At 41.1% G+C, this 115,343-nt stretch carries 78 protein-coding genes, 5 tRNA genes, 3 rRNA genes and 1 pseudogene (1 of these 87 only partly in view); 36 read left to right on the plus strand and 51 right to left on the minus strand.

The window, feature by feature from the left end; translation table 11 throughout:
- Positions 1-722 precede the first annotated feature (722 nt).
- Positions 723-977: a hypothetical protein gene (locus FD724_RS16020; protein WP_114080489.1), complete on the minus strand. Its 255-nt coding sequence runs from the start codon at positions 975-977 to the stop codon at positions 723-725.
- Between the two features lie 561 nt (positions 978-1,538).
- Between FD724_RS16020 and FD724_RS16025 the strand changes: the two genes are divergently transcribed.
- From FD724_RS16025 to hisS, 6 genes are all read left to right on the plus strand, one after another.
- Positions 1,539-3,698, plus strand: a complete 2,160-nt coding sequence (locus FD724_RS16025) for a Tex family protein (RefSeq protein WP_179073307.1) — start codon at positions 1,539-1,541, stop codon at positions 3,696-3,698.
- 13 nt (positions 3,699-3,711) lie between these two features.
- Positions 3,712-4,053: a 2Fe-2S iron-sulfur cluster-binding protein gene (locus FD724_RS16030; RefSeq protein ID WP_179073308.1), complete on the plus strand. Its 342-nt coding sequence runs from the start codon at positions 3,712-3,714 to the stop codon at positions 4,051-4,053.
- Positions 4,054-4,272: 219 nt separating this feature from the next.
- The gene (locus FD724_RS16035; RefSeq protein ID WP_114080492.1) at positions 4,273-4,671 is read left to right on the plus strand and encodes a phage holin family protein; all 399 of its coding nucleotides are present in this window, start codon (positions 4,273-4,275) and stop codon (positions 4,669-4,671) included.
- 129 nt (positions 4,672-4,800) lie between these two features.
- Positions 4,801-4,992 carry a YqaE/Pmp3 family membrane protein gene (locus FD724_RS16040; RefSeq protein WP_114080493.1) on the plus strand — a complete coding sequence of 64 codons (192 nt, stop codon included), beginning with the start codon at positions 4,801-4,803 and terminating at the stop codon, positions 4,990-4,992.
- 398 nt (positions 4,993-5,390) lie between these two features.
- Complete coding sequence (locus FD724_RS16045; RefSeq protein WP_114080494.1) at positions 5,391-5,837, plus strand: DUF3598 family protein; 447 nt, start codon at positions 5,391-5,393, stop codon at positions 5,835-5,837.
- Between the two features lie 125 nt (positions 5,838-5,962).
- Entirely contained in the window at positions 5,963-7,354 is a 1,392-nt protein-coding gene (hisS, locus tag FD724_RS16050) for a histidine--tRNA ligase (protein WP_179073309.1), read from the plus strand.
- Between the two features lie 544 nt (positions 7,355-7,898).
- On the opposite strand, the gene nadC is transcribed toward hisS, so the two are convergent.
- The gene (gene nadC / locus FD724_RS16055; protein WP_179073310.1) at positions 7,899-8,765 is read right to left on the minus strand and encodes a carboxylating nicotinate-nucleotide diphosphorylase; all 867 of its coding nucleotides are present in this window, start codon (positions 8,763-8,765) and stop codon (positions 7,899-7,901) included.
- Between the two features lie 316 nt (positions 8,766-9,081).
- On the opposite strand from nadC, the gene FD724_RS16060 reads away from it, so the two are divergent.
- From FD724_RS16060 to FD724_RS16095, 8 genes are all read left to right on the plus strand, one after another.
- Positions 9,082-10,570 (plus strand): 16S ribosomal RNA (locus FD724_RS16060).
- A 130-nt stretch (positions 10,571-10,700) separates the two neighbouring features.
- Positions 10,701-10,774: transfer RNA gene (locus FD724_RS16065), tRNA-Ile, on the plus strand.
- 88 nt (positions 10,775-10,862) lie between these two features.
- Positions 10,863-10,935: transfer RNA gene (locus tag FD724_RS16070), tRNA-Ala, on the plus strand.
- Positions 10,936-11,189: 254 nt separating this feature from the next.
- A 23S ribosomal RNA gene (locus tag FD724_RS16075) occupies positions 11,190-14,087 on the plus strand.
- A 61-nt stretch (positions 14,088-14,148) separates the two neighbouring features.
- Positions 14,149-14,266: ribosomal RNA gene (gene rrf, locus FD724_RS16080) — 5S ribosomal RNA — on the plus strand.
- The 16S, 23S and 5S rRNA genes sit together here with 2 tRNA genes alongside, the layout of an rRNA operon.
- Before the next feature lie 150 nt (positions 14,267-14,416).
- A complete protein-coding gene (locus tag FD724_RS16085; RefSeq protein WP_114084506.1) occupies positions 14,417-15,376 on the plus strand; it encodes a ribonuclease Z in 960 nt (319 codons plus the stop codon).
- Positions 15,377-15,937: 561 nt separating this feature from the next.
- Complete coding sequence (locus FD724_RS16090) at positions 15,938-18,154, plus strand: polysaccharide biosynthesis tyrosine autokinase (protein WP_179073311.1); 2,217 nt, start codon at positions 15,938-15,940, stop codon at positions 18,152-18,154.
- Between the two features lie 228 nt (positions 18,155-18,382).
- Positions 18,383-19,528: a SpoIID/LytB domain-containing protein gene (locus tag FD724_RS16095; protein WP_179073312.1), complete on the plus strand. Its 1,146-nt coding sequence runs from the start codon at positions 18,383-18,385 to the stop codon at positions 19,526-19,528.
- A 102-nt stretch (positions 19,529-19,630) separates the two neighbouring features.
- On the opposite strand, the gene FD724_RS16100 is transcribed toward FD724_RS16095, so the two are convergent.
- Complete coding sequence (locus tag FD724_RS16100) at positions 19,631-20,929, minus strand: hypothetical protein (protein WP_114084507.1); 1,299 nt, start codon at positions 20,927-20,929, stop codon at positions 19,631-19,633.
- Between the two features lie 206 nt (positions 20,930-21,135).
- On the opposite strand from FD724_RS16100, the gene FD724_RS16105 reads away from it, so the two are divergent.
- Positions 21,136-21,615 carry a hypothetical protein gene (locus tag FD724_RS16105; RefSeq protein ID WP_012411525.1) on the plus strand — a complete coding sequence of 160 codons (480 nt, stop codon included), beginning with the start codon at positions 21,136-21,138 and terminating at the stop codon, positions 21,613-21,615.
- A 90-nt stretch (positions 21,616-21,705) separates the two neighbouring features.
- On the opposite strand, the gene FD724_RS16110 is transcribed toward FD724_RS16105, so the two are convergent.
- From FD724_RS16110 to murA, 8 genes are all read right to left on the minus strand, one after another.
- Positions 21,706-21,777, minus strand: a tRNA-Gln gene (locus FD724_RS16110).
- Between the two features lie 364 nt (positions 21,778-22,141).
- A complete protein-coding gene (locus tag FD724_RS16115; protein WP_163926595.1) occupies positions 22,142-22,939 on the minus strand; it encodes a WecB/TagA/CpsF family glycosyltransferase in 798 nt (265 codons plus the stop codon).
- Positions 22,940-23,290: 351 nt separating this feature from the next.
- Positions 23,291-23,560: a hypothetical protein gene (locus FD724_RS16120; RefSeq protein WP_245246164.1), complete on the minus strand. Its 270-nt coding sequence runs from the start codon at positions 23,558-23,560 to the stop codon at positions 23,291-23,293.
- Between the two features lie 53 nt (positions 23,561-23,613).
- Positions 23,614-23,697: transfer RNA gene (locus FD724_RS16125), tRNA-Leu, on the minus strand.
- 108 nt (positions 23,698-23,805) lie between these two features.
- Complete coding sequence (locus FD724_RS16130; RefSeq protein ID WP_179073313.1) at positions 23,806-24,927, minus strand: alpha-hydroxy acid oxidase; 1,122 nt, start codon at positions 24,925-24,927, stop codon at positions 23,806-23,808.
- An 80-nt stretch (positions 24,928-25,007) separates the two neighbouring features.
- Positions 25,008-25,892 carry a hypothetical protein gene (locus tag FD724_RS16135; RefSeq protein ID WP_179073314.1) on the minus strand — a complete coding sequence of 295 codons (885 nt, stop codon included), beginning with the start codon at positions 25,890-25,892 and terminating at the stop codon, positions 25,008-25,010.
- A 61-nt stretch (positions 25,893-25,953) separates the two neighbouring features.
- Complete coding sequence (locus FD724_RS16140) at positions 25,954-26,832, minus strand: M48 family metallopeptidase (protein WP_114084511.1); 879 nt, start codon at positions 26,830-26,832, stop codon at positions 25,954-25,956.
- Positions 26,833-27,100: 268 nt separating this feature from the next.
- The gene (gene murA / locus FD724_RS16145; RefSeq protein WP_114084512.1) at positions 27,101-28,468 is read right to left on the minus strand and encodes a UDP-N-acetylglucosamine 1-carboxyvinyltransferase; all 1,368 of its coding nucleotides are present in this window, start codon (positions 28,466-28,468) and stop codon (positions 27,101-27,103) included.
- A gap of 409 nt (positions 28,469-28,877) precedes the next feature.
- Between murA and FD724_RS16150 the strand changes: the two genes are divergently transcribed.
- A tRNA-Leu gene (locus tag FD724_RS16150) sits at positions 28,878-28,959 on the plus strand.
- 79 nt (positions 28,960-29,038) lie between these two features.
- Positions 29,039-29,827: an RNA methyltransferase gene (locus FD724_RS16155; RefSeq protein ID WP_179073315.1), complete on the plus strand. Its 789-nt coding sequence runs from the start codon at positions 29,039-29,041 to the stop codon at positions 29,825-29,827.
- A gap of 25 nt (positions 29,828-29,852) precedes the next feature.
- Here FD724_RS16155 and FD724_RS41700 read toward each other — a convergent pair whose 3' ends face one another.
- Positions 29,853-30,431 (minus strand): hypothetical protein, encoded by a 579-nt coding sequence (locus FD724_RS41700; protein WP_306297092.1) that lies wholly within the window; start codon positions 30,429-30,431, stop codon positions 29,853-29,855.
- An 18-nt stretch (positions 30,432-30,449) separates the two neighbouring features.
- Between FD724_RS41700 and FD724_RS16165 the strand changes: the two genes are divergently transcribed.
- Positions 30,450-31,133: a glutathione S-transferase family protein gene (locus FD724_RS16165; protein ID WP_179073316.1), complete on the plus strand. Its 684-nt coding sequence runs from the start codon at positions 30,450-30,452 to the stop codon at positions 31,131-31,133.
- A 66-nt stretch (positions 31,134-31,199) separates the two neighbouring features.
- A complete protein-coding gene (locus tag FD724_RS16170; protein WP_179073317.1) occupies positions 31,200-32,051 on the plus strand; it encodes a CmcJ/NvfI family oxidoreductase in 852 nt (283 codons plus the stop codon).
- 170 nt (positions 32,052-32,221) lie between these two features.
- On the opposite strand, the gene FD724_RS16175 is transcribed toward FD724_RS16170, so the two are convergent.
- On the minus strand, positions 32,222-33,625 hold the full coding sequence (locus FD724_RS16175; protein WP_179073318.1) for a tyrosine phenol-lyase: 1,404 nt from the start codon (positions 33,623-33,625) through the stop codon (positions 32,222-32,224).
- Positions 33,626-33,717: 92 nt separating this feature from the next.
- Positions 33,718-33,957, minus strand: coding sequence for a hypothetical protein (locus tag FD724_RS16180; protein WP_179073319.1), 240 nt, complete (start codon positions 33,955-33,957; stop codon positions 33,718-33,720).
- A 638-nt stretch (positions 33,958-34,595) separates the two neighbouring features.
- Between FD724_RS16180 and FD724_RS16185 the strand changes: the two genes are divergently transcribed.
- Together FD724_RS16185 and FD724_RS16190 are read left to right on the plus strand one after the other, a co-directional pair.
- Positions 34,596-34,910 carry an S-layer protein gene (locus FD724_RS16185; RefSeq protein ID WP_179073320.1) on the plus strand — a complete coding sequence of 105 codons (315 nt, stop codon included), beginning with the start codon at positions 34,596-34,598 and terminating at the stop codon, positions 34,908-34,910.
- 43 nt (positions 34,911-34,953) lie between these two features.
- On the plus strand, positions 34,954-35,475 hold the full coding sequence (locus FD724_RS16190) for an NUDIX hydrolase (protein WP_114084519.1): 522 nt from the start codon (positions 34,954-34,956) through the stop codon (positions 35,473-35,475).
- Here FD724_RS16190 and FD724_RS16195 read toward each other — a convergent pair.
- Positions 35,461-36,039 carry a Uma2 family endonuclease gene (locus FD724_RS16195; protein ID WP_179073321.1) on the minus strand — a complete coding sequence of 193 codons (579 nt, stop codon included), beginning with the start codon at positions 36,037-36,039 and terminating at the stop codon, positions 35,461-35,463. The two genes, FD724_RS16190 and FD724_RS16195, sit on opposite strands and share 15 nt — an antisense overlap.
- A 100-nt stretch (positions 36,040-36,139) precedes the next feature.
- Positions 36,140-37,252, minus strand: a complete 1,113-nt coding sequence (gene aroB / locus FD724_RS16200) for a 3-dehydroquinate synthase (protein ID WP_179073322.1) — start codon at positions 37,250-37,252, stop codon at positions 36,140-36,142.
- 164 nt (positions 37,253-37,416) lie between these two features.
- Here aroB and FD724_RS16205 point away from each other — a divergent pair, with 164 nt between their 5' ends.
- Positions 37,417-37,512, plus strand: coding sequence for a cytochrome b6-f complex subunit PetL (locus tag FD724_RS16205; protein ID WP_094332720.1), 96 nt, complete (start codon positions 37,417-37,419; stop codon positions 37,510-37,512).
- Positions 37,513-37,594: 82 nt separating this feature from the next.
- Here the strand turns inward: FD724_RS16205 and bioB are convergent, their stop codons facing one another.
- Positions 37,595-38,602 carry a biotin synthase BioB gene (gene bioB, locus FD724_RS16210; RefSeq protein ID WP_179073323.1) on the minus strand — a complete coding sequence of 336 codons (1,008 nt, stop codon included), beginning with the start codon at positions 38,600-38,602 and terminating at the stop codon, positions 37,595-37,597.
- A 325-nt stretch (positions 38,603-38,927) separates the two neighbouring features.
- Between bioB and FD724_RS16215 the strand changes: the two genes are divergently transcribed.
- Both FD724_RS16215 and FD724_RS16220 read left to right on the plus strand, forming a co-directional pair.
- Positions 38,928-39,503, plus strand: coding sequence for a GNAT family N-acetyltransferase (locus tag FD724_RS16215; RefSeq protein WP_179073324.1), 576 nt, complete (start codon positions 38,928-38,930; stop codon positions 39,501-39,503).
- Between the two features lie 385 nt (positions 39,504-39,888).
- On the plus strand, positions 39,889-40,374 hold the full coding sequence (locus FD724_RS16220) for a hypothetical protein (protein ID WP_179073325.1): 486 nt from the start codon (positions 39,889-39,891) through the stop codon (positions 40,372-40,374).
- Positions 40,375-40,399: 25 nt separating this feature from the next.
- Here the strand turns inward: FD724_RS16220 and FD724_RS16225 are convergent, their stop codons facing one another.
- Complete coding sequence (locus FD724_RS16225; protein WP_179073326.1) at positions 40,400-41,059, minus strand: SMI1/KNR4 family protein; 660 nt, start codon at positions 41,057-41,059, stop codon at positions 40,400-40,402.
- A gap of 121 nt (positions 41,060-41,180) precedes the next feature.
- Here FD724_RS16225 and FD724_RS16230 point away from each other — a divergent pair, with 121 nt between their 5' ends.
- Both FD724_RS16230 and FD724_RS16235 read left to right on the plus strand, forming a co-directional pair.
- Positions 41,181-42,638 carry a YdiU family protein gene (locus tag FD724_RS16230; RefSeq protein WP_179073327.1) on the plus strand — a complete coding sequence of 486 codons (1,458 nt, stop codon included), beginning with the start codon at positions 41,181-41,183 and terminating at the stop codon, positions 42,636-42,638.
- 406 nt (positions 42,639-43,044) lie between these two features.
- The gene (locus FD724_RS16235; protein ID WP_256874286.1) at positions 43,045-44,238 is read left to right on the plus strand and encodes a toll/interleukin-1 receptor domain-containing protein; all 1,194 of its coding nucleotides are present in this window, start codon (positions 43,045-43,047) and stop codon (positions 44,236-44,238) included.
- 260 nt (positions 44,239-44,498) lie between these two features.
- On the opposite strand, the gene FD724_RS16240 is transcribed toward FD724_RS16235, so the two are convergent.
- Both FD724_RS16240 and FD724_RS16245 read right to left on the minus strand, forming a co-directional pair.
- A complete protein-coding gene (locus tag FD724_RS16240) occupies positions 44,499-45,137 on the minus strand; it encodes a histidine phosphatase family protein (RefSeq protein WP_179073329.1) in 639 nt (212 codons plus the stop codon).
- A gap of 164 nt (positions 45,138-45,301) precedes the next feature.
- The gene (locus FD724_RS16245; RefSeq protein WP_179073330.1) at positions 45,302-47,026 is read right to left on the minus strand and encodes an ABC transporter ATP-binding protein; all 1,725 of its coding nucleotides are present in this window, start codon (positions 47,024-47,026) and stop codon (positions 45,302-45,304) included.
- Between the two features lie 289 nt (positions 47,027-47,315).
- On the opposite strand from FD724_RS16245, the gene FD724_RS16250 reads away from it, so the two are divergent.
- The 3 genes from FD724_RS16250 (at position 47,316) to FD724_RS16260 (ending at position 48,511) form a co-directional block, all read left to right on the plus strand.
- Entirely contained in the window at positions 47,316-47,552 is a 237-nt protein-coding gene (locus FD724_RS16250) for a type II toxin-antitoxin system Phd/YefM family antitoxin (protein ID WP_179073331.1), read from the plus strand.
- Positions 47,553-47,810: 258 nt separating this feature from the next.
- Positions 47,811-48,146 carry a DUF433 domain-containing protein gene (locus tag FD724_RS16255; RefSeq protein WP_179073332.1) on the plus strand — a complete coding sequence of 112 codons (336 nt, stop codon included), beginning with the start codon at positions 47,811-47,813 and terminating at the stop codon, positions 48,144-48,146.
- Positions 48,146-48,511 carry a DUF5615 family PIN-like protein gene (locus FD724_RS16260; RefSeq protein WP_179073333.1) on the plus strand — a complete coding sequence of 122 codons (366 nt, stop codon included), beginning with the start codon at positions 48,146-48,148 and terminating at the stop codon, positions 48,509-48,511. The genes FD724_RS16255 and FD724_RS16260 overlap by 1 nt, the downstream gene beginning before the upstream one ends.
- Positions 48,512-48,766: 255 nt before the next feature.
- Here FD724_RS16260 and FD724_RS16265 read toward each other — a convergent pair whose 3' ends face one another.
- The 3 genes from FD724_RS16265 to FD724_RS16275 form a co-directional block, all read right to left on the minus strand.
- Positions 48,767-49,762 (minus strand): PRC-barrel domain-containing protein, encoded by a 996-nt coding sequence (locus FD724_RS16265; protein WP_179073334.1) that lies wholly within the window; start codon positions 49,760-49,762, stop codon positions 48,767-48,769.
- Between the two features lie 58 nt (positions 49,763-49,820).
- On the minus strand, positions 49,821-53,474 hold the full coding sequence (gene smc, locus FD724_RS16270; RefSeq protein ID WP_179073335.1) for a chromosome segregation protein SMC: 3,654 nt from the start codon (positions 53,472-53,474) through the stop codon (positions 49,821-49,823).
- Positions 53,475-53,969: 495 nt separating this feature from the next.
- Complete coding sequence (locus FD724_RS16275; RefSeq protein WP_179073336.1) at positions 53,970-54,428, minus strand: BON domain-containing protein; 459 nt, start codon at positions 54,426-54,428, stop codon at positions 53,970-53,972.
- Positions 54,429-54,894: 466 nt separating this feature from the next.
- On the opposite strand from FD724_RS16275, the gene FD724_RS16280 reads away from it, so the two are divergent.
- Both FD724_RS16280 and FD724_RS16285 read left to right on the plus strand, forming a co-directional pair.
- Positions 54,895-55,815: a ribonuclease D gene (locus FD724_RS16280; protein WP_179073337.1), complete on the plus strand. Its 921-nt coding sequence runs from the start codon at positions 54,895-54,897 to the stop codon at positions 55,813-55,815.
- Between the two features lie 359 nt (positions 55,816-56,174).
- Entirely contained in the window at positions 56,175-57,017 is an 843-nt protein-coding gene (locus FD724_RS16285; RefSeq protein WP_179073338.1) for a tetratricopeptide repeat protein, read from the plus strand.
- 235 nt (positions 57,018-57,252) lie between these two features.
- Here the strand turns inward: FD724_RS16285 and FD724_RS16290 are convergent, their stop codons facing one another.
- From FD724_RS16290 to FD724_RS16305, 4 genes are all read right to left on the minus strand, one after another.
- Positions 57,253-57,642 (minus strand): endonuclease domain-containing protein, encoded by a 390-nt coding sequence (locus FD724_RS16290; protein ID WP_179073339.1) that lies wholly within the window; start codon positions 57,640-57,642, stop codon positions 57,253-57,255.
- Positions 57,643-58,100: 458 nt separating this feature from the next.
- Complete coding sequence (locus FD724_RS16295) at positions 58,101-58,301, minus strand: tetratricopeptide repeat protein (RefSeq protein WP_179073340.1); 201 nt, start codon at positions 58,299-58,301, stop codon at positions 58,101-58,103.
- Between the two features lie 24 nt (positions 58,302-58,325).
- The gene (locus tag FD724_RS16300) at positions 58,326-61,811 is read right to left on the minus strand and encodes a tetratricopeptide repeat protein (RefSeq protein ID WP_179073341.1); all 3,486 of its coding nucleotides are present in this window, start codon (positions 61,809-61,811) and stop codon (positions 58,326-58,328) included.
- On the minus strand, positions 61,812-62,138 hold the full coding sequence (locus tag FD724_RS16305) for a hypothetical protein (RefSeq protein ID WP_179073342.1): 327 nt from the start codon (positions 62,136-62,138) through the stop codon (positions 61,812-61,814). It abuts the gene before it with no gap.
- Between the two features lie 206 nt (positions 62,139-62,344).
- On the opposite strand from FD724_RS16305, the gene FD724_RS16310 reads away from it, so the two are divergent.
- Entirely contained in the window at positions 62,345-62,929 is a 585-nt protein-coding gene (locus FD724_RS16310) for an Npun_F5749 family FMN-dependent PPOX-type flavoprotein (protein ID WP_179073343.1), read from the plus strand.
- Between the two features lie 377 nt (positions 62,930-63,306).
- On the opposite strand, the gene cysE is transcribed toward FD724_RS16310, so the two are convergent.
- From cysE to FD724_RS16325, 3 genes are all read right to left on the minus strand, one after another.
- Positions 63,307-64,071: a serine O-acetyltransferase gene (gene cysE, locus FD724_RS16315; protein ID WP_179073344.1), complete on the minus strand. Its 765-nt coding sequence runs from the start codon at positions 64,069-64,071 to the stop codon at positions 63,307-63,309.
- Between the two features lie 129 nt (positions 64,072-64,200).
- A complete protein-coding gene (locus tag FD724_RS16320; protein ID WP_179073345.1) occupies positions 64,201-64,695 on the minus strand; it encodes a hypothetical protein in 495 nt (164 codons plus the stop codon).
- Between the two features lie 356 nt (positions 64,696-65,051).
- Entirely contained in the window at positions 65,052-66,710 is a 1,659-nt protein-coding gene (locus FD724_RS16325; protein WP_179073346.1) for a DUF3352 domain-containing protein, read from the minus strand.
- A gap of 157 nt (positions 66,711-66,867) precedes the next feature.
- Here FD724_RS16325 and FD724_RS16330 point away from each other — a divergent pair, with 157 nt between their 5' ends.
- From FD724_RS16330 to psbA, 4 genes are all read left to right on the plus strand, one after another.
- Positions 66,868-67,200, plus strand: a complete 333-nt coding sequence (locus FD724_RS16330) for a rhodanese-like domain-containing protein (RefSeq protein WP_114084543.1) — start codon at positions 66,868-66,870, stop codon at positions 67,198-67,200.
- Positions 67,201-67,646: 446 nt separating this feature from the next.
- The gene (gene hrcA, locus FD724_RS16335; RefSeq protein WP_179073347.1) at positions 67,647-68,777 is read left to right on the plus strand and encodes a heat-inducible transcriptional repressor HrcA; all 1,131 of its coding nucleotides are present in this window, start codon (positions 67,647-67,649) and stop codon (positions 68,775-68,777) included.
- A gap of 113 nt (positions 68,778-68,890) precedes the next feature.
- Positions 68,891-69,568 (plus strand): DUF2834 domain-containing protein, encoded by a 678-nt coding sequence (locus tag FD724_RS16340; protein ID WP_179073348.1) that lies wholly within the window; start codon positions 68,891-68,893, stop codon positions 69,566-69,568.
- 437 nt (positions 69,569-70,005) lie between these two features.
- Positions 70,006-71,088, plus strand: a complete 1,083-nt coding sequence (gene psbA / locus FD724_RS16345) for a photosystem II q(b) protein (protein ID WP_179073349.1) — start codon at positions 70,006-70,008, stop codon at positions 71,086-71,088.
- Between the two features lie 216 nt (positions 71,089-71,304).
- On the opposite strand, the gene FD724_RS16350 is transcribed toward psbA, so the two are convergent.
- The 21 genes and pseudogenes from FD724_RS16350 to FD724_RS16445 form a co-directional block, all read right to left on the minus strand.
- On the minus strand, positions 71,305-71,985 hold the full coding sequence (locus tag FD724_RS16350; RefSeq protein ID WP_179073350.1) for a dihydrofolate reductase family protein: 681 nt from the start codon (positions 71,983-71,985) through the stop codon (positions 71,305-71,307).
- A 217-nt stretch (positions 71,986-72,202) separates the two neighbouring features.
- Positions 72,203-77,608: an ATP-binding sensor histidine kinase gene (locus FD724_RS16355; protein WP_179073351.1), complete on the minus strand. Its 5,406-nt coding sequence runs from the start codon at positions 77,606-77,608 to the stop codon at positions 72,203-72,205.
- A 57-nt stretch (positions 77,609-77,665) separates the two neighbouring features.
- Positions 77,666-77,794: a hypothetical protein gene (locus tag FD724_RS40940; RefSeq protein WP_256874287.1), complete on the minus strand. Its 129-nt coding sequence runs from the start codon at positions 77,792-77,794 to the stop codon at positions 77,666-77,668.
- Positions 77,795-78,006: 212 nt separating this feature from the next.
- Complete coding sequence (locus FD724_RS16360; protein ID WP_179073352.1) at positions 78,007-80,142, minus strand: acylase; 2,136 nt, start codon at positions 80,140-80,142, stop codon at positions 78,007-78,009.
- 114 nt (positions 80,143-80,256) lie between these two features.
- On the minus strand, positions 80,257-80,475 hold the full coding sequence (locus FD724_RS16365) for an MbtH family NRPS accessory protein (RefSeq protein WP_179073353.1): 219 nt from the start codon (positions 80,473-80,475) through the stop codon (positions 80,257-80,259).
- Positions 80,476-80,568: 93 nt separating this feature from the next.
- Entirely contained in the window at positions 80,569-81,519 is a 951-nt protein-coding gene (locus FD724_RS16370) for a class I SAM-dependent methyltransferase (protein ID WP_256874288.1), read from the minus strand.
- 31 nt (positions 81,520-81,550) lie between these two features.
- A complete protein-coding gene (locus FD724_RS16375) occupies positions 81,551-82,912 on the minus strand; it encodes a nucleotide disphospho-sugar-binding domain-containing protein (RefSeq protein WP_179073354.1) in 1,362 nt (453 codons plus the stop codon).
- Positions 82,913-83,011: 99 nt separating this feature from the next.
- The gene (locus tag FD724_RS16380) at positions 83,012-84,448 is read right to left on the minus strand and encodes an aspartate aminotransferase family protein (RefSeq protein WP_179073355.1); all 1,437 of its coding nucleotides are present in this window, start codon (positions 84,446-84,448) and stop codon (positions 83,012-83,014) included.
- A 48-nt stretch (positions 84,449-84,496) separates the two neighbouring features.
- Positions 84,497-85,249 (minus strand): class I SAM-dependent methyltransferase, encoded by a 753-nt coding sequence (locus FD724_RS16385; protein ID WP_179073356.1) that lies wholly within the window; start codon positions 85,247-85,249, stop codon positions 84,497-84,499.
- A 43-nt stretch (positions 85,250-85,292) separates the two neighbouring features.
- Positions 85,293-89,630: a non-ribosomal peptide synthetase gene (locus tag FD724_RS16390; protein WP_179073357.1), complete on the minus strand. Its 4,338-nt coding sequence runs from the start codon at positions 89,628-89,630 to the stop codon at positions 85,293-85,295.
- A 134-nt stretch (positions 89,631-89,764) separates the two neighbouring features.
- Complete coding sequence (locus tag FD724_RS16395; RefSeq protein ID WP_179073358.1) at positions 89,765-90,802, minus strand: TauD/TfdA family dioxygenase; 1,038 nt, start codon at positions 90,800-90,802, stop codon at positions 89,765-89,767.
- Positions 90,803-90,810: 8 nt separating this feature from the next.
- Complete coding sequence (locus FD724_RS16400; RefSeq protein ID WP_179073359.1) at positions 90,811-92,394, minus strand: condensation domain-containing protein; 1,584 nt, start codon at positions 92,392-92,394, stop codon at positions 90,811-90,813.
- Positions 92,395-92,474: 80 nt separating this feature from the next.
- Complete coding sequence (locus FD724_RS16405) at positions 92,475-93,314, minus strand: aspartyl/asparaginyl beta-hydroxylase domain-containing protein (RefSeq protein ID WP_179073360.1); 840 nt, start codon at positions 93,312-93,314, stop codon at positions 92,475-92,477.
- A 269-nt stretch (positions 93,315-93,583) separates the two neighbouring features.
- Positions 93,584-94,372, minus strand: coding sequence for an aspartyl/asparaginyl beta-hydroxylase domain-containing protein (locus tag FD724_RS16410; RefSeq protein WP_179073361.1), 789 nt, complete (start codon positions 94,370-94,372; stop codon positions 93,584-93,586).
- Positions 94,373-94,436: 64 nt separating this feature from the next.
- Complete coding sequence (locus tag FD724_RS16415) at positions 94,437-95,402, minus strand: cupin-like domain-containing protein (RefSeq protein WP_179073362.1); 966 nt, start codon at positions 95,400-95,402, stop codon at positions 94,437-94,439.
- Between the two features lie 15 nt (positions 95,403-95,417).
- Complete coding sequence (locus FD724_RS16420; protein WP_179073363.1) at positions 95,418-101,222, minus strand: type I polyketide synthase; 5,805 nt, start codon at positions 101,220-101,222, stop codon at positions 95,418-95,420.
- A complete protein-coding gene (locus FD724_RS16425) occupies positions 101,219-106,552 on the minus strand; it encodes a non-ribosomal peptide synthetase (RefSeq protein ID WP_179073364.1) in 5,334 nt (1,777 codons plus the stop codon). The genes FD724_RS16420 and FD724_RS16425 overlap by 4 nt, the downstream gene beginning before the upstream one ends.
- Positions 106,553-106,870: 318 nt before the next feature.
- Positions 106,871-109,540, minus strand: a pseudogene (locus FD724_RS16430) (type I polyketide synthase); the annotation flags it as partial.
- A gap of 54 nt (positions 109,541-109,594) precedes the next feature.
- A complete protein-coding gene (locus tag FD724_RS16435) occupies positions 109,595-112,825 on the minus strand; it encodes a non-ribosomal peptide synthetase (RefSeq protein WP_179073365.1) in 3,231 nt (1,076 codons plus the stop codon).
- A gap of 194 nt (positions 112,826-113,019) precedes the next feature.
- Complete coding sequence (locus FD724_RS16440; RefSeq protein WP_179073366.1) at positions 113,020-113,784, minus strand: class I SAM-dependent methyltransferase; 765 nt, start codon at positions 113,782-113,784, stop codon at positions 113,020-113,022.
- Between the two features lie 43 nt (positions 113,785-113,827).
- A protein-coding gene (locus FD724_RS16445) for a non-ribosomal peptide synthetase (RefSeq protein WP_179073367.1) crosses the window boundary here: on the minus strand, positions 113,828-115,343 show its 3' portion. It continues 7,274 nt past the right edge of the window; only the last 1,516 of its 8,790 coding nucleotides appear in the window; the start codon falls outside the window, past its right edge — the gene reads right to left on this strand; it ends in the stop codon at positions 113,828-113,830.

Consider the following 115,343-nt stretch of genomic DNA (forward strand, 5'->3'; position numbering starts at 1 on the left):
AAATTTATCGGCACACTTCATCAAAAATTCATTTACCGAAAATATACTTAAACAAAAACTTCATAAAATCGAAATTTTCCTATATATATTAGGAATTTTTATTTGTACATTTATAAAGCACTTTCTGGCTAATAAACTTACAGAAGTAGCGATTTCATGTCAGACTCTAGAAGTGTAAAGCAAAGAGTTTGAGAAAACAGAATTAACCTTGAACAACAGTGCAGACAATAGCGTGTATATTATAGTACATTAAAGTATTAGTTAAATACAGCACACATCATAAATGAAAACCGATAGTCTGAATTGTTTTTTATATTATCCACGAAGATATTAAATTTTATACACCTCAAAACAACCGTAGGTCACTTATGATACCTAGTAAGATGGAAAACTCAATTTCTGAATTTTACGATCAAATTTTATTTGATACTATGATTGATTATGAATATATTTTTAAAAGTTTGCATTGCCTTTCCAATGGAAAAGTTCAACAATACTTAACCTAACTATAGAGTTTATTACCTGAAGTAGAAAATGGAATTTACCATTATTAGGAAATAATAAATACAGTACAGTTTCAAGAAGTTGTCAAAATTATACACATATCGAGGGGCTTTTCATCAAAAAGTTACCAAGTTTTGTTTTTAAAGACATTACTAGGTTAGATGACTTATGATTTTTAGCAGTTTAAAGTTGAAAAAAATATTTTGTCGTGGTTGAGATTATTTAATTTCTCTAGGTTGTTTTCCTGTAGCTTCAGTTTGTTTGAACTCATTTTTCTGCAAAAGTCTGTTCGTAATGATTAAGACAGCAATTAATAATCCAAACTGAATCTGCCAAGGTGCCAATACTAGACTTAAAATCAAGCTAATAGCTGCGAATACACCTGCAAGATATGCAATTTCATCAGTACTCTTTTTAAACATGTAGCCCGTGGCTAAAGCAGTACACAGTGGTATCAAGAAAAACAAAGGCATCTTAGCAAACCTCTGAATGAAAAGTTATTTATTGTGCTTATAAAACAAATTGTTTTGGTAATTGTGGTCAATTTTACATCCAATAAGCTTTTAGGCACAACAGTCGAACGAAATAAATATTAGAGAAAATCAAGATTAGGCAACATTATATCTTATACCAATTTGAATAATTATTGCGATAGATGAAGCATCCAAAAGCTTGGCGAATAACTCCTTCATTTGTGGTAGATACTGCGTGTAACAAGCTTTCAAAGTAGGGATATTAAGACACTATGCGTAGCAATGTTTAAGTGTATGCTTATACAAGTGTCTTGGCGATGCTTGTTCTAACCCTCTCCCGACTCAGGATAGCTGCGCTATGCTATACAAACTCTCCTTCATCTACGCGGATTAATAGGGTTTAAAACTTACTTGCGTAGGTGGGTTTTGTCTCTTCGGCTTCTACTCTTGTGAGCAATCATCTGGTAAATTAGCTTAAAACTTTGGCCTTGCGCCAGGATAAGGATCTAGCATATTACCTTTAGAAGTAGCATTTTTATTTTTTTGCATTTTACACACCTAATGCTGAACATTCCTCAACTACTGGCGACTGAAATAAACCTCAAACCTCATCAGGTGCAAAACGCGCTGGAACTTTTGGCGGAGGGTGCAACAATTCCCTTTATTGCACGTTATCGTAAAGAGCGCACCGATGAAATGAATGAAGTGCAACTACGTGAACTGGCTGATCGATATACTTATTTAACAGAACTGGAAGAAAGAAAATCGGTGATTTTAAGTGCGATCGCACAGCAAGGTAAACTCACAGATGAACTCAAAGCCAAAATCTCATCCTGCTTACAAAAAACCGAACTTGAGGATTTATACTTACCCTATCGGCCAAAGCGCCGCACCCGCGCCACTATCGCTAGAGAAAAAGGACTCGAACCACTGGCGGAATTCATCAAATCTTTAAATATCAAAAATGCTGCAACGGCTTCACTGGAGGAAGAAGCAGCTAGGTATATTTCTGAAACCACGGGAGTCAAAACAGCAGAAGAGGCGCTTAAAGGTGCTGCTGATATTTTAGCGGAAGAAGTCGCTGAAAAAGCGGAATTACGGTCATATATCCGCGATTATCTTTTAGAAGAAGGAGTATTTGTCTCCCACATCAAAGATGATTATCCCGAAGGTACAACTAAATTTGAGATGTACCGTAACTATAAAATTAGGGTAAAAAATATTGCACCCCATAATATGCTGGCGTTGTGTCGGGGTGAAACCGAAAAAATATTAAGCTTTGAAATCGCTTTCGATGAAGATACGGTACTTTACTATCTGGAGTCGAAAGAAATTAAAACCAAAGTTCGGCCAATTCGTGATTTTTATCAGGCGATGTTGAAGGATGCGTTCAACCGTTTGATGAAAGTCTCTCTAATGGGAGAGGTAATTTCTGAGAAAAAAATCTACGCAGACATAGAGTCAATCAAGACATTTGAAACTAATCTGCGAGAGTTGTTGCTGTCTGCACCAGCCGGAATGAAACCAACCTTGGCCATAGACCCTGGATTTAGAACTGGGTGTAAAGTTGCTGTCCTCGACCAAACAGGAAAATTTTTGGAATATCAAGCGGTTTTTCCTCATCAAGCGGCTGAACAACGTGCTAAAGCAGCACAAACTGTCAAGAATCTGATTGAAAAGTACAAAATTGAGTTAATCGCCATCGGTAACGGTACAGCTTCCCGCGAGACAGAAGAATTTGTGACGCAAGTATTGCAAACAATAGAACGCAAACCAGTTAAGGTAATGGTGAATGAGTCTGGTGCATCTATATATTCTGCGAGTACTGTAGCGTTAGAAGAGTTTCCCGATTTAGATATTACCGTGCGCGGTGCTATTAGCATCGGCCGGCGTTTGCAAGACCCTTTAGCCGAACTAGTGAAAATCGATCCCAAATCCATTGGTGTGGGACAATATCAGCACGATGTCGATCAGAAGTTGTTGAAAAAGAAATTGGATGACACTGTAGAAAGCTGCGTTAACTATGTCGGCGTAGACTTGAACACCGCCTCCAAAGAACTTCTGACTTCCATCTCTGGGATTACAGCAACAGTTGCCAATAACATTGTCACCTATCGCAACCAGAATGGAGCCTTTAAAAATCGCCGCCAACTTTTGAAAGTTCCGAAGCTAGGGCCAAAGGCTTTTGAACAAGCAGCGGGTTTTCTACGGATTCGCGGCGGTGACAACCCATTAGATAATACAGCAGTGCATCCAGAAAGTTATTCTGTAGTAGAAGCGATCGCATCTGATCTAAATGTGCCATTAAATCAGGTGACACAAATCGCCGAAAAACTAAAAAAGACCAACCTGAAGAAATATGTTACCGATAGCGTCGGCGAACCTACACTGCGCGACATCCTCAGCGAACTAGAAAAACCAGGTAGAGATCCCCGTGCAGAGTTTAAGTATGCCACCTTCAAAGAAGGAATTAAGGAAATCAGGGATTTAAAGGTGGGAATGGAACTAGAGGGAATCGTGACAAATGTCGCCAACTTTGGGGCTTTCGTTGATATCGGCGTACATCAAGATGGCTTAGTGCATATATCCCAACTTACTGATAGATTTGTAGACGATCCCAACAAAGTTGTCAAAGTCGGACAAGTAGTTAAAGTGCAGGTGTTAGAAATCAACGAAAAACTGAAGCGGATTAGTTTGTCGATGAAAGCAGTTAAACAATAATTAGAAACAGCAGATGGGAGTTTATCAAGTTCGATTCATCAATCCTACACTTGGGTTAGATCGCACCATTCAAATACCAGACGATCAATATATTCTGGATATAGCAGAAGAAGCTGGTATCCGTCTACCATCTGGGTGTAAACAAGGCGAATGTTCTGCTTGTATTGCCAAACTCATTAGCGGTGAAGTTAATCAAAGCGAGCAAAAATTTCTGCGCCCAAGTGAAATACAGGCTGGTTATGTTGTTACTTGTGTAACTTACCCCTTGTCTAATTGCACTTTAGAAACCCATCAAGAACAAGTCTTATATAAGTCAGCTCTTTACTACAAGCCTGAGTCTGGAAAATCTGATTAAATTAATCTTAAATTCGTAGGGTGCATTAAACAAAAAAATTAACGCACCCTTGAAAACATGGCATCACAGTAGGGGCGCATCAATATGATAACCACTATAGTTTTCTCAATAATAGACCTAATGGTAGAAGGAAATTCTATCTTGCAAGAGAGGTGAAAGTCTGTCACATAGTTAAAGATGAGATAAGAAGTTACAAACAAAAAAGATTAGGTCAAAAAAATGTTGACACCATTATTAACCGCCCTAGCTACAGCTTTGAGCCTGTTGATTGTTGATTTAGTTGTTCCAGGCGTTAATATTGCTAATTTCCCCGCAGCTATGATTGCTGCTTTAGTAGTTGGGCTAATTAACGGTTCAGTTAAACCAGTTCTGTCTGCTCTCTCCCTACCACTTAACTTTCTATCATTTGGAGCATTTTCGCTCGTCGTCAACGGTTTATGTTTTTGGTTAGCAGCAGTACTAGTTCCTGGTTTCTCAGTAAATGGGATTATTGGTTTCCTTCTTGGGCCAGTGATTCTAACCTTTGCTAACACTTTCATTAATAACTACTTTGTTGAAAGAAACCTTTTAACCAGCAGTGGTGATGTAAAAAGCCAAAATGAATTACCTTCTAGATAAATATTAAAAGGGGTAGAAATAGTAATTTCATCACTTTTCTACTCCATAAAAAATATCTGAAGGTGGATTTACTAAATCGGCATCTTCAAAGAATGTAACTAAAGAAAATCACAAAAATACAGCAAAATCATGAAATTAGTTCGTTATCTTCTAGGTTTGTTAGTGCCTCCTTTAGGCGTTTTCCTGACAGTTGGAATTGGTCCTACATTGTTTATCAATATTTTGCTCACAGTTCTAGGCTGGCTACCCGGCAGTATTCATGCAATTTGGGTCATTGCCAAGCATGATGAACAACTAAATCGAGAAAGTGGTATTTACTAATACGCAAGAGAAAATTGGTAAATATCAAATATTAAGTATGGTGCGTTACGCTTAAAACCGTAACGCACCATTTCATTTTGTACCAATTCCAAATTTAACTTGCATAATTAGTGGACAATTGGTTGTGTGTAGAATTCAAAAATTAGTCCATACAAGCTAGAAAAGCAGAGTACTAAATCGAATTGTTAGTACTACATACAGCATTATATAATAAGCTTTGCGGCGTGGAACCTAGTCTGACTCAAACACTAGTACGATAAATGGCTAATGATTTGCGTCCTGCTACAACCAAAGGGAACTTGCGGTTTGAGTCCGTCACTTATTTACCCCGGCGGTAAGTGTAAGGTAGTTCGCTTGTGTTGTATCCCTTACCCAAAGTTTTTGAGAGGTGAATTGCAATGTCTAATCTTCGAGAAGGAATGCCCGTACTTGCCCGTCATGAGGGAGATTGGGTAGGAACTTATACATTAATTGATACAACAGGAAAAATCCTCGACAGTTATGAGTCTCACTTAAGCTGTCAATTTCCAGAAAATGGCCCTCATCCCTACTATCAAATCAATCGCTATAAGTGGTCTGATGGGAAAGAAGAAAAGCATGAATTTCCAGGAAGCTATAAAGATAATAAACTCTGGTTTGACACCGAGCGCATCCAAGGAAAAGCCTGGGAAATTGATGATTCTGTTGTGATTTTGTGGTTTAGTTATAAAACTAACCCAGAAATGAGTTTATACGAAATGATCTATATTAGTCCCGACAGCAATAATCGTGCCCGTACTTGGCATTGGTTTAAGAATAATAAAATCTTTCAACGCACCTTAATTCAAGAAGAACGGCTAAGATAGTAATTTCTGTTTTCAGAGATCATCAATCATTATTCTCTAGTCCGCGCAGGCGGACTTTGCTTGTGTAGCGACAGCTTCAAATGGTTAGGCTTTTCTCTCAAATTTCAACTTAGTAAGGTACACGCATGGCAAAAGGTGACAAAATAAACTTTTCTACTCCTAGTGGTTTCCCAGAATTTCTGCCTAATGAAAAGCGTCTAGAGTTATATTTGCTAGATATCATTCGTAGAGTTTTTGAAAGCTATGGATTTACACCCATAGAAACACCTGCTATAGAACGTTTAGAAGTGCTTCAAGCTAAAGGAAATCAAGGCGATAATATCATTTATGGTATTGACCCCATTCTGCCACCAAATCGACAAGCCGAGAGAGATAAATCGGGCGAAACTGGTTCGGAAGCAAGAGCATTAAAGTTTGATCAAACAGTTCCTTTAGCAGCTTATATTGCCCGTCACCTGAATGAGTTAACCTTTCCCTTTGCCCGCTACCAAATGGATGTGGTTTTTCGAGGAGAACGTGCAAAAGATGGGCGTTTTCGCCAGTTCCGGCAGTGTGATATTGATGTAGTTGCTCGTCGTGAACTCAGTTTACTCTACGATGCTCAAATGCCTGCAATTATCACTGAGATATTTGAAGCAATAAATATTGGTGATTTTTTGATCCGCATCAATAATCGTAAAGTTCTTACAGGTTTTTTTAAGTCAGTAGGAATTACTGAAGATAAAATTAAATCGTGTATTGGTATTGTTGATAATTTAGAAAAAATTGGTGAAAATAAAGTAAAACAAGAATTAGAAAAAGAGGAAGTTTCAGGAGAACAGACTCAAAAAATTATTGATTTTATTAAAATTAATGGTTCTGTTGATGAAGTATTAAATAAACTTAAGCATCTCACCCAAAATCTGCCAGAAACCGAGCAATTAAGCCTGGGGATTAGCGAATTAGAAACGGTAATTACAGGCGTGCGTAATCTCGGAGTGGCCGAAAATCGTTTCTGTATTGATTTATCCATTGCTCGTGGTCTTAATTACTATACTGGTACAGTTTACGAAACAACCTTATTAGGACATGAAGCTTTAGGTAGCATCTGTTCTGGCGGGAGATATGAAGAATTAGTTGGGATATTCTTAGGTGAAAAAATGCCTGGTGTAGGCATTTCTATTGGTTTAACTCGCTTAATTAGTCGATTGTTAAAAGCTGGTATTCTTAGTACCTTAGCTGCTACACCAGCCCAGGTTATGGTAGTGAATATGCAAGAAGATTTAATGCCAACTTATTTAAAAGTTTCGCAACATCTGCGTCAGTGTGGAATTAATGTTATCACTAACTTTGATAAGCGTCCCTTGGGTAAACAATTTCAGCTAGCCGATAAACAAGGAATTCAATTTTGTGTAATTATTGGCTCTGAGGAAGCAGCAACACAAAAGTCTTCCCTGAAAGATTTGAAAACAGGTGAGCAAGTAGAAGTGTTACTGGTAGATTTGGCTGAGGAAGTTAAAAAAAGGCTTGCTTCATAAGCTACAAAATTTGGATTTCATTCGTGATGCTATTGGTGAATTATTTCTTAACATTGTAATTCAACGATAAACCTGTCGTCTCTAAAAATATTGGTTTTCCCTTAGCCAAAGCAGACTACGAAAAAATCAGGTTTTTTGCTGCTTTAAACTATAAAGTTATATTTTGCCAACAGTATCAGGAACAAAGCCTAACCTTGTATCTTAGAAAAAGTGTAGACCGTCACAAATTGATCAACAAAGACCCCTTTTACAGGGTTCAACACAACAATCTCCTACACAAAACTCGAACAGTCTCCGGGTTCAAAACACTGATTCGCAAACTTTAGAAATCCAGAGAAATTAGCGGTTCTTTATTGCCTCATAAGAATTATGAGTAAATTTGATTATATTAAGTTTAAGAAATTAAGTCAGAATATAGCTTAATGTTTATATCCGATATTTAGAAGATCAAATAGTAATATAGATAGATTGTTTTTAGTGAAATTTTATCTTCAATAAACTAAGACTATACAAACTTTGTAGTAAAATAATTCACCTTACTTATCTAAAGTGCAATCCTCATACTCAAATCCAACCACTTTGACTGAGTAATCGGTGCACTGCTAGAAATATAGTCAACACCAGTCTCTGCCACACTGCGAATCGTCTCTAAAGTCACATTCCCTGAAGCCTCTATTTTCACCCTGCTATTCCGCTCACGAATCAACTGCACCGCCTCACGCATCATATTCACAGGCATATTGTCTAACATAATAATGTCAACATTGTGCTTCAAGGCTTCTTTCACCTGCTCTAAACTTTCAGTCTCTACCTCTATTGTCAAGGGATAAGGTATTTGAGAACGAATACGGGTAACTGCTTTTTCAATTCCACCTGCCGCCGCAATGTGATTATCCTTAATCATCACTGCATCATCCAATCCCATACGGTGATTAATCGCTCCACCCACAGCAGTCGCATACTTTTCCAACAGTCTCAAACCTGGTGTAGTTTTACGCGTATCCACCAACTGAGCAGGTAAATCAGCAATTTTCTCTATATATATATTAGTGAGCGTAGCAATCCCACTCAACCGCATAGCCAAATTGAGAGCAACTCGTTCCCCCATCAGTAGCGCATCCAGCGAACCATGAATTTCAGCTACCACCTGTCCCGGCTCACACCATGTACCTTCAGCCGCAACCGCCGCAAAGCTGACTTTTTCATTCAAAATCTGAAACACCCTAGCTGCAACCGATAAGCCAGTAATTATGCCTGAAGCTTTCGCTATCCATTTAGCCGAGCCTAGCGTCACATCTTCTACTAGTAGCGTATTTGTTGTGCGATCGCCCCGACCAATATCCTCCAACAACCAGCCACGCAAAAGAGGATCTAAAACCAGCCAAGGCGGTAAAACACCAGAACTACTCACAAATATATTGCTTCCTTAGTAACTTCCAGGAATACTATAGCTTAAAACTCTTACACTCTAAGGCTTTGATGGCGATAGAAAAACAGTCCAAAATTATTTTGGAGAAAATAGTTGACACAAGGGAGTGTGTTCGCTATATTGAATAAGTGCCTGAAGCGGAGAGCTTAAAGCGACTCGCGAAAAGGTAATACCGAACCTTGAAAATATTATAGTTTGAAAGCAATTATACAGCAAGTGTATTGCGTCAAGAAAATAAAAAGATAACTAAGCTGAAGTTAAAAAAGAGCAGCTAAAAGAGCTATAGAGCTTTCCAATTAAAACGGAGAGTTTGATCCTGGCTCAGGATGAACGCTGGCGGTATGCTTAACACATGCAAGTCGAACGGTGTCTTCGGACACAGTGGCGGACGGGTGAGTAACGCGTGAGAATCTGGCTCTAGGTCTGGGACAACCACTGGAAACGGTGGCTAATACCGGATGTGCCGAGAGGTGAAAGGTTAACTGCCTAGAGATGAGCTCGCGTCTGATTAGCTAGTTGGAAGTGTAATGGACTCCCAAGGCGACGATCAGTAGCTGGTCTGAGAGGACGATCAGCCACACTGGGACTGAGACACGGCCCAGACTCCTACGGGAGGCAGCAGTGGGGAATTTTCCGCAATGGGCGAAAGCCTGACGGAGCAATACCGCGTGAGGGAGGAAGGCTCTTGGGTCGTAAACCTCTTTTCTCAGGGAAGAACACAATGACGGTACCTGAGGAATAAGCATCGGCTAACTCCGTGCCAGCAGCCGCGGTAATACGGAGGATGCAAGCGTTATCCGGAATGATTGGGCGTAAAGCGTCCGCAGGTGGCAATGTAAGTCTGCTGTTAAAGAGTCTAGCTCAACTAGATAAAAGCAGTGGAAACTACATAGCTAGAGTACGTTCGGGGCAGAGGGAATTCCTGGTGTAGCGGTGAAATGCGTAGAGATCAGGAAGAACACCGGTGGCGAAGGCGCTCTGCTAGGCCGTAACTGACACTGAGGGACGAAAGCTAGGGGAGCGAATGGGATTAGATACCCCAGTAGTCCTAGCCGTAAACGATGGATACTAGGCGTGGCTTGTATCGACCCGAGCCGTGCCGTAGCTAACGCGTTAAGTATCCCGCCTGGGGAGTACGCCGGCAACGGTGAAACTCAAAGGAATTGACGGGGGCCCGCACAAGCGGTGGAGTATGTGGTTTAATTCGATGCAACGCGAAGAACCTTACCAAGGCTTGACATGTCGCGAATCTTCTTGAAAGGGAAGAGTGCCTTCGGGAGCGCGAACACAGGTGGTGCATGGCTGTCGTCAGCTCGTGTCGTGAGATGTTGGGTTAAGTCCCGCAACGAGCGCAACCCTCGTTTTTAGTTGCCAGCATTAAGTTGGGCACTCTAGAGAGACTGCCGGTGACAAACCGGAGGAAGGTGGGGATGACGTCAAGTCAGCATGCCCCTTACGCCTTGGGCTACACACGTACTACAATGCTCCGGACAGAGGGCAGCAAGCATGCGAATGCAAGCAAATCCCGTAAACCGGAGCTCAGTTCAGATCGCAGGCTGCAACTCGCCTGCGTGAAGGAGGAATCGCTAGTAATTGCAGGTCAGCATACTGCAGTGAATTCGTTCCCGGGCCTTGTACACACCGCCCGTCACACCATGGAAGCTGGTAGTGCCCGAAGTCATTACTCCAACCATTCGTGGAGGAGGATGCCTAAGGCAGGACTGGTGACTGGGGTGAAGTCGTAACAAGGTAGCCGTACCGGAAGGTGTGGCTGGATCACCTCCTTTTTAGGGAGACCTACACCCCTTACATATCGAAAAACACACAGTTAAATAGATAGTAAGTTGGTCTAACCTAGGTCGGTCGCAGACATGAGCAGAATGTAAAAAGCTTTCAAACTATGATTTGGTTCGAAATGGGCTATTAGCTCAGGTGGTTAGAGCGCACCCCTGATAAGGGTGAGGTCCCTGGTTCGAGTCCAGGATGGCCCACCTGAATCAATTAAAAATGTAAAATGCAAAATTAAAAATGAAGAAGATTCAATTTTTAATTTTTAATTATCAATTTTTAATTGTATCTGGGGGTTTAGCTCAGTTGGTAGAGCGCCTGCTTTGCAAGCAGGATGTCAGCGGTTCGAGTCCGCTAACCTCCACCTGTGGCGATTGCCATTGAAAAAAAAGAGTGAGAGTTCAGCAACATGACACACGTGTCAGACTGCTGAGTTGTATCTCAGCCAGAACCTTGAAAACTGCATAGAAACGCGAAAATAGCAGGCAGACACAGACATTCTTAGTACTGATTGCTGAGTTGTGAGTGCTGAGTAAAATCAGTGCGAAGTGACGAGGTAAGCAGAACTAACTATTTGTTTTTGTGAATGCAAATTGTGAAACACCAAATGAATTGAGTGGTCAAGCTAATAAGGGCTAACGGTGGATACCTAGGCACACAGAGGCGATGAAGGACGTGGTTACCGACGATATGCTCCGGGGAGTTGGAAGCAAACATTGAGCCGGAGATTTCCGAATGGGGCAACCCTATATACTACCTGCTGAATATATAGGCAGGAGAGAGCCAACCCAGCGAATTGAAACATCTTAGTAGCTGGAGGAAGAGAAATCAAAACAGAGATTCCCTAAGTAGTGGTGAGCGAAAGGGGAAGAGCCTAAACCAATTGGTTTACCGATTGGGGTAGTGGGACAGCAATATCGAATCTAGCGGTTAAACGAAGCAGCTAAATACTGCACCAAAGAAGGTGAAAGTCCTGTAGTTGAAAACTCAAGGATAGTAGCTGAATCCCGAGTAGCATGGGGCACGAGGAATCCCATGTGAATCAGCGAGGACCACCTCGTAAGGCTAAATACTACTGTGTGACCGATAGTGAACCAGTACCGCGAGGGAAAGGTGAAAAGAACCCCGGAAGGGGAGTGAAATAGAACATGAAACCGTTAGCTTACAAGCAGTGGGAGGACTATTTAAAAGTCTGACCGCGTGCCTGTTGAAGAATGAGCCGGCGACTTATAGGCACTGGTAGGTTAAAGCGAGAATGCTGGAGCCAAAGGGAAACCGAGTCTGAAAAGGGCGATAATCAGTGTTTATAGACCCGAACCCTGGTGATCTAACCATGGGCCAGGATGAAGCTTGGGTAACACCAAGTGGAGGTCCGCACCGACTGATGTTGAAAAATCAAGCGGATGAGTTGTGGTTAGGGGTGAAATGCCAATCGAACCAGGAGCTAGCTGGTTCTCCCCGAAATGTGTTTAGGCGCAGCGGTAATGATTATATCTGGGGGTAAAGCACTGTTTCGGTGCGGGCTGGGAGACCTGGGATCAAATCGAGACAAACTCTGAATACCCAGAAAGACACATTGCCAGTGAGACAGTGGGGGATAAGCTTCATTGTCAAGAGGGAAACAGCCCAGACCACCAGCTAAGGTCCCCAAATCATCGCTAAGTGATAAAGGAGGTGAGAGCGCACAGACAACTAGGAGGTTTGCCTAGAAGCAGCCACCCTTGAAAGAGTGCGTAATAGCTCACTAGTCAAGCGCTCTCGCGCCGAAAATGAACGGGGCTAAGCGATGTACCGAAGCTGTGGGATTAATAATAAACGATTAATCGGTAGGGGAGCGTTCCGTCGTAGGTAGAAGCAGTAGCGGCAAGCGTTTCGTGGACGAAACGGAAGTGAGAATGTCGGCTTGAGTAGCGCAAACATTGGTGAGAATCCAATGCCCCGAAACCCTAAGGTTTCCTCCGCCAGGTTCGTCCCCGGAGGGTTAGTCAGGGCCTAAGGCGAGGCCGAACGGCGTAGTCGATGGACAACGGGTTAAAATTCCCGTACTGATTGTAGGTTGTGCAGAGGGACGGAGAAGATAATTGTCAGCCGGATGTTGGTTCATGGCCTCAAGCGTCAAGATGTTGAGAGACGGCGAAAACGTTTCGAGTTGAGGCGTGAGTACGACCCACTACGGTGGGGAAGTGGCATAGTCTAGCTTCCAAGAAAAGCTCTAAACACGTTAACTTACAGTTACCTGTACCCGAAACCGACACAGGTAGGGAGGTTGAGAATACCAAGGGGCGCGAGATAACTCTCTCTAAGGAACTCGGCAAAATGGCCCCGTAACTTCGGAAGAAGGGGTGCCCACCTAAGACGTGGGTCGCAGTGAAGAGATCCAGGCGACTGTTTACCAAAAACACAGGTCTCCGCAAAGTCATTAAGACGCAGTATGGGGGCTGACGCCTGCCCAGTGCCGGAAGGTTAAGGAAGTTGGTCAGGGGGAAACCTTGAAGCTAGCGACCGAAGCCCCGGTGAACGGCGGCCGTAACTATAACGGTCCTAAGGTAGCGAAATTCCTTGTCGGGTAAGTTCCGACCCGCACGAAAGGCGTAACGATCTGGATGGTGTCTCAGAGAGAGACTCGGCGAAATAGGAATGTCTGTGAAGATACGGACTGCCTGCACCTGGACAGAAAGACCCTATGAAGCTTTACTGTAGCCTGGAATTGTGTTCGGGCTTGGCTTGCGCAGGATAGGTGGGAGGCGATGAAGTATTCCTTGTGGGGAGTATGGAGCCAACGGTGAGATACCACTCTGGCGAAGCTAGAATTCTAACCCATGACCGTTATCCGGTCAGGGAACAGTTTCAGGTGGGCAGTTTGACTGGGGCGGTCGCCTCCTAAAAGGTAACGGAGGCGCGCAAAGGTTCCTCAGCACGCTTGGAAACCGTGCGGCGAGTGTAAAGGCATAAAGGGAGCTTGACTGCAAGACTGACAAGTCGAGCAGGTACGAAAGTAGGCCTTAGTGATCCGACGGCGCAGAGTGGAATGGCCGTCGCTCAACGGATAAAAGTTACTCTAGGGATAACAGGCTGATCTCCCCCAAGAGTCCACATCGACGGGGAGGTTTGGCACCTCGATGTCGGCTCATCGCAACCTGGGGCGGAAGTACGTCCCAAGGGTTGGGCTGTTCGCCCATTAAAGCGGTACGTGAGCTGGGTTCAGAACGTCGTGAGACAGTTCGGTCCATATCCGGTGCAGGCGTAAGAGCATTGAGAGGAGTCCTCCTTAGTACGAGAGGACCGGGAGGAACGCACCGCTGGTGTACCAGTTATCGTGCCAACGGTAAACGCTGGGTAGCCAAGTGCGGAGCGGATAACCGCTGAAAGCATCTAAGTGGGAAGCCCACCTCAAGATGAGTGCTCTCACCACGTAAGTGGGTAAGGTCACGGGAAGAACACCCGTTCTTAGGCGGTAGGTGGAAGTGCAGTAATGTATGTAGCCGAGCCGTGCTAACAGACCGAGGGCTTGACCTCAAAAATCATTTGGTTTCGCGTTTCTGTGCAGTCTTCAGGGTCTTCTGACTCTACAATCTTTCCTGGTGTCTATTGCGCGGTGGAACCACACTGATCCCTTCCCGAACTCAGAGGTGAAACGCTGTTGCGGCAACGATAGTTTAGGGGTCGCCCTACGCAAAAATAGCTCGCTGCCAGGGATTATATTTAAAACTAAAACCCGTTAGCTTATCTAATAGCTATCGGGTTTTTGGTTTTTCTGATTAGGGCTATCAAAAAATAAATCAATAACCGTGTCACTATAGAAAATAGAGTTGCAATATTGAGCAATAGGAAGACTAAAGAACACTGTGCAGATAACATTCTTAGGGACGAGTTCCGGTGTACCCACGCGATCGCGCAATGTTTCCAGTGTCGCCCTGAGATTACCCCAAAGGGCAGAACTGTGGTTATTCGACTGTGGTGAAGGCACCCAGCATCAAATTATGCGGAGTGAGCTGAAAATCAGTCAACTCTCCCGAATTTTTATCACCCACATGCACGGTGACCACATCTTTGGCTTGATGGGACTTCTTGCTACTTGCGGCTTGGCTGGCAATGTGGAAAGAATTGATATCTATGGACCACCTGGATTAAATGATTACATTCAATCCGCCTCACGTTACTCCTACACACACTTTTCTTACCCAATTAAAGTTCACGCCATCCGTCCAGGGGTAATTTATGAAGACGATGACTTCACTGTTAGCTGCGGTAATTTGCATCACAGGATTACAGCTTTCGGCTACCGCGTAGCTGAAAAAGATCGGACAGGACGCTTTGATGTGGAAAAAGCCAAAGCCTTGGAAATTCCTTCTGGTCGTATTTACGGTCAACTCAAGCGCGGTGAAACTGTTACCCTAGACGACGGTCGGGTGATTGATGGCACCCATTTATGCGGGCCTACAGAAATTGGCCGGAAAATTGCCTATTGTACAGACACTATTTATTGTGATGGTGCAGTGGAATTAGCTCATGATGCAGATGTATTAATTCACGAAGCAACCTTTGCCCATCAAGATGCAGATATGGCTTTTCAGCGCTTGCATTCCACAACCACAATGGCAGCGCAAACAGCTTTAGCTGCTGGGGCACATCGACTGATTATGAGTCATTTCAGCCCCCGTTATGCTCCTGGCAATACCTTGGAGTTGAAGGATCTCCTCAAAGAAGCCCGTGCTATTTTTCCCCGCACTGACATGGCTTATGATTTCATGATTCATGAAGTACCCAGACGACGAGAAGTAGAGTTAACCAAGGTAGGCGTTTAATTTTAGATTTTAGATTTTCTATTGAACCCTTCTAATCTACAATCTAAAATTAACCAGGCTCTATCTTGGAGTTTAGTACTCCAAATCATAACGCCCAGCAAATAAACAGCAGTTTGATTTTACAAGTAAGTCAACTAGTTAACCAACAATTTACGGTTATCTAAGTAGAGAAAAAATCTCCAAAGAGTATGGGTTAAATATTTTTCTCAATGTTTTTTATACTACAAGTTATCAAAAGAACTTTAATTTATATAGTAGTGTTGTAAATTAGATGATTTTCTACTTCAATACTTAGACAAAATAATTAATTTTTGGTCAAGATTTTTATCCTTTCAATAAAATATTTATTTAAAATTTATTCTTCCAACACTGATTAAGAATTTATATGCATGAATTGATGAACATGAAAGCACCACTTGGCATAATATTGTGCCAAGTGAGCTTGTCATTGTTGGAAGAATAATTAAGTGTGCTATTACGGCCATAGGTGTAAAAAACATTTTAGATTTCTCATAAATCTTCCAAATAAATATATTGTTTCGATATTAAAGGAGTTTAATAGTGGCTAAGATTAGTCTGAATCAAGAGCAACAAGTTACTACTACTTCAGCACAAGGCGCAGTTGACATCAGACAACTATCTACTATTTTGCTTCGCCGACGCTTTTTGATATTGGGGGTTTCCTGTGTAGTTATGTCTGCTGCTAGCCTTTTAGCTGTTATTGCCAAACCTACTTACCAGAGCAATATGCAGATATTGGTGAATTCCAATTTATCTCAAGGGGCACAGTCAAATAATATTCCAGTCGTGGCAGATACTCAGGTTACTAATTATAATTATCAAGTTGTTGATTCCACTACTCAGATGAAACTTATGCTGAGTTCTAAGCTTCTCCAGAAAGCCGTAGATTTAGTTCATTCTGATTATCCTGATATTACCTTAGCGGATATCAATGGTCAAACAAAACAAAACAAAAAATCACCTCTAGAAGTAACTCCAGAAGAGGGAGGTATAGGAGCTAATAAAATTTTTAGTCAAGTATTTAAAGTTTCTTTCAATGATGAAGATCCAGTCAAAGCACAAAAATTACTGCAAGCACTACAAAAAGTTTATCAAAATTACAATAAAGAACAACAAAAAGAACGCCTGAATCATGGACTAGCTTTTGTAAATGCTCGCTTACCGGAGATAAAAAAAGAGGTAAGTAAAGCTGATAAAAATTTGGAACAATTTCGCAAAAAACATAAATTACTAAATCCCGAAGTCCAAAGTAAAATATTGCTAGAATCTCTAGCCGATATTCAAAATCAGCTACAAACTACTCGTGCCAACCTTCAAGATGCAAACGCTCGCTATGATAACCTGGAGCAACAAATAGCGTCTTCATCCCAGCAGAATGAACTAATTTCTTCTCGTTTAAATCAGTCAAGCCGCTATCAAACATTATTGAGTGAAATTCAAAAGACCGAACTAGCATTAGCTAAAGAGCGACTGCGCTATACAGATGATTATCCATCGGTACAAAAGCTAAGGCAACAACGCCAGAGTCAATTGTCGCTATTACGACAAGAGGTAAAATCTATTACTAATAGCACTAAGGGAGAACCGCTTTCAAAAGGGCAAATAGTAGGGGTTGATCCAACGCTAATAGATGAGTTTATTCTGGTGCAGACAACTGTTTTAGGACTAACTGCCAATGAAAAGAACCTAGCTGAGTCAGAACAGCGGCTCCGTTCTGAATTAAACAAGTACCCAAGCTTAATAGCCGAGTACAATCGTTTACTGCCAAAGGTAGAAACTAGTCATAAAACCCTTGAACAACTCCTTCAAGTGCAACAGTCTTTAGGGCTAAAAATTGCTCAGGAAGGATATAATTGGCAAGTTTTAACAGAACCTGCTCTAGGGACTTATATGGGGAATAACAGATTATTCCTTTTGGTTGGAGGAACTCTGATTGGACCGATTTTAGGTATTTTAGCAGCCTTGATTTTAGAAAAGTTTAATGACGCTATTTATTGTGCGGGAGATTTGAAGAAACTGACGAATCTACGTATACTCGGATCAGTGCCAAAATTGCCGTCGCATAGTGCCAAAAAACGGTGGCTGGGACTGCCTTGGAAGGGGCGGCGCAGATCAAATGACTCTGTAATAGAAGCTACTACTAGATTGCCTGTCCATGAGAACCTGGATATGATCTACCAAAATATTCAAATATTAAAATATCCCTTACCTTTCAAGTCGCTGATGTTTACTTCAGCACTACCAGGGGAAGGGAAGACAACCTTGGTATTAGGGCTTGTAGCTAGCGCTACCCGGATGCACCGACGGGTATTAGTTATTGATGCTAATTTGCACAATCCTAGCTTGCATAAAATCCTGGGACTATCTAATGATTGGGGACTATCTTTGTTATTAGTTGATGAGACAACTACTGATTTTCAAGATTATATCCAGCCTATTCATCCTTCCATTGATATTTTGACTACTGGACCGGAACCAGAAGACACGGTGAAGTTGCTCAGTTCTCAACGAATGAAAGAACTAATAGAGTTATTTGAGCAAAGTTACGACTTAGTGCTGATAGATGCTCCACCTATTTTAGGTACGGTTGATGCCAGGATTGTGGCATCTTTTTGCAATGCTATTGTGATGGTAGAGCGCATGGGCAAAGTAACCCGAACTGAACTGACTCAAGCTACAGAAATTTTGAGTCAGTTGAATTTAATTGGAATTATCGCTAATGAAGTGAGTAATTCTCAAAAGGTATTGGCATCTTAGACTGAAGAAGCATTGTGAATTGGAAATTGGGTATTGGAAATAGATAGAAAAGAGGAATTGTCTCACTGCCTTCTGGCTTCTTCTCCTGATTTCTAGCTGATAGCTAAAGCAAAATGCATAATGAGTAGGAGGTGGCAACCTCCTGCGTTGGAGAAGTGTCTCATCTTAAAGTAGTAGACGTGATAATCCAGAGCGTCAATTAGATACTAGTGTGATTAGATGACCAGCATGAAATTCCAACTTTACTTAGGCTTTTTATTTTCCCAGATTAAAGTACGTCATTGGTGGGTGAGTGTCCTCTTATGGATTGCTTTGGTTGCCCCAGCCCAAGCGTCTGTAATTCTGCGCGTGGCAATTGAGAGGGGCGTTAATCAGGTAAAAGTGGGCAGTTCTACCACTGGGATCGTCAAGGATAGTACCGGACGGACTCTCGGACAGTTACCAGCGATGAGTGCATATTATGCCCAAGCCATTCCTGGCGGAGTTGCTTTAGATAAGTGGCAGTCTGGTTTATTTTGGATTGAGCCAACGGGTAAAGGATTTGTTTATATTGGCGATCGCTGGTATCGGGGTAGAACTCTGGTTGTCCCCACAGAAAAAGGCTTAACGGCTGTTAATTGGGTTGATGACCAAGAATATCTCTACAGCGTTCTTGGTGGCGAAATGGATGCTAGCTGGCCCCAAGAAGCTTTAAAAGCCCAAGCGATCGCAGCTCGCACCTACGCTCTCTACGAACGTGAAAAACAACGGAATAATCCCGTTTACGATTTAGGCAATACCCCAGATCGTTGGCAAATTTACAAAGGTGTCATCAGTGAAGCTCCCGCTACTTATGCCGCAGTGGATTCCACACTAGGGCAGGTATTAACTTACAAAAACCGGATTATTCTCTCAGTCTTCCATGCTTGTTCTGGGGGACACACCGAAAATGTAGAAGATGTTTGGGGAAGCAGTGAGCCTTACCTGCGTGCTGTTCCAGACTACGATCAAAATATCCGCGAGTGTAATTGGGTGAAAAGCTTCTCGCCCAGTGAGATTAGCGCTAAATTTCCTGAAGTTGGCAGTGCGACGGCGATGATTCCAGAGACATACTCGCCTTTTCGCAGTGTTAAAGTCTTGAAAATTGTTGGTAACAAGGGTACGAAGGTGCTACAGGGCGAGGAAGTGCGAACAGCCCTCAAGCTCAAAAGTACTCGCTTTACCGTTACTAAGGGAGCAGATGGTAGTTTTGTACTCCAAGGGCTTGGCTACGGTCATGCTTTAGGTATGAGTCAGTGGGGGGCGTACAATCTGGCTCGGCAAGGAGTAAACCACCTGCAAATTTTGGGACATTATTATCAAGGTGTAGCCCTAACACCAATTCAGGCGAAGTAATCAGGGATTGGGCATTAGGTATGAATAAGAGACAAGGGAGAGATTTGTTCAATAATTCCCCCTTACCTCCCCTGCCCCCCTGCTCCCCTGCCCCTCTGCTTCCTATTCCCCACTCCCACGTTCCAAGCGCCGTTGCCATTCAGCGTCAATTTGTGCAGAACGCTCAACTTCCTGGTCAAGTAAGTCAGTTTCGCTAGAATACACTAAATCTTCCTTGCTAATGACTTTTTCTTGGGCAAATTGTTGAGCATAGTCGATTTTTTGTTGCAAAGGTGCATCAGGACTTGCCAATAGCCTTGATCGGGAAAGGCGATCGCGATTGCGATCGCCTATTTTGCGATTACGCCACCGAATCCAGAAATAACGCAATAACGGTATGCCTAAGAAACCTGCTCCGTAAGCCAATAGCAGCCAATAAATTCCTTGCACAAAAGCTACCAATCCACCTAATTGGGCAGCAACAGTGCCATCTCTCAACAAACTTCCCAGTACTAAAGCACCAACTAAATTGAGTGCCCCCAACCCTGCACTCAACATAATTTGCCCTGAACTTGCAGCACTAAAACGCCAAGGCAATTCTTCCAAGTAAGATGATATTGAATGACGGCGCTTTTTAACTGCACTCACCTGTAACTCTGGGAAGTAATAAACAATTTGCCCTTCTGGACTTACCGCCGGTTGTCCATTAAATCGCGTCAGAACGGGCAGCATGTAATCTTCGTACTCTCTTGTATATCCCTCGCCTATATCATCCAAGTATGGGGCAATTTGTTCTGCTACTACTGCGCCACGATTGCTCCGAATCACCGTAGCAATTTCTTGCCAGCGACGTTCGTCTAAATTGGCGTTAGGATTTCCATCACCAAACAAAAACGAAAAGACAGCTTCAAAGAAATTCAGATTGCTTTCTTCTCTGGTTTCACGTCGCCGTTCCTGGTAGTAGGTGTCATAATTTGGGCTAAGATACCAGAAGAAATTTGGAAAATAAAAGAAACCCCCACCGCCGGAATTACTGCCGCGATTGTCGCCATCGCGATCGGAATTGGCAGCAGTAATAATTATGAAGATGGTAACAGTTATCAGGGCGATGGAAACAGTTAAGAAAATTCCAAAAGAAATCCGAATCAGGTAAAACAGAACACTCCAGACTTTTTTCCACCATTCCTGCAATCGTAGCCGGAAGTATTTATTACGCAAAATTGCTCGAAAGTTTTGTGGAAAAAGGAAAACTATATCACCTGAATCCGCTACCTGCAAATGTCCTCCAGCATCAGATGCTAGGGCTAACAAGCTTTGATTAGCTTCAGCGACGTTCAATCCTGCCTGGGTTGCCACATCACCAACGGTGACACGGTAGCCCAGTTTTTCGACAGCTTGCATGATGGTGGGATTGGGAGCCATTGCTCTCCCCTCCTGTTGAAACTTATTCCCGTTTTATTAAGTATAAAGTTTTATTTTGATCGACTTAACAGGGGTAACAATAAAGTATGAAATTACATCAATTTAGCAACCCGGCAGTGAAATAACAAACCAACAAATGACCTGACACACAACATGTTATAATTGTTTCCCTCAGCTTGGTTAATCAGCAAATTTTCTGCTCAAATATGGTTCAATATACTCTCGCTCAAAGTCCAGAAATTATCCTTACTGTTTCTGGAAAAGATTCAGCCAAAGCCCGTGATAAAGCAATGGATCAGCTGATGGAACTGATGGATGCAGGTAAGCTACCCACGGAACTGGAAGAAGGATTTGGCCCTCAACAATTAATTGAGGTTAAAGAGTCAACTATTGACACTGCTAGCGGTGAGGATACTATTACACAAGCTGTCCAGGTTTTAAGTAACCTGGCCACACTCAAGCTGAAAGTTCAGGAGTCACGAGCTGAAGCGTTAGAAATTCGCAAAGCGGTTGATGTTCTGTTCACTGACGATTCGGTGACTGAAGAGGAAATTACTCGACTCAAGGAAGGTTTTAAAGTCCTCAAAAATTTTGCCCAAGCTAATGTACGTTATCAAGAAGCACGATCTAAAGCAGAACAGGCTCGGCAAACTCTAGACCAAGCTCTCAAATCCCCTGATAAGTAAGCTCTACATAATCAGATAAATTAAGTTGAATTTCTAGCTAATTGAATAAAAACTCTAAAAGACAGGCGTAACAACCTGTCTTTAGATGTACTGGGGCGCTAGGATTCGAACCTAGGGATGGCGGGACCAAAACCCGCTGCCTTACCACTTGGCTACGCCCCAACGACTTTACTCTAGTTAATATAGCAGTTAATCCTGGGTTTGTGTCAAGTACTTTAATAGTTTATTTCAGATAAAGGATTTTTACGGCGGGACATTGATTGGTCGGAATGCTTACACTTAGACTCTTTCATGGCTTTGGGGTGAACCCTTGAATTGATGCTTGGCTGTATCGTCGAACTCACTTAAAGGGTAAAGGAATTGCGATCGCGATTCTCTTTGCATCCAAAATCTGCTTCACTTGATTATGAACGGCTTATCATCTAGTTCCTGCTTACCATTGAGACACCTAGCGTTGAATATAAAAGCTAGGGGTATCTAGATTATTTCTTTCCACGCCAGTCAATCTTGCCTTATTTCCTTTTCCTTAATCCCCAGTCTCGTGAAGAAAAACTGCTGCAATCCGACTTGATGATAGTAGTTGCTTGGTAGCCAGCCATATAAATAGTGGAATGGTCTTAGCATAGCGACCGCAAAGTCGGCGTGGTTCTTGAATCCATCGATACAGCCATTCAAGTCCTAAGTCTCTAACTATGCGGGGTGCCCGCTTGTGAATTCCTGCATAAACTGGGAAAACTCCACCCAGTCCAATCATTACAGCTTGTATCTTACCTTTATGTTGAGCTATCCAATTTTCTTGCTTAGGACATCCTAGAGATACTAGGACAGCGCTAGCACCACTAGAATTAATCTTTCGAACTAAGGCTTCGTCTTCAGTTTCAGTCAGGGGACGAAAGGGTAGAGGTTCCATCGCCGCAATCTTCATTTGGGGAAATTCCTGCTCTAACCTTTTTCGCATCCTAGAAAGAATTTCTGTTTGGGAACCTAAAAAGAAAATACTGAGATTTTGTGTTTGAGTTCGCTGACACAATGCTAAAAAAATATCCATCCCTGCCACACGGTCTTGGTAAATAGCCCCCATTTTTCGCATCATCCATACAAGAGGCATACCGTCAGGAGTAACTATATCTGCATTTCGTAATACTGTCGCAAACTGTGGATGCCAATGAGCTTCAATGAGCATGTGTACATTAGCTACGTATACAGTTTTACTCTCACGCTTACCCGCCCACTTCAGTATTGTTTGTATCTGCTCGTCAAAACGTAAAGCAGTAATAGGGAAATCAAGCACTTTTTTAGTAGGTAGAAGCACTCTTGCCACCATCAATAACTCCTATGTCCAAGAAAAAAAATCCATAGATTGCTTAGACCATTCCGAATATTGAATAATTCGGATTGGATGACTCCTGACTTTTTATAGGCTTGTGTCATCGTTGGAAGTTAACACATGGAGGTGCAATTGCTTTTTTAGTATGCTTTTAGCTTAATTGGTAATATTATAAGTATTTGGTGTTGTGTCCTAGCTTACTGTTTTAAGCTAGGGGTTTTAGATGCTGCTTGACAAAATTCATACTTTCTTCATAATTAATTTTTGATTGGTTCATGCAAGCATTACAATTATGATAAATTCCTAGTAGAAACTTTATTACTAGGTAGTATTTTTTACGTAATTAGTTTACATAGAAAAACGAAATACCAGACACTCAGTCTGCCGAATTTGATACGTAATTATGTGCTTAAGAGATAAAAGCCCAAAAAATAAAGGGAAGATAAGCTTATCTTCCCCTGTTCGATTATTTTTGTTATTGTCTGGCTTGTTAGCTTCTTTGAGTTTTTGAAGTAACATTTGGCGTTGCTTTTTGAGTTGCCGCTTTCTTGCAGAGCCACCTCTACCTTTGTCATTCCTACCTTCTTTACGGGGAGATTCCCATCTTTTCAGGCGCATGAACTTTTAACCTCTCTATTCTATTTACTTGTTTATATTTACTTGTTTAATAGTGGGCAGGAGGAGAATCGAACTCCTATGACCGCAAGGCCGCCACATTTTGAGTGTGGTGCGTCTACCAATTTCGCCACCCGCCCTTACATCCAACTTAACTATTATATTATAGATGAGCGATTTTGTAACAAGTTTGAAAATTAATTATCAAAGTTTTTCTGGAATAATAATATCTAACTATTATATAAGGCTTAAAAGCGTGGTAACACCAATAAACTAGGGTTAATATCCTGTAGGTTTGCACAGCCGCTAAGTGCCATCCCCACATTTAGCTCATCTTGTAGCAGTGAGATAACATGAGATACACCAACTTGCCCTGCTACTGCTAGTCCCCACAAAATCGGTCGTCCAATCAGTACCGCTTTTGCTCCTAATGCCAGAGCTTTGAGAATGTCTGTGCCCCTGCGAATGCCTCCATCCAGCAGTACTTCTATTTTACCATCCACTGCTGCTACGATTTCAACTAGGGCTTCTATTGAAGCGATCGCACCATCGAGTTGTCTGCCACCATGATTGGAAACAACAATTGCTTGGGCCCCATATTCTACAGCCCGCACAGCATCATCTCCCCGTAAAACTCCTTTGATGACTAAAGGTAATGGAGATAAAGATTGCAACCATTCCAAATCATCCCAAGTTACTGCTGGGTTTAGTTGTTGGGCAAAATAGGTAAATAATCCAGATTCGCCTTTTTCATGGGAAATATCTAGCCCTGAGATGGTGGCGAGATTAGCCAGATGTAAGTCTGTGGGTAAGGCAAACTCGTTACGTCTATCTCTTTCGCGTTGTCCGAGAACTGGTGCATCTACAGTCAGACAAAGTGCTTTGTAGCCTGCTTTATAAGCTTTTTCTACTAAAGCACGAGTTAATCCCTTGTCTTTATGGATGTAAAGCTGGAACCATCGCAGAGAATCTGGAAATTTATCACACGCAGTCGCTACTTCTTCAATGCTCTTTGTGGCCATTGTACTTAATACCATTCCCACACCAGCTGATGCGGCAGCTCGGGCTGTGGCCACTTCTCCGTCTGGATGGGCTAGACATTGAAAGGCCATTGGCGCAATTAATATAGGTAGTTGCAGGGGTTGTCCTAAAATAGAGGTAGTGAGATTGCGATCGCTAACATCGACTAATATCCGAGGTCTTAACTTGACTCGCTCAAAGGCAGCACAATTATCTCGTAATGTGATTTCGTCCCAAGCACCACTGCTATAGTAATCAAGGGTCATTTGAGACAGATGCTCTTTTGCTAGCTTTTCGTACTCAAAGAGATTTATGGGTTGAAAGCGATGGTCGTTGGATACAACTGTCATGGTAGCGGCTGTGGGTTAACCAATAGGATGTTTTTTAATCCGAGTTTTTATTGAACGATTTATTTATTAACTGAGTTCTTTTAAAGGAACCTATCTAATAATTCTTCTTTGGATAGTTGCAGTAATAAAGGAGTAAACTCTTCTGGAGATAATGCCAATAAAGCTTCAGTAACTCCTCTTAGTTCTGCATCTAAAGAACCAAAGCGAACTCGCAACAAATTTTCTATAACATTACGACGTTCTGCTTGAATTCCTTCTTGTTTAACTTCTGCTAATTTTTGCTCGTAAATAGGTGATAAACGCATAATTAAAACTCTATCCTCTTCGTCTATATTTTGATTGAATTCTAAGGTAGTCTTTAAATTCAATAATAAATCAATTGCTTTGGAACGTAAGGGATTATTTTGGGGAAGTGCTTCTAGTTCGTCTATTGCTTGTTGCTGGACTCTTCCCTTACCTAAAATTCTCAACCATAGTGTTTCTTCTGTACACGGTAATTGGTGAATTACTACAATTGCCGTTCTAAAGTAATCGCCTAAAAAATGTACTCCTATTCCCCAATTTTCCTGATCTAGGTTAGTTCTAAAACCATCTAGTATAGATTCAGAAGCTGTGGGTGACAAAATCCACAAACGTGGTAATTCTGATTCTGCAAGACGACTTTTATCACCTTTAGCCTGACGTTTTACTTCAGCAAAGATATCAAATAGCTTATTTATACAACTGCGGATTTCCGCAATCGTCGCCGCATTTCTAAATGGTTCAACTAATGCAGGTTCAGCCGCAAATTTCCCTAACAGCCCTAATTCTATTGGATTTTTTGTGGATTGGGGTGGAGGTACAAAATAAACATCAATCTCTCGGATTTGGGCTGGAACTTTCCGACTGGTTTCCACTTCTCCCAATGGCTGTAACAATTCTTTAAGATAGTCTTTGGCGAATTGGTCGTAAGGGAACCTGGTCATTAGCTGATTTTTGGGCTGTACCAGTATTTTACATCACAGTGCGATCGCATCATTAGTAACTCTACCAGTTTCGCCAGCCGCCTTTGGGTGCAACTTCATTACTTGTTGACTTCAATCCATGAGTTTGGATTAAAGATTGATATTCTGTGCTGCTTGCCCAACGGTCAATTTCTCGCGCCCGCAACACGGGCACTGGATGGGTTAATTGGGCTGTGCGAGCGGTTTTGACCATTTCGCCTAATTCGGTCTTGCTAATGTCATCATAAGCGCGGGCTTGGGCAACAAAGGCATCGAGATTCAGTTGTGGTGCTAAAGTTGGGGAACCACCCGCCAGCTTCATCAACACTGACATGACAACTTTGGGATCTTGGGTTGCTAGTAATGCGGCGCGATCGCAGGTAAACTCAGCACAGCGTACCCATTCTAAAAGTTGTGCCTGTATCGCTTGAGCAACGAAGGTTCCGACATTGGGCACAATTGCCGCAGCTAATATTAGTAAATTTACAGGGGTCAAGTAAACGCTATGGTCACACTTGAGATGTCCTAACTCGTGGGCAATTACTGCCTGGATTTCCACTGGGGTGAGGATATCAATTAGGGATGTGTGTATCACCACAAAGGGCTGTTTACCGCGCACAGCAAAAGTATAGGCGTTGGGAGCCGGATGTTGCCGGACGTATAACTGGGGAGGCTCTATATCCAGAATTTCACAAGCGTCTAACAACAGCTTGTATAAATCGGGCAGTTGATTTTCACCTACCAGAATGCTGGAAGCAATATTTTCTACATAGAAAACCTGCTCTGCCATTGGCCCGAGCCAATTTCGCACCAACATATCTATGCCTGGTATTTGCTTGAGCGTTTTAGTAGCTTCCAGGTCTAATGGATGACGAAATGAGTCAGCTTTTAAACCAATCAGAGGGGTTTTGAAGAAAGACATAGTGCAGCAAGCTATAAAAAACACAACTATGGAATCTGGCTGTTTATTTAACCAGCCACCCACAGTTAGTATAACGATTTAAGCAGGGTGGGCAGGGGGAACAGGGGAGCCGGGGAGAAAATTTTACCTTGTCTCCCTCATTCTTGCCTAAGTCTCAACTAAGAGGCAGGAAGTAGAGATAAGGGAGACAAGAGAGGGATTTGTTCAATAATTCCCCCTTGTTTCCCTTGTCCCCCTGCTCCCTTGCCTCTTATTCAACCTATCAATTTCAACTTGAGAGGCTACTGATGCTGGGAGCGATTTCGGCATCTGCTGATGTTTCGCCCACACGAAGGATTTTAGCTCCCAATTGCTGCAACTTCATATCGAGCCGATCATAGCCGCGATCGAGGTGCTGTAATCCTTGAATGGTCGTTTTTCCTTCTGCTGCCAGTCCTGCTATGACTAGCGCTGCTGATGCTCGTAAGTCTGTGCCTAATACTGGTGCGCCAGATAATTTTGGCACTCCCCGAACGAAAGCAGCGTTGCCTTTAACACGAATGTCTGCCCCCAAACGATTCAACTCTGAGGCATGACGCAAGCGATTTTCAAAGACAGATTCGTTAATCACGCTGTCGCCTTCGGCCAATGTCAGCAAAGACATGAACGGCGCTTGCATATCTGTAGGGAAACCCGGATGGTATTGAGTTTCAATATCCGTTGCCTTGAGAGTTTCCGCCGGCAGAATGCGTAAGTGTTCAGGCTTGTCCTCAATTATCGTCACCCCAATATCCCGCAGCTTGGCAATCACTGGTATAAGATGTTCTGGAGCCACTGGCGAAAGAAGAAGTTCGGAACGGGTAATTGCTGCTGCCAGCAAAAATGTCCCGGCCTCAATGCGATCGGGAATAATACTGTAATCAACAGAATGTAGCTTGGGGACTCCTTCAACAATAATCCTGCTAGTACCCGCCCCCTTAATCTTCGCTCCCATCGCGTTACAGAAGTTAGCTAAATCAACTACTTCCGGTTCTCTGGCAGCATTTTCGATGATGGTTTCGCCCTCTGCCAGGGTAGCAGCCATCATCAAGTTTTCCGTCGCTCCAACGCTGGCGATATCTAAGTAAATCTTCGCACCTTTTAATCTCCGGCTGCTGCCAGGGACGTAGGCATTACAAATGCCATGCTCAATCTGCACCTCAGCCCCCATTGCTTGCAGTCCTCGAACATGCAAGTCAACTGGTCTTGCCCCAATAGCACAACCGCCTGGTAAGGGCATCTGTGCTACTCCCAATCTTGCAAGAATGGCACCAATGGCGAAGAAACTTGCCCTCAATTGGGTAACTAGTTCGTAGGGAGCTTTTGATGTTTTAATTTCGCTGGCGTTGATGTCTAAAATATCGCCTTGGCGCGTTAAGCTTACACCCAAAGCCGATAATACCTGACCCATCCGGTCTACGTCCGCCAATAAGGGGACATTGCGGATACGACAATCGCCCGGACACAGCAAGGCTCCAGCCATGATTACCAGTGCTGCATTTTTTGCCCCGCTAATTTTCACATGACCTCGCAAAGGATGCCCACCCCAAATTTGCAAGACTGAGGAGTCTGCTTCTGGAGCAATTTTGGCATCTGGTAAGCTGGTAGAAGGATTGATAAGCCTACCTCCAAAAGTAATACGTATTTTATATGTTTGAAGTTGGTTTTGATTCTACAGTAAAGATTCAAATTGTCCACATTTTAGAACAGCATATTGCATAAAAAAATTGTTTTTTAGTGAAAAATAATGGCTCAAAGCAAGCAATAGCAATTATTTTGAGCTTTTAAAAAATTTAATAAAAAAGAACGAATAAGTAGTAGTTTTAAGCAAAATTAAATACTCAGTAAAATGACTTAAGTATTCTCTAAAAATCAATGCTGTACTGTTCAGTTAATATTTTGATTCGACCTAATCCCCTGAAAAATTCCTTTCCAGTCTGAGCCTCTTAAAGGAGGCATTAGGTTTTCACTTGACAAAGGTAAAACATAACGCAATAATAGGAAATTGTCGATAAAGACAAGTGCCAGCGGAACTGGCGGAATTGGCAGACGCGCTAGATTCAGGTTCTAGTGCCGCAAGGCTTCCGGGTTCAAGTCCCGGGTTCCGCATAACCAGTGCTGAGTGCCGAGTAGTGAGTGCTGAGAAGGAAAAACTCAGCACTCACTACTCAGCACTCACAACTAAAAAATGTTGACCAGTTTACAAAATTCCTTAGTTAAGCAAATTCGCAAACTCCACTCCACCAAGGAGCGGCACAAGCAGCAGTTATTTTTACTGGAAGGGACGCACCTGTTGGAAGAGGCTTGTGCGGTAAATTACCCACTAGAAACAGTGTGTTGTACTCCAGATTGGCAAGTAGCCCACTCATCACTCTGGGAAGAAGCTTGTAGTAAAAGCGATCGCGCCGAGATTGTCAGCGAGGAAGTCTTAAATGCGATCGCTACTACAGTCCAACCTGATGGTGTGGTAGCAACGGCAAAACGAAGGGATAGCCAAACTCAACTACCATTGACTGGTTTAGTTTTAGCTTTAGAAACAGTACAAGATCCGGGAAACCTGGGTACGATGATTCGCACTGCTGCGGCGGTAGGAGCATCAGGTTTGTGGGTAAGTGGAGATAGTGTCGATTTAGACAGCCCAAAAGTTCTCCGGGCTTCCGCAGGACAATGGTTTCGCCTAGCAACGGCCGTAACCGAAGATTTAAAAGCAACAGTTAAACAAAGTCAGCAAGCAGGAATGCAGGTAGTGGCAACCTTACCCAGTGCGAGTTTAACTTATTGGGATGTGGATTGGCGCAAACCCAGTCTGATTTTACTGGGAAATGAAGGTGCTGGATTGTCGGCAGACTTAGCAGCGATCGCAGATCAACAAGTCAGAATTCCTTTGAGTCCTGGGGTAGAATCTTTGAATGTAGCGATCGCAGCCGCTTTAATGTTGTACGAAGCTAGGCGGCAAATGAGTCAGAGACGCGATTAATCGGTTCTGTACAGGAATGTAAAACTCATAACTTTTCTTGGGTTTTTGTCTTTTCTTCAAGATATTGTTCAATATCAGCAACTGCGTCCTCAAGGGCCGCTAAATCAATAGCGATCAAATCTTGATCGACTTCCACTTCACTGAGATTAGTAATATGCAGTTGGGGAAGTTGTGGAATTTCTTCTTCCTCAGTTTCAATTTCTTGTAAGATATCCTCCAACTGATCGAGGGATTGCTGAAACACTTGATCGGCGACGCGGCGCTGTTGTGGCTGAATTGGCTCCATAATATTGACTTGAAAATCCTGATTTACTGACCTAATTGTGATTGCAGTTTCTACAGATTTAAATTTTGCACTTATAACATCATAGTTGTGTGCTGTATCAACTTTAGCAGTGGTTATCAATAATATCGATACTTGCCTTTGGTCACTTTTGCCAAGTTGTCTCCAATTGTTAGAACTTGTATTTTTGTAAAGACTGTGGAATAATCTCGAAACTTTGTACTTTAATTCGACCGATAAACCGTAGTATAATATCCAGTATACGATTGCACTTTTGCGTCCCCAATAGTTGGTATTTAGTAGTACTGCGCGTCTACGCATTTACAAGGAAAGTATTTTATGAGCAACATACAACTTTACTTTGCCAAAGCCTCCACCTTTTCCCAAAGAACCCGTGTGGTTTTACTAGAAAAAGGAATTGACTTTAACAGCACCGAAATTGACTTACAAAACAAACCAGATGGCTATACACAGATTTCGCGCTACGGCAAAGTCCCTGCGATTAAACATGGGGATATCGAAATTTATGAGTCTGCCATCATCAACGAATATCTTGATGAAGTCTTTCCAGAACCACCTTTATTACCCCGCGATCCAGGAGCTAAAGCGATCGCTCGGATCTGGATAGATTATGCCAACACTCTCTTTGTACCCGCCTTTAACAAATTTCTCCGTGGTAAAGATGCTCAAGAACAGGGACAAGGACAAAGAGAGTTTTTGGAAGCGTTATTGTACATTGAACAAGAAGGACTAGGTAAGCTTTCTGGTAATGGCCCTTACTGGTTAGGGGAGCAGCTGAGTTTAGTTGATATCAGCTTCTATCCTTGGTTTGAACGCTTGCCCCTTCTAGAACACTTCCGCAATTTCACCTTACCAACAGAAACCCCTCGCTTGCAGAAATGGTGGAATACCCTGCGCGATCGCGAGTCAATTCGGGCGGTGGAAAATCCTACAAGCTTCTATTTAGAAAGATTTGCCAAGATTCTTGGTGCGCCCACTCCCGTTGCTTCTGCTCAAAAATAGTTAATAGGTTACAGTCCTCTATCCGCCATCACTAAAACATTGTTGAATTCACTGGGAGATTAACCCATGAGCTTAAACAGTCAATTATTCAAAGATATACCGCACGTTGAGGGAGAACTCCATTACCTCACCCCAACAGCAGAAAAACCTGTTAACTACACCTACGAACCACCGCCAGGTATTCCACAGCGAAGTGGGAAGTATGAGGTACATACACTCCCAATCTACGATGCTCGGGCGATCGCAGAAAATGTGTCCTTAGATCAGCAGGGATTCGCCTTGGTCGAACAGCACAGCACTGTTAAAGACTTTTATGATCGCGATGAGGTGCGCCGCGTTTACTACCCTGAAGCCGAGGAATTTCTCAAGGATTTGACAGGTGCCCAAAGGGTGATAGTGTTCGATCACAACCTGCGTAATGCCGAACGAGCGAAGCAGGGCGAACAAGGCATCAAGACACCAGTAAGAGGCGTACACAACGACTTCACCGCCAAGTCTGGTTATAGTCGCGCCCGTGCCGTGTTGGAAGCAATCGGTACTGAAGATCCTGATGAGCTTCTGCGGCATAGATTTAGTGTAGTCAACCTCTGGCGACCGATCGCAGGGCCAGTTCAAGAGTCTCCATTAGCGGTGTGTGATGCCCAAAGTATCGCACCGAATGACCTCGTGGCTACCGATCTTGTATATCGCGATCGCATTGGCGAAACCTACGCAGTCACATACAATCCAAAACATCGGTGGTTCTACTTTTCGCAAATGCAACGGAACGAAGCCCTACTTATCAAGTGTTTTGATTCAGAGGAAGAAGGTTTAGCGCGGTTCGCCGCCCACACCGCATTCGACGACCCAACAAGCCAGCCAGATGCCCCACCACGTGAGAGTATTGAGTTGCGAACGTTGGTTTTCTATGCCGCATAATTAGCAGGGAGCAGGGAGCAGGGAGCAAGGGGGCAGGGAGCAGGGGAGCAGAGGGGAAAGAGAGAGGTAATTATTAATTCTCTCCCCATGCCCAATACCCAATACCCAATACCCAATGCCCAATCCCCAATGCCCAATGCCCCATGCCCAATGCCCCATGCCCAATCCCCCTAATTCAATTCAAACCTTGCTTGAAAGAAGCGGAGATACTTCGGCTCATAAATCATTTTGAGTCCGCGTAAGCGATCGCGATTATAAAAAACTTCTTCAACGGCTTCAGCAGTCAAATCCATGTGAGCCTGGGTGTAAACACGGCGGGGAATAGTTAAACGGACTAGTTCTAACTCTGGATAATAATTATCGCCTGTTTCTTTATTGCGCCCTGCGGAAACGATGCCCCGTTCCATTGCCCGAATGCCTGCCTCTAGATATAGTTCTGCTGCTAGACGTTGTGCCGGAAATTGGTCTTGGGGGATTTGTGGTAAAAAGCGTTTGGCATCTAAATAAATGGCATGACCACCAATCGGCACAACAATTGGAATACCCCAATCTAAAAGCTTTTGTCCGAGGTATTCAACCTGACCGACACGGGCACGAATATGATCGTCTTGAACTGATTCTTCTATACCCCGTGCCATAGCTTCCATATCCCGGCCAGCCATACCACCGTAAGTATGTAAACCTTCATAAATTACGATTAGGTTACGTGCTTCTTCGTAAAGATTATAGTCATTGAGAGCCAGCCAACCGCCAATGTTAACTAGTGCATCCTTCTTGCCGCTCATGGTGCAACCGTCCGTATAGGAGCAAAATTCGCGTAAGATGGTAGCGATCGCTTGGCTGGAATAATCCTCTTCCCTCTGCTGGATAAAGTAAGCGTTTTCCACAGCGCGGGTGGCATCAAGAATAACGCGGATACCGTAAGTTTGGGCTAACTGATGTACTGCCCGCAGGTTAACCATAGAAATCGGCTGTCCGCCAGCCATATTCACGGTTCCGGCGACGCTGATATAGGGAATACGTTCTGCCCCAACTCGCTCAATTAGGTCTGTAAGCTTTTGTAAGTCTACATTGCCCTTGAATGGATGCAGTGATTGAGCATCGTGGGCTTCATCAATAATCACATCGACAAAAGTGCCGCCAGCTAACTCCTGATGCAGTCTGGTTGTGGTGAAATACATATTGCCAGGTATGTAGTCTCCTGGTTTGATCAGTATTTGAGAAAGAATATTTTCTGCACCACGCCCTTGGTGAGTAGGTACAATATGGCGATAGCCGTAATACTTTTGGATACTAGCTTCTAAATTGTAAAAATTTTTGCTGCCGGCATAAGCTTCATCACCTAGCATCATCCCTGCCCACTGATAATCACTCATGGCTGAAGTGCCGCTATCAGTGAGCAAATCAATATAGACATCTTCAGAACGCAGTAGAAAAGTATTGTAACCCGATTGTGCGATCGCTTGTTCGCGTTCAGCGCGAGTAGTGATTTTTAATGGCTCAACTACCTTGATTTTATATGGCTCTGCCCAAGAGCGACGGCGGCGCGGGGAAGTTTGCTTGGCATCGGTCATAGATTCATTCCTCCTTCATGCAGGTAAGGCAAATATTTGCATACCATTTTGGGTGCTAATAGTTGCTGTTGCCAAGACCGTCATAAGTACTTTTAGCGTTCTTTAGGGGCACACCACTGAGCTATTGGTTCAATTCGTGCTTGCTGGATCAATTCCAAAACTTGTGATTTATTACAACCATAGGTAGATGCTAATAATTCCTCACCTTGTTTTTTTGCATCGTCGGCTGATATACCAAAGGTCATAATTTCTTCGTCTTGGTTAGCTGTAATTCTCTCAACTGGAATAATACATATATATTGCGGTTCATTCTGTCTTATTTGTTGCACCATTATTTACCTACCATTTCACTATTAGTTGTATCTATTTTAAAGTCTAGATAAATCACGAGTGAAAGTGAAACATAATCAGTATTTAAGTAGTTTTTGATTAAAAAAATACTAGTTTTTACACATGGTTAAGGCAACGTTAAGAATTCTCTCAAAATTGCCAAATTTCTAAGTGTAAACAGTTACGTATGGGAAAATAAAGTTAAGCATCAACAAATATCTTTTTGTAAATTTTTGTTTATTAGATCGGTAATGCGTTAAGACACACGCTTTATCGTAAACATCCCTAAACGGATTAATTTAAATCTCTGTTGATTAGTCTTTGGGAATCAGCTAATAAAGGCTGATATTCCTAAAGATGAACTTTTTTTTGCTCAATCCAGGCTTCATACCTTGAGTAAGTGCAAGTTTAATAAAAATTGGAGGTTATATGGCAATTCGAAATAACTTAGTTAACAATTTCTGGCAAAGAGTACAAAAAGATTCAGTTAGTTGGGGTTCGTTAGCTCTTTGGATCAGTGGATTAGTTGTTCTATTAGTAATGCTTACCATGTTTTCTAACGCTTAGGTTATTCTAGTTCCTGGGCGACAGCCTGGGAACTAAAATAGGGTAGACTTTCATCCCTAGAAAGCTCAAATTTATGAACTGTAAACTTTTGGTAACAGTCGTAATGCTAGCTACTACTAGCTTTGTTACTCCTGTTAAATCTCAAGAACTTACTACCGACACACCAGCAAAATCGAATCAAGTTTTGAATGCTTGTATCCAAAATCAAGCAGAAACTTTGCCGAATCCCTTTAGTGATGTGCCAAAAGACCATTGGGCTTTTAAAGCAGTTATGACCATGCACTACTGCGGTGCATTTCGTAAAGCTACGCCACCAGCTTTATTTAATAAATTGCAACCAACAAATAGCCAGCAGCAACCGCAGAAAGAACCGCAGTTTGAAAAATAAAATAGGAGTCTTATAACTATATTAAATAGCAGAAATTAAGCCAATGAGTGAGAAGGATTGCAGAAAGACTGTCATCCAAACAGGTCAAAAAGTCAATTTTGTAGATATTGGCAGTTCATTTTTGCCTGCCTTTGAAAAGATAACGAGTGTTCTAGTCGTACCTTTTACCAAGGATGGTTTAATTGTATGCGCTCTCCTTGACCGTGGTATTGACCTTCCTGGAGGACATGTGCAGATAGGCGAATTGACTTGTGAGGAAACTGCAAGACGAGAAGTTATGGAGGAGGTAAAAGTAACTCTAGGAGAATTAAAACTTGTAAAATTTATCCAGTCTGATTTTTACGGTAGTCAACCTGAGCAGCTTACATACCTTGTGGTCATGACTGGATTTGTTGAGGAAATAATCTCTAACAATGGCTACGACTGTCTAAGCTTATGTACACATGAAAGTATGGGAAGAAACATTATAGATATTGATGAATTCATTTCTCAATATCAAGCAGGCAATAAAAATGATATGCGTCAAATTGTGCTAGACGCAAAAAGTGTGCTATTCGGCATCTAATGGTATTTTCGCCTTTTGAAACAGCTGCTCAACAGTAAATTCCAGTCCCTCAAATAGGGAATCTGTGAGTAATTCGTCTCCCATATAAGTTTGTGGTGCTGCATCTGGATAAAAAACAGTAATACTTCTGGCTTTACTATCTACCACCCACACCCGCAGCACTTTAGCATCCAAATAGTCTTTGGCTTTAGCTGCCATTTGTCCAAAGGTTTGTCCAGGCGAAATAATTTCAATCACCAAATCGGGAGGAACAGGACAAGCTTCGTTTTCATCCCAGTTAGTGGGTAAACGTTCATAAGAGATGTACAAAATATCTGGTGTTGGTACCCAATCTCGCCCCCGACGATTTAATGCAACAGACCATTCCGGGCAAACTTCTCCTTTACCTTCATACGATTGCTCAATCAAATTGAGAAGAACACGGGTAAGTTTTGCGTGAAAAAATTTTGGTGACATTTTAGGAATTGCTTGACCATCAACAAGTTCATAAGTTATATCTCCTTCACCTGGTGAAAGATTTAAGAACTCTTGCAAGGTTAATTGATTTTTGGCTTGGAGTATCATGGCTCAGTAATTCGTAATTCGTAATTTAAGGACAGAGAAACTAATTTCAATTCTGACTTCTATTAGCTCATTCTGACTCCTGAATTCTTCTGCAAATTGTTCACATTCCCCGCAAGACTTGCCGAATAATATCTGATGGCACTTCGTCGGTAACTGTCACTACACCAATTTGCGTTGGTAAAACAAACCGCACTTTTCCTGCTTTAACTTTTTTATCTAGTTGCAACGCTTCAATAATTCCTTCAATATCCAACCCAGATGGTAACTGAGTCGGTAAACCTGTTTTTTGAATTAAAGCATTTTGACGTTCCGTGTCTTCCTTTTGCCACATTCCCAATTCGACGGCAATCTGACCGGCTGCTACCATACCAATAGCCACTGCTTCACCGTGATTCACTAAACGATAACCAGTTAAGCTTTCCACTGCATGACCGATGGTATGTCCATAGTTGAGAATTGCGCGTAATCCGCCTTCTTTCTCATCTTTGCCAACAACGTCAGCTTTGGCTTGGCAAGAGCGCGTTAATATGGTGTCTATTAGCTCAGGTTTTACATAGCGGAGTTGGTCAAGCCGTTTACTTGCTTCCAACTGGGCAAACAATTCAGCATCCCAAATTACACCGTACTTAATAACTTCAGCCATCCCTGCCCGAAACTCGCGCATCGGAAGGGTTTTTAACACATCTGGGTCAATCAAAACCAAGCGCGGCTGATGGAATGCCCCAATCAAGTTTTTACCGTGGGGATGATTCACGCCAGTTTTACCACCAATTGCCGAATCTACCATCGCCAAGAGAGTTGTAGGCACTTGGACAACATTAATACCCCGCAACCAGGTTGCGGCTGCAAAGCCAGTCATATCGCCAATCACACCTCCGCCCAAAGCCACCATTGTCGCAGAACGTTCTAGGCGGTTTTCCAAGGCTATATCGTAGAGTTTTTGGATGGAATTAAGGGTTTTGTAGCGTTCACCAGGCGGTAGGGTGCAGCTAGCGACTTCAAATCCCGCAGATGTCAGGGATGTAATTGCTCTTTCCCCATAATGCTTAAAAATCGTTGGATTAGAAACTAGCAGTACTTTCTTGCCTAGCTTCAGATTGGCCATCTGTTGACCCAGTTGATCTAAACTCGAAGGTGCGTTAGCGCAGCTCAACGAAGTTATCGCAATCTCATAAGACTGCTCTGGTAAATTTACATTAATTAAAGAAGTCATTGCTCAACCCCAAACAAGCGCCCGTGGGCTGTATTCTATCGCAATCTGGGAGTGGGGGAGATGAGGCAGACAAGAATAACCATGCCCCAATGACAAATGACAAATGACAAATGACTAATAACTAATGATTCAATATATTTAGGAAGTATTGTGGAGAAAAATAAATGTTTGCAATTGCAGCTTACATCGGCTTTTTAGCTTTGTTCTTCGGTTTATCTGTCGGTCTGTTGTTCGGTCTGCGGACTGCCAAGATAATTTAACTAAGACTTTTGTGGGGCGGGCATCTTACCTGCCCTCAGCTTATCCGGGGACGGGTGAGACACCCATCCCACAAGAAGATATTTATCCTACAACTGCTGGACTTGCTACCTTCTCCTGTCTTTGGGAAGGTGGACGCATACCCAAACCAAGTAAATTGAGCATTTCTCGATCGCTATCGTAATCTGGACAGGGAGTTGTCACCGTCAGCATTTTGTTGTCGTCGCTAGAAAAGATAGAATTGGCTCCTGCCATAAAGCAGAAAGCTTGTTCAACTTGAGAAAGTCTAGCCCTCCCGGCACTAAGACGCACATCGGAAGCTGGCATTAAAATTCTGGCTGTGGCAATCATCCGCACAATATCCCAAATGGGGACATCAGGCTGATTTTCTAAGGGTGTGCCCGGTACTTGTGAAAGAATATTAATTGGCACGGATTCTGGATGTGGATGTAAGTTTGCCAGAGTTTGTAACATCCCAACTCGGTCATCGACAGTTTCGCCCAAACCGAGGATACCGCCGGAACAAACAGTAACATTTGTCTGACGGACATTCTCGATTGTGTTCAAGCGATCGCTATAAGTTCTCGTGGTAATAATTGTGTTGTAATATTCCTGCGAGGTATCTAAGTTATGGTTGTAGGCGTAAAGTCCCGCTTCTTCTAATTTCCTAGCCTGATTCGCCGTCAACATACCCAGAGTGCAGCACACTTCTAAGCCCATTGCGGTTACATCCTTGACCATTTCCAGGACTTCCTCAAATTGTGAGTTATCCCGGACTTCGCGCCAAGCAGCACCCATGCAGATGCGACTCACACCAGTTTCTTTAGCTTTCTGGGCAATGTTAACAACGGTTTCCTTTTCTAGGAGTGCTTCCGCCTTTACCTCTGTTTTATAGCGCGAAGATTGGGCACAGTAGCTACAATCTTCTGGACAACCTCCCGTTTTAATGGATATAAGCTTACAAACTTGTATTTTTGTTGGGTCATGATATTGGCGATGCACGCTAGCAGCTTGATAAATAAGCTCTAGCAATGGCATATTGTATATCGCCCGAATTTCTAATTCCTGCCAATCGTAGCGTATTGCCACCACATCACTATCCTTCTTGTAGATTGGGTTGAATCTTGAGCTGTCTTTTGGTTGAATTTCCTGCGGTACAGCGTTTGGGCAAAGCGATTTTATCGAAGTTATGCCCCGCACTGTGCTTTATCACCCATTGGCTCTCAATCCTTGCGCTCTAGATATTAGACATCAGCTTATCAAGATTTTGGTGGAATGGCAGATTACCAGCAAAAATACTCACTCTGTCTGTTTTAAAGGGCATTGGGTAAAACAGTTCTAACTGCTGCTGCTAAACCGTAGGTATGAGAGAATTTATAAAATTTAGAGAATGTGCTGGGAAGAGATCCCGTCGATTATGATATCAGAACTGCCACTAATTACTAGCGATCGCCTATTATTACGAGCGGCGATTCATGAAGATATACCCCAAATTCTTAAATACTTCATTTATAACAAAACTTATCTCACCCCATTCTACCCTCTATGGGCTGATGGTTTTTTCACTGAAGAATATTGGCAATATCAGATAGAGAATAGTTTTCTCGAATTTATTAATGGGCAATCATTAAAGCTATTTATTTTTACAAAAAAAAATCCTACTGTAGTTATTGGAACCGTAAATTTTAGCAATTTTGTAAGAGGAGCCGCTCATTTTTGCTACGTGGGATATAGCCTTGCTGAAAGTAAACAAGGTAAAGGATATATGACAGAAGGGCTAAAAGCCGCAACTCAATATCTATTCCAAGAGTTGAACTTTCACCGAGTTATGGCTAATTATATGCCTCACAATCGTCGCAGTGGCAATGTCTTAAAAAGACTCGGATTTGTTATTGAAGGATACGCTAGAGACTATTTGTTAATTAATGGACAATGGGAAGATCATATTATGACAAGTCTTACAAATACTAATTGGCAAGCACCAAAATTTTAAACAGCTATTTTCTAGTAGTATAGAGATACCGAACTTATTAAAATAAGTTCAGTATCCAGGGCGAACGCACGGGATTTCTGAAACCCTTGCTGGGCAAGGATCTTGATGAAAAAATAGGCTAAATTAAAAAACGCCAAAACCCTTGCTATTAAAGGATTCTTATACTTTAGATGCGTTTGCCCTGGTTCAGTATCTATGTGTATTATATTTATACACAGTTAATTAATAACATTGAGACATTAACTTGCAATATCTATAAATTCATAGTAAATCCATAATAAATACACAACAACTCCACAAGCAAATGCAAGAGTAATATTTGTTCACCATCTGACTAATAAGACAAGGGGTGAATTTTTTTTAGATGATTGAGGAGTTTTTCAAAATGTCTATTAATTCTATAAAGCGCTTATCTGTATTTTCTACTATCTTCGCCTTTGCTACCATATTGCACGGAGTTGTTTTGGCAGCACCAGTTCCAACTTCCTCCACTATAAAAGGTTTAACAACTCAGAATAGTCCTACAGCACACCAAAAACTTAATATTACAAAGCAACAGCGCTTACAAATCCAGCTTGCTCGCCAGCAAAGAGATAAGGATATTGAGGCTTTATTAAACCCCTCTCAAGCCACTAAATTTAAGGCAGCACTACAATCCCGTCAGAGAATTAGAATAGTGTTAAAATCTTTGGATCTGAATCAAGATCAACAAAAACAGGTTCAATCAATTTTGCAAACTTATAACCAGCAAGTAAAACAAATTCTATCTCCACAGGCATCACAACCAACATCAAACTCAGTAGGAATTACTTCACCAACATCAAACCCAGTAGGAACTACTCAATCAGTATCGCAACCAATTAAAAAGTAAAAAACTCAGTTTTATTTAACTAAGGTTAAGTTTCTGAAGACTGGCGGATTTGATGCAAACTTCGGTTAAGCCAGTCTTCATACCAATCATAAAAACTTAAAGGCTGCCCCTGGTCGCTATTTGGATGAGAATCATCAGGGTCGGTATCATGGAAAAAACTACAAAAATCCAAAGAAGCAGGATATATTCCATTATCATTAGTACGGTCATCTATCCAGATTTTTCCTGATTGCTCCCCGGTAATGACTAATATTGCATCAATTCCACAACCATAAGTTGTAATAGTGAGAGTACCCTGGATAAACTTATTGTCAAAATAAGCATCATTTATATTGTTGATAATCAAATCTAAATCATTCCACGCTTCTGTTAAAAGAAATGGTTTAGAGAGAATTTCGTACTTCTCTTGGTATAGTTTTTCTGCGATGACATCTTCATATTCAATTCCTGATAGTCCAGATAAGCCGTATCCTGGCCCCGCACCACCATTGCCAATTTCTAACAGAAAGTTTTTATATTCACTTGGTAAACTGATCTTGTATCTAGATTCAAAAACTTGAATATCTTTGTTACTCAAGCAAGGTTTTAATTGATATTGGTGTGATTCTGAGCCAAAAACCTCAAATGTAGCGTCTAAAATAGCTAATTGAGTTAATTTTTTCTTTAATTGCAAAACTTTATTCATTATGCGCTCTAGATTTTGATGGTGGCGCTGCCATATTTTAGATATGGTCGCTTTTTGTGTCTATGCTGATGTTTCAGCCAGAGGTAGTATTAAGGGAAGAATGAATTAAGCTTTGCTCGTAATGACTCTGGCTGAAACTCCAAACTACAAAAATTCTAGCAATCCTCTTCTCTCCCTCAACTACGAAAGCGCCTTAGAATCTCTAGGTGATGACTACTATGATGAGGTGGCAGCAGCTGAATTTCCCCAACACCTCTTGCGTTGGCGTAACGATGCACTACTACCTCGTTTGGGTTTAGACCCTCAAGTAGTCAAAGACGAAGATTTCATTACAGCTTTTGGCCAGTTTCAGGGGCGCAAACCCTTGTTAGCACTACGTTACCACGGCTATCAATTTGGTGAATATAACGGACAGTTGGGTGATGGTAGAGGCTTTCTCTATGGACAAGTCCGTGCCACTGATGGCGAATTATATGATTTTGGTACAAAAGGCTCTGGGAGAACGCCCTACTCCCGTGGAGGCGATGGGATGCTCACGCTCAAAGGTGGAGTGAGGGAAGTTCTGGCTGCGGAAGCACTGCACCACTTGGGTGTACGTACCTCGCGCTGTTTGAGCATGATTGAAACAGGTTTACCCCTCTGGCGGGGCGATGAACCTTCACCTACCCGCTCATCTGTGATGATTAGAATGAGCAGTTCTCATATTCGGTTTGGCACTTTTGAGCGACTGCACTATTTTCAGCGTCCAGATTTAACTAAGAAGCTGTTAGACCACGTAATTGAGCAATATTATCGACACTTAAGCGCTGAACAAGATAAATATGTCTTGTTTTACGCCGAATTAGTGAAACGAGTTGCAGAACTAGTAGCGCAGTGGATGGCAGCTGGCTTTTGTCATGCAGTCCTAAATACTGACAATATGTCAATCACTGGAGAGAGTTTTGACTATGGCCCTTACGCGTTTATCCCAACTTATAACCCATCCTTTATAGCTGCATATTTTGACTATTATGGACGCTATTGTTACGGTAATCAACCAAGTATTTGTAAGTTGAATTTACAAATGCTCCAAGAACCTTTAAAGGCGATTCTTGATAAAGACGAAATGGAAGCGGCATTAGAAAGGTTTGATGAATATTATCAAGCTGAATACAGTTCTTTGATGTTGAAAAAGTTAGGTTTTGTGGAACTGTCACACCCACAAGCTGCGGAACTGTTGAATCTAACGGTTGAATTCTTGAAAGATAGCCAAGTTGCTTATCACCAGTTTTTTTATGAGATGGCTCGGACTTTTTCATCCAAATGGCGAGATGAGCCAGGTTTTGTGATGAATAATTCGGATATTGTGCCAGTACCGGGTGCGTCGGGAATCTTTGATGATTGGTGCATACTATACCATAAAATCTTGAATGATTTTGATAGCGATCGCACCGATGTAATTGCTCAAACTCTAGCTGTTCATAATCCTAAAACGGTACTATTAAGACCTGTGATTGAGTCGACTTGGGAAGCAATTGCTCAAGAAGATAATTGGCAACCTTTTTATGAGTTAATCCAGGCGATTCAGTCTAGAAAATAGTAAAATCACACCTATTTTCTTTTTAATCTGGACAGCTTATTGAGATTATATCTGGTGTAATTTACACGACGAATAATCTAATAAGAGACGTTGCAATGCAACGTCTCTACAAAAATTTTTAACTAAATTGTATAGACATAGCAATCCAAATTGAATTGCGAGAAAATACGTAGGTCGGTTATCTAAATATAAAAGTAAAATTTTATTCAGCCTTGGTGATTAGAAATCACAGCTACACAGACTAAACTCTAAAGTTCTGATGCTCTAAAACCTACCTCAGAATTATTTTTGCCTGCGTGGGTTATTTTTTCAATCCACGTAGATGGAGGATAGTTTATGTAGAAGCAAATTTTATTCACTTATTGCTTCCAAATTTCTCTATCGCATCTTAGAAAACCTTAAAAAAATGAATCAGATATACATATCATACGCATGGAAAGATAACAAGAGTGAATTAGGTAGTCAACGCGAAGAATTAGTCGATAAAATTTGCACTGCACTTATTTCTGAACGGTACAACTTAATTCGCGATCGCAACTATTTAACGCTAGGTAAGAGTATACACGACTTCATGCAGGAAATCGGGCGCGGAAACTATGTAATTGTCGTTGTCAGCGACAAATATTTGCGCTCGGAATACTGTATGTTTGAAGCTGTTGAAATCATGAAACGCAAGGATTATGAACAAAAAGTTTTTCCTGTAGTTTTACAGGATGCTAATGTTTATACCAAAGAAGGTAAGACTGAGTATATAAAATATTGGAAGCAACAGAGTGAAATACTAAAACAACTCATGAGTTCAGAACTATCTGCTCATGAAGATTCAGCAATGTATAATGTTGCTGAAAAAATTATGGAAATTTCCCAAAAAATTGATGAATTCATGTTTTTTATCTCGGATAAATTAAGCATTGATCCGTCTCACAACTTTAATGGATTTATCAATCAGCTTACTGATGCTATTAAAAATGATGCTGTTAAACTCAGAAGCAAAAAAAGTATTTTAGTTGCAGGAACAGGATTTTTTGATATTCCTAATGAAATCAATTGGTGCGCTCAACAACTTGGTGCAAAAATAGCAGAATATAACTATAACTTGATAACAGGTGGATGGGAGGGAGTAGATTATGTTGTCGCTGATAAGTTTGCCGAAAAAATCGCGCAAAAAGATATCCGCCTAACCGATAAGTTAACTCACGTTGTTCCGCGAGGCAAACAACCTGTATTTAAGGGTGGAAAAGTCGAATACACTGAATCAGGTATTAATGAGTGGCTCGATTGTTTGCGACATTCAGATTTGGTGATTCTTGTGGGAGGCGTTGGCGGAACTTATGAAACTTATCTATATGCTAAACAAGAAAAAATTCCGGTGATTCCTATTGTATGTACTAATGGCGATGCCAAAAAAGTATTCGACGAAATGCTGGAAAATTGGGATAGTAAATTAATGGGAAATATCTCACCGGAAAAATTTAAGTCACTGAATCAATATATCAATGACCCTTCAACAGCAGAAGATGTAGTTAATGATGTTATGGATATCGTTAACGAAATTATTTTTGCAAAAACTATGCTAAATACCCAGGGTAAGCTCATCTAATTTGGTATTTTGAAAGGCTGCTATCCCTTTTTGGCAAGTCATGTCAAACCCGGCTTGCATCCCACTCATACCAAAACTTTTTGTCAATTAAACCTCATCTATGTTGAAACCAAGAGTTTTTTAAAAGATATATTTATGTAGATGTAGGTTGGGTGGAGTGAAACGTAACCCAACATTACCACCTTATTTATGTTGGGTTACGCGATCGCTGCACCCAACCTACAAAACTACAAAACTACGGTTCTCAAGGTAGACGAGGTTTATGTTCCCGGACGAGAGCGAATATGATCGGGTATATGATGGCGATCGCCTAATATTTCTAACAAAGGGCCATGAACGTCAAATTTAACCATACTTACCGACGCGACCAAAATATTCACCCGATAGCGATAGCGTCCCAAATCAATTCCCAGTAAACTGCAAAGCATAATCCGAATCGTGGCTTTATGGGAAACTACTAAAACATTACCTTGGTGATGTTTTTCTTGAATTTCAGCAATTACAGGCATAGAACGGTTAGCAATATCTACCGCAGTTTCTCCACCTAGTGGCGCATTCCAAGCGGGTTCTGTCAACCATTTTACATAGTTTTCTGCGTAATTCTCTTGAGCAAACGATTTACTCTTCCTTTCCCATTCGCCGTAACTACCTTCTCTAAGTCCGTCACGCAACTGCATATCCATACCGATAGCATCACAAAATGGCTTGGCAGTTGCAATTGCGCGCTTCATTGGGCTAACATAAACAGCTTCCCACTTCAATTTTTGATAAACATCGGCAAAACCGGATGCCATCTGCATCCCCTCTGTTGTCAACTCCGCATCAGTTTCACCGCAGAAATTACCACTTTGACTAAAAGTAGTTTCTCCATGTCGCAGTAAATATAAATTGAGTGTCATAGCTTGTATCGCGATTGGATAAAGGAGTTGGTGCAAAAACAAAGTACCATCAATCTCGGAATCGATTATGTGACACCAGGACAAAGTAATCAACCAGAAAAGTCAATCCAACACAAACTTTTGAAAAGTTCTACTTTTCTCTAACCCTCTGTGTATTTTCACTGCTAACTAAATTGCTGGGCATAAAACCGCGCGTAGCGATGCTCTAGGGCTAATAATTGTTCATGGGTTCCTGATTCGACAATTTGTCCCTGTTCGAGAACTAAAATACGATCGCACCGTCTCACGGTTGATAAGCGGTGAGCAATAATAAATACTGTGCGTTTTTGCATCAGTCTTTCTAGCGCTTCCTGTACCAGTGCTTCTGATTCAGAGTCTAATGCTGATGTCGCCTCATCAAGAATCAAGATTTGGGGATTGAGGAGAACTGCACGAGCGATCGCAATTCTTTGTCTTTGTCCTCCTGATAAGTTTACCCCACGTTCACCCACCCAGGTCTGATAACCCTCTGGCAGTTGGCTGATGAACTGATGAGCATTAGCAATTTTCGCCGCCTCTTTAACTGCTTCCATGTCAAAAACATCTTGTCCAAAGGCGATATTTTGGGCAATTGTCCCCGAAAACATGATGGTTTCTTGAGGAACAATCCCAATTTGTCGCCGCAGACTATGCAATTTCACATCCCGAATATCAACATCGTCAATGAAAATTTGACCAACTTCGGGGTCGTAAAAACGGGGGAGGAGATTGACAAATGTGGTTTTACCAGCACCAGAAGCACCCACAAGTGCGATCGCTTCACCTGGTGATACCAATAAACTGATATCTTTCAATACGGGTTCACCAGGCTTATAGGCAAAGGAAATATGACGATATTCTATTTTGCCCTTGACTGGAGCCAGAGCGATCGCATTGATCTTTTCGATTACCGTCGGCTGAATTGCCATCAATTCAAAAACGCGGTCAACAGATGCTTCACCCTGCTTAAATTCGTTGTAGTTGTTAGTAGTATGACCAATGGGATCAATTAACAGCGCCGCCGCCGCCAGATAGCTGAAAAAATTCGCCACTGTCAAGTTATTCTGGGAAATTTGCCACGCTCCCACAATCAGTAACGATAACGCACTTAAAGCTTCTAGAAATCCCACAATGGGAATCTGAATCGCTTTCAGGCGTTCGGCTGAGTATTTAGCTTTGAGACTGCGTTCTGCTTCATGGCCAAAGCGGGCGATTTCATAATTTTCAGCAGCAAAAGCCTGTACTAAACGAATACCATTGAAAACTTCCGCGAGGATGGCTGATAAACCCGACACGCGATTTTGACTTTTTAAGGAATACTTGCGTAAACGTTCACCAAACCAGCCAACCAAAATACCCATCAACGGCGCGACTATCACCGTTGCTAATGTCAGTTGCCAATTCAGGTAAATCATGTAAATCGGAATTGCCAACAACTGCAAAATACAGGGGATAAAGTCGTGAAATCCTTTATTTACCACTTCGCCAACCCGGTCAACATCTTCGGTGAGGCGGTAAGATAAATCACCTGCTTTTGCGGTTTCAAAATAGCTGAGATTTAGTTTTTGCAGATGGGCGTACACTTGCTGACGGAGATAAAAAGCAACTCTCAAAGAAGCTTTGGCCATGTACATATCTTGTATAGACTGAAACAAGCCTCTGACAAGAAAGACTAAGGCACAGCTGCCAGTTATTTGAGCGATCACTACTACATTACCCTGTGCAAAGGGAATTGCCAATTTACCGGCAAGATTTATCAACACTAATGTCGCCAGCACGTATCCCAAGATACCAATGAGTCCCTTGGTGATGGTTTTCCACTGGAGTCGGATATAAGGCAGTAGTTGCCAGTAATTAGAACGCGTTTTCAAGCTCGAAAGTCCACAACGATATTTTTCCTTTGTTTGACGCTAGCAGCTTTTGGGGAGTTTCTGAACAGTTCACTAATTAGTTACAAACTGTTTTAGCGACTATGGTCAGTCATTAATGAAGCGATCGCCAAATATTTTGACCAAAAAAAAGCCAAATTGACCAACAAAAAGCCAAAGTTCAAGAAGCAATTGAACTGTTAAAAGAATATCGCACTGCCCTCATCACCAACGCCGTCACAGGTAAAATAGATGTGCGCTAATTCCCCATACGCTAACCCCAGAACCCACTATGACACAAATTACCCTTTCCGAACTCCCCGCAACCATCCAAACCCTACTCAACCAAGCCCAAAAAACAGGCGAACCTCTGACTATTACCCAAAACGGTATCCCCTTCGCCATCATTTCCCCCATCAAGAAAAAATCCCTCCTGGAAACCCTTTCCACCCTTGAACCACTGGACGAAGACTTTGCCGACGTGGACGAAGGATTATTACCCTTAGATGATATTGAGTTTTCAAAATGAGTATTTATACTTATTAGATACAAACATCATTCTCGAACCGCGCTAAAAAATTAGCCCTCTCCTTGTAAGTAAGGAAAAGGCTGAATTAATCTTATAGCGCTTCTCGTTTGCGTGAATTGCACCCGTAGGGGCACGCAGTTTTTGGGGAGTTTCTAAACAGTTCACTAATTAGTTACAAACTGTTTTAGGGTTGATCATAGAGTTTCCCGGTGTTCTTTTATGATTAAAGTGGAATGTTAATTTGAGGGGTATTGCTTTATGAACCTGGAAGAGTATTTCAACGCCCTTGCACCAGATGACATCCGACTCAAAGGAACCCGTATTGGGATTGAGAGCATTCTTTACGAGTATATCTATCGCTCTAAAACACCAGAAGAAATTGCCGAACAATTTCATACGGTGACGTTAGAACAGGTTTACGCCACGATTTTGTATTACTTGCATCATCGTTCAAAGGTTGATGCTTATCTGGTAAATTGGTTGGAATTTTCCCGAACCATGCGCGAAGAACAACAGCGAAATCCATCTCCTGCCAGAATGAGGTTTCGGCGGATTCAGGAAGAAAACGCTGGAAAACAGTTGCAGGAAAGCTAATGGCAATCCGGTATCTGTTGGATGAACATCTGAGTCCTACATATCGTTCTCAACTTGTGCGACGCAACCCTGAATTGGTTGTGCGAATCATTGGAGATTTAGATGTGCCACCCAAGGGTACTCCAGATCCAGAGATTTTGATTTGGTGCGAAACCAATGGATTTATTTTGGTGACAAATAACCGTAAGTCGATGCCCAGACATTTGGCTGACCATTTAGCTTCAGGTCGTCATATTCCTGGAATTTTAACCATAGATGCAAACCAAAGCATTGGACAAACTGTTGAAGAATTAATCATCATTGTGGAAGCTTCGTTTGAGGATGAATACCAGGATCGAATTGAATATCTACCTCTAAGCCAATAGGTTAAGACAAGAGACGCGATGAATCGCCGTCTCTACAAAGGACTGATTATTGTAGAGACGGCGATTTATCGCGTCTTTGTGATCTAGAATTTTCATCAAAAAACCTTAACCGAACCAACGTATTGCTTCCAACCCTCACTTATCCTAAAAAATTAGCCCCCTCCTTACTTGCAAGGAGAGGGCTAAACTTATCTGAGAAATAATTCGTAATTTTCCTGTTGAATTACGAACTACGAACTACGAACTACGAATTACTTAATATCCGCCTTCTTCTTCGTATTCCGGCTGCCTTTCTTTGACTTTCTTAGGAATATTCACAGGCTTCGGCTCATCTTCCCAAGCATCGCCGTCTACGTCGTCATAATCATCGTATTCATCAACATAAGGCTTGCTGTAAGGCTTGGCTTCATACTTTAGCGGCTGCGGTTGTTGATACCTGTCGTTACCTGTTGCTTCACTCCAGTTATCTTCTTCTTCGTCTTCTTCATACTGAATAGACTCATACTGCCGCGCCTTCATTACCTGACGCTGTGGCCTTTCTTCTTCCACATAGTCTTCATTCCATTCCTCTTCCCGCGCTACGGGTTCAGGGGCGCGAACTTTTTGTCTGGGTGGCTGCAATGGCACACCACTAGGCAGTTGATTACCTGGTGCAACTTGGCGTGGTGGAGTATAGCCGTATTCTTCTTCTGCATCCCTCTCCCACGGCGCTTTGCCAATACCCAAACGCTCTAGTAAACCAGTTGTCAACTGATTCACCCGTTCTTCGGCTCCCTCAAACACAATCAACCGATTGGGGCCAGTACTGACAATTTCATCCACTGAGAATTCATAAGTACTCAAAAATTGGTCGGGAATTTGGGGGATTCCTAAAGAAGCGATGACTATGGAGTTAAGCTTCCCGGTTTCACCGTTGAATTTAAAGCCCCGAACTTTGCCTAGTACTTCACCTGTTTCTGTAATTACTTCCCAGCTAATTAGATTACTGAGAGATTCAACTTCTATATCTTCAATTACATCTTCGTTATCAACTAAGATGACATCACCAATCTGGCTGATGTTGTTGAGGTACATGTAGCGCGGTATGCCCGAAATGGAGATCAGGCTGTCTCGCAAACCAAGAGCCACAACCTCTCGTTGATCAATATCAACCCATACTTGACTGATGATGCCTAGCCGCTTGCCGTTGTCGCGGGTAATCACCTGGGTGTTTAATATATCGGAACGTCTAATTATCTGTTCGGAGGTCATTCTATACCGAGTCCTGATCTCGAATCCGGTTTGTCTATACACTATTATTAACAAAAACTCAAGCAGATGTATTGGATGATTGTAATTTAATCCCCAAAACTTGAGTGTAGGCTCCTCGTGCTTGAGTAACGCCAATTGTGCGTTCGGCTGATTCTATCATCGGACGACGCAAACTCACAACTATAAATTGCGCTTGTTGTGACTGTTGCTTAATCATTCTAGCTAATCGTTCTACGTTTGCTCCATCTAAAAACATATCCACTTCGTCAAAGGCGTAAAAGGGCGATGGGCGGTAGCGTTGAAGAGCAAAGATAAAGCTCAAGGCTGTAAGTGATTTTTCTCCCCCAGACATAGAAGCTAGGCGCTGTACGGGTTTGCCTTTGGGGTGCGCGACTAAATTTAGTCCACTACTAAAGGGATCTTCGGGATTTTCAAGTTGCAAGAAGCCGTCACCGTCTGAAAGAATGGCAAAAATTGATTGAAAGTTTTCGTTGACAGCATCAAACGCTTCTTTAAAGGCAAGTTGCCGCAATGTGGTAAAGTTTTCAATCCGTAAAAGTAGTTCGGTACGTTCCCCTTCTAGTGTCTCTAATTTTTGCGTCAGTTCTTGGAGGCGGTTTTGGGTGCGTTCGTATTCTTCCAACGCCAGCATATTAACAGGTTCCATTGCCTGTAAGCGTTTGGTAAGCGATCGCAATTCTTTCTGCAATTCTTCCAAATCTACCTTATCTGGAACTTCTGGCAAAGGATTTGGTAATTCTGCTCCCATATCCCGCAACTGGCTTTGCAGTGCAATTAGTTCTTCCCGCCGCTTCTCTTGGGTTTCTTTGAGTTTTTCGATTTCCCATTGCAATTGTTGTTGGCGCAAAAGGTGCGATCGCACTTCCAATTCTGTAGCGTCGCGTTTTTGTTTCTCTTCACCCAAATTCTGCTCCATTTGACTCAACGATAAACGGGTTTGGGTGATTTGGTCGTTTATCGTTGTGATTTGTGTGGAAACGTGATGAATCGCGTCTTTACAAGAGATTTGTTGGGTTTCGTATTCGGTGATTCGCGTTTCTGCTTCTTGAATTTTTTCTTGCAAACGTTGTTGCTGATTTTCCAAATTTTTTAATCTTTGTTCAGCTTCGCGTAATGTTGTCTCCCGTTGTTGCAATTGTTGCTCTTGAATTTTAATGGTTGCCTGGATTTGTTGCCATTCACTGGGAGTTTGAGACGCTTCTAACTCTGCTAAGGCGTGTCGCAATTGTTGCAGTTGAGTTTCTTGTCCAGGTAATTCCCGATCCAAAATTTCTAATCGGGATTGAGCAATGGCTAACTTTTCGCTGTTTTGGGCGAGTTGCGATCGCGTCCCCTCTAATTGCACTGTCAAATTCTTAATATCTTTTTGCAACTGTTCCAATTGCAACTGCTGTTCGCGCCGCGCCTGACGCGCTTCTGTTAATTCTTGTGTCAGTTTTTTGCTTCTGGCTGACAAAGTAGCGATCGCTTCAGTACAACGCTCTAAAACTCGCTCAATATCCACCAAACGACTTCTTAAAGCGATCGCTTCATCAGATTCCGCTGCTTCACCTGTACCAAACCGCAACGCTGAACGATTGCTGTTACTACCACCAGTCATTGCACCGCTAGTTTCCAATAATTCCCCGTCTAAGGTGACGATGCGATATAAACCTAAATTTTTCCGCGCCGCCTCAAGGCTGGCAAATACGACTGTGTTACCAAAAACATAGCTGAATACATCTTTGTAACGGCGATCGCAATCGACTAAGTTAACAGCATAGTTAACGAAACCGCTAGCAAAACGCAGCGTTGCATCTTGAGTAAATTTAGGTGCGTGAATTTTATTTAGTGGTAAAAAAGTCGCTCTCCCGGCACGTTTCTGTTTGAGCAATTCAATCCCGGCTGCGGCTACACCATCATCTTCCACCACAATATGTCCCAATCGTCCACCGGCAGCCATTTCCAAAGCTAGCTGATGGCGGGGTTCCACCTTTCCCAACTGCACAACCAAGCCACAAAGTCCAGGCATTCCCGATTGTAAAATAACTTTACTAGCTTGGGTTCCTTGGACTTCTTGCTGTGCTTGCGTTTGCGCCTCTATTTTATCCAACTGGCGTTGTTTTTCCCGTTGTTCAAAAAGTAACCGCTTTTGGGTTTCCTGCTGGATTTGCAATTCCTGTTCTGTGGCTGAGAGATTTTGGGCTAAATTCTGGATGGGTTCGCTAGAGGCGTTAAATTCCGTTTCAACTTGATTACAGTCAGTTTGTTTTTGAGCTAATAGCGGTTCGTCGCGTTCAATTAACTGGGTTTGCTCGGAAATTAATTGCTGTAACTGATTATTCCGTTCTGTGAGTTGTGCTTTTTCTGTGCGTTGCGGTTCTAGAGTTTGCAACAGAGTTTCAATTTGACGGTTGAATGCCGTTTGTTGCTGTACCCATGCTTCCGAAGCTGAGGCGATTTCTGCGGCTGCTTCGCGGGAGGTTTCTAGAGATTGGTGGACTTCATTCCTTTGGTGTTGGGAAGACGCGATGAATCGCGTCTCTACAATTTGGGTTTCGGCAATTTCTTCTAGGGAATGTCGGTGTTTTTGAATTTCTTGCTGAGTTTGAGTGAGACGTTTAGCAGTTTCTTGAGAAGCTGTTTGTAATTCCGTTAGCTGACGCTGGAGTTGTTTTCGTTCTGCTTCTTGGGTGGCGAGGGTAGATTGTACCGCCAAAAGTTCATCTTCTCCCAATGCTTTGACATGGGCATTGAGTTGTTCAAGTTCAGCAGTTTTTTGGACAATTTCGGAATTTAGATTTGTGAGTTGGGTTGAGAGTTCACTAGAATTACGATCGCCTGTTTGAATTTCGTGAACCAACTTTTCTTGTTGTGCTTGTAGCGATCGCCATGATAAAACAGCTTCCCAGGATTGTTTAGCCAGAAATTCCGTGCGGAGTTTTTGATATTTCTCAGCTTTAGCACGATCTTGAGAAAGGCGATCGCGCTGTGCAGTTAATTCTGTCTCAATAATCCGACAGCTATCTTCCTTTTCCTTCACCTCATCTAAAGTTGATTTGGCTTGAATGATTTTGCGATCGAACGCCGCCACCCCTGCCAATTCATCAATAATTTCCCGCCGTTCCCGCGCATTCATCGAGATAATGCTGGTGACATCCCCTTGCAGCACCACGTTGTAGCCTTCAGGATAAACCCGCAGGTTACTTAGTTGCTGATGCAATTCTGTCAACGTGCAAGCTTCACCATTGATATAGTAATTCGACGTGTAACTTCCTTGGTGGGTGACTCGCAGCCTTCTAGTAACACTCCATTCTGCCGATTTTGGCTTTTGGACTTCGGCTTCGCTCAGTCGAACGATTTTGGATTTTGGTTCTTCCTCCGCTTCCCCTGCCTCCTCTACTTCCTCTCTTTGCGCTTTTGTGTCTTTGTGTGAGATTTCATCTGACAAATCAAACGTCACAGTGACGCTAGCTTCAATAGAAGCGCGTCCTTTAGACGTTTGGGTGTTATTTACCAAATCTGGTAAGCGATCGGCTCGCATTCCCTTAGAACTGGAGAGTCCGAGGCAAAACAGCAGTGCATCGAGAATATTAGATTTACCCGAACCATTGGGCCCAGATATGACAGTACACCCCGGCAGCAAAGGGACTGAAGTAGTACCGCCGAAGGATTTGAAGTTGGTAAGTTCCACGCGCTTGATATGAACCATAGGCGCTGGTTAACTGGGCTAATGAAGAACAAGTGTATCAACTAATTAAAAATTCGCAAGAGGGTAGGGAAGAGAATTCAGGATTATCGTAGACGCGTAACAGCTTGTTGCAAGGCTAGCACAGAGGCGGTAAGGAAAATCTTATTTCAAAGAAAAGCACAATATTGCAAGGAGTTTAGTCTTTACTACTAGCCCTTTCAAGGTGCGTAAAAATTTTAGTAAATAGATTTATCTTTAAGCTCTATACTCTGTGTCCTCTGCGCCTCTGTGGTTAGAAAAAATACTTTTAAACCGCAGAGGCACGGAGATCGCCGAGAAAAGATAAGAGATTTTACGAGTCACCTTGAAAGGGCTAGTCTTTACTACGAACTTCTTTGACAAACTATATAGAGTGGTGTGACTTAAATTTGAGCAAATAAAAAACAGGGACTTACATTTGTGTAAGTCCCTGTTTGGCTTTCATGCCGATATTAACTGAGAACTCCAGTTATTCTTTTATGGCTTTTTCACAGTTTCAACTTTTGCTTCCACCTTCACAGTCTTCACACCTTGAACTTCCTTAGCCAAAGTTTCAGCTTTTTTGAGTTCTTCAGCAGAAGTCGCTGTGCCTTTGAGGATAATTTCACCCTCTTTGTTTTCAACCTGTAACTTATTGCCTGGTAAGCCTTTGTTCAACTTGTTGCTAACTTCAGTTTTTAAGTCGCTCTTAACTTTTGTTGCTGCGGTTTTTTCAGAACCGGTTTTAACTTTAGTATCTGTGCTAGTTGCTAAAGGAGTTGTTTGTATTCCTGGAACTTTGGCAGCTTCATTTATCTGAGAAGCAGGTTTTGCTGGTACTTGAGCAGCTTCATTAGTAGTGCTAGGAGTTTCCGAACCAGTTTTAGGAGCCTCTTGGCAGCCAAAAGTACCAACTACCAAAATGCTACTAACGATTAATAGAATTAGCTTTTTCATTATCTATCTCCGAATTGATTACTGGAAGCAATTAATTTGTGTGTCATGGTGAGGAGCAGATGTTAAAAAGCAATTAAATGTGAAGTAGCAAAAGTGTCCAAGCAATTACTCAGTCTACTGGAAATTGAAACTTGAACGATTTCTTTAGGCTAAGATTTTGCAGCCATTTTTGAGAAGCACCAATTCAATTTTATTGACTGTTGCTAACCAAGATAACTCTATATACGGCCTGTAGCTCCTATGAATTTAATGTAGATGCTGAGGAGCTTTTCCAATGATAAACTATGCAGCCTTAAAGTAGTGAATCGATGTTATCAGATTTCAGTCAGTTTGGCGATGTCTAGGCCTATACAGCTCAAAACTTCATGTTTTTGCAATACTGTGCCAGCAAAATTACCAACAAAATGTTACTTTAGAAAACTATGGCTTACTTACAATGCCCTAAATATTCAGGAAATATCAGCCAATGCCCTACCTCACTTCTGCCAGCGAAATTAGTGATATTGTCGCTGAATACACCAATGTCAAAACACTATGGATAGATACAGAAGTAGCTGACTACAAAAGTCGTAATCCTAGACTATCGCTGATTCAGGTGTTAGATAATCCTCAAGATATGAGTGGCGATCGCGTCTATCTTTTAGATGTGCTAGACCAACCTAATATCATAGCTGAATTTATTCAAAAAATTATGATAAATTCTGCCATTGAAAAAGTTTTTCACAATGCCAGTTACGATCTAAAATTTCTCGGTAACAAGAAAGCTAAAAATATTACCTGCACTTTAGAAATGGCAAAAAAAATTCCCTACCATATTTTGCCATTACCTAACTATCAACTCAAAACCATAGCTACAGCACTTTGTAGCTTTAACAATATCGATAAACAAGAACAAACCAGCGATTGGGGAAAACGCCCCCTGACTGAAGAACAGATAGAGTATGCTTATCTAGATTGTATTTATCTTGCTCAAATCCACTCAAATTTATTAGGTTTACAAGCCAAAGCCAACCCCGAACCCGCAACGGAAGATTTAATCTCACTAAGTACTAGATACTCACAACTTGAGCAACAATGGAAGTTGTTGAATTCAGAATTTGAGCATTTGCAAGAACGCATGAAAAAAGCGATGCAAGCTCAGAATATATCTGAAACTTCTTCTCATAAGCTGACTAGTTACGATCGCACTACAGTCAAAGCTACTTTTTCGGAATTGGCTAGGCTAGCACAAACCCAAGATATTGATTTAGATTTTCCCATCACGCTAACTCAGAAACTCCAAAAAGATTTAGGGACAAATCTAGAGCAACTGTCTGTAGATATTGAAAAAACTACCTCTTGGCGGCTAACTACCAAAGCTCAAGAGACTGAAACAGAAGATGAGTAAATTGTCCATAAGGCTACAAATGTCAGAATTTATCCTTCATAGCAAATCTTAAGATTTCAAATATATTTTTTTCAAAAAGTATCTTAAAAAACATGAGCTAGAGTAGCTTTCTGCTCAGAAATCCATTGCCAAGAAGTAGACATATGACAATAACAAAGAGCCGAACTGACAATTTTTATACTTTATAATTGATGTTTTTCCCTTAATATAACTATTAAATAAATATATTGAATATCTGGTAAATTTGTTAATTGACTTGAAACGTCTATCCAAAGTTAGAATAACCATTGAGTTAAAGAATTAAAATCTAGATTTTGGTACTAATTGCGTTCAGGTGTTATGGCAGTTTATATTAAATTATGAGACCGCGTTTATTTAGACAAAAGCGAACAAGGGTAAATCAAGTATTTACTATAGCTATTTTTACTACATTGACAGCAATTAGCAGTGTTTCTTGTAGCAAGAATGAGAGTGTTTTGGTGACAGAAATAGGAGTTAGTACACCTAGCCGTCGTTCAGCTACAGCATCCAGAGGTGGGGAATTCTATCTTCAAGGAAAGAATCAACATTTAAACGGCGATTTACAAGCTGCGATCGCATCCTATAGTAAGGCAATTAGTCAAAACTCCCAATATGGCGCTGCCTACAACGGCCGGGGATTAGCCTATTTTGATTTGGGAGACAAAGAAAAAGCGATCGCAGATTACAATCAAGCCCTCCGCATCAACCCTAACGACGCTGAAGCTTACAATAACCTGGGCAATGCCCGCGCCTCACTAGAAGGTAACAGAGAAGCAGTTAAAGATTACAGTGAAGCGATTCGTCTTAATCCCAACTACGCCGAAGCCTACAACAACCGGGGAAATGCCCGCGCCGCCAATGGAGACAGAAAAGGGGCAATAGACGATCTCGGTCAAGCGATTCGCCTTAATCCCAGATATGCGATCGCCTATAATAACCGAGGAAATGCTCGTGCTGCCAATGGAGATCCAAAGGGTGCGATCGCAGATTACAATCAAGCCATTCGCCTCAACCCTAACTTTGCCCCTGCCTACAATAACCGAGGAAATGCCCGTGCCACCACTGGAGATAGACAGGGGGCACTCAAGGATTTAGAAAAAGCAGCGAGCATTTTTCAAAGTCAGGGTAACAACGACTTATATCAACAAGTGATGAAAAACATCAAAGAACTGAGACAGTAGGCAAAAGGGTAGCGAGCAGGTGTCGGTTTTTAACACCAGAAGCAAAGATGAAATACGCTCAACAACCCCAGCAAGACAAACAACGTGTCTAATTACTAGCCGAACGGTTGCGATCGCTCGGCATAGATCCTGATTTAATCTAAGAAGATGTTTTAAAAGTCCTCTGGTCGGTAGCAAAACGTTTTAGATCCCCCTAAATCCCCCTTAAAAAGGGGGACTTTGAGAATTTTTCTGCTTAAAAGGGGGGTTTAGGAGGGATTAATCCCTGTATGTGCTCACACACACTATCAAATTGATTTAAAACTTGACTATTTGTAAACCTAATAATCTTTAAACCATAGCCTTCTAGAATACGTGTTCTCTCTATGTCATAATCTTGACCTTCATCTGTAAAATGGCTATCCCCATCAATTTCAATAACTACTTGTAAAGTAGGACAGTAGAAATCAACTATAAAATGATTAATTGGTCTTTGTCTTAAAACCCGAAATTGAAAATCACTCAGATATTCACACCACAGCTTTTTTTCTGCTGGGGTCATATTTTTGCGAAGTTCTTTTGCTCTTTCTACAAGCTTTGGATTGTAAGGTAAATGGAAATTGCTACTGTTGAGGTTGTTCATCATAGTTTCTAGTGTTTATCCCTTTACACTCCTTGAAAAGGTGGGAAAAAGTTCTTAAAGTCCCCCTTTTTAAGGGGGATTTAGGGGGATCAAACCACATTCTCCACAGCATCTAGATGTGTGTACACGGTAGCGTCCCTTGTAGGTAAGAGATTGGGGGTTAAGTTTGAAAGAAAGAAGTTGCACAGTACGTTAATCAGTATCAAAGACTCATCCACGAGTATCAAAGACTCATCCACGAGTATCAAAGACTCGTCCACGAGTATCAAAGACTCGTCCACGAGTATCAAAGACTCGTTCGCGAGTATCAAAGACTCTCGCGCGAGTATCAAAGACTCGCTCACGAGTATCAAAGACTCATTACAGCAATTTTCATTTATTTAGAAAACACTCTCGCGTTCTTCTTTGCGTCTTTGCGCCTTTGCGTGAGATAAAAAATCTTTTGGTGCTGTAATTACGAATTACGAATTACTCATTACCCTATCAAGACTTGCACGCACACCTTCAGCGTGTGGTGACTTCAATCGCTGCAAAATCTCTAAAGCTGGTTGCAAATAGGATATCGCCTTAGTGTATTCACCCTGCTGTTCTGCCAAATGTCCTAACCACCACAGAGTCATTGCTTTGCCTCGGACATCACCAATGCGTTCAAATATTTCCAAAGACTGATTGAAAAGTGCGATCGCTTAATCCACTTCCCCTTTACTAGCATAGAGAATTCCCAATTGGTGTAACGTCGCCGCTTTGCCTTGGACATTACCAGTGCGTTCATCAATTTCAAGGACTTGATTGAGAAGTGCGATCGCTTTATCTACTTCCCCTTTACTAGCATAGAGAATTCCCAGTTTGTACAATGTTGGCGCTTTGTCTTGGACATTTCCAATGCGTTGTGTTATTTCCAAAGCCTGATTGTAGAGTGCGATCGCTTGATCCACTTCCCCTTTATTGGCGTAGATCATTCCCAGACAGTGCAGCGTCGCCGCTTTGCCTTGGACATCACCAATGCGTTCTTTTATTTCCAAAGACTGATTGTAGAGTGCGATCGCTTGATCCACTTCCCCTTTGTTGGCGTAGAGAATTCCCAGTTGGTGCAACGTCGCCGCTTTGACTTGGACATTACCAATGCGTTCAGTTATTTCCAAAGACTGATTGAAAAGTGCGATCGCTTCATCCACTTCCCCTTTGTTGGCATAGATACGTCCCAGATTGTTCAACGTCGCCGCTTTGCCTTGGACATTACCAATGCGTTCAGTTATTTCCAAAGACTGATTGAAAAGTGCGATCGCTTGATCGACTTCCCCTTTGTTGGCGTAAATATATCCCAGATTGTTCAACGTCGCCGCTTTGCCTTGGACATTACCAATGCGTTCAAATATTTCCAAAGACTGATTGTAGAGTGCGATCGCTTCATTCACTTCTCCTTTGTCGGCGTAGATAATTCCCAGTTGCTGCAACGTCGCCGCTTTGCCTTGGACATTACCAATGCGTTCTTCTATTTCCAAAGACTGATTTAAAAGTGTGATAGCTTCATCCACTTCCCCTTTGTTGGCGTAGATAATTCCCAGTTGGTGCAACGTCGCCGCTTTGCCTTGGACATCTCCAATGCGTTCTTCTATTTCCAAAGACTGATTGTAGAGTGCGATCGCTTCATCCACTTCCCCTTTGTTGGCTTTAAGCATACCTAATTGGAGATAAATCAATGCTTTGTCGGCTTCCTCTTCTAAAGGACAAAGGTTTAAAGCTTGTTGATAATGCTTTAGTGCCTTATCCACATCACCAAGTTGCCTTTCACAATAAGCTATTCTTGTGAGAACACGAAAGTCTTCAGTAACTTCTAGTGTTGATTGACAAAGCTGCACTCCTTCTCGATATCTATTCTGATACCACCACTTATAAACGACAGTCTCCGCTATTTTCGCGGCAATTCCTTCATCCTTCCCCAACAACCCCAACCGATGAATTTCTAACTTTTGTGCTTCCGTAGAACTTTCCGCCTCTTCCCGCCACAGACGATACAAAATTTGTGCAGCTTGTTTATACAACTCTTCACCCTTGGGGTTTTCGGGAAACTCTAGCAACGGTGACAAAATCCGGGGAACACGATACAACCTCTCTGTGTTGTTGGTGAGGGTAACTTCCAACAAACCCAAAATTTCAGCGCGTTGAATATGACTTTCCCAACTTGAGATATCCTCACAAATCGGGGAAATCGCAGCTTGAGGAACAGGTAACTCATACACCAACAACTTCCCCAGCATTTGACGCAAAGCTGGAGTTTGCTGCTTCAGCAATTCCTGTGCCAAAATATCCTCACGAAATTCCTTTTCCTTATCTGCCATCTTTTGCAGAATCATCTCAACTCCCCTCTCCGCTGACGGCGACATCGGGGAATTTTGCAAAATCTTATCTAACCATTCCAACAGCCGAGGATTTCCATCTGCTGCTTTTTTGGCACGTTCCGGCAAATCTGGCTGAAATTGCCAACTGCCATTAAACGAATCCAGACGATTATACTTTTTAATTAAATCTGCCCCACCCAAAGCCCCCAGAGGTTCGCGGTACAGACGATGATTCAGTTCCGACAATGTGAAATTGTAGCGACAGGTAATAATTACCTTGTGGGGAAGTTGGGAATTTTGCATCGCCTCCAGCAACGCCAGCAGTACATCCACAACTTGTGGTTGCAAGACATAAACCCCATTTGCTGGTTCCAAATTAGCCTCAAAGTCATCCAGCACAAAGGCAAAGCGCTGTTCTTTGGTATTCAGTCCTTCAGTGAAAAACTTGGTGAGGCGCTGCATCAAGGGTAACTTGCCATTGAGAATTTCATGCCCCCGTTCCGAGGTACATTGTTCAGCAAGGGTTTTGAGCAGTTTGTCCTCATCCAGTTGCCGAAAGTTCACCAGCCTGTGATAGCCAACCATCCTTTCCAGAAGTCGCGCCGTCACAGTACTCTTACCCACACCCCCCAGTCCGTGAATTAGTACCCCTAATGAAGTGCGAATTGCTTTGAGACAACGTTGCAAAGTCCGCCGTCTCCCAACAAACTCAGAGGGTTTCGCCACCCGCACCAGTTGGGTATCGGGATCTAAAAACTGTTGGTATGCAGGTTCCGGCGCTGAGGGTGGCACATCTCCCAACACTTCCACCAACGCACCGGGACATTCTCCCTGGACATATAACCGCAACAAATGCCAGTCACGCACATTCTGTTTAAACAACTGCTGGTAAGTGCTAGCGAGTGCTTCAGCTAATTGATATCCCGCCGCCAATTTGCCGTAGAGGTGCGCGGCGGCGGCTGTGGCTGTCCGATCTTCCACAGGTCGCCCCCAACTTAAAACCGCCCTAGCACCTTGGGCAATTAGCGCCTCAGCCATTGAAGGGACAGCGCCTTTATCTGGTGCTTGTCCAGTCCGACACCCAGATAAAAACACCAATTTGGGAAAGCGAAACCGGAAGACTTCCGCCAGTTCTGCGGCTGTGGTTTCGTGGCGTTCCCCGATTTCCGTCTCAGTGATAAAGTAAGGCGTGTAAGGTGCTTCATTTTTAATAGAGGCGTGTCCTGTGAGGTGAAACACATCAAAGTCATTAAGATAGCGACTCCACACCTTACCCAACTCGCTAACGCAACCGCTTTCTTCCACCCGCAAATCTACAGCAAAATCTCGCGTATCAGCCAGAATCTTCGCTTCTTCCTGTTCAAACTCTAACTTTGGTTCCACATCTTCCGGGTCGGTTGCCATAAACAATACTCGCAATTGTCGTGGTTCCACAGAAAACCCTTCGGTTTCTTTCTCAATCCAGCGCAGAGGTAACACCACTGGATTAACCCGCTTCACCAAAAAATCCTCACCATCATGCAGCACTTCCCAAGGTAGATGTGCCAATTGTTTCCCGGTATCAATAGCAATTACCAACCCTTCACCGCGACAGTTAGCAATTCCCCGACTCAACCAACGTCCATCCCCATCCAACCAAAAAAATAACTGCTTCCCCATTCCTGGTAAATTGGGCAGCAGTTTATAGTAATCGCGATCGCCCTGCTGGAGGAAATCAGCGATTTCTGCTAATTGCAGGCGACGTGATTCATAGTGATTTTTTTGAGGTAGCCAATACCTGAGTTCAACAGTTTCCTGCGTACTTTCCCGAAGTTGAATGCGGATAGTTTGCACTTATTTGCTGATAGATTTGAGGATTTCCGTGATTTCCTCTATGGTAGCTTCTTCGAGTAAAATCCTGTTTCCAGTATCAGGGTCAAGAATTATTACATCAAATTGCTTCCCAGGATGAGATTTATGCCATTCTTGATACCATTTGCGAATTTGTTCAGCTAAAGCCGCAGCACCGCCGACAATGCCGACAATAGTAGCAATGGCGGCGAGAGTTCCCTCTTTTTGCGTCGGAACTTCATAGCTTCCCGATATTCCAGGAATTTCTAGCAAAGCCTCGGCTGCTTTTGGTGCGCCTTCCCCTTCAATTCCAACTTGAATTTCTGCCATAGCTCATCTGCAAATTTATACAACATACTGTATATTCTGCGTTGAATTGAGGATAATATTCACGCAAAGACACAGAGACAATTGCCAAATTATTTACTTAGTGTTGTACCATTTGTCTAAAATAAGACAACACACCCAAACCTGGAAACCCAGATTAAATCTGACTTTCTTCATTTTTAACTTTTAATTTTTAATTTTTAATTGATATGTCTCTTGCTCCTTGGCGAGGTGCGATCGCTCATGCACTCCATCGCAACCGCAGCCTTGTTTATGCCCGCTACCTGCAACTAGCAACAGTGCAACCCAATGGCCGCCCCGCTAATCGTACCCTAGTCTTTCGCGGCTTCCTAGAAGATACAAACCAGCTAAGATTTATCACCGATACTCGTAGCGCCAAAGCCGACCAAATACAGCAACAACCTTGGGCAGAAATTTGTTGGTATTTCCCCAATACACGAGAACAATTCCGCATGGCTGGCGATTTGACCTTAATCAGCAGTGATGATTCTCATCAAGATTTACAGCCAGCCCGGATTGCAATGTGGCAAGAATTAAGTGATGCGGCGCGTTTACAGTTTGGTTGGCCCTATCCTGGTAAACCCAGAATCAAAGAAGCAGGAGCCTTTGAGCCATCACCACCCGATCCTATTGAGCCACTCCCTAATTTTTGTCTCCTGCTACTCGATCCGGTGCAAGTAGACCATTTAGAATTACGCGGCGAACCACAAAACCGATGGCTTTACCACCGTAATCACCAGCAAGAGTGGTCTAGCGAAGCAATTAATCCGTGATTTTGTAAAGAGTCAAAAGATTCACCCTACCCCTTCCAAGGTGCGTAAAAATTTTGCTAAATAGATTCCTCTTTAAGCTCTATACTCTGTGTCCTCTGCGCCTCTGTGGTTAGAAAAAATACTTTTAAACCACAGAGGCACAGAGAGCGCTGAGAAAAAATAAGAGATTTTACGAGTCACCTTGAAAGGGCTAAAGATTGACCCTTAACCGAATGGCACTAAGAAAAGCTGAAACCTCCTTGCTGGCAGGGTGTGGGAGGTGTGGGAGGACGGGGAAGAAGTCTTACTCCCCACACTCCCCACACTCAAAAAGCAAGTTATATCAGGGCTTTGCGATTAACAAGCGTGCCATTCGACCCTTAACCCTTGACTTTTAACTAAATGCCAGCACCATCTAGAAATTGCTGGATGGTCTTATCTTTGAGGTTGCACCAGCGAGTATCGTGGGTTGGCTCATCCTCTTTGGTAGCTAAACAACCCACTAAAACAGGAGTTTTTTCTGAAGAATTGGTGCGCTGAAGAGTTTGTATTTGTTCTTCCAACGCCTCGATCCGGTCTACTAAAGCACGAATTACTTGAGCTTCTGAATCTGGTAAGTTATTGTGTTCAAGAGGTGAAACCCGAACTCCAGAACGATACATGATGCGCCCAGGCACCCCTACCACAGTACAGTCTGAAGGTACATCTCTTAGAACAACAGATCCAGCGCCAATACGAACATTATTACCAATTTGGATATTGCCCAGTACCTTTGCTCCAGCCCCGACTACGACGTTTTCACCCACAGTTGGATGACGCTTACCACATTCTTTACCAGTACCCCCAAGGGTGACACCTTGATAAATTAGGGCATAGTCTCCCACGATCGCAGTTTCACCAATGACTACGCCCATACCGTGGTCAATAAACACACTTTTTCCAATTACTGCACCAGGGTGGATTTCAATTCCAGTCAAAAACCGAGCCAAGTGAGAAATCAGGCGGGGAAAAAAGGGAAGACCAAGAGCGTACAACCAGTGAGCCAGCCTATGGAATAGCAGGGCTTGCAAACCAGGGTAACAAAATAAAACTTCCAACCAGTTACGAGCAGCTGGGTCACGTTCAAATATGATACGAAAGTCAGCACGCAGTATAGATAGCACGAGATAGCACCCTCGGAAAGCACAACAAGCTACTCTCCCATATTATCGTCTCAGGTGTTACACATAAAAATTGGGAATGGGGAATGGGGAATTAGTTATCATTCCTCACTCCTAACTTCCCACTCCCGATTACTGCTGCTCCACTGCCAGAGTATAATCACGCTTGACCCCAGAATTAAATGTACCTACCCAAATCCGATAAGTACCTCTTTTCCAGTTGCGATCGCTAACGCTAGCATCTTTTCTTTTGCCAGTATCATCGCCGCAGCGAATCGTATTTTGATCTGGGCCTTGAATGAGTAAAGTTGTGTCGGTATTGTTGCTATCGACTTTGATTGTTAGCTGGGAAAAGTCATTTTCCAAAACCATAATGTGATCTGGATTAGGATCGGCAAAACCAATACAGGCTTTTTGGTCGCGATCGCGATTACTTATGGCAGACAATGAGTAAGAACCACCTGTAAACCCCTGCACTGTTCCTTGTGCTGGATTAGAGTTTGTTGACACAGTAAAAGTACCAAAATTCGCTGCTGTCTCTGCAATTACAGGTGTAGCTGTGATGGTGGCAAGTATAGCCAACAACCAGCCGCCGCTAAACTCAAGTCGGGGGCGACAAAATTTCATAGTAGCCCTCCAACAGGCTGTTAAATTAGTAATGATATATACATATTCTAATGAAAAAATTCCAGTGAAATTTCAGTTGGTTGTGCCACATTAAAATGTGCCACAATAAAGGGTTTTTAAAGCAAACAGCTAATTGCTAGGCTGCCTCTTGATATAAACAGCAGCTACAATTCCTCAACTTCTAATTTGGATGTGATTACCTCTGTTGGACGCAGGATCTTGCCTCCTAAAGAAAACTCTTAACGGACGATTTAAATAGCAAATAATACAGTAAATTCACGAAAATCTTACGGAACAGAAAAAGGCAGAAGATAAAATAATTTTTAACCTTCTGCACTTGAGCTTTTATGAAAATCTCATGAATTCTTGAGTTGGAAGAAAACGCCACCTTTGAGCGATCGCGTGTCAGTTCCATAACTGCTAACTGTGAGCGATCGCAGATTATCAAAAAACGGTTTCCCTAAAACTTCCGCTAGCTTGAGAATCGGTACTTGACGCTCTAACAAATTCTGGCTCTTTGTCCAGTCAAGATATATATAGCCTTGGTTTTGTAAGGGAATCGCAGCAATACTATCTTGAAAATTGGGATTGTCAATTAAGGAATTATCCTTGGTTGTGAGAATTTCATTTATCGTTTCTAAGTCAGAAGTGAAAATTTCGTAATTTCCTAAAGTTGTATGCAATCCCCGCACTTTTGTTTCAATACTGAAAGATGCTCCTTCTTTAGGATCACTTTTTTTAGCCGCCGTAGTTAACTCTGTCCAAGCGGAGACTTTTTGCTTATCTATAGTCAGGGGATTAATGCTGAGTCCATTGGATGATGCGATCGCATCCAAACGAGCAATACCTTGTTCTACACTCTCAGATTTTTCTACCACAAAAATCCAATGAGGGGTTGTTTGCTCTTTCTCAGGTAACAATGCGATCGCATATTCTCCCTGTACCCAACTGAAAATATCTTCTGGTAAGTTTATACCCCAGCGTTTTTGAACATCCACTAAAGGTTTGGCTAACCGAGAAACCACATCTTCCCCAGAACCATATATAGTAGCTGTTGCTTGTTTCCAGAGTTTGGCTAAATCGCTCTCGCCCAAATTACTCAAATTTGAGCCAGAAATTGCCAAACCTGCCGACGCTGGAACATACTGCAATGCCCCTACAGGTTTAGATAGTGGTGCAGATGGAGTGAGAATTTCTGATGAAGTCAAAAATGTAGTTTCTGCTAGCAATCCTTTGGGATTCAACGCCAGAGAAATAATTTCACTGTTATAAAGTTGTTCTGAAAGTTCTAAGCCTTGCCATTTTGCTACAACGGGAAGATTTAAGAACGCTACAGCTAAACCCCCTTTGGGCAGTTCTTTAGTAGCTTTTTGGTATTCGGGGGAGCTAGTCAAATTCAGATCGGGCGCTTGGACGTTATTAATCGCGTCTTTCAAGACTTTCGGATCGTTGGCAAACAATACAAAGCCTTCACCAACAACTGCACCTGCAAGCAAATCCTTCTCTGGTTGGGAATTGTCAGAAATCAGCTTTACGCCTTTATATTCTTCAACAGCTAAGGTTGCCCCAGATAAGGCTCGTTTGGAAAATAACAACTCGACAAACTCACGGCTTTTCTCCGGTTGCTTGGTTGCTAGTGCTAACAGATATCCTGGCTGCTGTCCGTTTTCTGGATCGCGATCAATATCTAAGGTGGTGATAGCTAATGTAATTTCATTCCCTAACCAGGGTTGAACGTCTTGTTTATAATCTATGCCACTTTTGGCTAATAAACTGGTTTTGAGTTTAGATAGTTCCTCTTCACGTTCTAACGCCTGCAACCGATCAGGATTCGTCAGCAATGAAACCATTGCTGGCGAGAGTTTCGATACGAATATGGCTGCACCAGGCTCAGAGGTAGAAGCAATGAGGTTAGCCGGACTTTTGGTGAAAAACCAGTAAAAGCCTGCGATCGCAATTAGCAATGCGATCGCACCTGCTACGATAAAACCGATAAATGAACGTTGACTATTCACATTAAACCTTTAAAAAAGACGGTTTACAGCCATTTAAGCAGAAAGCCTAGCAGAATTTATCAGCCTTCTTGAGAATCGATACTCATGCAAAGGCAGAGATTTTCTGTCACCATAAATAAGATTAGGACTGTTTATAGGGAATTCTTTTAGTCAACCCATGAACCAGATTAGTGTAAAAGAACTGGCACAACGTCTTTCCTCTGGTGATGGAAGTATACAGCTAGTAGATGTCCGAGAACCAGAAGAATTGGCGATCGCTAACATTGAGGGCTTTGTCAACCTACCCTTGAGTCAATTTGCTGAGTGGGGACATGAAATACCTACCCTCTTCAATCCTGAAGCTGAAACCCTTGTGCTATGCCACCACGGTATTCGCTCTGCCCAGATGTGTCAGTGGTTAATTGCTCAAGGTTTTACAAATGTGCAAAATATTTCGGGTGGTATTGATGCTTACTCCATCTTAGTAGACCATTCAATTCCCCAGTATTAGCTTGTGTTTAGGTGCATTACTCAGATGGAACTTAATTCCATCTGGCTTTTGCTATTGTGAAAATAGCACTAAATTAGTTCAGGGACTAGCCAGAAATGTTTGTAACTTTCTCCACTGGCTACACAGCTTACGCAACTTTTCGACCCTAATCTTAGCTGCAATAGCCGCAAAAATACGTATACAACAATACTTTTCTAAGTGTAGAATTATGCAAAAATAAGGCAGAAAAGAATCTTGTAAATTCAAACTCTTAGCTTTTGATGCAAAGCCTAGATTCTATTGAGAGCGCACTTTTCAAGAATAATGTACACGAACCTTAAAATTAATTATCACAATATAATTGTATAATTTGTTATCTTAATAAATTATTAATATTCCTTGTTTAAATCAAATCCAGAAATTTCTCCAGACTTTGATTAAAATTTGCCTCTAGCAAAACATATCCTATGGAAGTCCAGTTAACAAATCGGCAACAGCATATACTTTGGGCAACGGTACGTCACTACATTGCTACGGCAGAGCCTGTTGGTTCAAAGGCTTTGGGCGAAGAGTACGACCTGGGTGTAAGTTCAGCCACAATTCGCAATGTGATGGGCGTTTTAGAAAAATCTGGATTACTCTACCAACCACACGCTTCTGCTGGACGTGTACCTTCAGATTCAGGCTATCGCATTTATGTTGACCAGCTAATTACACCTTCTCTGCGTTCCCGCAGCGTGTCGCAGACAGACGCTACGCGGACAGAAACTTTAGGGCGAGAAATAGAGATGGCATTACAAAAGCATCTCCAGTGGGAAGATCGGAGTTTAGAAACCCTACTGCAAGGAGCCGCGCAAATTTTAGCAACCTTGAGTGGTTGCATTAGCTTGATAACTATGCCGCAAACTACAACAGCGCTATTGCGACATCTGCAATTAGTGCAAATTGAAGCTGGGCGGATCATGTTAATAGTTGTTACCGATGGTTATGAGACACATTCCAAGTTAATGGATTTGTCGCCAATACCAGAAGAGACACAACGAGATTCAGAGGTAGTTGATCGTGAGTTGCAGATTGTTTCTAACTTTTTGAATACCCACTTGCGGGGGCGAAGTCTGTTGGAATTAGCCAACCTCGACTGGAGTGAACTAGATCAGGAATTCCAACGCTACGGTGAATTCTTGAAAAATTCAGTTGCCGAATTGACTCGTCGCACTCTTGCGCCGACTGCGACACAAATTATGGTTCGGGGTGTGTCAGAAGTTTTGCGCCAGCCAGAATTTTCCCAGTTACAGCAGGTACAAACGATTATCCACCTGCTGGAAGAAGAACAAGACCAACTATGGCGATTAATATTTGAGGAACCAGAACCGGAGGATGCTGGTAAGTCAAGAGTAACGGTTCGCATTGGCGCAGAAAATCCCTTAGAACCGATACGCACCTGCACTTTGATTTCTTCCACCTATCGCCGAGGTTCAATACCAGTAGGAAGTGTGGGAGTTTTGGGGCCAACGCGCTTAGATTATGAAAGTGCGATCGCAGTTGTAGCATCTGCTGCTGATTACCTCTCAGAAGCCTTCAGTTATTTCAATCCTTAAGGTAAAGTTTAGGGATAAGCTGCTACGAGTCTAGACGAATGAATAGTGCGATCGCAGGTAGATAGCCCAATTTGTAGTGGCAAAATTAATAATTAATCCTACTTAAATATTTCATGGTTAGAAAAATTGCCTTTGGCTTCCTGTGGTTAGGATTCGTTATTTATGCTTTTTTCCTCGCACCTCCTGAGCAACCCGGTACATTCGATTTAATTAAAAACCTTTCGACTGGACAGTGGCAAGGCGTTAACCCGTTAGTAATAGCACTATTCAACCTCATGGGTATCTGGCCTCTCATCTACAGTGCAGTAGTATTTATTGATGGTAGAGGGCAAAAAATACCTGCTTGGCTATTTGCTGCTGCCTCTTTCGGAGTCGGGATATTTGCCCTGTTACCCTACTTAACCCTTAGAGAACCAAATAATCAGTTTGTTGGTAAAAAGAATATCTTACTAAAGCTGCTAGATTCTCGTGTGACTGGGATTGTGTTGACTGTAGCCACAGTTCTTCTAGTTGCCTACGGTTTAAAAGGAGGAGATTGGGGCAATTTTGTGCAAGAGTGGCAAACCAACCGCTTTATCAATGTAATGAGTTTAGATTTTTCCCTGCTTTGTCTCTTATTTCCTGCATTACTAGGGGATGATATGGCGCGTCGCAGTTGGAACAATCCACAGATATTCTGGTTAATAGCATTGATACCGCTATTCGGGCCATTGATTTATTTGTGTGTGCGTCCACCTTTACCAGAAGTGGGCGTAGAGGCAATACCCAGTCAGCAGCAAGCTGCAAATTAAAGCACTTTTTAATTCGTAATTAAGTAAGTTGGCACAATAAAATCAAACTATGTAAAGAAAAATGAACTAGCCTAAAACCCTTCTACCTATTGCCTTATCCCAACGACAATTATTTACGTCAACTTACTTAATATTTTAAGCAAGCTATTTTTCAATGAGTTAGGGATTTTCCACGCAGGGCGCGTAAATTCTCAGGACTTACGCAAGCAAATTTTGTCATTGCGACCGAAACGTATTGTGGGAAGCAATGCCAGAGTTTTAGGTGAATACGTCGCTATCGCTTGTAATGACGCAATTACGTGAATTTTGCGTTAGTCCTAATTCTAAGAGAAAGTTTTTTCTGAAAGTACTTTACAAAACGCAATAAATTCTTTAAGATGTGTAACAGGTAGTCAAACCTACCTAATTCATCCGCAAATAATCGCATTTATAAAACAATGACAACAACCTTACAACAGCGCTCAAGCGCCAACGTATGGGATCGATTCTGTGAGTGGATCACCAGCACCAACAACCGCATCTACATTGGCTGGTTCGGCGTAGTAATGATCCCCACCTTGCTAGCTGCCACCGCTTGCTTCGTAATTGCTTTCATCGCCGCACCTCCAGTAGACATTGATGGTATCCGTGAACCAGTAGCAGGTTCCTTGATCTACGGAAACAACATCATCTCTGGTGCAGTAGTACCTTCCTCCAACGCCATCGGCTTGCACTTCTACCCAATTTGGGAAGCAGCATCCTTAGATGAGTGGTTGTACAACGGTGGCCCTTACCAATTGGTAATTTTCCACTTCCTGATTGGCGTATTCTGCTACTTAGGTCGTGAATGGGAACTATCCTACCGCTTAGGTATGCGTCCTTGGATTGCGATCGCTTATTCTGCACCTGTTGCAGCAGCAACCGCAGTCTTCTTGGTATACCCCATCGGACAAGGTTCATTCTCTGACGGTATGCCTTTAGGTATCTCAGGAACATTCAACTTCATGATCGTGTTCCAAGCAGAACACAACATCTTGATGCACCCCTTCCACCAACTAGGTGTAGCTGGTGTATTCGGCGGAAGTTTGTTCTCTGCGATGCACGGTTCACTAGTAACTTCTTCCTTGGTTCGTGAAACAACTGAGACTGAATCACAAAACTACGGTTACAAATTCGGTCAAGAAGAAGAAACCTACAACATCGTTGCAGCTCACGGCTACTTCGGTCGTCTAATCTTCCAATACGCTTCTTTTAACAACAGCCGTTCACTGCACTTCTTCCTCGCAGCATGGCCTGTAATCGGAATCTGGTTCACCGCCTTGGGTGTAAGCACAATGGCGTTCAACTTGAACGGTTTCAACTTCAACCAATCAATCATTGACTCTGAAGGTCGTGTGATTGCAACTTGGGCTGATGTAATCAACCGCGCTAACCTTGGTATGGAAGTAATGCACGAGCGTAACGCTCACAACTTCCCTCTAGATTTGGCATCTGCTGAATCTGCTCCTGTTGCTCTTACTGCTCCTGCTATCAACGGTTAATTCTCAAGCATTAACTCAATTAGCTAAATAAGAAAGCGCTCTCCCACTTCGGGAGGGCGCTTTTTAGTTGTAAGCTGTTACGCAAATAAGATTGCACATCAACTGGTGAGGTTGTCCTTTGTCCTTGGTAAACACAAATGACAAATGACAAATGACGGTCTACACGGAAAATATTGCAATATGTAGGCGCGTTAGCTTAATTATGACAGCGCATTCTTACTTGATCGTCTGGTAGTGTAAAAACAACTCACTTCCAACTTGACGAGTTTCGACAAGTTCCAGATGAGGAGCAGCAGTGGAAATAAAACCCTCTCCCTCCACCGGGGTGGGAGCGTCCTTTCCTCCATAAATGACGGGCCAGATTGTCATCCACCAATCGTCAATTCGCCCAGCCTTTACTAGAGATGCTGTTAAATAGCCTCCTCCCAAAGCAACGACCTTGTGAATACCGCGCTCTGCCATCAAGCTGTAGGCTCGATTCCAGTCCAGGTCTGTATCTCCCAAATCAATTAATTCAGCCAGTTTTTGCAAACTTGTTGTATCGGAACTGCGCTCCAAACCAGCCCGTGTCGTAAATATCCATCGCTCAATGTCCTCGCTCAAAAAAGGGGAGTCCAGCGATAAGTCAAGGGAACCTGAGACAACACAAACAATAGGCTGGCGAGACTGACCCCGAGCCTCGCGCGCTGTTAATAATTCGGGATTGCGAATTGAAAAAATTACGTCTCCAGCCCGAATCGTTCCTGCTCCTACCAGGATTAGATCAGCAAGTGAGACTTCATACTCTACGTGTGCTTGATCGGCTGCATCAGGATTACCGCCTGCTTGAGGATCTACGGAGCTAATCTTTCCATCGACCGTCATGGCAATAACTACAGTTGTTTGGATGGCTGACATGATTACGTTCTGACAGTTCTTTATAATTTTATCTTTTTGAATTCTTTGCCATGAATCCCCAATGGAGTATAAAGGGGAAAATTAGTCACTGAGGCAATATGAAATTCTTAGAATGGCTGTGTCAGCGCTATCCGTCACCTCCTTATCTGGCAAGCGTTTTGACCTGGATATTTTTTTAACTGGAACTCCCTTATCCGAACCGTATTGCCTGCCACCTTTATTCTTGGACAGGTAAAATAATCTCAAATTCTGTTCCCTGTCCTAACTTAGAAAGGACGTTAATTTGTCCGCCATGAGTTGACATAATAGAGTAAGCTACGGTCAGTCCTAATCCCGTTCCTTTACCGACAGTTTTTGTTGTAAAGAAGGGGTCAAATACTCGTTTTTGCATTTCATCAGAAATTCCAGTTCCATTATCGGCAATGCAAATGCTCACACTCTTGGTTAGAGAATTGCTCAGTTCGGTACGAATTGTAATAGTAGGAGTTGTGATTTTTGCTTCATTTAAGGCATCAATAGCGTTATTCAAGACATTCATGATTACCTGATTGATTTGTTTGGCGTGACAACTCACTTTTGGAAGATCGGTATAGTTTTTGATGATGGCAATTTTGGTGAGTCGATGTTGCAGAATTAACAAAGTATTCTCAATTCCATCATGAATATTTACGGCTTTGATATCTGCTTCATCAAGGCGGACAAAATTCCGCAGAGATAAGACAATATTTTGAATGCGTTGACTACCCTGTTCTATTGAATCTATTAGATTTGGTAAGTCTTTGATTGTGTAATCTAAATCCTTTTCCTGGAAATAAGTTTGAATTTCAGTAGTAGGTTGTGGATATTGATGTTGATAGAGCCTAATACCAGTTAGCAAGTCCTGGAAATAATTTTTTAGATGGCTAATATTGCCGGAGATAAAGTTGACTGGGTTATTAATTTCATGGGCAATGCCAGCAACCATTTGCCCTAAACTCGACATTTTTTCAGCATGAATCAATTGGGCTTGGGTTTGTTGTAATTCCTGGAGAGTATGCGACAATTGCTGATTTTTGCTGTAGATTTCTTGGGTACGCTGCTCTACTTTTTGCTCTAGAGTATTGTAGAGTAGGGCATTTTCGAGGGAAATCGCCGCTTGAGTGGTTAATAATTGGAGTACATCTAGGCGATCGCCCACAAATGCACCCATTGTTAGCTGATTTTCTAAATACAAAATCCCCAGTAAGTGCCCCTGATTCCGAATTGGCATACACAGCGCACTTTTGGGTTGATGCTGGCGCATATATTCCCCAATCACACTAGGCAGATGGGTTTTGAGATCGTCAATTACAACTGTTTCTAGAGTGTTTTTTACATACTGGATCAGTTTGACTGGAACACTAGAATGATTATCCAAAGGTGCTGTTTGCAACATAGTACCTTCTAGGGTAGCGATCGCCCGCACTTGCCATGACCCATCTTGAAAGAGAATTAACGCACACCGATCGGCACCAGCATTTTCGAGAATAATCTGAGTTAGCGTCTGGATTAATTGATCTAAGTGAATTGCGGTAGAGATTGCTTGGGAGGCTTTAAAAACAGATCCAAAGTCCAGCACTGAATTGACACTGCTAGATGAACTTGATATCAGGGTTGAGGAATGATTAGAGGTACTGGATATGACAGTATTACATAGTGTTTCTTGCGAGTTGAATTTGAGGTTTTTCTGTTGCACAATCACTCGCAGAAGTTCTGGGTAACGTCGTTCTAAATTTTCTAGTTTGGCTTTTGCACCCCAACGGGCATAGGAGTAGTAAGCTTGTTCGATGTATGCTTGGGCAACTTTTTCTTTGCCCCAGTCAAGGTAGAATTTGGCAGCCAGTTCATTGCTAAGTGCTGCTTCTTGGATGTAGCCATTTTCTTTTGCTCCAGCAATGGCAAGGTCGTAAAATTCCATTGCTGCGGTTTTTTGTGCCAGTATCCGATACTTTTCTGCCTCCACCAACTGGAATCGATGCAGATGATTCATGGGTGCATAATTTGCCCACTGTTGCATCGTGTCCTGATTTTCTGCTACCTGCTGTAAAATTCTCTGTTGTTCTTCGGCTGGCGATGTCGGAAATAAAGCCAGTTGCAGCAGCGAATCATAAAAGTTCAATATTGGAAGATTCACCGTAGCATATCCTGAACCGGAATATTGTTTGGCTTTGGCAGCATATTCCACTGCCAAATCCAATGCTTGAAACAGATAAGAAAGCATCAATTTGTTGACAAAGAAATGCCACAAAGCAGCGCCATCATTACTTTGCTCATGTAAAGTCACCATTGACCTTTCATCGTAGGCTGCGCCAACTAATTCCCAAGGAGTAGTTTTTGACTCGATTAAATTCAAGACTACTTGGTAGTAAATATTGTTGTAATTGAGTGTGTGTTTTTGGTTAATTTTTTCTATTGCTGCCCCATAAATCGCTAATTCATCAGCTAATTTGGTTAATTCTTGACCAGCAATGTAAGCTTGCAAGCAATAAAGGTGGGCAGCGTAACTAGCATAAACCAAATCTCCACTATCTAACCCACTGGTATAAGCTTGTAGTAATGGCTGGAGCATTGCTGTTACAGGCTCTTTCCAATGGGCGACACAAAGATGAACGACTACGAGAACTCTTGCTTCGTGTTCCCGATCTTGAAACTTAGACAGCAGTTGCAAGGCTAACTTCCCAAATTCATAACCTCTTGAGATACTGCCTGGTTGACCGCAAAGCATGAGTCCATACCCTGAGTAAGCGAAGGTAGAAGCGGAAGTATTTCCGTATTTTACAGAAAGAGCAACTTTCTTCAGCACCACCAAACGATGAAGTTCAGGTTTTGCCATATAAGCAGGAGTTGTGACTTTAACTAAAACACGCAAGGCTGCACGTAATTCTGGATTCTGCATTTCTGGCAAATCAACCAATTCAGCAACTGTTTTGCCACTTAAGCTAGCTTCAGTTTCTTGCAAAGCCAGAACAAAATCTGATGCTGTTGGTTCTTGGGGGAACTCAATGCCCAGCAACTGCAAAAATTGCATAGCTGTATCGATAGCTACTAAAAATTTTCCCTGTGCTATGTAAGCTTCAATTTTTACCTCATAAGCTTTAGCTGTATCAGCGATCGCTTTTGCGTGTTGTAAAATTTCCTGGGCGAAATCTTCCATTGCGTCAATTTCGCCACAGAGAAAACTGGTTTCGGTGGCTTCGCTATACAAGCTTAAGGTCAGATTGTAGTCAGATTCCCAAGGGTTAAATGGTAGTAACTGGATACCTATTTTCAGATAAGCAATTGCTGAACTGTATGCAGTTGAGGCTTTTGCTTTTTTCCCAGCCATGAGATTTAACTGTGCGAGTTCATGGCGTTCTGTAGGTTGATGGAAATGTTCAAGCCCAATATTTAGCTGATTAGCGATCGCAAAAATCTGATTTTCTAGTTCAGCTTCCGGGGTATTTTGCCACAACAGGCGACCGATTTTAACATGGGTTGTCTGTTTATGATCTTCAGGAATCAGTGAGTAAGCGGCTTGTTGGACACGATCGTGCAGAAATTTATATGTTACAGAATGAGCGATTTCTTGATTAGTTGCTTGATTTTCGTGCCCTGCATAAAACTTATAAACTTCGCTAGTTGGCAAAATCAAGCCGAACTCTAATGCTTCCCATAATGCGGCGGCGGTTTCGGTTGGAGATTGTTGATAAACAATTGCCAATATGTGCAAATCAAATTGATTACCAATACAAGCCGCCAGTTTCAAAACTTCCTGAGTTGCTGGTGTTAGTTTCTGCAATCGTTGCGTCATAAACTCCAACACATCATCTGTTAGCGCTAGTTGCTTAACTTGGGCAATATCACACTGCCAATGCCCAATTTGAGAATTAAATTGAATGTAATTATCCTTATGCAGTGCCTTCAGAAACTGAGTGGTGAAAAAGGGATTTCCTTTAGTTTTTTGATACACCAATTGCATCAATGGTTGTGCTACTTCCGGTTGACAATTGAGGGTATCTGCTAGCAATTGATTCACACTTACTTGCCCCAGTGGACTGAGTGTGATTTTGTTAATTTTAGCTCCAGCATTGCCTATCTCATCTAATCTCAACATTAGGGGATGTGCGGGGAAGACCTCATTATCTCGGTATGCCCCAAGCAGTAACAAGTAGCCCTTCTGGGATTCATCCATCAGCAACTGCATCAGCTTTAGTGATGCTGAATCTGCCCATTGCAAGTCATCTAAAAACATCACTAAGGGATGTTCTTGAGTGGTAAAAACTTGAATAAATTTCACAAACAGCAGATTGAAGCGGTTTTGAGCCGCCATCCCAGATAGTTCTGTAGCTAAAGGTTGATAACCAATAATTCGTTTTAGTTCTGGGATGACCTCAATAATAACTTGAGCATTTTCACCCAAAGCTGTGATAATTTTATCCTGCCACTGTTGTAAATGGGTATCGGTTTCACTCAATAATTGCCCCATTAAATCCCGGAAGGCTTGCACAAAGGCACTTAAGGGAATATTGCGATTAAATTGGTCATATTTGCCTTTGATAAAATAACCACGTTTCCCAACAATCGGTTTATGAACTTCGTTGACAACCGCAGTTTTCCCAATTCCAGAGAAGCCTGCTACTAGCATCATTTCGGTTGTCCCTTTACTGACGCGCTCAAATGCGTTGAGTAGGGTTTCTATTTCTGCTTCTCTGCCATAGAGTTTATCGGGGATAATAAAGCGATCGCACACATCCCGTTGGGCAATTGGAAAAGTCTCAATTTTGCCTGTTTCTTTCAATTGAACCAAGCACTTTTCTAAATCATACTTCAGTCCCAATGCACTCTGATAGCGTTCTTCTGCATTTTTCGCCATCAATTTTTTGATAATTTCTGCTAGTACAGATGGAATTTTTGGATTTATCTGATGCAAGAAAGGCGGTACTTTCGCAATATGACAATGTACTAATTCCATCGCATCTTCTGATTGAAATGGTAATTCCCCTGTCAGTAATTCGTAAAAAGTTACACCCAAAGAATAAAAATCTGTGCGATAATCAATTCCCCGATTCATTCGTCCAGTTTGTTCTGGGGAAATATAAGCAAGTGTTCCTTCTAATACGTTGGGACTGATTAAAGTTTGAGTTTCTCTTGGCAGTAAAGATGCAATACTAAAATCGATTAATTTAACTTGTTTTGTTTCTGGATTAATCAGAATATTGGCAGGTTTAATATCTTTATGAATAATGCGATTGCGAATTAGAATATCTAAAGTCTCACACAGAGATATAGCCAGGGGCAAAAATTCCCTAAGTGAATGTTGCTTTGCGCCCATCTCCGTTTTCAGAGAAATTCCCCCAAAGTCTTCCATTACGAGCGCATAACCATTCTGGTAGGGTTCCAGGCTGTAAGTTTGGACGATCGAGGGTGAGTTGAGATTTTTAGCGATCGTGTATTGATTGCGAAACTGTACTAGTTCGCTGAAGCTGGGATAAGGATTTTTCAGCAGCTTGATGACTACAGGCTGTTGGTCACTCTCTCGAACTGCTCGATAAACTAGGGTTCTAGAACCGTTGTAGAGTTCTTCGCTGACTTGATAGCTGGGAATGGTAACTACACTGCTAATCATAATTCTTTTGAATTTTTAAGACCTTAGCATTTAGTGTTCCCAGATCCGCCCCATCAGTCAGAGATTGAGGTAAAGGGATTTTTTGGCTTTGACTACTCCCAAATCTTGATTCTTGCAGCGAATATTTAATCCTTTTTGTAGCAGATAGCGATCGCTATCTGTTCCCGATTTTCTGATCCTATCCATTCCCCCAAACCCAACAAGTATAGGACTAGCCCTTTCAAGGTGACTGGTAAAATCTCTTTTTTTCTCTCTCTGCGCTCTTTGTGCCTCTGCGGTTTAAAAGTAATTTTTCTAACCACAGAGGCACAGAGAACACAGAGTAAAAAGATTAAAGAGGAATATTTTTACCTACTTTGAAAGGGCTAGTCCTAAAGTATTGGCTACTAAGTTGAATTTTAAAATACCTTGCGTTCAGCCAAATGGGATAGAACATCTTGGTATGAGAACCAAACTTGCCGCAACTGCTTGCGGGCGAACAATTTCAACTGATCGCCAGCAGAGGCTGAACCTGGTTGAGTTGCATTACCATAACTGGTAAGCGCCATCGCTTTTACAGGTTGAGAAAATTCAATCGCAGCAACATAAGAATCACCAGAAACAGATTTGAAGCGCCCGTCTGATAGTGGAACAAAATTGAGAACGCGGAAAATACCAAGTCCGCCATCGCCACCATTTGCAGGCAAATCGACATCACCAGACTGTAACCGGAAAACATCTCCCCATGCTACATCTAGGTTTCCATAGGTTTTTTCCACCTTAGCTGCAACAGTTAAGAGTGTTGTGACTGCACTTTGAGGATTAGCCAAGCCATCAGGTGTAGTCAGTGGAGAGTCTTCACTCCAGGGTTTGCTAAATACACTATCGAAGTCTATCGCATCTACCCAAGCAGCGAATAGTACTGCACCTCGGCTATCTGCATTGGTTTGTCGATCCCAAGCTGATAGTACATCAGCAGATCGACGAGCTAATTCGCTTCCGTACTTCCGGGCGGCTGGAATCAAGTCATCCAAAAGGCGATCTGCTAGTTCCATACGTGTTGAATGTTTATAGGAAACCATCTCATCAAAAGAGATTTTGTCATCCTCTGCTAACATCTGCACAGTACGTTGCGATCTAAACTCCATTGGCCCGCGTGGTGCCATATAAGCCGGATAATTATCTGGATTGAGAACCTGGGGAAAGGTTGTTGTCCAAGGTGGGTCATTTGTATTTTGTAACCAGCCGCTTTTTGGATCAATTACGCGCGGTAGATCCTGATATGGATGAGTTTTTGACCATAAGGTTTTAGATGTATCACCAGGTATTAAACCTTGCCAATATTCAAAATTACCTTGTTGACGAATTGGTACTTGACCGTTAAAGAGGTGCATAATATGCCCTTCTCTGTCTGCATACATCACTGTAAACATCGGTAGTTGTAATCGTTGCAGGACAGCTTGAAACTGGGTGAGGTTTTGGGAACGTGCCATATCCCACCACTGCTGTAGTACACCTGGTTGGTCAAGACCCACAACACGCAGTGCCACAGCTTTACCATCTTTTCGTGATATGACTGGCCCGTGGATAGAACTTTCCACTACAAGTTTTTGTGAGCGCAGAGTACCGTCTTTTTGCTTCACTTTTAAAGATAGGGTTTTTGTCTTAAAGGCTCGGACTTGACCATCGAAGCGATAACCACGATCGGCTAGTTTTAGTTCGTAGTTATCCCAGCCATCATAGGTGTTTACTGTATGAGTCCAACCCAAATTATCATTAAAGGCGATCGCTAAAACGGGAATTCCTACCAGTGTTGCCCCGTAAGCATTAATTCCTGGTGCAGTAATATGTGCTTCATACCACAGAAATAAATCTGACCAAGGTAGATGTGGGTTAGCCAGAAGCATAGCATGACCATTTTCAGAATGTGATGGTGCGATCGCCCAACCATTAGATCCTGGTTTTGACTGCTGTTTACTCACACCTGCAACTTCTTCTGGATTGGCAATAAAAGTGAAATTCAGTACCCGCATCTGGTGAGCCAGCACATCCTCGCCTTTAACTGGCAAGACAACCTCAACTTCATCAGCAATCAAATCCTTGTGTTTCTCAGCATAAGCGTTAATTCCACTGGCAAAAGCATCAAGATAACGGCGAAACTTAGGACTTTGGGCCAAATACCAAGAATGCGATCGTTCTGGTACTCCCATAGTTTGTACCCAACGATCTGATTCTAGATACTTTTCTCCCCAATATTCGGCAGCCCTTCCCCGTGCTTGACCGTAGAGATGCAAAAGCAGGTTGCCATGACTCTGCATCTGCGCCCAACCGAAAGCTTGAAAGGCACTTTGGTTATCCTTGCCATAAATATGCGGTACACCATAAGTATCCCAAAGTATTTCAGTTGTTTTTGGTGAAGAACTAAGGCTTTGGTTTCCTACTACTAAAACAAAGATGAGCGCGAATAAAAAGGGTAAAACTCTCAAGATATAGTGTTTATTGCCATACGGCTTTAAACCTATAAAACCAAGCAACTTTATTTTGCTAATAAACATTAGAGTGAATGAATGGGGACTGGTGAATAATCCCTAATAATTGAGACTGTCGATTTTTCTAGATAGGCTCAAAAAGAGGTAATAGCTTTTAGCTACTCCAAATAATGCCTAAGTCTAATTAGCAGATTCTTCCATTTTGTTCTTGAGGCTTAGAGGTCTCATATCTGTCCATACTTCCTTAATATATTCAAGGCATTCTTGCTTGAGACCAGTTTTGCCCACATCTCTCCAGCCAAGGGGGTTTTCTCGGTTGGCAAACCAGATTGAATATTGTTCTTCATGATTTACTACAACTTTGTAAATTGTGATGTCTTCCGTTTCCTTTTGATACATCTTTATTACCTGATAATTGATTATTTAGATTTTCTTACAATTTGAAAATGTATATTTTTAAAGTAAAGCATTCTTGTCTAAAAAATATACCTTTTAATCCAATATTTTCTCAACGATAACTTGATGAGCTTGATGAACTATATTGACTTTTTTATAAAATACTTTCAAAAAAGCATATATGCCAATTTTTGTGTCTTGTTCGGTATTGACGCTATCATTGAATTGAAAATCATAGTCATCAAAAATAATGATGCCTCCAACCTTGACAAGTCCCCAACCCAAAATAGCATCAGTGAGGACATCAGCCGCTAAATGTGAACCATCAACATAAAGGATATCGTAATTATTTAAAGGGAGCGATCGCATTACATCTTGCGAGTTACCAATAATTTTCGTTACCTTCTCTAAAGCGTTGGTTTGAGAAATATTGAAATCAAATCTTTCCTCAACAGATTGAATATAACTGTCGTCATATTCAAATTTGTGTTCAACGCTTCCCTCAAAGGTATCTATGCACGTGATCCTTGATGATTCATGAGTGAGAATGTTATCTAAAAGCCAACAAGCAGACATACCTTCCCAACTACCGATTTCTAGAACATTAATTTCAGGCTGATTAGCTAAGTGTATTAAATACTGTTCCCAGGTTGGAAGATTTTCAATAAACCAATCAGTTGTAAACTTATATCCTTTGACTTTTTTCCATGCTTCACCTCGTGCGATGGCAGCATAACCGTGCATTTTTTGAGCAAATTCCAAGTCAGAAACAGCTTCGCGTTTTGTAGCTTCTGCCGTTAGTAACTCAACAATTTCTAATGTCCAAGCGTTAATTTTACCTATATCATCTGCTTGCTCTATCAGCGATAACCAAGTAGCCTTAGCCTCTGATTCTTCTCCTTGAAGTAGTAGCGCCAAGCATATATGCCAATAATTAGACATCAGGCTAGGATCAGTTTCAATGCCTCGCTTATAAAAAGCGATCGCTTCACTATAATTATTTTGATCTACATCGTAAGAGTTGATTCCTTCTAAGTAGTAACTCATTTTTTTATTCCGTATTAACTCAATTTATTTATTAAATATGTTTATCTTCTAACATTTCTAAGATAAACTGCGTCGCCATCCCAGATTTTTCTATATCCTGAAATTTTTCTCCCCATATTTTTAATCTCTGTTTTAATAACAAATCATTTTCTATCGTCTCAATTAAATCGACAATAAGATTAGTAGATGTATTATTGACATCAGCAACTACACCTAAACCATGATATTCAATTCTTTCTGCATTGTCTGGTTGGTCAGCCCATACAGGAAACACAATCATTGGTACTCCGCAAAATATGCATTCTTTAATAGTGTTTATTCCTCCAGCTATAATTGCTATAGATGCTTTCTTAAGAAGTCCTAATTGTGGTGCTTTGTTAACAACTATTATATTTTCAGGTATATACTCGAAGTCTTCAACACTAATATAATCGCTTATTGATAAGACCAATTGGTATTCATTTTTAAGCGATACAGCATCAATCACATTTTGAAATAATTGTTTAATTCTATTTATACCTAAAGTAGAAAAAGTGTTCACTGTAGTTCCTAAAGAACAATAAATAAGAGATTTATTTTTATCCAAATTTGACCAGACAAAAGAGGGCTCTTCTCTTTGTAAGTCTATTGAAGCTTCAGCATAATAGCATTTTTCTCTTAAAATATTAGGTAAATCTAATTCTTTTGGGCATAAAACCAGATGTGTTAACTTTAAAGGTATTGCTTGAGATAAATCTAATAAATCAAGAGGGATTTTCCTGTTAATTGCAAATTTTGTGATCATATCTTCCTCAGAAAAATCTGTTTTACTCAACAAAGCAATTATTTTTTTAGTTGCTTTAAGTAGTTTTTGATAGATATATTTGTTTTTTAAATTAAACAATTTAGCAATAAAATTATTGTCAAAACTTGTAACTATATCCTTTTCAAGGAGATTTGATAATGGTAAAGAGGTAAACATATCTGTAAAATAAATACTCTTGACTTGGCATTCATAGGCTATCATCCCTATGAAAGTAGAATATAGTTCTTCGTATGTACTTATTACCAGCAACTTAGGGTTAAATGTTTTTAAAAGAGTGTGTATTTCTCGATTTTCTCCTTTTATTAAGGAATTAATTAAAGAGTTTAAAGATTTTTTATATCTTAATTGATTTAGTAATCCTTGAAGCTTATTGGAATTGTTAATTTCTAGCTGTTGAATAAATCCTTTGGGAAACCATTTTTCTAGAATTGGCAAAAATTTAAATCCGTAGCTACAAACTTTTTCCTCATAATCTGGCAACCCTAAATATAAAACTTCATGTCCAAGTAAACTTAGTTTTTTTGCTAGTTTCAAAGTACTATTTAATTCCCCTTGATAATTAAAAATACAAAATGCTATGGTTGCCATACGTTAAACACCACCAAACAGTTAACTTACCTATTTAAAGCTCAACAATTAAAAAATTAGTTCTTAGCTATTTTTGTCTTTTAATGCCACAGCCTAATATTAGATAAAGCCTCCTTCTCTCAAATTACTGATGCTATCCTTAACAACTTGAATAATGTAGTTAATATCTTCATCTGTATGGGCTGTTGATAAATAACCACTTACACCTAATAAGTGAACTCCTCTGTCGAGAAGATGATATTTCAATAAGCTCATTGCTACTGAAGCAGTAGAATTTCCTCCAGAAATCTCTAAAGATGCAGAACCAAATAGTGAGCCAAAATTTGCCATCTGTAGTGGAATTCCATCGGCTGCAAAATAATTATTCAAAGCCTTAACAAATTGTGTTGTCCGTTCATTCAAATTTTGTTGTAGAGAAGACCCAGAATTCTGCATATAATTTAACACAGCTTTTGCAGCAGCTAATGCTAACGGATGCTTACAAAAAGTACCTGCAAAAAAAGTCTTTTTCACCAGAGGGTAAGAAGCATCGCCGTAACTCCACATTCCCCCATCAATTGCATCCATATAAATATTTTTACCGGCAATTACCCCTATTGGTATCCCACCACCAACAATTTTTCCATAAGTGGCTATGTCTGCTTGTACATCAAAATAAGCTTGTGCGCCACCAGGATGAATCCGAAACCCTGTTACCATTTCATCAAAAATTAAGGCAATTCCAGATTCTTGTGTTAATTTCCTTAATTTCTGGAGAAATTCTTTTGGTTGTAAAGCCGGTCTAGAAGTTTGCACAGGAACTACCAAAACTGCTGCTAATTCTTGCTTATATGCTTTAATAACTTCTAATGATTGAGGATTGCCATAATCTAAAATCAAAACATCACTCACAAAGTTTTGTAATACTCCAGGCGCTAAGGGTATAGCATATTGATTATCTTCTGCCTTATTTGCGTTAACTAAAGTGCCATCAAAATGACCATGATAAGAACCTGAAAATATAACGATTTTCTTGCGTTCTGTAACCGCTCTGGCGATACGGATAGCAGTCATTACTGCTTCTGTACCAGTATTACTAAAACAAACCCGCTCCATTCCTGTAAGTTGAGAAATTAACTCAGCTACCTCACCAACAATTTCTGATTGGGGGCCAATTTGAATTCCTTGATCAAGTTGTGCGATTAAAGCCTCTTTAATAAATGAGGGATTATGACCAAAGAGATTTATGCCCAACCCCATCATTACATCTACATATTCATTACCATCTACATCCCAGATTTTGGAACCCATAGAGCGATTAGCAACAATGGGATAATACATTTCTTTGAATAGTAAATTGAACTCTCCTAAGTTTTTATCGTCAGAGAGAACTGGGCGATAAGATTGGGAAAGATGTTTAGATGTTTTGGTGCGATCGCTATAGCTATTGATAAAATGTTGTAAATACTTTTGCTGCTGATTTGTCAGCCCTGCTTTGGCTAATAATTCGGCTAAAATATCAGATTTTTGATGTAATGTAACTGGTTGTATATTCATGTAATTTTCTCTTCAAATTTAGTAAGTTTACAGAACTAAGTATTAAATCTATAATCGCTTGTGGCAAAGAAAATAAGTACTACCAGGAGTTTGAAGTATTTCTAAATCACAACAAGCATCATAAATGCTAATTTCGCTAAATCCAGCAGTTTCTAAAGCCGATATAATTTCTTCTTTGGTATAACAGCTTTCGGAAATAACTTTATCTAAACGCTGCCAAGTTTGTTCTACTAATGAAAATACAGTTAGATAAATTTGACCTAATTTTGATTCGGAATTATAAATATTTTTTGTAGACCAGGCATAATCATCTTTTACATCACCAGCAACTTTGCCGTTCCAATTCGAGCTATATTCTTCTTCTGAAAAGAAATGGCACAAGAATATCCCGTTATTAGTTAGTGCATTATAAACATTATTAAATACATCCTCCAATTCTTCAAGTTTCATCACATAGTTTAGAGAACCAGTAGTTGAAACCACTACATCAAAGGTAGCTGGTAGGTCGAAAAATCGAGCATCCCCAAGGATTAGTTTCGCTTCTGGCGCATTCTCACGAGCATAATCTAACATCTGCTCAGAGCCATCAATTCCTGTGATTTTATAACCATGTTTGAGTAATTGTTGTGCTAAATGTCCAGTACCACAACAAAGGTCTAGAATATGCGCTCCCTTAGTTAAATCGGGTAGTAACAATTTTTCTAAAACTGGTAATGTTTCCTGAAAAATTCCTGATGCCCAATCTTCGTTATATATGCGAGCAAGAACATCATAGTCATCGTAACGAGTTGTTGAAATCATAAAATGTCACTCCTGAAACTATTGCAAAAATCTTAATTATTCATCAGTTACAAACTTTGTTATCCAAAAACCCCTGCTTAATCAGATAGGAAAAATAAACGCTGAGTAATTGATTGTCTATTGGAGGACAACTAATCGAACTACCTACCAATCCATTGATGACATTTTGATTATCAAGCTGTAAAAATTCTGAGTTTAAATCTTCTTCTTCAGTTTGTCTTGCTGGAAAAAATGGTACTAATGAATATAAAGAATGTTCAAAGGAATTTTGAGTCACATTGAGTAATTTCTCTCGCCATTGCTCATAAGAATTTTGTTCAATTGCATAACCCAATGAGCGAATATGGTCGATAAGTGTATTTGAGTGGAGAGTTTGAGGATGCACTAAGTGAAAAGTTTTCCCTAAAGATTCTTTCTGTTTTGATAAATTAACTATTGCTTTGCTGACATAATCTACAGGAACTATATTCTCTCGAATGTCTATATCTGGCGCACTTCCCAATTGCACACAACCTATTATCAGTTTGTACAGAAAATCATTACTATTAAAGACCCCAGTTTTGCTATGTCCAGATATACGTGATGGTCTGTAAATAGAGATAGGAATTCCCCTTTCAATCGCCGTTTGTACTAACTTTTCAGCTACCCATTTAGTTTGACAATATCCATTACTAGGAAATTCGTTTTCATTTAGGCTATCTTGTTCTCGGACTAATTTTGCTCCAGATTCAGTTTTGGAAGATACAACACCAGAGCTAGAAATAAAATGTACTGGTTTAGTTTTTATTTGACTAGCTAATCTCAAAATTTCTTGTGTGCCCAGTAAGTTTGTAGGTTTGAGAATAGAGTAGGGATAAATATGATGTACCCAAGCACCATTATGGTAGATAACATCAATAGTACTTGCCAATTGTTGGAAATTTTCAGTTTTTAAACCCAAAAGTGGCTTTGATAAATCCCCAAGAATAGGAATTATTCTGGAACTCCAAATTTCGTTCCAAAGTCCATAAGATTTCAGAGCAGTTTGCAGTTTTTTATGGACATCCTCAATATTTTTATAACGAACTAAGCAATAAATATCTGCTTGGGTTTGTTGGAGAAGTTCAGCTAGTAAGAATAATCCTAAAAAGCCCGTTGCTCCAGTCAATAAAATAGCACTAGGTTCAGGAATAAACTTAACGGCATTTTCAGGAACAATTGTTGGATCTAAAATGACTTCAGCTTTGAGATCCAAAAGTGGGTAATCAATTTCTGTTTGACAAACTCGATCAATATTTTCTGCTAAACCCGCTACGGTCGGTTTCTCTAACAAACTGCGTAAAGATATATCCAAGTTAAAAGCTTCTTTAACTTTGGCAAGTAATTGAGTTGTTAATAAAGAATGTCCACCCAATTCAAAGAAGTTATCGTAAATACTAACTTTCTCAATTTTTAAGACTTCAGCCCAGATTTGAGTTAGCATTTCTTCTACAGAGGTGCGAGGAGAAACAAAATCTCCTATCAAATCTGATCTAACTTCCTCTGGTGCGGGTAGTGCCTTTCTATCAACTTTACCATTGGCATTTAGAGGTAATTTTTTTAGCAGCACTACAGCCGATGGTATCATGAATTCTGGTAATTTATCTTTTAAAAAGCTGCGTAGTTCATTAACTTTAAGGGCTGATTTTGGCTGAGGAACTACATAAGCAACTAATCGTTTTCCTGGTACATCTTCACGAGCAATAACTACTGTTTCTTGCACTCCAGAATACTTATTCAGTGCTGTCTCAATCTCACCTAACTCAATTCGGAAGCCACGAATTTTTACTTGGTTATCAATCCGCCCCAAAAACTCAATATTGCCATCAGGGAGATATTTTGCTAAATCGCCAGTTTTATATAAACGCACTCCCGGTTTTTTACTAAAGGGATGGGGAATAAATTTCTCAGATGTAATTGCAGATTGATTTAAATAACCTCTAGCCAAACCTTCACCGCTAATATAAATTTCGCCATGAATACCAATAGGAACTGGATGTAAATGAGAGTTCAGTATATATATTTGTGTATTGGGTATGGGAGAACCAATAGATATTTGCCTTCCTGTTTCTGCGGTATGACAATAATATGCGCTACTCCAAACGGTTGCTTCTGTCGGGCCGTACTCGTTAAATAAAGATACTTCCGGCTGAAACTGAGAATGATGTTGTACCAATTCTGGTAGACAAGATTCACCTGCAACGATGACAGCACGAAGAGAATTTAAATTTTCTGGTTTTGCTTGTTGCAAAATTAAAGCATATAGAGAAGGAAGGCTTAATAAATGGGAAACACTATTTTGGGAAATTAATTCTATAAGTTTAGATACTTCTCGTTGTACACCTTCTTCTGGTAAGTGTAGAGTTCCGCCACAACAAAGTGTCCAGAAAATACCTGCAACAGAGCTATCAAAAGCAAAGGATGAGAGTAGCAAAAAGTTGCTCACAGCTTGTTGATAGTAGGCAATACGTGCAGTTGTTGAATGAACTAAGTTACGATGTGCGATCGCAACTCCTTTCGGTTTTCCAGTAGAGCCAGAAGTATAAATTATATAAGCTAAGTTTTCAGTAGATATAGTTATCAGGGGGTTTTTCTGACTCTGTTGTGCGATTGCTTCCCATTCTGTATCTAAGCAAATTTTCTGTGTATCGTGCTTAGGTAAGCCTTGCAGTAAATGCTGCTGTGTCAATAATACAGATACCTGAGTATCTTCTAGCATGAAGCTTAAGCGCTCTTGGGGATAGTGCGGATCGAGGGGAACATAAGCACCACCAGCTTTAAGAATGCCTAAAATACCTACAAGCATTTCTAAGGAACGCTCTACACAAATTCCCACTAATACTTCTCCACTTACCCCCAAATGTTTTAGATAATGAGCTAATTGATTTGCACGCGCATTAAGTTCAGCATAAGTTAGTTCCTGATTCTTAAATACCACAGCAATATTGTTGGGAGTGCGTTCTACCTGCTCTGTAAATAACTCGTGAATGCACTTGTTTTGTGGGTAATCCGCCTGAGTTTGGTTGAACTCGAAGAGAAGTTGATTGAGTGTGCGATCGCTTAAAATTTCTAATTCACCAATTGCAGCTTCTGGATGATGTACTGCACTTTCTAGTAGCTTGTGAAATTGCTCTGCTAACCCTGCAATATCCTGTGGAGAAAATAAATTACAGTCATAATGAAATTCTGTACTTAAAAAATCCTTTTCGCGTCTACAAGAAAGCTTAATTTTGAAACGCTCAGTACAGCTATCAAGCTTGAAAATAGAAAATAATATATTACCTGCATAATGCCTTGGATCTTCTTCTGTAAAATCAAAAATTACAGGAGAAAAAGGCAAAGTATCTGGCATTTGTTCCCAAGTAAAAGACTCCTGCCATTTGTTGATAGCTTCTACAGACTCATGAACTTGCTGCAAAACTTGACTAAATTTGAAACTATCTTCTAAATGACAATGAACTGGTAAATATTTAGCAAATAGTCCTAATGCTTCTTGAAGTTCCTCATATTTTCTGCCATTAAATTCCCTAGCGACGATCATCTCGGATTGTCCACTTAGTCGCTGGAGTAAAATCAACCAGATGGTTAGATAAAAGGTAGAAGCAGAAGTATTATGCTTCTGAGCTAATGTTTCGATATTAGCTACCAGTTCCGGGGTAATGATTGAATTTACTAATTTGGGTTGAAATATTTGTTTTTCAGAGAGATGCTTTTCAAAAGGAAGCTGGAAAGTGTCAATAGTAGAGAAGTCTTGCTGTTGCCAATATTCTCTCCCTATTTTCGTTTCTTCGGCTTCTAATATTTGATTTTGCCATTCTGAAAAATCTGCATACTGGAGTGGTTCTTTAGATAAGTTTTCATCGAATTTTCCTAAGTAAGAAGTAGCGAGTTCTCTTACTAGATAATTAAAGGTTGCTCTGTCTGCACAGAGAGCAGGTAAACTAATAAGCAATAAATGCTGTTCTGTTGAAATACTTACTAAAGATGTATGTAAAATCGAACCTTGTTCAAACTGAAAAGTTTGTTGTTTGATTTCCTGAAAAATTAACTCAATCTTCGCCTCTTGTTCTTGAGGGGTCAAATTAGTAATATCAAATTTTTTCTCTAAAATAACTTTGCTATCTGTAATTACCTGTACTGGAATAGTCATTCCAGGTAGACAAATAAAATTGGTGCGGAGGATCTCATAGCGATTGACAACATCTTGCAATGCCAATTCTAAATTATTAAGATCAATATTTCCTTCAATCAAAATTGCACAATCGCTACGATAAGCCCAACTTTGATCAATTTGTTGTAACAACCATAAATGCTCTTGCTGAGGCGAAAGTCTAAACCCCTCGATACTTTCTACTACTTGCATATTGCTACCTTAATGTTAGTTAAATACTTGAGGGCGTATCCTGGATTTCTCACTTGTGAGAAATCCAAGGGGTGTGGGAGGATGGGGAAGAAGTCTTACCCCCCACACTCCCCACACTCCTCTTCTCCCTCTGCCTACACTATGCGTGAGAAATCCGGGGTATAAGGTTCAGCCATTCCCACTAAAATTTTTCTGGGAGGCATAAATGGATTGCGAGCATGTATTGATAACATATTATCCAGCATCAATACATCTCCTTTCTGCCAAGAGAAAGTGACCATTTCTTCTTGATAGGCAGTTCGCAAACTAGCTAATACTGATGGTTCAATTGCAGAACCATCTCCATAATATGTGTTAGTTGGTAAATCTTCTTCTGGCAAATTTTTCAATAACGATTCGCGTATCGTTGGTTCCAATGTGGAAACGTGAAAAAAAGTTGCGTGATTGAACCAGACCATTTCACCTGTTTGAGGATGTTTGAGAATGGCTGGTCCAACTTGTCGAGTTCTTAAACGATTATCTGCTTTCCATTCAACCTCAATTCCATTATTTTTGCAATACTCTTCTACTTTAATTTTGTCTGTTGTTTGAAATACAGTTTGCCAAGGAAGACCAAATCCATTACCAAAGTTACGCATATACATAACTTGCTTTTCGATGAAGCGATCGCGGATAATTGGATCAATCCGCTCAAAAACCTTGCGGCAGCTACCAATCGGGGTTTCTCCTCCCTCTTGTGCTGGACTCATACAACAAAAGAAGATTTTTAATGGGAAGGTAGGCGAGTAAGCGTGTTCATTGTGAGGAAAAATACTTTGGTCAGCTGGGTAATCAGTTGAAGTATAAATTCTCCCACCTACTTGAGTTCGTGGAGATGCCCGATAACGATATTCCATCGCTTCCCCACAAATCGCTGCGATAATTTGCTCAAATTCTTCTATGGTATTAAGTTTGAAACCCCGAAAAAGTATCGCTCCATATTTTAATAATTCAGGTTTCAAATATTCCCGATTATTCTTAGCCCAATCTTGCAGATTTACACCCTTAACACTAGGCTTAATCACCAAAGGAAAGTTACTATCTGGCTTGAGAAATTCAGTTTTTATTAACTCTTCTGGAGATATATTAACAGTTTTTCGTTTAACATAACCTAGAGATTCAATTTTTGTCATGATTTTTATTATTTGCTATTTACTCTACGTTTAACATTGATTAATTTTTGTTGAATAGTATTTTGACAAGCTTCTTCTCTGGCGAGATGCTGTTTATTATCTACTTCATCAATAATTATTTTTAATTCACTCAATTTACTTTCTGGATGGGTTGCAATCTTATTTAAAATGGTTGCAAAATTATTCGATAACCTAGCAATGCTGCCCCGATCAAATAAATCAGTGTCATATTCCCATACACCAAATAGTCCCTGCTCTGTTTCGTTTAACTCTAACAGCAAGTCAAACTGCACCGTTTTATTTTCGACCTTCAAAGATGTGATAGTTAAGCCTGGAAGTTCTAAAGATGGGGTCTGAGTATTTTCTAAAACAAGCTTGACTTGAAATAGCGGTGTGCGGTTCAACTCCCGTTTTGGATTTAGAGCATCTACCAGTTTATCGAAGGGTAAATCTTGGTGAGCATAAGCTTCTAAAGTCATTTCGCGGACTCGTTCTAATAACTCTACAAAAGTAGGATTTCCTGATAAATCTGTACGCAATACTAACTGATTCACAAAAAAACCGATCAATTCTTTAGTCTCGGCTTGATTGCGGTTGGCAATATCAGTACCAACAACAATATCTTCTTGATCGGTGTAGCAGTGCAGCAAAGTCTGGAAAGCCGCTAGCAGAATCATAAATAGTGTAATGCCTTGGCGCTGATTCAAAGCTTTCAGCTTCTCAGATAAAGTTTTGGGTAGAACCAGAGTTTCTCTAGCTCCTGAGAAAGTCTGGATAGGCGATCGCGGAGCGTCTCGTAGAGAAGCTCGCCGTAGGCATTGCGATCGCTCGCTAGGGAATTCCACAACAGGTAGTTTACCGCCTAATTGCCTTTGCCAGTAAGCAAGTTGAGTTTCTAAACGCTCTCCCTGTAACCACTGTCTTTGCCACACAGCAAAATCTGCATACTGGATGGATAGTTCCGAAAGTGGTGATACTTTGCCAACAGAAAAAGCTTTGTACAAAGTTGCGATTTCCTGAATCAGCACACCTATAGCCCACCCATCAGCCACAATGTGATGCATAGTCAACAATAATGCATATTCTGCTGCCGCTAGTTGCAGTAAAGTAACTCGCAATAAAGGTACTTTGGTTAAGTCGAAAGGCTCTTGGGCTTCCTCAGTCGCCAATCTCAAAACTTCAGCCTCTCTCTGCTCTTGAGAAAGTTCTTGTAAATCTACTACTGGTAGTTTGAAGCTCAAACTAGGAGTAATAACTTGCAGAGGTTGTCCATCAATTACTGTGAATGTAGTTCTTAAAACTTCGTGCCGTCTTACAACTTCGTTAAAGCTTTGCTCCAGTGCCGCCACATTTAGCGCTCCGACAATACGCATGGGTTGAGAGATATTGTAGGCACTATTTCCAGGTTGTAATTGGTCGATAAACCACAACCTTTGCTGGGCAAAAGATAGGGGGAATAAGTTTGACTCTCGACTTTGAGGAACTATTTGCGGTTGTGAAAATACGTTTTCTTTTTTCTTCTGAAGGCGTTGTGCAAGAAGCTTAAGTTTCTCTGGGGAAAGACCAGCAATGCGTTGTGAAAGTTCACTCATATTCGCCAAACCTGATATGCAACAAAATGAATGTAATTTTGGCGTTAATTAGCCCTATTATTTCATACCGTTTGAAGTACTTAGTTATCCAACGCTTTTTGTTGAGACTTTGGCTCTTGTATTTTATTTGATTCATATTCTTCAGATGTATGATTTAAATTTTTTAGTACCAACTGCAATAAAGTCTTTTCAATCTTTGTCAGTTCAGGATGATATAAATCAAATGATAAAACTACTCGCTCCGTTTGACTTTTATTCCATGCCTCGTGTTCAAAACTATCGTCAAAAAATAAGGTTTTTCCCTTAATCCAACCTCGTGCTTCGTTACCGACATTAATACCACAATTCTCTGGAACTATAATCCCTAAATGACATGTTAAGGAAGTATTGATATTATCCGTGTGTAGTGGTAAGACAACTCCAGGTTTCATTACATAAAACTCTACATATCCAAAAGAATATAAAAAAGGTTCTAATTTAGATAAGATGTCAACTGTTTTGGGAAAACAAGAAAGACCTACCTGTGTAAAATTACCTTCTTTCCACAATAAATATGCTTTCCAGTCATCCTCTTTGAGAGATGTAAAGAGATTGCTAGCATTAAACCTAGAAACAATATTACACCCCGATGATACATAAGCTAACCATTCATTTTCTATATCATTGAATCCTTGTTGAAGTTTATTACTGACAACATTTAAAATATTATGCTCGTGTGATTCATACCAGGGTTTATGAGTAATACCAGGATATAAAAACGCACTCATCTTTTGATCGGGGTTAGAACTTGATTCCTCTGATAAGGTTATATAAGACTTGAGCGCTTTTATAACGCGATCAATATTTCCTTTCGGAAAAAACAATTTTAATAAATTCATAAACCAAATAAAAAAACTTATCCCTAAAGATTGCTTAATCATAATATATTCCTCAAGTCTAACCAAGGTAATTATTGATGTTTACTTTTTTATCTTATTTAACAAAGAATTACAACAACTCGCACTCTGATATGAATAAATCTAAACACCGTTTAGTTATTACCTTTATAGTGTTTCATCACGTTATTGGTGATTGCAAACTGATCAACATTGCACAACTATGGTATAGCCATCTATTTTGCAGTTAACACACTTTGCTTATAGAAGTATTAATGCATATTCATACCATATTTAAAAAGAGAATCATGAAATTAACTGATGGAGATAAGGTTTAATAAAACCTTTTCAAAAATTGTCAGTTCTGGATGATATAACTCTAATAATAAAATTACTCGTTCTTCCTGGCTTTTATTCCAAGCTTCATGTTCAAAACTATTATCAAAAAATAAAATGCTCCCTTTTGTTAAATTTTGTGTTTTACTAGCAACTCTCAAACCACAATTTTCTGGAATCGTAATTCCCAGGTGACATGTTAAAGAAATATTAATATCATCTGTGTGTGGTGGTATTACAACTCCTGGTTTCATAACAATAAACTCCACTAATCCTTTGCCATAAAGAAAAGGTTCCAACTCAGATAAAATCTTTACTGTTTTGGGAAAAATAGCAACACCTGTTTTTGTAAATTTACCTTTATATCTTAGTTGGTATCCTTGCCAATCTTCATCCTTAAGATGCGAATATATTTCACTTGCATTGTATATTGAAACTACTTTATTTCTAGATGATAAATGAGTCAACCACTCATCGTGTATATCATTAAATCCTTTTTTTAGCCTGTCTTCTACAAATTTTAAAACATCATTATCCTGTGTTTCATACCAGGGTTTATGAGTAATGCTAGGATATAAAAACCCACTTGTTTTTTGAGTATCATTTGTGGGATATTTCTCCAATAACGATATATAAGACTTTATTGCATTTTCAATACGATGAATATTTCTTTTTGGATATAAAATTTTTAAAAATTTGCTACAGAATTTTAATACCTTGAGTAGCAAAAGAGATAATGTGAATTTCGCAGAGTTTTTTACAATCATAATACAGTTCCAAATACTCGATAACTAATTATTGATGTAGTTTTTTAGCCTTAATTTGGGCAGTTTAAATCACCCCAATAGCAAATAAAGCCTTGCCTAGCCACGGAAATTCTAAAACTAATGGTAAAAGATGACCTTTAACTGGATTTTTTTCACAAATTGATTGAAAAAACAATTCTGAGTTCCACTCGTTTAGTAAGAGACTTCCGACTGCAATGGTGTTTTCAAGATTTCTCACATGATGCCACCAATTTGGTGGAATGTATAAAATTTCTCCAGCTTCTAGTATGATCTCTATTGAATTTGTCTTAGCATATAGTGGAAAGTTTTCTAAATTAGGATTGAAAACATCAACTTTTCCAGAGTACAAAAATTTTTCTTGATCTGGTGTAAACAAAACTATTTGTTTTCTCCCTCTAATCATTCCCAACCATGCAGAACCATTATTTGGATCTTTGTGAAGACCTATCGATGTATCTTTATGACCTATAAATAGTTCAGGGTTATCTAATTCATATTTTTTTAGCAGCTTTCTTGGCAGCCTTTGTAACCAATTTGGAAAATAAATTGGCTCTTTATAGTCCTCTAAAAGCTGAGGATAATCAGAAATAAACCAGTTAGCTAAATATAAACGTCTTTCACTATTACCAATAGTAATGTAATCAATGTAATCAGCAATAGTCATCAAACCATCTACTTCATCTTTATCTTCTTTTACAGCACACTCGATTGTTCCACACTCCGATTTGAAAAAATCTAAAGTCCATTTTGTTACGGCTTTCCAGTTTTGTATGACATCAGTAATAATTACAGGTTTACCCATAGATACATATTCTTGAATAAACTCATTATATGAGAGGTTGCTACGACGCTCAACAACATTAATGGGTGTCCATACTAACTTAAGTTTTTGCTTTTGCCATGTTCTTTTTAGAATATAAATAATTAAGCGTGCAAAAACAATTAAGGTAATTGTCAAGAAAATTAATTCACTAATTTCGTAGAAAGAAAGTGGTAATTGCATAGTCATATCATGTCTAGTTACTTAGTGTTGTGAAGCAATTAATGCCTGCACTTCATCCTGCGATAGTTGTTCAATATCTGCTAAAGCTTGAGCTAATTCCTCTAAATTTGTCTGGTTAGCCAGTTTTTGGACAATAACTTCAGCTAACTCAGCTATAGTCGGGCCATTAAAAAAGCCTTTATAAGAAAGTTCTGTTTGGAACGTTTTGCATAGTTCAGAAACTAATTGAGTAGCAAATAAAGAGTCTCCTCCTAACTCAAAGAAGTTATCGTGAATACCCACTTTTTCAATTCCTAGAAGTTGTTGCCAAACGTCAGCAAGGGTTCGCTCAATTTCATTACTAGGAGCAATATAAGCATTTGCTAATTTAGGACGGGGGTGAGTTGGTTTGGATTGACTAAGCTGGGCTAATTTTTCTTCCAAAGATTTAGCAGATTTTTTTGGCTTAATCAGGCTGAGAAAATCTTGTGTTGAGACAACAATCTGAGAAACTGTGCTATTACATAAAATCCGTTTAAAAGCCTCTATGCCTTCAAAAGAAACCATTCCTCCTGTTAAATTCTCTCCTGTGATTTCTTGATGGCGTGCTTCAACAGGAATTGCCATTCCTACGTTGTTCCATCTATCCCAGTTAATAGACTTAATGAATTTCCATGTTCCATATTTAGAAGCGCTGTAGTGAGCAAAGGAGTCAAGGAAGGCATTTGCAGCTGTATAATCTGCCATTCCAGATGTACCAACAAATGAACTTAGTGATGAACAGAGTACAAAGAAATCCAGGTTCTTTTCTTTAAATAGAGTTTCAAGTACTCGTGTTCCTTGCACTTTTGGCGCTAAAGATTTGGCTACAGTTTCTTTTGTTGTGAGTTGCATCATCCCTCCGCCGAAAACTGCGGCTGCATGAATTACTCCATGAATCTCACCAAATCGTTGATTAGCTTTTTTAAACACTGCGGACATCTGTTCAAGGTTGGTAACATCGGCACTGATTACCATTACCTCTGCACCTAATGCTTTCATTGCCTGCAATTTTTGGATCTTCTGATTGATATGATCTTGTGGCTCATGAGTCAATAACCATTCAGACCATTCATCTTGGTCGGGAAAAGTTGAACGTCCTACTAATATAAGTTTTGCTTGCGCGGTCTGCGCTAGATATTCTGCTAGTAGTAGGCCAACACCTCCTAATCCACCAGTGATGAGATATACTCCCTGTTTTCTCAGGCAGAGATTTTCATTAACGGTTTTATGTAGTTGTACAGGTTCAAAATCTTGTACCCAGCGATTTCGCCCACGGTAAGCAATAATTTGGTCAGATGTAGGGGTTGTAAATTCCGCTATTAGTGTTTGGATGAGTTCTTCTTGTCCACTTTCTCCAGGAACTACAACATCAATACTGCGACAAGTTATATTTGGATACTCTAGCGGCATAACTTTGCAAGTTCCAAGAACCAGGGCCTTTTCTGGACACAGTATTTCTGAACCAGTTATTTCCTGTAAATTGTTGGAGACAATACTAATTTCTAAAGCATCTGTTTGATTATTTTCTGTAATAGCCTGTGCCAAAAACAACAAACTCGACCAGCCTAAAGCTTCAATTGTTGAGTTGGTGTAACTGTTTGATGTCACACTCCACAGATGAACAATCCTTTTGGGAATCTTACCCAGGCTCCGAAGTTCTTTGAGTAAGGTATTGTAATCATCCTCTTTTTCTGAATTAATCGTATATGTGCGTTGAGGATATTCGCTATTTTGCTGAAATTGCTCTCCCACCCTGACGGAAATAACATCTTGATTCTCAAGTACTAGTTGTTTTATCAACTTTTCACCCAAGCCCCACTCATCCACAAACACTAACCAGCATCCTGCTTTTCCCTCAAGTCCAGCTTGAGAAGGCTGCGGTGGCATAGTACGTTTCCAAGAAGGAATGTAAAACCAGTCAGCAATATCTGATTTTTTAGCCAATAAGTCTTGGTTTTGCTCTTTAGGAGCTTTTTGCTTGGTGACGGTAAATGCTGTAGGTGCTGAGTCAGTTATCGATGCAGCAGCTTGAGCTACCAAAATCTGTTCGCCGAAAGCTTCAGTTTCAGAGACAGCCGCTACCTCAACAAACCCTTGAGAACGTAGTGCTTCCTGCCATTGCTTTTGTGATAAAAACGGATTACCACGGCTGCGTTCTTCATCCTCTAAAGGATTCATTAGCAGTCCATCGGTGAGATCGAAGTCTAATTGTGGTTGAGTTATTTCCCACAATAGCAGGAATCCTCCAGGAGCTAGTAGCGATCGCACATGCTCCAGGGTTTTTGTTATATTTCGGGTTACGTGCAACACGTTGACAGCTACCACCACATCAAAACTGTGGCTGTTGAATCCTTGTGCAGTTGGCGGTTTTTCAATATCTAGAAACCGATATTCAACAAACGGATAAGCGCTAAACTGCTGTTTGGCTTGATTCAAAAACAAACCCCCTACATCTGTAAAAGTGTAGTTGGTGCGCTCAGATGGCAATACAGGTAGCAATTCTGTCGTAGCAAGACCCCCTCCACCACCAATTTCCAGAATTCTCAGGTTTACATCTGGTGGTAATGACTTTACTACCTGTTCCATACCTGCTTGCATGATCCCTTTTAAATGGGTATCCAGAGGTAATTCTGAATTTGCAATTTCTGGTTTGTTCTCTTTTACCGCAAAATACAACTCTAATGGTTCTTTTTCACCAGTCAGCACATCCGGCAGATTCTCACCACATTCCTGGACGATATGTAGAACATGAGGTGTATGTACGCATTTGATTTTAACTTCTTCTACCAGAGCGTTAATCGAGTCTGTAGAACAGGGAACAAGGTTTGTAAATAAATCCTTTTCTTGTTGTAGATCACTTTGTTCTACGAGTACATCTAAAAAGCGATACAACAATTGCCGATAGCGAGGAATAATCTGGCATTGCTCACACAACTCCTCAAAAGAATATTGCTCATTGAAGTTGTTAAAAGCACCTAAACGCTGGAGAGAAAGGTTTATATAGGAAGCACACAAACGATCCAAACACTGTTTATTCAGCAAATAAGTTTGCTCGTCTAATGTGGCGATGCTAGCACGAGCCTTTACCCTACAAGCCTCTACCAAAGATTGACCTAAATCAACTGCCGTTTGTCTTGGCTGTTTTTGTGCTTCAATCCAGTAACGTTGACGCTCAAATGGATAGGTTGGTAAGGGAATATGATGGCGCTGTTCGTTAGCATAAAAACTAGACCAGTCTACTTTGACACCACAAAGCCAGAGCCGTCCCAAAGAGTTGAGTAAAAATGCTACATCCGATTGTTGTTCTTGTGGATGACGGATTGAGGTCAGTACTATCAGTTTATCTTGATGATGTTGCTTGACAAAAGTACTTAAAGTCCGTCCTGGCCCAAGCTCTAAAAAGATCCGCTCTTGTGTTTTGAGTAACTCAGTTATCCCTTGGTTAAAGCGCACTGTTTGCCGTAAATGCTTTACCCAATATTTGGGGTCTGTTGCTTCTGCTACAGCGATCCAAGTGCCACTAACGTTAGAGATAAACTCAATCTTCGGAGGATGAAGTTGGAGTTTTTGTAGATGCTCTGTAAATGGCTGGAGAATTGGCTCCATCATGGGAGAATGAAAGGCATGAGAGGTATGTAACCTGCGGCAGCCTATACCTTTGGCTTCTAGCTGTTGTTGCAATTGTGCGATCGCTTCAGCTACACCAGAAACCACGCAGTAGGAAGGCCCATTACTTGCAGCTAAAGATAATTCCTCCGTTAGCAGGGGTTGTATCTCTGATTCGGAAAGTTGGATAGAGAGCATTTCCCCACTAGGAAGTTCCTGTATCAGTCGTCCTCGGATTGCGACTAGCGCTAAAGCATCTTCTAGCGAAAAAACTCCAGCTAAAGTAGCGGCTACATACTCCCCAATACTGTGACCAATCATCGCCTCTGGGTGTACACCCCATGCCATCCACAATTGAGCTAGGGCGTACTCGATGACAAATAATGCTGGTTGAGCAACAATTGTCTGTTTAAGCTGCTCCGTTGCCTTGGCTGTCTGTGCCTCATCTGGATACAATACATGGCGTAGGTCAAAACCTAAATGTGGTTTGAGCAACTCACAACAACGATCAACTGTAAGTGTAAAAGTTGGCTCACTCTCGTAGAGTTCTCTAGCCATATTCACATACTGCGTTCCTTGCCCAGAAAACATAAACACCACAGGACTATTGCAAGGCTGCTGGTAGTGGGTGAATATTCGTTGTGATTCTGAAGTAGAAAGCACCTTCACCGCATCATTCATGTCTTGGCATACCACCATCCGACGATGATCGAAAGCTCGACGACCTACACCAAGGGTATGAGCCACATCTGCAAGGTTCAAAGGATACTGCTGGAGATGATTAGCCAGATTTGCCGTAGCTGTTTCTAACGCCGATTCCGTTTTTGCAGAAAGAACTAACAGATGATATTTCCTCCCCGGCTCCCCCTGTCTCCCTACAGGCGCTTCTTCCAAAATTACATGGGCATTAGTCCCACCAATCCCAAAAGAACTAACTCCAGCGCGGCGAGGAATGTTATTTGTTGTCCATTGGGTAAGTTTGGTGTTGACATAAAAAGGACTGTTGGCAAAATCAATTTGCGGATTAGGTTCCTGAAAGTGCAAGCTAGGCGGTATTTGTTGATGCTTCAGGGCCAGAACAGTTTTGATTAGACCTGTTACCCCAGCAGCAGCGTCTAAATGACCAATGTTGGTTTTTACTGAACCAATGGCGCAGAAGCCTTTTTTATCAGTACTGGCTCGAAAAGCTTGTGTTAATGCTGCGATTTCAATTGGATCTCCAAGGGATGTTCCTGTGCCATGAGCTTCAATATAGGTAATCGTTTCGGGTTCAACCTCGGCAACAACTTGAGCGGTTCTAATCACCTTGGCTTGACCATCTATCCGTGGTGCTGTGTAGCTAACTTTGAAAGAGCCGTCGTTATTAATAGCGGAACCTTTAATGACAGCATGGATGGTATCCCCATCTGCTAGAGCATCCTCTAATCGCTTCAAAACTACGATGCCTACACCTTCGCCACCGACAGTTCCCTGTGCTTGAGCATCAAAAGTGCGGCAGTGTCCATCAGGAGAACCGATTGCCCCTTCTTTGTAAACATAGCCCGTTTTTCTGGAAGAACTTATGGAAACCCCACCTGCCAAAGCTAGATCGCATTCCCCATTTAGTAAGCTTTGAGTGGCTAAATGAACAGCGACTAATGAAGTAGAGCAGGCGGTTTGAACAGTGAAGCTTGGCCCTTCTAGATTCAGTTTGTAAGAAACGCGGGTAGTTAAATAGTCTTTGTCACCTGCGATCGCAAGCTGGTGATTATCTATAGATCCAATAATATCTTCGTTTAAATATACATTGAGTAAGTACCTACTGAAGCTAGCTCCGGCGTAAACTCCAATAGAACCTTGATAATTTTCTGAGTCATAGCCAGCATCTTCAAGGGCAGTATACGCACATTCTAAAAAGAGACGATGTTGGGGATCGGTAATTTCCGCTTCTCTGGGATTAAAGCCAAAAAATGCAGCATCAAAAAGTTCTACATCTTCTAATACAGCTCTTGATTTAACAAACTTTGGGTTATTGAGTGTAGCTGCATCTAACCCATAAGCTAACAGTTCTTCATCAGTAAAAACTGAAATTGACTCTGTACCATTTTGGAGATTTTGCCAAAATTCATCAACGTTTTTGGCACCCGGAAACCGACCTGCTATACCAATAATTGCTATTTCTGAACCATTATGATGAACAGCTTCTATGGGGATACTCATTCTTCATTAGCTCCTTGATTATTCATCATCAATTTCATTTTCTGTAGACGTTTTTTCTGTTTAGATTTACCAAGAGAAATTTTTTCTATTGAAATATTAGTTTCGCTAAAAGATGATGTTTGATTTTTAGTTTGACTAAAGAACTCTGCAAGAGAGTTAATAGTCGGATATCTGAACATATCGAGCATTGATAAATCAGTTTGGAATATTTCGTGTAATTGGCTATGAACTTTCACCATAAGTAATGAATGACCGCCGAGTTCAAAGAAGTTATCGTGAACGCCTATGTTGTCAATATTGAGAGCCTTTTGCCAAACTCCAGCAATGGTTTGTTCCATCTGTGTTTGCGGCATTACATAAGCAGCTTCTAACTCTGGGCGGATTTCTGGTGCAGGTAGCGATCGCTTATCAAGTTTACCGTTGGGCAACAAAGGCAAGGTTGGCAGGATTAGAAAAGTCGAGGGCATCATATATTGCGGTAGCTTCTCCTGAAGAAAGCCACGCAACTCAGTAATTGTTAGTGTCTGTTCTGGTTGAGGGCTGACATAAGCAACTAAGTGCTTATCACCATGCTCGTCTTCCCTAGCTATTACCACGGCTTCGCGTACTTTATTGTATTGCTGCAATTTTGCTGATATCTCGCCCAGTTCGATGCGGAAGCCCCGAATTTTTACTTGATCGTCAATACGTCCCAGGAGTTCGATATCCCCGTTGGGTAAGTAGCGGGCTAAATCACCGGTGCGATACAGACGCATCCCCGATTTTTCGCCAAAAGGGTTAGGAATAAATTTTTCGGCAGTCAGTTCAGGATGATTGAGGTAGCCCCTGGCAATTCCGATACCACCAATATACAACTCGCCTGGTACGCCTACAGGTGTAAGCTGCAAATGTTTGTCTAGCAAGTACACCTGGGTGTTGGCAATGGGACGACCAACAGGTACACAATAAACGGGTTGGTTCTCTGAATAGGTAACTGGTTCAACTGGTTCAAAAAGTGTGACACCAATAGTTGCCTCAGTTGGGCCATAAGCGTTAAGCCAACGGATACGGGGACTCTTGGAGCGATCGCCTACCAGTTTATGCCAAAGTGCAAGTTTTTCTGGTAAAGCTTGCTCAGTTCCGACAATCACCAAGCGCAGCGTCTGCGGTAATGGTGTTGTTGTTTGAACCAAGTCGGACACCCACTCATGCCAATAGGCTGTTGGTAAATTGAGGACAGTTAGTTTTTCCTGTGCCAAGAATTTTCCAAAGTGAGCAAACAATAATACCTGATTGGGTCGGATGACTACAGTTGAACCACTTAACCATGATGGAAATAGTTCTTCGGCTGTTACATCAAAACTCACAGAAGCGAATTGGAGAACGCGATCTTCTGGTTGCAGTTCATAAGCTTTAGCAGCAGCAATACTGTGGTTCACTAAAGCTTGATGCGAAATCAGAACGCCTTTAGGTGTTCCTGTAGACCCAGAAGTGTAAATCACATAAGCCAGATTTTCGGCTGTTACACCAGTACTAGGATTTTCCTGACTTTCCTGGGCATACAAATCCCATTCGTCTAGGCAAACAACCTGAGCCGCAGATGTAGGGAGTTCCGTAACCAGATGCTTTTGGGTAAGCAACACTAAAGGTTTGACATCGTTTAATATCAAAGCTAGTCGTTCTTGTGGGTAGGATGGATCTAACGGCACATAAGCGCCACCAGCTTTCAGGATGCCCAGAATTCCAATCACCATTTCGAGCGAACGCTCTACACAAATCCCTACTAAGACATCTGGTTTGACCCCCAGCGATTGTAAATAATGCGCCAATTGATTTGCGCGATGGTTTAGCTCTCGATAGGTGAGGTGTTGATCTTCAAAACTTACGGCAATGGCATCAGGTAATCGCTCTACTTGAGCCTCAAATAACTGATGGATACAATACTCACCAGGATAGTCAACTTTAGTATTGTTCCATTCCACCAACAACTGATGCTGTTGGGTTTGTGTCAATATAGGCAATTCTGCAAGGGATTGCTCTGGGTTGGCGACAACACTTTCTAGTAAGGTTACGTAATATCCGAGCCAACGTTGAACTGTTTGGGTATTAAATAAATGAGTGTTATATTCCAGTTCTACCAGTAATTCACTGTCTGTCTGAAGAATATTTAAATTAATATCCAGCTTAGTAACACCAGTAGAATTTTTAGCTACCTCAAACTCTTGTTTTAAAGACCTAGACTCAAATTGAGCTTTGTCCAGATTAAACCCTGTGGTAAAAAGAGGGGTGCGGCTAGGATCTCGTGGTAACTTTAAATTTTCAATTAGTTTAATAAAAGGATAAATTTGATACTCGTAAGCATCTAACAATACCTGCTGGATTGAACTCAAATATTCTGTGAATCCTGGGTTGTCAATAACTTGGCTGCGTATGGGCAACAGATTAACACAGTGGCCAACCAGATATTCATCTGCGATCGCAGATTGTCCAGCCGAAGCAATACCAACAACGATATCTTGTTGATTCGTCAATCGTTGCAATAAGGTGATAAATGCTGTTAAAAGAATCGTAAATAAAGTATAACCACGTTGTACACTTAAGCTTTTCAAAGAATTATATAAGCTGGAATCGAGAATGAGATTTTCTCGCGCTCCAGTGTACGAAAATATCGGTGGTCGAGGACGGTCAGTTGGTAATTCCAAAATGGGCACTGAACTGGCAAATTGACTCAGCCAATAAGCTTCAGCTTTTGCCATTTCGGGACTCTGTTGCATTTGTACTTGCCACAGAGCATACTCACTCCATTTCATGGGTTGCGGAAGTTGGCTAGCAATTCCTTGGCACTCTGCTGAATAAATTGCTGCTAGTTCTCGTAACAAAATACTAATTGACCAACCATCAGCAACAATGTGATGATTTGTCAGAATTACAAGATGATGATGATCTTCTTGTAACTTGACTATATGACACTTCAGTAATGGCCCTTTTTCTAAATCGAAAATTTGTTGAGCTTCTCGTGTTAACAACTCCGATAGTTGTGTTTCTCGTTGACTTTTATCTAAAGTTGAAAAATCGCTCACAGGAATATCTATAGTCAAAGTGGAATGAATCAGTTGATTATCCCCCTCTGGGCTAAAAGTAGTTCGCAGCGCTTCGTGACGATTGATAATTTCTTGAACAGCCTTACGTACTGCGAATAAATTGCCAGTCCCTCGCAGATGGATAGTTCTAGATTCGTTGTAGGCGCGGGAAACTTCATCTCCCATCTGTGCTAAAAACCACAGTTCTTTTTGTGCTGCCGTCAGAGGAATTTTGAGCGTTGTTGAAATCGGGGCAGGTGATAATAATTCCCCTTGTTGCATTTCTACTATGCTTTCCTTGACTGCCCCAATTACGTGTTCAATATCTGCATCGGTATGTGCCGTAGACAGATAAAAAGTGCGTCCTTCCCAGACATAAACACCTTTTTCTAGTAAATGGTAGAAAAACAACTGACCAAACTTGAGGGGCGATGAGGCTATAAAACGAAACAGGGAACCAAAATGGACTACTTGAATAGGAACTTGTCTTTGTTCAAAGTAACTATTAAGAGTCTGGGCTAATTTCGTTGTTTTTTCAGATAACTCCTGCTGTAATTTCGGGCCACTATTTTTAATATGGTTGAGTGTAGCCCAAGCCGCAGCCATTACCAAAGGATGTTTGAAAAAAGTACCCGCAAACACCGTGGTTTCTGCTTGAGGATAAGATTCATCTCCATAGTTCCACATCCCACCGTCAAATATATCCATCAAAGCTGCTTTACCAGCTATAACCCCAATTGGTATCCCAGCCGCAATAGCTTTACCATAAGTGGTCAAATCTGCTTGAATATTCCACAATCCCTGAATCCCGCCTGGGTGCATCCGAAAGCCGGTAATCACTTCGTCGAAAATTAATACGGTTCCTGTTGCTTGAGTTAATTGTCTGAGTTCGAGCAGAAACTCTTGAGGTTGCAAATCTGGGCGACTGCTTTGTATCGGCTCCACCAGAACTGCTGCCAGTTCGTGAGCATGAGTTTTCAGAATTTCTAGGGATTCAGGTTTGCCATAGTCGAGTACGATAACATCATCAGCAATGTATGATGGAATACCTATAGCTCTAGGGATAGAACGCCGCGTTTCTTCGCTGGTAGTTACTCCTCTTACCAAAATCCCATCATAAGTACCGTGATAAGAACCAGCAAATAAAGCAATCTTAGAGCGTCTTGTAGTAGCGCGTGCTAGGCGGATTGCTCCCATTACAGCTTCTGTACCATCGTTACAAAAAGCAGCCCGTTCTGCACCTGTCAACTCACAAATTAACTCCGCAACCTGACCGGCAAGACGTGATTGTGGCCCGTGCAATATACCTTGCTTTATTTGTTCTTGAATAGCTTCGATGACAAAGGGAGGTGAATGACCAAATAAAAGCGCCCCAAACCCCATCGAAATGTCTACATATTCTTTGCCATCAACATCCCAAAGTCTGGCTCCTTCCCCACGCTGTCCATGAATGGGATACAACATCTCTTTAATCGAGGGCAAGAACCCTGTTATTGCTCTGCTATTAGCATGGTAGGAACGATAAGCTTGAGTAAGTCGTTTAGATTCTGGAGTCAGTTGAACAAAACGTGCAATTAAAGCATCTAAATGTTTTTGTTGACCGGGAGTTAACAGAGTCTTTGATTCTAAATCAAGAGGCTCAATTGTTTGGTTTATGAGTTGTTGCTTAGACTCAACCTGAATCGATGATGAACTTTCTGGAATATCAGAGTTATTAATTAAAGATTTAGCAATTTGTCCTACCTCATCCTGAATAGGGGTAGATATGATTGCTTTTTGTACAGATAATATCTTCTTAGATGAACCTGCTTTTTGCAAAATTGCTAGCTGTTTGGACATCAACTCAAGCTGCTGTTCTATTACCTCTTCGAGTAGTGTACCTGTTACAAAATTTTCATCTTCTGGCTCCAAATTTTGTGTATCTGAAGTCTGTATGACAAGTGTCGGTTCAGTATGTGATTGTAATATTGGACTAATTGTTGATTCCTGAAAAGAAGGCTCTAAAATAAGATTTTTTGGAGGTATTTCTTGAGCTATATAATTTCCTAATTTATGAATCGTTGATAAATTTTCAAGCAATAAACGAAAAGGAATATCGATATCTAGCTGTTGTTGAATAGTACGATTAATTTGCAATAAAATTAGAGAGTCAACGCCCATCTGTAGAAAAGGAGTATGAATATCTATTACCGTTGATTTAACTCCCAATGATTCACTAACAATGTACTTGAGCGTTGATACTATTTTTTTATATTGAGAATCTTCATCCATAATGTTTTACATTTATTGAAACTGCTAATCACTAAAAAGGGGAATTACTGTTAGCTGAAATCATATATCTTTTTCTAATAGTTCTAATTGCTTAAACATGATAGAGATTTGACTATTTATTATTTTTTTAATACGATCTCCACCGTTTTGATTTTTACTATTAAGTTGAAGGATATTGTTTTGCTGGGATTGAATACTTAAATGTTGTGATTTGTCTCCTAAATTATTTGGTTGACTACTAATTTGTTCATTCTGCAACTTCTGATCATTATAATTTTCTTTGCTATTCAATCGATTTAACTCATTAACGTTAGCAGAGTCAATCCAGTATTTTTTTCGTTCAAAAGGATAAGTCGGTAAAGGAAGCCGACGACGTTTTTGATTGGCATAAAACCCTGACCAATCTACTTGTATTCCATACATCCATAAATATCCCAGAGTCTTTAATAAAAATACAGCATCAGATTGTTGATCTTGAGGATGACTTATAGAACAAAACACAAATTTTCCCGGGAATTGTTGCTTAGTCAAAGTACTTAAAGTGCGACCAGCCCCAACTTCTAAAAAAATCCGATTTGGCTGTTTACACAATTCAGTAATGCCATCAGCAAAGCGTACTGATGACCGCAAATGTTTAGCCCAATAACTGTTATTTGTTGCCTCTTCTGGAGTGATCCAAGTACCAGTTACGTTAGATAAAAAAGGAATTTTTGGGTGATTAAGATTGATTTTTGCTAATAGCTTGGTAAACGGCTCTAGAATCGAGTCCATCATTTGAGAATGAAAGGCGTGAGATGTATGCAGAGAACGGTAGTCAATCCCTTGCTCAGTTAAGCGGTTTTGCAAATCTTCAATCTCTGCGCTTGGGCCCGAAACTACACAACGCTCTGGTGCGTTAATGGCTGCTAAGGAGAGTTTATCACCTAGCATCTGCATAACTTTTTTCTCCGGTAACGCTACAGCCAGCATTGCGCCTGAAGGTAGTTGCTGCATCAGTTGCCCACGAGTAGCAACTAGCATCAGAGCATCTTCTAGAGAAAATACCCCAGCTAAACAAGCGGCGACATATTCTCCTATACTGTGACCAATCATTGCACTAGGATGCACTCCCCTAGCTATCCACAATTGTGCTAAAGCATATTCAATTACGAACAACGTCGGCTGGGTAATGTTAGTTTGTATTAACTGCTGTGTCGCCCATTGGCTCTGTTCTTGGCTGGGATAGAGAATAGTGCATAAGTCTAACCCTAAAATAGGTTTAAGTTGTTCACAGCAATAATCAACTTGTTCTCGGAAAATTGGCTCAGTTTGGTATAATCCTAGACCCATTCCTACATATTGAGATCCCTGACCGGGAAACATAAATACAACTTCTGGCTCACCTGGTTCTTGATAGTGCGTGAGAACTCGTTCCGGGTCTTTTGTTTCTAAAACTTTGATTGCATCATCAATATCTTGACAAACTACCATCCGACGATAGTTAAAAGCTCGACGACCTACTTTAAGAGTGTAAGCAACATCAGCTAAGTTTAAATCGGGATGCTGTTTGAGATGATTAGCCAGATTTGCCGTAGCTGTCTCTAATGCTGATTCTGTTTTCGCAGAAACAACTAACAGATGATGTTTCCTACCCTGCTCCCCTTGCCTCCACTGCTTCTCTACCGGAGCTTCTTCTAGAACTACATGAGCATTAGTGCCACCAATACCAAAGGAACTGACTCCTGCACGTCTAGGATTCCCGTTTGACTTCCATTCTGAAAGCTTGGCGTTAACGTAGAAGGGACTATTAGCAAAATCAATCTGGGGTGATGGTTCTTGAAAGTGTAAGCTGGGTGGTATTTGCTTGTGTTTGAGTGCGAGGACAGTCTTGATTAAACCTGCAATACCAGATGCGGTATCTAGGTGGCCGATATTCGTTTTTACCGAACCAATAGCACAGAAATTCTTTTTCTGAGTTCTGGCGCGAAAAGATTTAGTTAAGGCTGCAATTTCAATCGGATCTCCTAAAACTGTGCCGGTGCCATGAGCCTCTACATAACTGACCATATCGGGTTCAATTCTGCTGATGGCGAGAGCTTCAGCAATCACTTTGGCTTGACCATCGATACTAGGAGCTGTATAGCCAATTTTGGCAGAACCATCATTATTAATCGCTGAACCTTTAATCACAGCATGAATATAATCTCCATTAGCGATCGCATCTGCTAATCGTTTTAAAATTACTATACCTACCCCATCACCGCCAACTGTTCCTTGCGCTTTGGCATCAAAGGCGCGGCAATGTCCATCGGGAGACAAAATTCCCCCCTCTTGATACGCATAGCCAGTCTTTTTTAAGTTAGTTATAGAAACTCCACCTGCTAAAACCAGATCGGATTCACGATCTATTAAGCTTTGGCAGGCTAAATGAATAGCAACTAATGAACTAGAACATCCAGTTTGGACGGTGATAGCTGAACCCTTTAAATCTAATTTATAAGCAACTCGTGTAGTCAGATTATCTGTACGATTATGATGTCTAATTTGGTCAAGACCAACTAATTTGATTAATTCAGGATTAGAAAAAAGATTGAATAAAAAGTAACTACTAATACTAGCGCTACCGTAAACACTAATTCGACCTTGATAAGTTTTAGAATCATAGCCAGCATTTTCCAAAGCCTCCCAAGCTGTTTCCAAAAAGAGGCGGTGCTGGGGATCTATTATTTCTGCTGTTTTAGGAGAGTAATCAAAGAATGCAGCATCAAATAATTCTATATCATCTAGTACAGCATTTGCTTTGACATAATTTGGGTTATTTAAGGTAGTTGTATCTACTCCCATTGATTCTAGCTCTTGGTCTGAAAAAAATGAAATCGCTTCCAAACCATCTTTGAGGTTTTGCCAGAAGTTATCCAAATTACTAGCTTTAGGAAAACGCCCCGACATACCAATAATAGCTATGTCTAAATCGCTGATTTGAGTCTCCTTAAGATCGTCAGGTGTCATGGGTAAGCTGTTATTAGTAAAGGTTTTGGTCGTGCTACTTTTGGTCACATTATTTTACCTATATTGCGCCCTTGATTGCCTAGAATCAGTGCGGCTTTGGGCGCGTTGAGTGCTTTCTTCAAAAGAAGCTACTTCCGTCTGTTTTCGCGTCAAATATTTAGCTAATGAGTTGATAGTTGGATATTCAAATAAATTAATCACCGATATATTGCTGAGGAAAATTTCTCGTAGTTTAGCGTGAGCTTGAACAAGCAATAATGAGTGACCACCGATATCAAAGAAATTATCATGAATGCCCACTTTCTCAACATGAAGGATCTGTTGCCAGATATCAGCGATGCTTTGCTCTACCTCAGTTTGTGGTGGTTCATAATTTGCTGCCAATTCTGGGCGATCGCCATTTGATTCTGGAAGTGCATTACGATTGATTTTACCATTGGATGTTAGTGGCAGAGCCTTCAACATGATAAAAGCTGAGGGCATCATGTATTCTGGTAGTTTCTCTCTAAGAAATCTTTGCAGTTCGCTAACATTGAGTGTTTGTGTTTGCTTAGAAACAACGTAGGCTATTAAGGATTTGTTGCTATTGTCTTCCCGAACAGAAACTACAGCTTGTTGTACTTGCGGATGTTGACACAGTACGCTTTCAATTTCTCCAAGTTCAACACGAAAGCCCCTAATTTTTACCTGCTGATCAACTCGCCCAATGAATTCAATATTGCCGTCAGCTAAGTAACGAGCCATATCACCAGTTTTGTATAGACGCGAACCCATCTCTGCAAAAGGATTAGGAATAAACTTTTCTGCCGTTAGATCAGAGCGATTGAGATAACCTCTGGCTAACCCCGCACCACCAATATACAATTCACCTGGTACACCAATGGGTACTGGTTGCAGTTGCTTATCTAGTAAATAAATCTGCGTATTGGCAAGCGGACGACCAAGGGGTACTGTTTGCGTACTAATTTGCTGATTTTGAACTGCGAAGGTAGTAACTCCTACGGTGGCTTCTGTAGGGCCATAGTGATTGAAGATTAAGCTGGATGGAGCTTGCTGCCGAATCTGCTCAATAAGTTGCCAACTTGCAGCTTCGCCACCCAGAATTAGCTGCTGGCGGGGCAAGATGGAATCGGATGGGGCAGAGGCGAGAAGAGTAGCAAGGTGGGAGGGGACAATTTTGAGGCAGTCAATGGGATGGGTGCGGCAGTATTTTGCCAAGATTGCTGAGTCAGTAGCACACTCGATGGATAATATATGCAGACATCCGCCAGTACAAAGGGCAGCAAAGATTCCAGTGTTACCCAAGTCAGCAGCTAAGGTGGAAACAGTGGCAAAGTTAGTTGTGCTTGATAAGTCTAACCTCTGTGTGATTCCGTGAAGGTAATTCAGCAGTTGCTGGTGTTCGATGGCAACTCCCTTCGGTTTACCAGTAGAGCCAGAGGTAAACAAAACATAAACTAAATTCTGGACTGTGATTTCACTGATGGGATTTTCATCTTTGTGATCGGCAATGATATCCCAATCTGTATCTAAGCAAACTATCTGTGCTACATCTGTTGGCAGGTTATCGACTAATCGCTGTTGTGTCAATATCAATGGTATTTCGATACCCTGCAATCGGCTAGCAAAACCTTCCTTGGGTAAGGTTAGATCTAGTGGTAGATAGGCTCCACCAGCTTTTATGATGCCCAAAAGCCCAATAATCATCAAGAGCGATGCCTCCGGCAACGTCTCCGACGAACGCTCTGTGCAAAGTCCTACTAAAACTTCCGGCTTGACTCCTCGCTGTTGCAAATAGTGGGCAAGTTGATTAGCTTTGCGGTTCAACTGTGCATAAGTGAGTTGCTGATCTTCAAAGACAACGGCAATTTTCTTTGGTGTTTTTTGTACTTGTTCTTCAAATAGTTGGTGAATACATTTATATTGGGGATTCTCAATATGTGTTTGGTTGAATTCTACTAGTAATTGTTGGCGATCGCTAAAGCTGAGAATTTCTAATTGGCTAATTTTCTCTTCGGGATTAGCAGTTACACTCGTTAATAAAGTTTGAAATTCTCTGGCTAGACGTTCAATAGCATCGGCTGTAAAGTAATTTACATCGTAGTAGAACTCTGTAGTTAAAGAATGCTCGCGTTGAGTACAAGTGAGTTTTACTTTAAATTGTTCAATACAACTGTAATATTGCTCAAGAGAAAATGATACGTCGCCAGCAACGAGTTTTTCTGGTAGTTGCTCAAACTCGAAGCCGATGGGAAAAGCTAGTTGTTCGTGATTTTCTATCGGTTCTGGCACAAAATAATCTTGCCATTCTGCACTAGCTTCTATAGTCTGAGTGGTTAATTGTACAACTTCTTGAAAGCGTAAGTCTGGTGTCAAATGGCTTTTAATTGGCAACCAAGTAGCAACAAGTCCTAATAAACTGTATAGTTCTTCGTAGTCTCTGCGATCGCTAGCCATACCAACAACGATATCTGGCTGTCCTGTAAGTCGCCAAATCAGCGTTTGCCAGCAAGCTAGTAAGATGACAGCAGTAGAAGTATCATACTTTTGAGCTAAGTTGGCAATCTTGGCTGTCACATCAAGGGGAATATCTAATCGACAGCAGTTGATCTCAAACTTGGATGGCTGTGACGGCTGGCTTTCAAAAGGTAATTTCAACGAAGCAAGTGGAGAAAGTTGCTCATGCCAATATTGCTTGGCTGCTTCTGCATCTTCATCTGTGAGTAATTGATTCTGCCATTCTGAGAATTGTAGATATTGTACAACTTCTTCAGATATTCTCTCACCTTGTAAACAAGCAGAGTATGAATTACTGATTTCTGTCACCAGATTTTTGAGTGTCCAAGTATCGGCACAAACTGAAGGCAAACTAATAAGTAAAATATGCTTTTTTGTTGATAGCGTTAGTAGAGATATATGTAACAGTGTTCCTTGCTCAAAGTCCAAAGTTAGGGACGCTGCTGTTTGGAAAAGCTCTGCAATTTTACTTGAGATTTCTTTGGGTTCACAATGACTCAGATCGATGTTATCCCACGATATAATACTACTACTATTTTTTACATCCATCACAGGAATTTTCATTCCCGGTAGACAGTGAAAAGTTGTACGTAAAATTCCATGTCGAATAATGACTTGTTCTAAAGCAGCTTTTAATACTTCTGGTTTGAGATCGCCTTCTAGAAGAAGGGCACATTGAGCAAAATAAGCGGAATTATTTTGCTGTAATGACCAAATATGTTTCTGTTGAGGGGAAAGGCGAAAACCTTGAGTTATTTGAGTTGGCATATATAGGAATCCTAAATCATTTTAAAAATAAATTAACCACAGAGGCAAGGCAGCGCGATCTTGGGGGTTTCCCCCATGAGTGACTGCCGCGCAGAGAACGCAGAGAGAAGAATTGGAGATGTTCAAGACTTATTTAGGATGGTTATATTTAGCATTATTCTTCATAAATAAAATACAATATTGCTGAGTTATGCCTAGTTACTTAGCTGTTTACGACAAACGAAGCAGGCAGCTTCAGAGGTTTTATTTAGTTCAAGTTCGCGGTTAATATCATAGATACTAACTTCTGTAAATCCTACTTTTTCCAGAGCTATTTTAACTTCTGCTGTTGAATAAGCTTTTAAGAAAAAGCTTCTGTCTAAGCGTTGCCAGTTACCATTTATAAATTCAAATCTGGTGGTGTCTTTTCGACCTATTTTGGTATTTGGATCGTAGCTCCAAATATCAACCCAGACATTATCTTCTTTAACACCCCCACCAGATTCGTTATTTTTCCAATTTGATTCACATAATTCTTCTAGATATAATTCAAAGGCAAATATACCATTTTCTAGCAAAGCATCATACACGTTTTGCAATGTATTCTGTAATTCTTCAATGCTGAGGATATAATTCAGAACTACATCTGTGGAAATAACTGCATGAAAAGTTGGCGGTAATTTAAAAAAGCGGGCATCATCTAGAATAAACTCAGCTTCTGGTGCATTCTCACGAGCAATATTAAGCATTCCTTCAGAGCTATCAAGCCCAGTTACTTGATAACCTCTTTTTAATAGCCGTTGGGCAATTTGTCCTGTACCGCAACCGAGGTCAAAAATATGCGCTCCTTCTGGAATATTTTGAAGGATTAATTTGTCTATATACTCCAGCACAATGTCGTGGCGTTCTAGTAGACTTTTCAAGTCGTAGATGGAAGCGATAGCATCATGATTCGTATTGCGTTGTTCTGAAGATATCAAGTATTTATCCTCCTTTTAATGGAATTTATTTATATTTTTTCGATTACTGAATCATTTCTGCCATTGCTACAACAAGTTTGCGAGAACCTATATATGGATTTCGGCCGTGAGCAGTCAGCATATTGTCTAACATCAAAATATCGGTTTTTTGCCAAGTAAAGCTAGTCTGAGACTGCTGATAAACTTCATTTATTTCTGCAATAACTGAGTCTTCTATAGGAGTACCGTCTCCGTAATAAACATTACGCGGTAGCTTTTTATCTCCAAAAGTAGACAATAAAGATTCCCGAACTTCTGGATCTAGATACGCTATATGGTGTAACTGAATTTGATTAAAAAATACAGGTTCGTTCGTTTTTGGATGTACTGCTAAAGCTGGACGAACTTGGCGCGTAATTAGACTGTTATCATCATACCATTCAAAATCAATTTTAGTCTGACGACAATAATTTTCTACGATAGATTTGTCATCTGTACGAAAGAAGTTTTGCCAGCTTACATCTAGACCATTTGTATAGTGACGAACATACATTAATTGTTTTTGATCTAATCTTTCCCGCAGCTTGGTATTGAGAATTTTGTAAGCTTTGCGGCAGTCTATAATCGGTGTTTCTCCACCTTGTTGTGCTGGTTGCACGCAGAAAAACCAAATTTTCAGCGGCCACTGATGTAAATGAGAGCTTTCATTATGAAAAAGGATTGCTTTATCAGGTGGATAAGGGGTAGAACCATAAACTTTACCACCTTCTCCAGTCCGAGGTAAATCACCATAATCACCAAACAAGTCTGGCGAAATTGTCTGAGCAAAACTTTCAAATTCTGAGACTAATTCTACATTAAAACCTCGAAATAAAATTGCCCCATACTTTAATAATTCTGTCTGGATAAATTCCTGGTTAGTTTTAGCCCAAGCTACCAAATCAATATCGTCTGTAGCTGGCTGAATTACGAGAGGAAATGTTTGCCCAGATTGGAGATAATTAGTTTTTACCAATCTTTCTGGTAACAAGCTAACAGCTTGGGGAGTAATGCCGATTAACTTTTTCTGATTAAAGGCTTTACGTTCTTTTTTTTGTATAGCTTGTTGTTTTCTTTCAGCTTCGGTAAGCATTTCTAAGCTACCAATCCGAGCATCGGGTTGTGAAATTATACTGTTAAGAAGTGTCTGGAAGCGATCGGTCATAAGAGTGATAGTGCTGGCATCAAATAAGTCAGAGTTATATTGCCACTTACCTGAAATTCCTTGCTCTGTTTCAGTCAGAAATAGTGCTAAATCAAATCTAGCGACTTTGTGTTCAATTTCTAATAAACTTAAGGTTAGTCCTGGTAATTCCAAAGGTGGCATGGGTGCATTTTGGAGGACAAATAATACCTGAAATAATGGCGGAGTGTTGCTTAAATTTCGCTCTGGTTGTAGAGCTTTTACTAATTCATCAAAAGGCAAGTCTTGATGAGCATAAGCTCCTAATGCAACTTGACGCACTCGCCCAAGCAACTCTCGAAAACTTGGATTACCACTCAAGTCGGTGCGTAAGACAAGCAGATTCACAAAAAAACCT

The sequence above is a fragment of the Nostoc sp. C057 genome, from assembly GCF_013393925.1.
In the GTDB taxonomy this organism is placed as follows: domain Bacteria; phylum Cyanobacteriota; class Cyanobacteriia; order Cyanobacteriales; family Nostocaceae; genus Nostoc; species Nostoc muscorum_A.

Excerpts from the sequence above, each read along its gene's own strand:
- FD724_RS16040 (WP_114080493.1), top strand. The coding sequence starts at position 4,801 with ATGAAATTAGTTCGTTATCTTCTAGGTTTGTTAGTGCCTCCTTTAGGC.
- aroB (WP_179073322.1), bottom strand. The coding sequence starts at position 37,252 with ATGACTTCTTTAATTAATGTAAATTTACCAGAGCAGTCTTATGAGATT.
- FD724_RS16350 (WP_179073350.1), bottom strand. The coding sequence starts at position 71,985 with ATGTCAGCCATCCAAACAACTGTAGTTATTGCCATGACGGTCGATGGA.
- hisS (WP_179073309.1), top strand. The coding sequence starts at position 5,963 with ATGGCAAAAGGTGACAAAATAAACTTTTCTACTCCTAGTGGTTTCCCA.
- FD724_RS16375 (WP_179073354.1), bottom strand. The coding sequence starts at position 82,912 with ATGGCAACCATAGCATTTTGTATTTTTAATTATCAAGGGGAATTAAAT.
- FD724_RS16385 (WP_179073356.1), bottom strand. The coding sequence starts at position 85,249 with ATGATTTCAACAACTCGTTACGATGACTATGATGTTCTTGCTCGCATA.
- FD724_RS16400 (WP_179073359.1), bottom strand. The coding sequence starts at position 92,394 with ATGAGTGAACTTTCACAACGCATTGCTGGTCTTTCCCCAGAGAAACTT.
- FD724_RS16405 (WP_179073360.1), bottom strand. The coding sequence starts at position 93,314 with ATGATTAAGCAATCTTTAGGGATAAGTTTTTTTATTTGGTTTATGAAT.
- smc (WP_179073335.1), bottom strand. The coding sequence starts at position 53,474 with ATGGTTCATATCAAGCGCGTGGAACTTACCAACTTCAAATCCTTCGGC.
- FD724_RS16225 (WP_179073326.1), bottom strand. The coding sequence starts at position 41,059 with ATGAATAAAGTTTTGCAATTAAAGAAAAAATTAACTCAATTAGCTATT.
- FD724_RS16415 (WP_179073362.1), bottom strand. The coding sequence starts at position 95,402 with ATGACTATGCAATTACCACTTTCTTTCTACGAAATTAGTGAATTAATT.
- FD724_RS16340 (WP_179073348.1), top strand. The coding sequence starts at position 68,891 with ATGGTTAGAAAAATTGCCTTTGGCTTCCTGTGGTTAGGATTCGTTATT.
- FD724_RS16120 (WP_245246164.1), bottom strand. The coding sequence starts at position 23,560 with ATGCGCCTGAAAAGATGGGAATCTCCCCGTAAAGAAGGTAGGAATGAC.
- FD724_RS16100 (WP_114084507.1), bottom strand. The coding sequence starts at position 20,929 with ATGGCTCCCAATCCCACCATCATGCAAGCTGTCGAAAAACTGGGCTAC.
- FD724_RS16425 (WP_179073364.1), bottom strand. The coding sequence starts at position 106,552 with ATGGATGAAGATTCTCAATATAAAAAAATAGTATCAACGCTCAAGTAC.
- FD724_RS16305 (WP_179073342.1), bottom strand. The coding sequence starts at position 62,138 with ATGGCAGAAATTCAAGTTGGAATTGAAGGGGAAGGCGCACCAAAAGCA.
- FD724_RS16230 (WP_179073327.1), top strand. The coding sequence starts at position 41,181 with ATGACTCTGGCTGAAACTCCAAACTACAAAAATTCTAGCAATCCTCTT.
- FD724_RS16365 (WP_179073353.1), bottom strand. The coding sequence starts at position 80,475 with ATGTATCAAAAGGAAACGGAAGACATCACAATTTACAAAGTTGTAGTA.
- FD724_RS16390 (WP_179073357.1), bottom strand. The coding sequence starts at position 89,630 with ATGCAAGTAGTAGAAAGTATCGAGGGGTTTAGACTTTCGCCTCAGCAA.
- FD724_RS16310 (WP_179073343.1), top strand. The coding sequence starts at position 62,345 with ATGTCTCTTGCTCCTTGGCGAGGTGCGATCGCTCATGCACTCCATCGC.
- FD724_RS16360 (WP_179073352.1), bottom strand. The coding sequence starts at position 80,142 with ATGTTTATTAGCAAAATAAAGTTGCTTGGTTTTATAGGTTTAAAGCCG.
- FD724_RS16380 (WP_179073355.1), bottom strand. The coding sequence starts at position 84,448 with ATGAATATACAACCAGTTACATTACATCAAAAATCTGATATTTTAGCC.
- FD724_RS16320 (WP_179073345.1), bottom strand. The coding sequence starts at position 64,695 with ATGAAATTTTGTCGCCCCCGACTTGAGTTTAGCGGCGGCTGGTTGTTG.
- FD724_RS16410 (WP_179073361.1), bottom strand. The coding sequence starts at position 94,372 with ATGATTGTAAAAAACTCTGCGAAATTCACATTATCTCTTTTGCTACTC.
- FD724_RS16215 (WP_179073324.1), top strand. The coding sequence starts at position 38,928 with ATGATATCAGAACTGCCACTAATTACTAGCGATCGCCTATTATTACGA.
- FD724_RS16265 (WP_179073334.1), bottom strand. The coding sequence starts at position 49,762 with ATGACCTCCGAACAGATAATTAGACGTTCCGATATATTAAACACCCAG.
- FD724_RS16280 (WP_179073337.1), top strand. The coding sequence starts at position 54,895 with ATGCCCTACCTCACTTCTGCCAGCGAAATTAGTGATATTGTCGCTGAA.
- FD724_RS16195 (WP_179073321.1), bottom strand. The coding sequence starts at position 36,039 with ATGATACTCCAAGCCAAAAATCAATTAACCTTGCAAGAGTTCTTAAAT.
- FD724_RS16235 (WP_256874286.1), top strand. The coding sequence starts at position 43,045 with ATGAATCAGATATACATATCATACGCATGGAAAGATAACAAGAGTGAA.
- FD724_RS16045 (WP_114080494.1), top strand. The coding sequence starts at position 5,391 with ATGTCTAATCTTCGAGAAGGAATGCCCGTACTTGCCCGTCATGAGGGA.
- FD724_RS16220 (WP_179073325.1), top strand. The coding sequence starts at position 39,889 with ATGTCTATTAATTCTATAAAGCGCTTATCTGTATTTTCTACTATCTTC.
- FD724_RS16115 (WP_163926595.1), bottom strand. The coding sequence starts at position 22,939 with ATGGTGGCAAGAGTGCTTCTACCTACTAAAAAAGTGCTTGATTTCCCT.
- FD724_RS16285 (WP_179073338.1), top strand. The coding sequence starts at position 56,175 with ATGAGACCGCGTTTATTTAGACAAAAGCGAACAAGGGTAAATCAAGTA.
- FD724_RS16290 (WP_179073339.1), bottom strand. The coding sequence starts at position 57,642 with ATGATGAACAACCTCAACAGTAGCAATTTCCATTTACCTTACAATCCA.
- hrcA (WP_179073347.1), top strand. The coding sequence starts at position 67,647 with ATGGAAGTCCAGTTAACAAATCGGCAACAGCATATACTTTGGGCAACG.
- FD724_RS16185 (WP_179073320.1), top strand. The coding sequence starts at position 34,596 with ATGAACTGTAAACTTTTGGTAACAGTCGTAATGCTAGCTACTACTAGC.
- FD724_RS16370 (WP_256874288.1), bottom strand. The coding sequence starts at position 81,519 with ATGAGTTACTACTTAGAAGGAATCAACTCTTACGATGTAGATCAAAAT.
- FD724_RS16175 (WP_179073318.1), bottom strand. The coding sequence starts at position 33,625 with ATGACCGATGCCAAGCAAACTTCCCCGCGCCGCCGTCGCTCTTGGGCA.
- FD724_RS16020 (WP_114080489.1), bottom strand. The coding sequence starts at position 977 with ATGCCTTTGTTTTTCTTGATACCACTGTGTACTGCTTTAGCCACGGGC.
- FD724_RS16135 (WP_179073314.1), bottom strand. The coding sequence starts at position 25,892 with ATGACCAGGTTCCCTTACGACCAATTCGCCAAAGACTATCTTAAAGAA.
- FD724_RS16250 (WP_179073331.1), top strand. The coding sequence starts at position 47,316 with ATGACACAAATTACCCTTTCCGAACTCCCCGCAACCATCCAAACCCTA.
- FD724_RS16395 (WP_179073358.1), bottom strand. The coding sequence starts at position 90,802 with ATGACAAAAATTGAATCTCTAGGTTATGTTAAACGAAAAACTGTTAAT.
- FD724_RS16330 (WP_114084543.1), top strand. The coding sequence starts at position 66,868 with ATGAACCAGATTAGTGTAAAAGAACTGGCACAACGTCTTTCCTCTGGT.
- FD724_RS16205 (WP_094332720.1), top strand. The coding sequence starts at position 37,417 with ATGTTTGCAATTGCAGCTTACATCGGCTTTTTAGCTTTGTTCTTCGGT.
- FD724_RS16035 (WP_114080492.1), top strand. The coding sequence starts at position 4,273 with ATGTTGACACCATTATTAACCGCCCTAGCTACAGCTTTGAGCCTGTTG.
- FD724_RS41700 (WP_306297092.1), bottom strand. The coding sequence starts at position 30,431 with ATGCGTAGACGCGCAGTACTACTAAATACCAACTATTGGGGACGCAAA.
- FD724_RS40940 (WP_256874287.1), bottom strand. The coding sequence starts at position 77,794 with ATGGATAGGATCAGAAAATCGGGAACAGATAGCGATCGCTATCTGCTA.
- psbA (WP_179073349.1), top strand. The coding sequence starts at position 70,006 with ATGACAACAACCTTACAACAGCGCTCAAGCGCCAACGTATGGGATCGA.
- FD724_RS16130 (WP_179073313.1), bottom strand. The coding sequence starts at position 24,927 with ATGACAGTTGTATCCAACGACCATCGCTTTCAACCCATAAATCTCTTT.
- FD724_RS16025 (WP_179073307.1), top strand. The coding sequence starts at position 1,539 with ATGCTGAACATTCCTCAACTACTGGCGACTGAAATAAACCTCAAACCT.
- FD724_RS16140 (WP_114084511.1), bottom strand. The coding sequence starts at position 26,832 with ATGTCTTTCTTCAAAACCCCTCTGATTGGTTTAAAAGCTGACTCATTT.
- FD724_RS16170 (WP_179073317.1), top strand. The coding sequence starts at position 31,200 with ATGAGCTTAAACAGTCAATTATTCAAAGATATACCGCACGTTGAGGGA.
- FD724_RS16190 (WP_114084519.1), top strand. The coding sequence starts at position 34,954 with ATGAGTGAGAAGGATTGCAGAAAGACTGTCATCCAAACAGGTCAAAAA.
- FD724_RS16165 (WP_179073316.1), top strand. The coding sequence starts at position 30,450 with ATGAGCAACATACAACTTTACTTTGCCAAAGCCTCCACCTTTTCCCAA.
- FD724_RS16240 (WP_179073329.1), bottom strand. The coding sequence starts at position 45,137 with ATGACACTCAATTTATATTTACTGCGACATGGAGAAACTACTTTTAGT.
- FD724_RS16095 (WP_179073312.1), top strand. The coding sequence starts at position 18,383 with ATGAAATTCCAACTTTACTTAGGCTTTTTATTTTCCCAGATTAAAGTA.
- FD724_RS16105 (WP_012411525.1), top strand. The coding sequence starts at position 21,136 with ATGGTTCAATATACTCTCGCTCAAAGTCCAGAAATTATCCTTACTGTT.
- FD724_RS16030 (WP_179073308.1), top strand. The coding sequence starts at position 3,712 with ATGGGAGTTTATCAAGTTCGATTCATCAATCCTACACTTGGGTTAGAT.
- FD724_RS16420 (WP_179073363.1), bottom strand. The coding sequence starts at position 101,222 with ATGAGTATCCCCATAGAAGCTGTTCATCATAATGGTTCAGAAATAGCA.
- FD724_RS16355 (WP_179073351.1), bottom strand. The coding sequence starts at position 77,608 with ATGATTAGCAGTGTAGTTACCATTCCCAGCTATCAAGTCAGCGAAGAA.
- FD724_RS16180 (WP_179073319.1), bottom strand. The coding sequence starts at position 33,957 with ATGGTGCAACAAATAAGACAGAATGAACCGCAATATATATGTATTATT.
- FD724_RS16435 (WP_179073365.1), bottom strand. The coding sequence starts at position 112,825 with ATGCCAACTCAAATAACTCAAGGTTTTCGCCTTTCCCCTCAACAGAAA.
- FD724_RS16155 (WP_179073315.1), top strand. The coding sequence starts at position 29,039 with ATGTTGACCAGTTTACAAAATTCCTTAGTTAAGCAAATTCGCAAACTC.
- FD724_RS16260 (WP_179073333.1), top strand. The coding sequence starts at position 48,146 with ATGGCAATCCGGTATCTGTTGGATGAACATCTGAGTCCTACATATCGT.
- FD724_RS16255 (WP_179073332.1), top strand. The coding sequence starts at position 47,811 with ATGAACCTGGAAGAGTATTTCAACGCCCTTGCACCAGATGACATCCGA.
- FD724_RS16275 (WP_179073336.1), bottom strand. The coding sequence starts at position 54,428 with ATGAAAAAGCTAATTCTATTAATCGTTAGTAGCATTTTGGTAGTTGGT.